The organism is Microbispora sp. NBRC 16548 (assembly GCF_030268985.1).
Lineage (GTDB): Bacteria > Actinomycetota > Actinomycetes > Streptosporangiales > Streptosporangiaceae > Microbispora > Microbispora catharanthi.
In genome coordinates this window covers 857422-969910 of the sequence record NZ_BSSF01000001.1, presented here as the reverse complement: position 1 = coordinate 969910, position 112489 = coordinate 857422, and the positions used below count along the sequence as shown (strand labels likewise).

The 112489-nt window shown below is 72.6% G+C and carries 108 protein-coding genes, 2 tRNA genes, 3 pseudogenes and 1 riboswitch (1 of these 114 cut by a window edge); of the genes and pseudogenes, 41 read left to right on the top strand and 72 right to left on the bottom strand.

Annotated elements, in window-relative coordinates; translation table 11 throughout:
- From QSK36_RS04360 to QSK36_RS04340, 5 genes are all read right to left on the bottom strand, one after another.
- Positions 1-655 carry the 5' portion of a phosphatase PAP2 family protein gene (locus QSK36_RS04360; RefSeq protein WP_285781422.1) on the bottom strand. It extends 110 nt beyond the left edge of the window, so 655 of the gene's 765 nt are visible here — the first part of the coding sequence; its start codon is at positions 653-655; its stop codon lies beyond the left edge, outside the window.
- Positions 639-1412, bottom strand: a complete 774-nt coding sequence (locus tag QSK36_RS04355) for a phosphatase PAP2 family protein (RefSeq protein WP_183536869.1) — start codon at positions 1410-1412, stop codon at positions 639-641. Before QSK36_RS04355 ends, QSK36_RS04360 begins: the two co-directional genes overlap by 17 nt.
- Positions 1409-2407 (bottom strand): YihY/virulence factor BrkB family protein, encoded by a 999-nt coding sequence (locus tag QSK36_RS04350; protein WP_183536867.1) that lies wholly within the window; start codon positions 2405-2407, stop codon positions 1409-1411. Before QSK36_RS04350 ends, QSK36_RS04355 begins: the two co-directional genes overlap by 4 nt.
- Positions 2408-2625: 218 nt before the next feature.
- On the bottom strand, positions 2626-3348 hold the full coding sequence (locus QSK36_RS04345; protein ID WP_183536865.1) for a hypothetical protein: 723 nt from the start codon (positions 3346-3348) through the stop codon (positions 2626-2628).
- 195 nt (positions 3349-3543) lie between these two features.
- Positions 3544-4092, bottom strand: coding sequence for a TetR/AcrR family transcriptional regulator (locus QSK36_RS04340; protein WP_285781421.1), 549 nt, complete (start codon positions 4090-4092; stop codon positions 3544-3546).
- Between the two features lie 86 nt (positions 4093-4178).
- Here QSK36_RS04340 and QSK36_RS04335 point away from each other — a divergent pair, with 86 nt between their 5' ends.
- Positions 4179-5099: a TIGR03564 family F420-dependent LLM class oxidoreductase gene (locus QSK36_RS04335; RefSeq protein WP_285781420.1), complete on the top strand. Its 921-nt coding sequence runs from the start codon at positions 4179-4181 to the stop codon at positions 5097-5099.
- Here QSK36_RS04335 and QSK36_RS04330 read toward each other — a convergent pair.
- The gene (locus QSK36_RS04330; protein ID WP_285781419.1) at positions 5093-5485 is read right to left on the bottom strand and encodes a VOC family protein; all 393 of its coding nucleotides are present in this window, start codon (positions 5483-5485) and stop codon (positions 5093-5095) included. The two genes, QSK36_RS04335 and QSK36_RS04330, sit on opposite strands and share 7 nt — an antisense overlap.
- Before the next feature lie 50 nt (positions 5486-5535).
- Between QSK36_RS04330 and QSK36_RS04325 the strand changes: the two genes are divergently transcribed.
- A complete protein-coding gene (locus QSK36_RS04325; RefSeq protein WP_221263661.1) occupies positions 5536-5994 on the top strand; it encodes a MarR family winged helix-turn-helix transcriptional regulator in 459 nt (152 codons plus the stop codon).
- Between the two features lie 66 nt (positions 5995-6060).
- Here the strand turns inward: QSK36_RS04325 and pgeF are convergent, their stop codons facing one another.
- Positions 6061-6750 carry a peptidoglycan editing factor PgeF gene (gene pgeF / locus QSK36_RS04320; RefSeq protein ID WP_285781454.1) on the bottom strand — a complete coding sequence of 230 codons (690 nt, stop codon included), beginning with the start codon at positions 6748-6750 and terminating at the stop codon, positions 6061-6063.
- Between the two features lie 58 nt (positions 6751-6808).
- Here pgeF and QSK36_RS04315 point away from each other — a divergent pair, with 58 nt between their 5' ends.
- Positions 6809-7852, top strand: coding sequence for a zinc-dependent alcohol dehydrogenase family protein (locus QSK36_RS04315; protein WP_285781418.1), 1044 nt, complete (start codon positions 6809-6811; stop codon positions 7850-7852).
- On the opposite strand, the gene glgA is transcribed toward QSK36_RS04315, so the two are convergent.
- A complete protein-coding gene (gene glgA / locus QSK36_RS04310) occupies positions 7836-9020 on the bottom strand; it encodes a glycogen synthase (RefSeq protein WP_285781417.1) in 1185 nt (394 codons plus the stop codon). The two genes, QSK36_RS04315 and glgA, sit on opposite strands and share 17 nt — an antisense overlap.
- A 4-nt stretch (positions 9021-9024) precedes the next feature.
- Here glgA and glgC point away from each other — a divergent pair, with 4 nt between their 5' ends.
- A complete protein-coding gene (gene glgC / locus QSK36_RS04305) occupies positions 9025-10332 on the top strand; it encodes a glucose-1-phosphate adenylyltransferase (RefSeq protein ID WP_285781416.1) in 1308 nt (435 codons plus the stop codon).
- 21 nt (positions 10333-10353) lie between these two features.
- Here the strand turns inward: glgC and QSK36_RS04300 are convergent, their stop codons facing one another.
- Positions 10354-10944, bottom strand: a complete 591-nt coding sequence (locus QSK36_RS04300) for an Rv1733c family protein (RefSeq protein WP_285781415.1) — start codon at positions 10942-10944, stop codon at positions 10354-10356.
- Positions 10945-10988: 44 nt separating this feature from the next.
- Complete coding sequence (locus tag QSK36_RS04295; RefSeq protein ID WP_285781414.1) at positions 10989-11753, bottom strand: enoyl-CoA hydratase/isomerase family protein; 765 nt, start codon at positions 11751-11753, stop codon at positions 10989-10991.
- A gap of 114 nt (positions 11754-11867) precedes the next feature.
- Between QSK36_RS04295 and QSK36_RS04290 the strand changes: the two genes are divergently transcribed.
- Positions 11868-13115 carry a DUF5685 family protein gene (locus QSK36_RS04290; RefSeq protein WP_285781413.1) on the top strand — a complete coding sequence of 416 codons (1248 nt, stop codon included), beginning with the start codon at positions 11868-11870 and terminating at the stop codon, positions 13113-13115.
- Positions 13116-13150: 35 nt separating this feature from the next.
- On the opposite strand, the gene QSK36_RS04285 is transcribed toward QSK36_RS04290, so the two are convergent.
- The gene (locus QSK36_RS04285) at positions 13151-14191 is read right to left on the bottom strand and encodes a P1 family peptidase (RefSeq protein ID WP_285781412.1); all 1041 of its coding nucleotides are present in this window, start codon (positions 14189-14191) and stop codon (positions 13151-13153) included.
- A gap of 93 nt (positions 14192-14284) precedes the next feature.
- Here QSK36_RS04285 and QSK36_RS04280 point away from each other — a divergent pair, with 93 nt between their 5' ends.
- Positions 14285-15871 carry a hypothetical protein gene (locus tag QSK36_RS04280; protein ID WP_285781410.1) on the top strand — a complete coding sequence of 529 codons (1587 nt, stop codon included), beginning with the start codon at positions 14285-14287 and terminating at the stop codon, positions 15869-15871.
- Positions 15872-15919: 48 nt separating this feature from the next.
- Here QSK36_RS04280 and QSK36_RS04275 read toward each other — a convergent pair whose 3' ends face one another.
- From QSK36_RS04275 to QSK36_RS04200, 16 genes are all read right to left on the bottom strand, one after another.
- Positions 15920-16975, bottom strand: coding sequence for a mechanosensitive ion channel family protein (locus tag QSK36_RS04275; RefSeq protein ID WP_285781409.1), 1056 nt, complete (start codon positions 16973-16975; stop codon positions 15920-15922).
- Between the two features lie 44 nt (positions 16976-17019).
- Positions 17020-18024, bottom strand: a complete 1005-nt coding sequence (locus QSK36_RS04270) for a ribonucleotide-diphosphate reductase subunit beta (protein WP_225898036.1) — start codon at positions 18022-18024, stop codon at positions 17020-17022.
- Entirely contained in the window at positions 18021-20345 is a 2325-nt protein-coding gene (locus QSK36_RS04265) for a ribonucleoside-diphosphate reductase subunit alpha (RefSeq protein WP_285781408.1), read from the bottom strand. Before QSK36_RS04265 ends, QSK36_RS04270 begins: the two co-directional genes overlap by 4 nt.
- A 135-nt stretch (positions 20346-20480) precedes the next feature.
- Positions 20481-20710: riboswitch (cobalamin riboswitch) on the bottom strand.
- A gap of 45 nt (positions 20711-20755) precedes the next feature.
- Positions 20756-21694: a Bug family tripartite tricarboxylate transporter substrate binding protein gene (locus QSK36_RS04260; RefSeq protein WP_285781407.1), complete on the bottom strand. Its 939-nt coding sequence runs from the start codon at positions 21692-21694 to the stop codon at positions 20756-20758.
- 102 nt (positions 21695-21796) lie between these two features.
- Complete coding sequence (locus tag QSK36_RS04255; protein WP_285781406.1) at positions 21797-22444, bottom strand: V-type ATP synthase subunit D; 648 nt, start codon at positions 22442-22444, stop codon at positions 21797-21799.
- On the bottom strand, positions 22441-23892 hold the full coding sequence (locus tag QSK36_RS04250) for a V-type ATP synthase subunit B (protein ID WP_285781405.1): 1452 nt from the start codon (positions 23890-23892) through the stop codon (positions 22441-22443). Before QSK36_RS04250 ends, QSK36_RS04255 begins: the two co-directional genes overlap by 4 nt.
- Positions 23889-25616, bottom strand: a complete 1728-nt coding sequence (locus tag QSK36_RS04245; RefSeq protein WP_285781404.1) for a V-type ATP synthase subunit A — start codon at positions 25614-25616, stop codon at positions 23889-23891. Before QSK36_RS04245 ends, QSK36_RS04250 begins: the two co-directional genes overlap by 4 nt.
- Positions 25604-26116 (bottom strand): V-type ATP synthase subunit E family protein, encoded by a 513-nt coding sequence (locus QSK36_RS04240; protein WP_285781403.1) that lies wholly within the window; start codon positions 26114-26116, stop codon positions 25604-25606. Before QSK36_RS04240 ends, QSK36_RS04245 begins: the two co-directional genes overlap by 13 nt.
- On the bottom strand, positions 26113-26325 hold the full coding sequence (locus QSK36_RS04235; protein WP_285781402.1) for a hypothetical protein: 213 nt from the start codon (positions 26323-26325) through the stop codon (positions 26113-26115). Before QSK36_RS04235 ends, QSK36_RS04240 begins: the two co-directional genes overlap by 4 nt.
- 7 nt (positions 26326-26332) lie before the next feature.
- Complete coding sequence (locus QSK36_RS04230) at positions 26333-26674, bottom strand: ATP synthase subunit C (RefSeq protein WP_183536825.1); 342 nt, start codon at positions 26672-26674, stop codon at positions 26333-26335.
- A complete protein-coding gene (locus QSK36_RS04225; protein WP_285781401.1) occupies positions 26638-27942 on the bottom strand; it encodes a V-type ATPase 116kDa subunit family protein in 1305 nt (434 codons plus the stop codon). Before QSK36_RS04225 ends, QSK36_RS04230 begins: the two co-directional genes overlap by 37 nt.
- A 78-nt stretch (positions 27943-28020) precedes the next feature.
- A complete protein-coding gene (locus QSK36_RS04220) occupies positions 28021-28962 on the bottom strand; it encodes a hypothetical protein (RefSeq protein ID WP_285781400.1) in 942 nt (313 codons plus the stop codon).
- Positions 28959-29393, bottom strand: coding sequence for a hypothetical protein (locus tag QSK36_RS04215; protein WP_285781399.1), 435 nt, complete (start codon positions 29391-29393; stop codon positions 28959-28961). Before QSK36_RS04215 ends, QSK36_RS04220 begins: the two co-directional genes overlap by 4 nt.
- Before the next feature lie 155 nt (positions 29394-29548).
- Positions 29549-31366, bottom strand: a complete 1818-nt coding sequence (glmS, locus tag QSK36_RS04210) for a glutamine--fructose-6-phosphate transaminase (isomerizing) (RefSeq protein WP_183536817.1) — start codon at positions 31364-31366, stop codon at positions 29549-29551.
- A gap of 8 nt (positions 31367-31374) precedes the next feature.
- Positions 31375-31650, bottom strand: a complete 276-nt coding sequence (locus QSK36_RS04205) for a hypothetical protein (protein ID WP_285781398.1) — start codon at positions 31648-31650, stop codon at positions 31375-31377.
- Between the two features lie 214 nt (positions 31651-31864).
- A complete protein-coding gene (locus tag QSK36_RS04200; protein ID WP_285781397.1) occupies positions 31865-32101 on the bottom strand; it encodes a hypothetical protein in 237 nt (78 codons plus the stop codon).
- A 4-nt stretch (positions 32102-32105) separates the two neighbouring features.
- On the opposite strand from QSK36_RS04200, the gene QSK36_RS04195 reads away from it, so the two are divergent.
- The 12 genes from QSK36_RS04195 to QSK36_RS04140 all read left to right on the top strand — a co-directional run bounded on the left by QSK36_RS04195 (position 32106) and on the right by QSK36_RS04140 (position 43334).
- On the top strand, positions 32106-32360 hold the full coding sequence (locus tag QSK36_RS04195) for a hypothetical protein (protein WP_285781396.1): 255 nt from the start codon (positions 32106-32108) through the stop codon (positions 32358-32360).
- Between the two features lie 361 nt (positions 32361-32721).
- Positions 32722-33648, top strand: coding sequence for a DUF6282 family protein (locus QSK36_RS04190; protein WP_169987426.1), 927 nt, complete (start codon positions 32722-32724; stop codon positions 33646-33648).
- Positions 33645-34580 carry a 3,5-dioxohexanoate:acetyl-CoA acetone transferase gene (gene kce, locus QSK36_RS04185; protein WP_183536814.1) on the top strand — a complete coding sequence of 312 codons (936 nt, stop codon included), beginning with the start codon at positions 33645-33647 and terminating at the stop codon, positions 34578-34580. Before QSK36_RS04190 ends, kce begins: the two co-directional genes overlap by 4 nt.
- 20 nt (positions 34581-34600) lie before the next feature.
- Positions 34601-35518 (top strand): cupin domain-containing protein, encoded by a 918-nt coding sequence (locus tag QSK36_RS04180; protein WP_285781395.1) that lies wholly within the window; start codon positions 34601-34603, stop codon positions 35516-35518.
- Complete coding sequence (locus QSK36_RS04175) at positions 35515-36303, top strand: HpcH/HpaI aldolase family protein (protein ID WP_285781394.1); 789 nt, start codon at positions 35515-35517, stop codon at positions 36301-36303. Before QSK36_RS04180 ends, QSK36_RS04175 begins: the two co-directional genes overlap by 4 nt.
- 129 nt (positions 36304-36432) lie before the next feature.
- Complete coding sequence (locus tag QSK36_RS04170) at positions 36433-37218, top strand: SDR family NAD(P)-dependent oxidoreductase (RefSeq protein WP_183536810.1); 786 nt, start codon at positions 36433-36435, stop codon at positions 37216-37218.
- A 96-nt stretch (positions 37219-37314) separates the two neighbouring features.
- Complete coding sequence (locus QSK36_RS04165) at positions 37315-38175, top strand: ABC transporter permease (protein ID WP_169987433.1); 861 nt, start codon at positions 37315-37317, stop codon at positions 38173-38175.
- Positions 38172-39032, top strand: coding sequence for an ABC transporter permease (locus QSK36_RS04160; RefSeq protein ID WP_285781393.1), 861 nt, complete (start codon positions 38172-38174; stop codon positions 39030-39032). Before QSK36_RS04165 ends, QSK36_RS04160 begins: the two co-directional genes overlap by 4 nt.
- A 7-nt stretch (positions 39033-39039) precedes the next feature.
- Positions 39040-40179: an ABC transporter ATP-binding protein gene (locus tag QSK36_RS04155; protein WP_169987435.1), complete on the top strand. Its 1140-nt coding sequence runs from the start codon at positions 39040-39042 to the stop codon at positions 40177-40179.
- Positions 40180-40446: 267 nt separating this feature from the next.
- Positions 40447-41523 carry an extracellular solute-binding protein gene (locus QSK36_RS04150; protein ID WP_183536808.1) on the top strand — a complete coding sequence of 359 codons (1077 nt, stop codon included), beginning with the start codon at positions 40447-40449 and terminating at the stop codon, positions 41521-41523.
- Positions 41524-41587: 64 nt separating this feature from the next.
- The gene (locus QSK36_RS04145; RefSeq protein WP_183536806.1) at positions 41588-42370 is read left to right on the top strand and encodes an IclR family transcriptional regulator; all 783 of its coding nucleotides are present in this window, start codon (positions 41588-41590) and stop codon (positions 42368-42370) included.
- Positions 42357-43334, top strand: coding sequence for a cyclase family protein (locus tag QSK36_RS04140; protein WP_182908851.1), 978 nt, complete (start codon positions 42357-42359; stop codon positions 43332-43334). The genes QSK36_RS04145 and QSK36_RS04140 overlap by 14 nt, the downstream gene beginning before the upstream one ends.
- Before the next feature lie 58 nt (positions 43335-43392).
- Here the strand turns inward: QSK36_RS04140 and QSK36_RS04135 are convergent, their stop codons facing one another.
- The gene (locus tag QSK36_RS04135) at positions 43393-43776 is read right to left on the bottom strand and encodes a zinc ribbon domain-containing protein (RefSeq protein WP_285781392.1); all 384 of its coding nucleotides are present in this window, start codon (positions 43774-43776) and stop codon (positions 43393-43395) included.
- Positions 43777-44027: 251 nt separating this feature from the next.
- On the opposite strand from QSK36_RS04135, the gene QSK36_RS04130 reads away from it, so the two are divergent.
- The 3 genes from QSK36_RS04130 to QSK36_RS04120 are packed head-to-tail and all read left to right on the top strand — an operon-like array spanning position 44028 to position 46689.
- Positions 44028-45257, top strand: coding sequence for an iron-containing alcohol dehydrogenase (locus QSK36_RS04130; protein ID WP_285781391.1), 1230 nt, complete (start codon positions 44028-44030; stop codon positions 45255-45257).
- Entirely contained in the window at positions 45254-46168 is a 915-nt protein-coding gene (locus QSK36_RS04125; protein WP_285781390.1) for an aldehyde dehydrogenase family protein, read from the top strand. The genes QSK36_RS04130 and QSK36_RS04125 overlap by 4 nt, the downstream gene beginning before the upstream one ends.
- Positions 46084-46689 carry an aldehyde dehydrogenase family protein gene (locus tag QSK36_RS04120; RefSeq protein WP_285781453.1) on the top strand — a complete coding sequence of 202 codons (606 nt, stop codon included), beginning with the start codon at positions 46084-46086 and terminating at the stop codon, positions 46687-46689. The genes QSK36_RS04125 and QSK36_RS04120 overlap by 85 nt, the downstream gene beginning before the upstream one ends.
- A 591-nt stretch (positions 46690-47280) precedes the next feature.
- On the opposite strand, the pseudogene QSK36_RS04115 reads toward QSK36_RS04120, so the two are convergent.
- Together QSK36_RS04115 and QSK36_RS04110 are read right to left on the bottom strand one after the other, a co-directional pair.
- Positions 47281-47541: pseudogene (locus QSK36_RS04115) on the bottom strand (transposase); the annotation flags it as partial.
- A 55-nt stretch (positions 47542-47596) separates the two neighbouring features.
- Positions 47597-48073, bottom strand: a pseudogene (locus QSK36_RS04110) (transposase); the annotation flags it as partial.
- A gap of 106 nt (positions 48074-48179) precedes the next feature.
- Between QSK36_RS04110 and QSK36_RS04105 the strand changes: the two are divergent.
- A complete protein-coding gene (locus QSK36_RS04105; protein ID WP_285781389.1) occupies positions 48180-48764 on the top strand; it encodes a TIGR03086 family metal-binding protein in 585 nt (194 codons plus the stop codon).
- A gap of 7 nt (positions 48765-48771) precedes the next feature.
- On the opposite strand, the gene QSK36_RS04100 is transcribed toward QSK36_RS04105, so the two are convergent.
- Entirely contained in the window at positions 48772-49335 is a 564-nt protein-coding gene (locus QSK36_RS04100; protein WP_183536794.1) for a DJ-1/PfpI family protein, read from the bottom strand.
- Positions 49336-49522: 187 nt separating this feature from the next.
- Between QSK36_RS04100 and QSK36_RS04095 the strand changes: the two genes are divergently transcribed.
- Positions 49523-49594 (top strand) — tRNA-Gly (locus QSK36_RS04095).
- A gap of 25 nt (positions 49595-49619) precedes the next feature.
- Positions 49620-49694 (top strand) — tRNA-Val (locus tag QSK36_RS04090).
- A gap of 487 nt (positions 49695-50181) precedes the next feature.
- On the opposite strand, the gene QSK36_RS04085 is transcribed toward QSK36_RS04090, so the two are convergent.
- Positions 50182-50907: a hypothetical protein gene (locus tag QSK36_RS04085; protein ID WP_183536792.1), complete on the bottom strand. Its 726-nt coding sequence runs from the start codon at positions 50905-50907 to the stop codon at positions 50182-50184.
- Between the two features lie 115 nt (positions 50908-51022).
- Positions 51023-53509 (bottom strand): molybdopterin oxidoreductase family protein, encoded by a 2487-nt coding sequence (locus tag QSK36_RS04080; protein ID WP_285781388.1) that lies wholly within the window; start codon positions 53507-53509, stop codon positions 51023-51025.
- 228 nt (positions 53510-53737) lie between these two features.
- Here QSK36_RS04080 and QSK36_RS04075 point away from each other — a divergent pair, with 228 nt between their 5' ends.
- The 3 genes from QSK36_RS04075 to QSK36_RS04065 all read left to right on the top strand — a co-directional run bounded on the left by QSK36_RS04075 (position 53738) and on the right by QSK36_RS04065 (position 60520).
- A complete protein-coding gene (locus tag QSK36_RS04075; protein ID WP_285781387.1) occupies positions 53738-56677 on the top strand; it encodes a helix-turn-helix transcriptional regulator in 2940 nt (979 codons plus the stop codon).
- Positions 56678-56758: 81 nt separating this feature from the next.
- A complete protein-coding gene (locus tag QSK36_RS04070; RefSeq protein WP_285781386.1) occupies positions 56759-57880 on the top strand; it encodes an alpha/beta fold hydrolase in 1122 nt (373 codons plus the stop codon).
- A 21-nt stretch (positions 57881-57901) separates the two neighbouring features.
- Complete coding sequence (locus tag QSK36_RS04065) at positions 57902-60520, top strand: GMC oxidoreductase (protein ID WP_285781385.1); 2619 nt, start codon at positions 57902-57904, stop codon at positions 60518-60520.
- Here the strand turns inward: QSK36_RS04065 and ligD are convergent.
- Complete coding sequence (gene ligD / locus QSK36_RS04060; RefSeq protein ID WP_285781384.1) at positions 60496-61683, bottom strand: non-homologous end-joining DNA ligase; 1188 nt, start codon at positions 61681-61683, stop codon at positions 60496-60498. The two genes, QSK36_RS04065 and ligD, sit on opposite strands and share 25 nt — an antisense overlap.
- A gap of 162 nt (positions 61684-61845) precedes the next feature.
- Between ligD and QSK36_RS04055 the strand changes: the two genes are divergently transcribed.
- Positions 61846-63204 carry a cytochrome P450 gene (locus QSK36_RS04055; RefSeq protein WP_285781383.1) on the top strand — a complete coding sequence of 453 codons (1359 nt, stop codon included), beginning with the start codon at positions 61846-61848 and terminating at the stop codon, positions 63202-63204.
- A gap of 1 nt (position 63205) precedes the next feature.
- On the opposite strand, the gene QSK36_RS04050 is transcribed toward QSK36_RS04055, so the two are convergent.
- The 11 genes and pseudogenes from QSK36_RS04050 to QSK36_RS04000 form a co-directional block, all read right to left on the bottom strand.
- Positions 63206-65512, bottom strand: coding sequence for a DUF4132 domain-containing protein (locus QSK36_RS04050; RefSeq protein WP_285781382.1), 2307 nt, complete (start codon positions 65510-65512; stop codon positions 63206-63208).
- A gap of 100 nt (positions 65513-65612) precedes the next feature.
- Positions 65613-65993, bottom strand: a complete 381-nt coding sequence (locus tag QSK36_RS04045) for a hypothetical protein (protein WP_225898035.1) — start codon at positions 65991-65993, stop codon at positions 65613-65615.
- Positions 65994-66092: 99 nt separating this feature from the next.
- Positions 66093-67043 (bottom strand): DUF2332 domain-containing protein, encoded by a 951-nt coding sequence (locus QSK36_RS04040; RefSeq protein WP_285781381.1) that lies wholly within the window; start codon positions 67041-67043, stop codon positions 66093-66095.
- Between the two features lie 66 nt (positions 67044-67109).
- Positions 67110-68072: a sugar phosphate isomerase/epimerase family protein gene (locus tag QSK36_RS04035; protein WP_285781380.1), complete on the bottom strand. Its 963-nt coding sequence runs from the start codon at positions 68070-68072 to the stop codon at positions 67110-67112.
- Positions 68069-69007 (bottom strand): UTRA domain-containing protein, encoded by a 939-nt coding sequence (locus QSK36_RS04030; RefSeq protein ID WP_285781379.1) that lies wholly within the window; start codon positions 69005-69007, stop codon positions 68069-68071. Before QSK36_RS04030 ends, QSK36_RS04035 begins: the two co-directional genes overlap by 4 nt.
- Positions 69004-69378: a helix-turn-helix domain-containing protein gene (locus QSK36_RS04025; protein WP_285781378.1), complete on the bottom strand. Its 375-nt coding sequence runs from the start codon at positions 69376-69378 to the stop codon at positions 69004-69006. The genes QSK36_RS04030 and QSK36_RS04025 overlap by 4 nt, the downstream gene beginning before the upstream one ends.
- Positions 69379-69782: pseudogene (tnpA, locus tag QSK36_RS04020) on the bottom strand (IS200/IS605 family transposase).
- A gap of 83 nt (positions 69783-69865) precedes the next feature.
- Positions 69866-70630 (bottom strand): 3-oxoacyl-ACP reductase FabG, encoded by a 765-nt coding sequence (fabG, locus tag QSK36_RS04015; protein WP_285781377.1) that lies wholly within the window; start codon positions 70628-70630, stop codon positions 69866-69868.
- A gap of 9 nt (positions 70631-70639) precedes the next feature.
- Positions 70640-71641 (bottom strand): phosphotransferase enzyme family protein, encoded by a 1002-nt coding sequence (locus QSK36_RS04010; protein ID WP_285781376.1) that lies wholly within the window; start codon positions 71639-71641, stop codon positions 70640-70642.
- Between the two features lie 8 nt (positions 71642-71649).
- Positions 71650-72312, bottom strand: coding sequence for a hypothetical protein (locus QSK36_RS04005; RefSeq protein ID WP_502883280.1), 663 nt, complete (start codon positions 72310-72312; stop codon positions 71650-71652).
- A gap of 81 nt (positions 72313-72393) precedes the next feature.
- A complete protein-coding gene (locus tag QSK36_RS04000) occupies positions 72394-72558 on the bottom strand; it encodes a hypothetical protein (RefSeq protein ID WP_285781374.1) in 165 nt (54 codons plus the stop codon).
- Between the two features lie 590 nt (positions 72559-73148).
- On the opposite strand from QSK36_RS04000, the gene fusA reads away from it, so the two are divergent.
- From fusA to QSK36_RS03975, 5 genes are all read left to right on the top strand, one after another.
- Positions 73149-75248 (top strand): elongation factor G, encoded by a 2100-nt coding sequence (gene fusA, locus QSK36_RS03995; RefSeq protein WP_285781373.1) that lies wholly within the window; start codon positions 73149-73151, stop codon positions 75246-75248.
- A 135-nt stretch (positions 75249-75383) separates the two neighbouring features.
- Positions 75384-75926, top strand: coding sequence for a PadR family transcriptional regulator (locus QSK36_RS03990; RefSeq protein ID WP_285781372.1), 543 nt, complete (start codon positions 75384-75386; stop codon positions 75924-75926).
- Positions 75923-76795 carry an ABC transporter ATP-binding protein gene (locus QSK36_RS03985; protein ID WP_285781371.1) on the top strand — a complete coding sequence of 291 codons (873 nt, stop codon included), beginning with the start codon at positions 75923-75925 and terminating at the stop codon, positions 76793-76795. Before QSK36_RS03990 ends, QSK36_RS03985 begins: the two co-directional genes overlap by 4 nt.
- Before the next feature lie 2 nt (positions 76796-76797).
- Positions 76798-78573 (top strand): FtsX-like permease family protein, encoded by a 1776-nt coding sequence (locus QSK36_RS03980; RefSeq protein WP_285781370.1) that lies wholly within the window; start codon positions 76798-76800, stop codon positions 78571-78573.
- A gap of 81 nt (positions 78574-78654) precedes the next feature.
- Positions 78655-79464, top strand: coding sequence for an alpha/beta hydrolase family protein (locus QSK36_RS03975; RefSeq protein WP_285781369.1), 810 nt, complete (start codon positions 78655-78657; stop codon positions 79462-79464).
- Between the two features lie 42 nt (positions 79465-79506).
- On the opposite strand, the gene QSK36_RS03970 is transcribed toward QSK36_RS03975, so the two are convergent.
- Entirely contained in the window at positions 79507-80730 is a 1224-nt protein-coding gene (locus tag QSK36_RS03970; protein ID WP_285781368.1) for a saccharopine dehydrogenase family protein, read from the bottom strand.
- A 113-nt stretch (positions 80731-80843) separates the two neighbouring features.
- On the opposite strand from QSK36_RS03970, the gene QSK36_RS03965 reads away from it, so the two are divergent.
- Together QSK36_RS03965 and QSK36_RS03960 are read left to right on the top strand one after the other, a co-directional pair.
- On the top strand, positions 80844-81572 hold the full coding sequence (locus QSK36_RS03965; protein ID WP_285781367.1) for a TetR/AcrR family transcriptional regulator: 729 nt from the start codon (positions 80844-80846) through the stop codon (positions 81570-81572).
- A 113-nt stretch (positions 81573-81685) separates the two neighbouring features.
- A complete protein-coding gene (locus tag QSK36_RS03960; protein ID WP_285781366.1) occupies positions 81686-82666 on the top strand; it encodes a threonine ammonia-lyase in 981 nt (326 codons plus the stop codon).
- A 54-nt stretch (positions 82667-82720) separates the two neighbouring features.
- On the opposite strand, the gene QSK36_RS03955 is transcribed toward QSK36_RS03960, so the two are convergent.
- From QSK36_RS03955 to QSK36_RS43425, 5 genes are all read right to left on the bottom strand, one after another.
- Positions 82721-83593, bottom strand: a complete 873-nt coding sequence (locus QSK36_RS03955; protein ID WP_183536753.1) for a TauD/TfdA dioxygenase family protein — start codon at positions 83591-83593, stop codon at positions 82721-82723.
- A 32-nt stretch (positions 83594-83625) separates the two neighbouring features.
- Positions 83626-84441, bottom strand: coding sequence for an ABC transporter ATP-binding protein (locus QSK36_RS03950; protein ID WP_285781365.1), 816 nt, complete (start codon positions 84439-84441; stop codon positions 83626-83628).
- Complete coding sequence (locus QSK36_RS03945) at positions 84425-85483, bottom strand: taurine ABC transporter substrate-binding protein (RefSeq protein WP_285781364.1); 1059 nt, start codon at positions 85481-85483, stop codon at positions 84425-84427. Before QSK36_RS03945 ends, QSK36_RS03950 begins: the two co-directional genes overlap by 17 nt.
- Positions 85484-85536: 53 nt before the next feature.
- Complete coding sequence (locus QSK36_RS03940; RefSeq protein ID WP_285781363.1) at positions 85537-86295, bottom strand: ABC transporter permease; 759 nt, start codon at positions 86293-86295, stop codon at positions 85537-85539.
- A 258-nt stretch (positions 86296-86553) separates the two neighbouring features.
- Complete coding sequence (locus QSK36_RS43425; RefSeq protein WP_352239660.1) at positions 86554-86631, bottom strand: putative leader peptide; 78 nt, start codon at positions 86629-86631, stop codon at positions 86554-86556.
- Between the two features lie 432 nt (positions 86632-87063).
- Between QSK36_RS43425 and QSK36_RS03935 the strand changes: the two genes are divergently transcribed.
- Positions 87064-87663 carry a TetR/AcrR family transcriptional regulator gene (locus QSK36_RS03935; RefSeq protein WP_285781362.1) on the top strand — a complete coding sequence of 200 codons (600 nt, stop codon included), beginning with the start codon at positions 87064-87066 and terminating at the stop codon, positions 87661-87663.
- Positions 87664-87681: 18 nt separating this feature from the next.
- Here the strand turns inward: QSK36_RS03935 and QSK36_RS03930 are convergent, their stop codons facing one another.
- Positions 87682-88785 carry a right-handed parallel beta-helix repeat-containing protein gene (locus tag QSK36_RS03930; RefSeq protein WP_285781361.1) on the bottom strand — a complete coding sequence of 368 codons (1104 nt, stop codon included), beginning with the start codon at positions 88783-88785 and terminating at the stop codon, positions 87682-87684.
- On the bottom strand, positions 88782-89120 hold the full coding sequence (locus QSK36_RS03925) for a hypothetical protein (protein WP_285781360.1): 339 nt from the start codon (positions 89118-89120) through the stop codon (positions 88782-88784). The genes QSK36_RS03930 and QSK36_RS03925 overlap by 4 nt, the downstream gene beginning before the upstream one ends.
- Positions 89121-89355: 235 nt before the next feature.
- Here QSK36_RS03925 and QSK36_RS03920 point away from each other — a divergent pair, with 235 nt between their 5' ends.
- Positions 89356-90084 carry a class I SAM-dependent methyltransferase gene (locus tag QSK36_RS03920; RefSeq protein ID WP_285781359.1) on the top strand — a complete coding sequence of 243 codons (729 nt, stop codon included), beginning with the start codon at positions 89356-89358 and terminating at the stop codon, positions 90082-90084.
- A gap of 6 nt (positions 90085-90090) precedes the next feature.
- Here the strand turns inward: QSK36_RS03920 and QSK36_RS03915 are convergent, their stop codons facing one another.
- The 11 genes from QSK36_RS03915 to QSK36_RS03865 form a co-directional block, all read right to left on the bottom strand.
- Positions 90091-90870, bottom strand: a complete 780-nt coding sequence (locus QSK36_RS03915) for an HpcH/HpaI aldolase/citrate lyase family protein (RefSeq protein WP_285781358.1) — start codon at positions 90868-90870, stop codon at positions 90091-90093.
- A 144-nt stretch (positions 90871-91014) separates the two neighbouring features.
- Positions 91015-92184 carry a CaiB/BaiF CoA transferase family protein gene (locus QSK36_RS03910; RefSeq protein WP_285781357.1) on the bottom strand — a complete coding sequence of 390 codons (1170 nt, stop codon included), beginning with the start codon at positions 92182-92184 and terminating at the stop codon, positions 91015-91017.
- Positions 92181-93062, bottom strand: coding sequence for a ribokinase (locus QSK36_RS03905; RefSeq protein WP_285781356.1), 882 nt, complete (start codon positions 93060-93062; stop codon positions 92181-92183). The genes QSK36_RS03910 and QSK36_RS03905 overlap by 4 nt, the downstream gene beginning before the upstream one ends.
- The gene (locus QSK36_RS03900; protein ID WP_285781355.1) at positions 93059-94411 is read right to left on the bottom strand and encodes an ADP-ribosylglycohydrolase family protein; all 1353 of its coding nucleotides are present in this window, start codon (positions 94409-94411) and stop codon (positions 93059-93061) included. The genes QSK36_RS03905 and QSK36_RS03900 overlap by 4 nt, the downstream gene beginning before the upstream one ends.
- Positions 94408-95619 carry an ADP-ribosylglycohydrolase family protein gene (locus QSK36_RS03895; protein ID WP_285781354.1) on the bottom strand — a complete coding sequence of 404 codons (1212 nt, stop codon included), beginning with the start codon at positions 95617-95619 and terminating at the stop codon, positions 94408-94410. The genes QSK36_RS03900 and QSK36_RS03895 overlap by 4 nt, the downstream gene beginning before the upstream one ends.
- 13 nt (positions 95620-95632) lie before the next feature.
- Positions 95633-96673: an ADP-ribosylglycohydrolase family protein gene (locus QSK36_RS03890; protein WP_285781353.1), complete on the bottom strand. Its 1041-nt coding sequence runs from the start codon at positions 96671-96673 to the stop codon at positions 95633-95635.
- A gap of 6 nt (positions 96674-96679) precedes the next feature.
- Positions 96680-97642, bottom strand: coding sequence for an ADP-ribosylglycohydrolase family protein (locus QSK36_RS03885; RefSeq protein ID WP_285781352.1), 963 nt, complete (start codon positions 97640-97642; stop codon positions 96680-96682).
- Positions 97639-98955, bottom strand: a complete 1317-nt coding sequence (locus QSK36_RS03880) for an ABC transporter substrate-binding protein (protein WP_183536727.1) — start codon at positions 98953-98955, stop codon at positions 97639-97641. Before QSK36_RS03880 ends, QSK36_RS03885 begins: the two co-directional genes overlap by 4 nt.
- A gap of 32 nt (positions 98956-98987) precedes the next feature.
- On the bottom strand, positions 98988-99806 hold the full coding sequence (locus tag QSK36_RS03875) for a carbohydrate ABC transporter permease (protein WP_285781351.1): 819 nt from the start codon (positions 99804-99806) through the stop codon (positions 98988-98990).
- A 1-nt stretch (position 99807) separates the two neighbouring features.
- Entirely contained in the window at positions 99808-100713 is a 906-nt protein-coding gene (locus QSK36_RS03870) for a carbohydrate ABC transporter permease (RefSeq protein WP_285781350.1), read from the bottom strand.
- Positions 100710-101753 carry a LacI family DNA-binding transcriptional regulator gene (locus tag QSK36_RS03865; protein ID WP_183536722.1) on the bottom strand — a complete coding sequence of 348 codons (1044 nt, stop codon included), beginning with the start codon at positions 101751-101753 and terminating at the stop codon, positions 100710-100712. The genes QSK36_RS03870 and QSK36_RS03865 overlap by 4 nt, the downstream gene beginning before the upstream one ends.
- 213 nt (positions 101754-101966) lie before the next feature.
- On the opposite strand from QSK36_RS03865, the gene QSK36_RS03860 reads away from it, so the two are divergent.
- Positions 101967-102842, top strand: coding sequence for a sirohydrochlorin chelatase (locus QSK36_RS03860; RefSeq protein WP_183536721.1), 876 nt, complete (start codon positions 101967-101969; stop codon positions 102840-102842).
- A 6-nt stretch (positions 102843-102848) separates the two neighbouring features.
- Here the strand turns inward: QSK36_RS03860 and QSK36_RS03855 are convergent, their stop codons facing one another.
- From QSK36_RS03855 to QSK36_RS03830, 6 genes are all read right to left on the bottom strand, one after another.
- Positions 102849-103451, bottom strand: a complete 603-nt coding sequence (locus tag QSK36_RS03855) for a TetR/AcrR family transcriptional regulator (RefSeq protein WP_285781349.1) — start codon at positions 103449-103451, stop codon at positions 102849-102851.
- Between the two features lies 1 nt (position 103452).
- Complete coding sequence (locus QSK36_RS03850; RefSeq protein ID WP_285781348.1) at positions 103453-103842, bottom strand: hypothetical protein; 390 nt, start codon at positions 103840-103842, stop codon at positions 103453-103455.
- Between the two features lie 546 nt (positions 103843-104388).
- Positions 104389-105147 carry a GNAT family N-acetyltransferase gene (locus tag QSK36_RS03845; protein ID WP_285781347.1) on the bottom strand — a complete coding sequence of 253 codons (759 nt, stop codon included), beginning with the start codon at positions 105145-105147 and terminating at the stop codon, positions 104389-104391.
- An 87-nt stretch (positions 105148-105234) separates the two neighbouring features.
- Complete coding sequence (locus tag QSK36_RS03840; RefSeq protein ID WP_139575305.1) at positions 105235-105597, bottom strand: DUF2203 domain-containing protein; 363 nt, start codon at positions 105595-105597, stop codon at positions 105235-105237.
- Positions 105598-105631: 34 nt separating this feature from the next.
- Positions 105632-106003: a VOC family protein gene (locus QSK36_RS03835; protein ID WP_183536714.1), complete on the bottom strand. Its 372-nt coding sequence runs from the start codon at positions 106001-106003 to the stop codon at positions 105632-105634.
- A 10-nt stretch (positions 106004-106013) separates the two neighbouring features.
- A complete protein-coding gene (locus QSK36_RS03830) occupies positions 106014-106901 on the bottom strand; it encodes a helix-turn-helix transcriptional regulator (RefSeq protein ID WP_183536712.1) in 888 nt (295 codons plus the stop codon).
- Between the two features lie 102 nt (positions 106902-107003).
- Between QSK36_RS03830 and QSK36_RS03825 the strand changes: the two genes are divergently transcribed.
- Complete coding sequence (locus QSK36_RS03825; protein WP_285781346.1) at positions 107004-108401, top strand: MFS transporter; 1398 nt, start codon at positions 107004-107006, stop codon at positions 108399-108401.
- A gap of 16 nt (positions 108402-108417) precedes the next feature.
- On the opposite strand, the gene gdhA is transcribed toward QSK36_RS03825, so the two are convergent.
- Positions 108418-109761, bottom strand: coding sequence for an NADP-specific glutamate dehydrogenase (gene gdhA, locus QSK36_RS03820; RefSeq protein WP_183536709.1), 1344 nt, complete (start codon positions 109759-109761; stop codon positions 108418-108420).
- 71 nt (positions 109762-109832) lie between these two features.
- A complete protein-coding gene (locus QSK36_RS03815; protein WP_285781345.1) occupies positions 109833-110765 on the bottom strand; it encodes a GNAT family N-acetyltransferase in 933 nt (310 codons plus the stop codon).
- A gap of 178 nt (positions 110766-110943) precedes the next feature.
- Between QSK36_RS03815 and QSK36_RS03810 the strand changes: the two genes are divergently transcribed.
- On the top strand, positions 110944-111465 hold the full coding sequence (locus tag QSK36_RS03810; protein ID WP_285781344.1) for a SigE family RNA polymerase sigma factor: 522 nt from the start codon (positions 110944-110946) through the stop codon (positions 111463-111465).
- Entirely contained in the window at positions 111462-112448 is a 987-nt protein-coding gene (locus QSK36_RS03805; RefSeq protein WP_285781343.1) for a hypothetical protein, read from the top strand. The genes QSK36_RS03810 and QSK36_RS03805 overlap by 4 nt, the downstream gene beginning before the upstream one ends.
- Positions 112449-112489: the final 41 nt, after the last annotated feature.

Genomic DNA, 112489 nt, shown 5'->3' with positions numbered 1-112489 from the left:
GCACGTAGCCCCAGCTCACGTCCGTCAGATGGTGCATGCCTCGATAGAGCCTGGACAGGCCGACCGCCAGGGCCGCTCCCGCGCCGAGCAGCCACCACAGCGCGTTCAGGATCGTGTGGCGGTGTGTGTGCAGGGTCAGCACGAGTGCGGTGCCGCAGTAGAACGCCACGGCGGCGCTGGTGTGCCCCGACGGATAGCTGGACGTGGGCGGCGCGGGATCGAGATGCGGCACGTGCGGGCGGGCCCGCTGCGCGAACACGGTCGCCAGCAGGAAGATCGCCGACTGGGCGCAGACGACGGCCACCAGGAAGACCGACTCCCGCCAGCGCCGGTAGACGACCCGGAAGAGGATCGCCATGATCGTCGTCACCACGATGATCACGGGCGTGTCGGACAACATCGAGCCGTAGTGGGTCACCTCGTTCCAGAACGGCGTGCGCTCCTGGGCGATCTCGCGGCTGACCGCCTCGTCCTGCGCGACGAGCGTCGAGTGCTCCAGGACCTTCGTGAGCAGCAGGCCGAGCCCGAGGGTCACCAGGGCCATGAGCGCGAGCGGGAGCAGGACCCGCCGCGCCGCCTCCGCGGCCACTCCTCGAGCGGGCGCCGAGGACGACCCGGCGCTCCGGGCCGTGCCACGATTACGAACGGCGTCCAATTCGTCCTCCTTCGGGGGCGATTTCCCTCTTCGTCTCGGGTCCGACGCCCTCGCGTAACGGCTGGGCGGGCCGGCGGCCCACGTCACGGCGGCGCCAGGTCTCGAAGGCGGCGGCCGTGGCGGTCACCACCGCCACGCCGAACACCAGCCCGCCCACCACGTCGCTGAACCAGTGCACGCCGAGCGCGATCCGGCTGAAGCCGACCGCCAGCGGGATCAGCACGGCGAGCGTCCAGGCGAGCACCCGCCCGCGCTCCCGCACGAGGGGCAGGACGAGCAGCAGCAGGATCCCGGCGCCGAGCACGGCGTTGACCGTGTGTCCCGAGGGGAACGACGCGCCGGGGGCGATGGCGACGGGGTCCGGCAGGCTGGGCCGGGCCCGCGCGACGATGACCTTCAGGGCGAGGCCGAGCAGGCCGCCGACCGTGATCGTGGTGGCCGCCCACAGGGCCAGGTGGTAGGCGCGGCGCCAGACCAGCCAGGCGACCGCGGCGCCGACCGCGATCCGCCAGGTCAGCGGCCCGAAGACGTCGCTGACCAGTTCCATCAGCCGGGCGAACCCGGGGTTGCCGATCGCGTAGGAGTGCAGGTCCCACGCCGCGCCCTCGTCGATCTCGGTGAGCGGGCCGAAGGAGGTCTTGACGAAGACCAGCAGCACCGTGAACGGCACCCCGATCAGCGCCAGCGCCGCCGTCGCCACCGTCAGCCGCAGGCCGAGTCCGTGCTCGGGGTCGAGCCGCCTGCGCCACCAGCTCATCGGCCGCTCCCGACCGGCTGCCGCTCCCGCGGCGAGGCCGGGGCGGGGCCGGGGTCGGGTTCGGCCGGCTCGCCGCGGCCCGCGCGGCAGGCCTCCAGCTGCGCCGAGAAGGAAAGGCCGAGGAAGAGCGCCATCGAGCTGAGGAACGACCACAGCAGCAGCGCCATGACCGCCGTGAGCGGGCCGTACGTCGCGCCGAAGGTGTGGCTGCTGGCGGTGTAGAGCGCGAGCAGCCAGGTGAACAGCGTCCACAGCAGCACGGCGACCGTGGCCCCGACCGCGAGCCAGGTGTGCCCCGGCTGCTTGCGCCGGGGCGAGGAGCGGAACAGCACCGAGATCGACAGGACGGCGAGCAGGAAACCGATCGGCCAGCGCAGCCAGCCCCACAGCCGCTGGACCGTGTCGCTCCAGCCGTAGACGTGCGCCGCGGCCTCCCCGACCGCGGCGCCGCCGACCAGAATGACGAAGCCGACGCTCATGAAGAGGCCCGCCGTGACGGCCATCAGCAGCGCCCTGCCGTACTTGGCCAGGAAGGGGCGGTCGCGCTCGATTCCGTAGATGCGGTTGGCCCCGCGTTCGAACTGGCCCATGGCGGTCGTCAGCGACACCAGCGCGGTCAGCAGACCGAGCCACAGGGCCAGCTTCTCCCCCGCGCCCGAGGCGTGGTGGCTCTGGTTGAGCGTCTCCTGGATGACCTGCGAGCCCGCGCCGGGGGTCAGCTGCCGCAGGGTGAGCTCGAGAAGCCGGCCGAAGCTTTCCTGGTGCAGCACCGAGCTCAGACCCACGATGGCGATCGCTCCCGGGATGATCGCGAGGCAGGTCTGGAAGGCGAAGGAGCGGGCGTTGCTCGTGCCGTCGCCATACCTGAACCGGACGTACGCGTCGCGGATGAGGTGCCAGCCGCCGTACCGTCGTATGGCGGCGTAGGCGTCGTCGGCCGACAGTTCGTCGCCGCTCATGCTCCTGGTCTCCGGCACCGGGGTCGCGGTTCCCATGTCAGTCCTCACATCGTCAGGGGGTGGGGACCCGCCGGGGCCGGGTCGCGGGCCGGCCTCCGGCGGTCCCCGCAGACCCACCGACTACCCCGATCACGATGCTTGGAACGCCAGGCGTATCAGATGATCCCTTGACCTGGGCGACGGCTCTCCCGCGACGCGCCGGAGGACCGGCCCGACCGGGCCGGTCCTCCGGGTCGCCGTGTTCGCGCCGCCGGTTACAGGACGGCGCAGCCGACGCGTACGGGAAGGCGGGGCGACCAGCGGCCGGACACGACGTCCTGGGCCTGCGCGTAGGCGTTGGCCGCCTTGCCGCCTCCGGAGCAGTCGAACACGCCGGTCTTCTTGCCGAAGCTGCCGCCGACGTAGCCGCTGTGCGCGCTCGCGCTCACCGTGCCGCTCCAGTAGAGCCTGCCGGTGTTGTACCGGATGTAGAGCCTGACCTGGCCGAAGTTGTAGTGGTCGCCGTTGATCTTGAGGCGCGGGATGTCGTCGACCGAGGTGCTGGTGGCGGTGCCGTCGCCGTTGTCCACGGGCGGGACGGTGTAGCGAGTGATCCACAGCTTGGCCGAGACCCTGCGGTCGGCCGCCTTGCCGTTGTCGGCCTTGGCCTGCGCGCGGGCGGCGGGGGTGACGCACACGTCGTCGCCGGTGAACGCCTCGCGCCAGACGTACCCGGTGACGCAGGTGTGCGGGCCGAACGGACCGGAGGTCCAGCGGGACGCCTTGGCGGCGTTGTCGGCGAGGGTCTGCGTGCGGGTGGCGGGCGTCACGCAGACGACGTCGCCAGTGCGGGCCTCGCGCCAGACGTAGCCCTCCAGGCAGGTGTTCGGGCCGAAGTCGCCGCCGGCGGAGGCCGGGCCGGCCATGAGCGTGACGGGGGCGGTGACGGCCAGACCGGCGATCGTGGCGGTGGCCAGACCGAGCAGGGTGCGCTTCATGTCAGTCTCCTGTGCTGCTGCGGGACGAGGGTGCTGATCGGCGGTCCCGGTCCGGCCGTCGCCGCCGGGTCCGTGCACCTCAGTGATAGGCCCGCTCGCCTGCACGCCTCTTGCCGCAGGCTTTCCGCAACCGCTGCAAGCCCCTCGCAAGCCCGCGCCGCCCCGCCACCGCCTCGCCGCCGGTCGCGCCGATCGTCAGGTGCGGACCCCGCGCGAGACCGTCCGCGTGCTGAGTCCGTCGAGGATGACGGTGGTCAGCGCGTCGTCGGGCCGGGCGCCGGGGCGGCAGACGGCGACGCTGAGCAGCCCGACGACCTCGCGCGGTGTGATGTCGTCGCGGACGGCGCCCTCCCGCTGGGCTCCCGCGGCCAGGTCTTCGAGCAGGGCGTCGAGGTCGCGTACGAGCGGGCCCAGCTCCGGATGGGCTTCGGCGCCGTCCGACAGCGACTTGGTCAGGGCCAGTGGCAGGTCGGCGCCGCACCGGACGCATGCCCGCAGCGCGTCCCACCGGCTCACCGGGCGGGCGGCGTGGTCCCGCGCGGCCTCGAGCAGGGTCCGCAGCGCGCCGGCCGCGATCTCCTCCAGCAACGCCCGCCGGTCAGGGAAGTGGCGGTAGAGCGTGCCCACGCCGAGCCCGGCCGCCTGCGCGATCTCCTCCATCGAGGCCTCCGGGCCCCGGGCCGTGAACAGGTCGACGGCCGCGTCCACGATGAGCGCGCGGTTGCGCCGGGCGTCGGCTCGCACAGGTCTCCCCCAACCGGAATCCGAGATTCAGCTTATTGTAGAGTGCGCAACCGGAACCGGAATTTCCGATTCATATTGGAGGCGCGATGAAACTCGGAGTGCTCGCCGGAGGGATCGGCCTGGGCCTGGACGAACTGATCGGGCAGGTGCGCGAGGCGGCCGAGGCCGGCCTCGACAGCGCCTACTTCAACCAGGTCCTGTCGTGGGACGCCGTCCAGCTCGCGGCTCTCGCCGCCCGCGAGGTGCCCGGGATCACCGTCGGCACAGCCGTGACCCAGACCTACCCGAGACATCCGCTGATGCTCGCCGGGCAGGCGCTCACCACCCAGGCGGCCAGCGGCAACCGCTTCACGCTCGGCATCGGGCCGAGCCACGGGCCGCTCATCGAGACGCACTTCGGCCTGTCGTACGACCGACCGGCCCGGCACGTCCGCGAATACCTGTCCGCGCTGTTGCCGCTGCTGCGGGGCGAGCAGGTCGACTACCGGGGGGAGACGCTGACGGCGGCGGGCCGGGTCGAGGTGCCCGGCGCCGAGCCGCCGCCGGTCCTGCTGGCCGCCCTCGGGCCGGTCATGCTGCGGATGGCCGGCGAACTCGCCGACGGCGTGGTGACCGCCTGGACCGGCCCGGAGACGATCGCCGATTATGTGGCACCGGCGGTCACCCGCGCCGCCGCGGTCGCCGGACGGCCGCGGCCGCAGGTGGTCGCCGGTGTGATCGTGAGCGTGACCGCGGACCCCGAGGGCGTACGGCGGCGGATCGCGGAGTCCCTCGGACCCGTCGGCGACCTGCCGAGCTACCGGGCGATCCTGGACCGCCAGGGCAGATCGGGGGTGGAGGAGACGGTCGTGGCCGGGGACGAGTCGGCGGTCGAGCGCGCCGTACGGGCCTATGCCGAGGCGGGCGCGACCGAACTCGTGGCGAGCCCCTTCGGAGACGCACGCGAGCGGGCGCGGACCCTCGGCCTCCTGGCCGCGCTGCGCGGGCGGCGCGGCGGCGCTCAGTAGGACTGGAGCTCCAGCAGGTTGCCGTCGGGGTCGCGCAGGTGCGCGGTGCGGCAGGTCGGCCCCCATTCGGGCCGGGCGCTCGGCGGCGCCACGATCCGGCCGCCGCCGGCGGCCCCCACGGCGGCGGCCCGGTCGACGTCGTCCACGGTGAGGACCAGCATCGTCCCGTCGCCTCCGCCGCCGAGGTCCACACCGGTGACCTTCGCGAGCATCTCGCGGTCGAGCAGGGCCAGCACCGCCTCCGCGTCGCGGTCCCAGTTGGCGTACGGCCCCGTCTCCGCGCCCTTGACGAGGTGCGCGCCCGCCACCGCGGTGAGCAGGGCGTCGTAGAAGCGGAAGCACTCGGCGAACCGGGAGGCGAGCACGCGAGGATAGAGAGCGTCCATGGAAATCCCTTGGTAGGCACCAACTATTGGTTGTGCCCTATCCTGCTCTCGTGAGCGACGTGCCGCAACTTCCCCCGTCCCTGCTCGGGATCACCGCGTTCCTGCTGTCGAAGGTGGGCATCGCCGGGCGACGCCGGATGGGCGACCGGCTGCGCGGGCACGGCATCGGCCTGTGGGACATGGCCGTGCTGGCCGCGCTGCGCGACTTCGGCCCGGCGTCCCAGCGCGAGCTCGGCGCGCGGCTGGGCATCGACCCCAGCGACCTCGTGGCGGTGATGGACACCCTTGTGCCGCTCGGCCTCGTCGAGCGCGAGCGCGACCCCGAGGACCGGCGGCGATACCGGGTCGCCGTCAGCCCCGCGGGGCGGTCCACACTGGAGGCGGCCCTGCGCGAGGCCGGCGAGGTGCGCGACGACCTGCTGGCCGCGCTGGACGAGGACGAGCGGGCGACCCTGCACGCGCTGCTCAGGAAGGCGTACGCCGGGCTGGAGCCGCGGGCACGGGCCTGAGAGGCCTCCGGCGGCCGTCGCGAAGCGGGTTCAAGCAGCGGAGCGGGATCAGGTGGCGGAGCGGTCTCAGGCGCCGGTGAGCCAGACGTAACCGGCGAAGCGCCCGGTGCGCTGCTCACGGCGGTAGGAGTAGAGGTCCGCCGTCTCGATCGTGCAGCGGTCGTCGTGACGGACGTCGGCCACACCGGCCCGGGCGAGCTGAGCCGCGATCCCGGCCCGGATGTCGAGCGCGGGCGTGCCGTGCCGGGTCCGCGACCAGGCCTCGGGCACGCGGGCGGCGACGCGCTCGCGCAGGTCTTCCGGCACCTCGTAGCACAGCCCGCAGGCCGACGGCCCGATCACGGCCACCATCCGCTCCGGCCGTGCGCCCCGCGCGGCCATCGCCTCGACCAGGGCGGGGACCACGCCCGCCTCCGTGCCCGGCCGTCCCGAGTGCGCGCCGCCGACCAGGCCGGCCACCGGATCGGCCACCAGCACGGGCGCGCAGTCGGCGACCAGGACCGCCAGGCCGAGCCCGGGACGGTCGGTGAACACCCCGTCCAGCGCGGGCGGTTCGTCGCCGAACGGTTCCTCCGCGTAGGCGACGTCTGTCCCGTGGACCTGACGCATGAAGACCACCCGGTCGAGCCCGAACTCCGCGGCCGTCTTCGCCCGGTTCTCGGCGACCGCCCCCGGGTCGTCCCCCACCGCCCCGCCGAGGTTGCGCGTGCCGTACGGCCCGGCGCTCACGCCGCCGTGCCGGTCGGTGAAGGCCATCCGTACCCGGTCGATCGCAATCACCCGATTAGCGTACGGCCTGGGAAAGGAGCGTGACATGCGCGCGGTTGTGTACGAGGAGTTCGGCGGGCGGGCCGAGGTGCGCGAGGTGGCGGACCCGGTGGCGCCGCCGGACGGCGTGGTGATCAGGGTCGAGGCGACCGGGGTGTGCCGCAGCGACTGGCACGGGTGGATGGGCCACGACGCGGACATCACGGTCCTGCCCCACGTCCCCGGGCACGAGCTGGCGGGTGTGGTGGACTCGGCCGGCCCGGGGGTGAGCCGCTGGCGGCCGGGCGACCGGGTGCTGGTGCCGTTCATCTGCGCCTGCGGAAGCTGCCGCGAGTGCACGACCGGCAACCAGCAGGTGTGCGAGCGGCAGACCCAGCCCGGCTTCACCCACTGGGGATCGTTCGCCGAGCTGGTGGCGATCGACCACGCCGACGTGAACCTCGTGCGGCTGCCGGACGGCATGGCGTTCGCCACCGCGGCGAGCCTGGGCTGCCGCTTCGCCACCGCGTTCCGCGCCGTCGTCGAGCAGGGGCGGGTCCGGGCGGGCCAGTGGCTCGCCGTCCACGGCTGCGGCGGGGTCGGGCTGTCGGCCGTGATGATCGGCGCCGCCGTGGGGGCGCGGGTCGTCGCGGTGGACGTGTCCCCCGCCGCGCTCGACCTGGCCCGGCGGTTCGGCGCGGCCGAGTGCGTCCAGATCGGCGAGGAAGACTCTCCCGAGGAGTCGGCCGCGCGGGTCAGGGCGGCGGCCGGAGGCGGCGGCGCCGACGTCTCCCTCGACGCGCTGGGCGGCGCCGCCACCTGCGCCGCGTCGATCGGCAGCCTGCGCAGGCGGGGCCGCCACGTGCAGGTGGGCCTTCTTCCCGGCCAGACCGCCCTGCCGATGGGCCGGGTGATCGCGCACGAGCTGGAGATCGCGGGCAGCCACGGCATGGCCGCCCACGCCTATCCCCCGATGCTGGAGCTGATCGCGGCGGGCGTGCTCCGCCCCGACCTGCTGGTCACCCGCACCATCGGCCTGGACGACGCGCCGGATGCGCTGACCCGGCCGGGCGCGCATCCGGGCGTCACCATGATCATCCCTGGCTCGTGAGCGACGCGTAGAGCTCGTGGGTCCGCTCGGCGATCCGCCGCCAGGAGAAGTGGTCGATCGCGCGCACGCGCCCGGCCTCGCCCATCGCGGCCGCGAGGCGCGGGTCGCCGAGCACCGTGTTCACCCGCTCGGCCAGCGCCGCGGCGAACGCCTCCGGGTCGTGCGGCTCGCCGTCCCCGCCCTGGTCGATCGGGACGAGCAGGCCCGTCTCGCCGTCGGCGACGACCTCGGGGATGCCTCCGGTCGCGGTCGCCACGACGGCGGTCTCGCACGCCATCGCCTCAAGGTTCACGATGCCCATCGGCTCGTACACCGAAGGGCACACGAACACGGTGGCGTGCGTGAGGATCTGGATCACCTCGGGCCTGGGCAGCATCTCGGAGATCCACACCACGCCCTTGCGGGAGGCCGACAGCTCGCGCACGAGCGCCGTGACCTCCTCGGCGATCTCCGGCGTGTCGGGCGCGCCCGCGCACAGCACGAGCTGCGCCGCCGGGTCGAACGACCGGGCCGCGTGGAGCAGGTGCACCAGGCCCTTCTGCCGGGTGATGCGCCCCACGAAGACGACGTACGGCACGGCCGGGTCGATGCCGTGCTTGACCAGGGCCTCGATGCCCCGGGACGGCGCGTACTCCTCGGTGTCGATGCCGTTGTGGATCACGCGTACGCGCTCGGCGGGGACCTCCGGGTAGGCCGTGAGGACGTCGCGCCGCATGCCCTCGGACACCGCGATGATCGCGTCGGCCGCGTGGAGCGCGGTCCGCTCCGCCCACGACGAGAGCGTGTAGCCGCCGCCGAGCTGCTCGGCCTTCCACGGGCGCAGCGGCTCCAGGCTGTGCGTGGTCATCACGTGCGGCACGCCGTACAGCATCTTGGCGACGTGGCCGGCGAAGTTCGCGTACCAGGTGTGGCTGTGCACGACGTCGGCGCCCTCGCAACCGGCCGCCATCTCGACGTCGACGCCGAGCACCTGCAGGGCGGCGTTCGCGCCGGACAGTCCCCCGGGGACCGGGTAGGCCCGCACGCCGGGCTCCTCGCGAGGGGCACCGAAGCAGCGAACCCGCACGTCGGCCAGCCCGCGAAGCTCCCGCGCAAGGTACTCGACATGGACTCCGGCGCCGCCGTACACCTCGGGCGGATACTCACGGCTCAGCAGATCGACACGCATACGAGTGAGCTTAGAGTCCCTGATCCGCACTGTTTGCCGGTGTCCCTGGTGTTTGTTAGCCATTTCGCGGGTTAAGGTCCTGCCTATGAAGGTCCTGGCGATCGTGCTTGCGGGTGGAGAGGGCAAGCGGCTGATGCCGCTGACCGCGGACCGGGCCAAGCCCGCCGTGCCCTTCGGCGGCATCTACCGGCTCATCGACTTCGTTCTGTCGAACCTGGCGAACGCGCACTACTGGCAGATCGTGGTGCTGACGCAGTACAAGAACCACAGCCTGGACCGGCACATCTCCCGGACGTGGCGGCTGTCGTCGATGCTCGGCAACTACGTGACCCCGGTGCCCGCGCAGCAGCGGCTCGGGCCGCGCTGGTTCGCCGGATCGGCCGACGCGCTGTTCCAGAACCTCAACCTGATCTACGACGAGTTGCCCGATCACGTGATCGTCTTCGGCGCGGACCACATCTACCGGATGGATCCCCGCCAGATGGTCGACCAGCACATCGACTCGGGCGCGGACGTGACCGTCGCCGCGATCCGCCAGCCCCTCGAACTGGCCGACCAGTTCGGGGTCATCGAGGCGGACCCCTCGGGCCGCCGGATCGTCGCGTTCCGCGAGAAGCCGAAGGACGCGGTGGGCCTGCCCGACGCGCCCGACCAGATCTTCGCCTCGATGGGCAACTACGTCTTCAAGACCCAGGCCCTCATCGAGGCCCTGCGCGAGGACGCCCTCGACCCCAGCAGCAAGCACGACCTCGGCGGCAACATCATCCCGATGTTCGTCAAGAGCGGCGGCGCCGAGGTGTACGACTTCGCGGACAACGTGGTGCCCGGCTCCACCGAGCGCGACCGCGGCTACTGGCGCGACGTGGGGACGCTCGACGCCTACTACGAGGCCAACATGGACCTCATCTCGGTGCAGCCGGTCTTCAACCTCTACAACGACCGGTGGCCGATCTACACCGGCAACGATCCGCTGCCGCCGGCCAAGTTCGTGCACAACGAGGGCGACCGGGTGGGGCATGCGCTGGAATCGCTCGTGTCGCCCGGCGTGATCGTGTCGGGCGGCACCGCGCTGCGCTCGATCCTGTCCCCCGGCGTGGTGCTGCACTCCCACTCGCACGTCGAGGACTCGGTGCTGATGGGCTCGGTCAAGATCGGCAGGGGCGCGATCGTCCGCAAGGCCATCATCGACAAGAACGTGGTCATCCCCGACGGCGCCAGGATCGGCTTCGACCTGGAGTACGACCGCCAGCGTTTCGCGGTGACCCGCAGCGGTGTGGTCGTGATCGGGAAGAACGAGATCGTCGACCGCTGAGCCGGCCCGCGTGTGAGCGGCTCAGCGGCCGTTGATCCGCCACATGGGCTCGACCACGGTCCACTGGGCCTCCCACACCCGGCGGGCCCTGCGCTGGTTGACCAGGCGGGTGCAGGTCACCAACAGCGCGAGGATCGCGGCGGCGGCCAGCGGGACGCCCGTGCCGACGGTCAGCGCGGCGACCGCCGTGGTCTCCCGGTCCTGCGGCCGGGGCGTGATCACGCCTTTGCCGTCGGTCCAGATGCGCACGGTCTCACCCGCATGCCTGCTGGGCGAGACCTCGATGACACCGGCCCTCACCGTGCCGTCGGGGGCCACCCAGGTGGCCTGGGCATGCCCGACCGCCGCTCCGGCCACCGACAACCGGGGCGTCGTCACGTCGCCCGTCAGGGTGGCGGCGACCTGATGCCGGGTGCGCATCTGCTGGGCCTCGGTCCGCAGGCCGTTGCCGTACTCGCGCATACCGAGCATCACGCCGAACACGATCGCCGCCACGACTCCGAGCACGGCGGCAAGCCGTACCACCGCTTCGACCCGGTCGCACCGGCGTCGAAGCGGATTCCTATCAAGCCCCAGCCATCGGGCGAACCTGGCGAATGGATTCTGCGACATCTCACACCTCACAGGGTCATTACCACTGCGAGTCCCGTTTATGCCTATTTTGCATCCCAAGAGAATCCAGGGGAACGCCCCTCCCGATATGCCCGGACACCTTCGGCCATTTCGCCGCTCTCCCTGGCCTCCCGCTGCCAGGCGCGCACCTCGGCCTCCCCGGCCCGGCCGTCGATGATCTGCTTGGCCGCCGCCAGCGTCAGCCGGGATCTGCCGGCCATCGTGGCCGCCAGGCCGTGGACGCGCCGGCGCAGGTCCTCCGGCGGGCACACCTCGTCGACGAGACCGGTGCGCAAGGCGTGATCTGCGCTGATGAGCTCGGCCGAGAAGAGCAGAAGCTTCGCGGTGGCGGGCCCGGCGATCTCCGCGAGCCGCCGCGTGGAGCTGAGCGGGTAGACGATCCCAAGCTTGGCCGGGGTGACGCCGAAGCGGGCCCCGGCCGCCGCGATGCGCAGATCGCAGGCGAGCGCGAGCTGGCATCCGCCGCCGACGCAGTATCCCTCGATCATCGCGATCACAGGTTTGGGAAAGGTCATCAGTGCGTGCTCCGCGACAACGGTAAGACCGGTGTCATCGTCCTTATCGCCAAGCTCATGAATTTCTGAAATATCAGCACCGGAGCAGAAAGTTCCGCCGGCTCCGGTAAGGAGGAGGACGCGTACCTTCGGCTCGGCGGCGAGGTCCGCCAGGATGCCCGGCAGCGCCCGCCACATGGCGGCGGTCACGGCGTTGCGCTTGGCGGGCCGGTTGAGGGTGAGGGTGGCGACGTGCTCGTCGAGGGTCAGCTCGAACCCGTCGGTAACTTCCATCCATCGATTGTCCAGCTCGCCCGCCCGGCTGCTCCGGCAGGGTCCCGCCCCGAAGTGGCATAATCGCCGCGCAACGGGATGATCCCGTACGCATGACCCCCAAGGAGTCTCTGGGTGTTCGGGATCCTCCGGCCGTGTGCCCGCCACTCCTGCCCGTCCGTCCACGAGGCCTGGCGCGCGCACCTGTGCGGGCTCTGCCTGACGTTGCGGGACCGGCACGGACATCTGGCCCGCATGGCGACCAACTACGACGGCCTCATCCTGTCCGTCCTGACCGAGGCCCAGTCACAGGCCCAGTCACAGGGTCAGTCACGGGCCCAGTCACGGGCCGGGGCCGGGCCGAACCGGCGGACCGCCGGGCCCTGCGCGCTGCGCGGCTTCCGGCCGGCGGAGGTGGTGCGGTCGGACGACCGGGGCGCCCGCCTGGCCGCCGTGGTCTCGCTGGCCCTCGCCTCGGGCAAGATCCGCGACCACGCGTCCGACGGCGACGGGATCGCGGCCCGGCGCGTGACCGGCGCCCCGGTGCGCGCCACGGCCGCCGTCTGGGCCTCGGCCGCCCGGCGCGGCGCGGAGTCGATCGGCTTCGACACGGCCGTCCTGACCGAGGTCTCCGCCCGCCAGGCGCTGCTGGAGGCGTCCCCCGGGTGCGGGCTGCTCGACGTCACCGAGCCCACCGAGACCGCCGTGGCCGCGGCCTTCGCGCACACCGCCACACTCGCGGGCCGGCCGGGCAACGCCGAGAGCCTGCGCGAGGCCGGCCGCTTCTTCGGCCGGATCGCGCACCTGATCGACGCGGTCGAGGACCTCGCCGAGGACCGGGCCCGCGGGGCGTACAACCCGCTGGACGCGACCGGCACCTCGCCCGCCGAGGCCCGGCGTGTGTGCGAGGAGGCGCTGCACGGGCTGCGCCTGGCCGTACGCGACCTCGACCTGGAGGAGCGGCACCTGGTCGAGGCGCTGCTGTGCGGCGAGACCCGCCGCGCCGTCGACCGGGCGTTCGGGCCGCGCGCCCACGGCGCCGCCTGCGCGGCGCACCGCACGCCGGCCGGGGACACCTCCCCTGCGCCCTTCGACGCCCCTCCCGGCGGGCCGCCTGAGGAGCCGCCGGGCGGGCGCCCGGGGATCGCGCTGACGGCGGTCGCCGGGGTGACGACCTTCCTGACCTGTGGTCTCTACCGCCCGCCGTGGAGCGAGTATCGGCAGGAGCGGTGCATGGACCGCTGCTTCTGCGACGCCTGCGACGGCTGCCCCGACTGCTCGGGATGCTGCGACTGCTGCTCGTCGTGCTCCGACTGCTCCGACTGCTGCTCGGGAGACGGCTGCTGCTGCGGGGACGGCTGCTGCTGCGACTGCGGCTCTTGACCGCCGGGCTCCCGACGCCGGGGGCCCGGCGGCGCTCACGCGAGCGCGGTCCGGCCGTCCGCGCCCAGGAGCCGTTCGTAGGGGACCGCATGGCTCGTGCGGCCACGAAATCCGGTGGTGGTCGTCGCGGTGAACAGGGAGTTGAGCAGCGCCTCCTCGACCGCGTCCATGACCGCGGCGAAGACGGGGTTCAGCGCCTCGTCGGGCAGGGGCGGGAGCCGCGGCGGCGCCGTGGTGAAGGCGATCGCGTAGTCGCCGCTGCCGTTGGAGTACGACGCGCCGACACGGCCCATCGCGAAGACCGCCCGGCGGGCGAGGCGGCCCAGCCGGCGTGCGTCGAGCGGCGCGTCGGTGGCCACCACGATCATGCAGGAGCCACCGGCCTGCTCGTGATGACGAGCCCCCGGGATGAGTTCGCCGACCGGCATCGGGACACCGCGGACGGTCAGCACGCCACCGAAGTTGGCCTGGACGAGCGCTCCGACCGTGATCGGAGCCCCGTCCACCACCTGCCGCCGGGAGGAGGTGCCGATGCCGGCCTTGAACCCCAGGGCCGTCGTCCCGGTGCCCGCCCCCACACATCCCTCCCCCGGCAGCCCGCCGGACGCTCCCTCCAGCGCGTCGAGAACGTGCCGTTCGGCGACGGGGCGGCGCCGGATGTCGGACAGGAAGCCGTCGTTGGTCTCGCCCACCAGGGGATTGAAGGAGATGCCGTCCGGGCGGCGGCCCATCAGATAGGTGAGCAGCGCGTCGGCGGCCCGGAACACCGACAACGTGGCGGTCAGGACGACGGGTGACTCCAGCACGCCGAGTTCGTCGACCTGGGTCGAGCCGACCAGCTTGCCGTACCCGTTGCCGGCGTAGACGGCCGCGGGAAGGTTCCGCCGCCCGGCGATCAGCTGCCGGGGGACGACGGCGGTGACCCCGGTGTGGAGATCGGCGCCGTCGTCGATCGTGGTGTGACCCACCAGGACCCCTTCGACATCGGTGATCGCGTTCAGCGGCCCGGTCGGCAACCCGCCGACGACGACGCCCAGCGAGCGCGCCCGTACGCGCCCGTTCAGATGGTTGTCCATGGCGTTCCTCTTATCGGTGTCACACTCTCCGCGGTGCGCGGGCCGGTCAGCCGGAGGGCCGGCCCCTTAGAAGATCGGCGATATCGTCGGCTCATGGGAAGATCGCGGCCCCCTTTCCGCCGGCTTACCCCCGCCGAACGACGGCTCTGGGACGCCTACCCCACTGGCGGCTGGGTCGACCTGCGCCATGGCCGGGAGACGGACGCCTCCTCCGGCGGCGCGCGGGGCTCAAAAGGCTTGTGGGGCCGCTCCCGGGTTGTCCGGGCGGAGGTGATCTCCGCCCTGGTGCTCGACCGGGGCATCGGCGGATCGGGCCGGGTGCCGGGCGTCCGGCTCGCCGGAGCGCGGATCGTCGGCGATCTCAACCTGTCCGACGCGACGATCGAGGCGAAGGTCCACCTGCTCGACTGCCACATCGCCGGAGCGGTCTCGCTCAACGACGCCAGGACCAGGGGCGTGCGGCTGCGGCGCTGCGACATCTTCCGCTTCCGGGCCAGCCGGGCCACGGTCGACGGGCTCCTCGACCTCGACGGATCGGTCGTCCGCGCGGGGATTCGCCTGGACAACGCCCACGTGACCGGGCAGCTCCGGCTCTCCGGCACGCGGGTGGGCACCCCCGGTGAGGCGCCGTACCGGGAACCGGGGGCGGACCCGTCGGAGGCGGGCTCCTGGAACGGCCCCGAGGGATCGGAGGAGCCGCGGACCTGGGAGTCGGTCGCGCTGTGGGCCGGCGGGCTCGTCGTGGACGGCAGCGCCTTCTTACGCGACATGCGGGCCACGGGCGGCCTGCGGCTGATCGGCGCCCGCTTCTCCAGCGGGCTCTACCTCCAGGGCGCCGTCGTCACCGCGGACGGCACCCCCGCCGTGCACGCCGACCACCTGCAGGCCGCCGCGGCCGAACTCGGCGCGGGTTTCACCGCCCACGGAACCGTACGGCTGCGCGGCGCGCGCATCGGCGGGGTCCTGTCGTTCCACGGGGCGGTGCTGCGGGCGCGGGGCCGGGTGCTGCACCTGAGCCACATGCAGGCGGACGAGCTCATCCTGCTGCCCGAGTCGATCGAGGGCGAGGTCAACCTCGGCTACTCCCGATTCGGTGTGCTGTTCGACCGTCCGGAGAGCTACCCGGGCGACGTGCGCCTCAACGGGCTGACGTACGAGTCGCTGCGCGGCCCCGCCACCCTGGCGGACCGGCTCTCCTGGCTGCGACGCGACCCCGGTGGCTACCGCCCCCAGCCGTACGAGCAGCTGGCCGCCTACTGCCGGCGCATCGGGCACGAGCCTGACGCGCGCCGGGTGCTGCTGGCCAGGCAGCGGGCGCGGCGGCGGACGCTGCGGGCGCCCGGGCGGCTGTGGGGCCGGCTGCTCGACGGGCTCGTCGGCTACGGCTACCGGCCCTGGCTCGCCGGCCTGTGGGCCGTGCTGCTCCTCGCGACGGGCACGGCGATCTTCACGCACTGGCCGCCGCACCAGATCGGGCTGGACGAGTCGCGCCACTTCAACGCCTTCGTCTACACGCTCGACCTGCTCGTGCCGGTGAGCGTGTTCGAGCAGCGGGGCGCCTGGGAGCCGGCCGGATGGACCCAGTGGCTGGCGAACGGCCTGATCGCCGCGGGCTGGATCCTCGCCACCGCGCTCATCGCCGGCGCGAGCAGGCTCCTGCGGCCGTCCAACGCCCCCTGACATCCGTCACCGGTCTGGCGGGCTGGTGGGGAAGGGCGGATGCGACGCTCAGCGTGCGGGGGTCTCGACGCGCAGGCGCGGGAGGCTCTCTGGGTACTTCTCGCGGATGAACTTCACCAGGTGCTCGCGGATGTCGCAGCGCAGGTCGAAGGCGCTCGCCGAGTCGGCCGCGCTCATCAGGGCGCGCAGTTCGACCAGCCCCTCCGGGGTGATGTCGGTGACCTGGAGCGTCCAGTCCTTCTGGTCCCACAGCGGGTTCTCCCGCAGCGCCCGGTAGAGCTCGGTGCGCACCTCCTCGACCGGGATCGACCAGTCCACCCGGAGGTACACGCTGCCGAGGATGCGGCTCTCGTGGCGCGTCCAGTTCTCGAACGGATTGGTGGTGAAGTAGGACACGGGCAGGATGAGCCGCCGCTCGTCCCACAGGCGCAGCGCCACGTAGGTGAGGGTCAGCTCCTCGATGCGGCCCCACTCGTCCTCCACCACGACCACGTCGTCGAGCCGCAGCGCGTCGCTGAAGGCGAGCTGCAGCCCGGCCAGCATGTTGCCGAGCGTGGACTGGGCCGCGATGCCGCCCACCACGCCGGCGATCCCCGCGGAGGCGAGCAGTCCCGCGCCGAGCGCCCGCACCTGCGGGAAGGTGAACAGCATCGCCCCCAGCGCGAGCACCACGACGACCGCCGCCGACACCCGGCGCACCAGTGTGATCTGGGTGCGGATGCGCCGGGCGCGGCGGTTGCGCTCGCCCTCGACCCGCGTCAGCCGGTCGAGGACGACGTCGGTCACCGCGTACGCCGCCTGGATCAACAACCAGGTCACGCAGGCGATCAGCAGCAGCGCGAGCACGCGCTGGAAGCCGTTGGAGTCCGACCCGGGCATGTCGGGGTCGTAGGCCGCCTTGACGGTGCCCATCACGGCCGAGGCGAAGCCCGGCCAGGTGCACCTGCGCACGAACGGCCCGGCGAGCGCCCACCGCTCCCCTATCAGGCGCGATTTCAGCACCCGCCGGACCAGTTCCACCGCGACGATCGCGGCGGCCACGGCGATCGCCAAGGTCGCCCAGTTCCACGCTGCCGCTGTGACGGCGCCCCCTGTCGTCGTCATGGGGTTCCCTTTGCCCTTTACGGGAGCGCCGAAAACCGGATGAGTCAGAAGGCCTCGTCGAAACTGACGTCGCCCTCGACGGCCACCTGGTAGGCCGAGACCCGGCGCTCGAAGAAGTTCGCCAGCTCCTGCACGTCCTGGAACTCCATGAACGGGAAGGGGTTGTCCGTGCCGTATCGCACGGGCAGGCCGAGCCGGGTGAGCCTGCGGTCGGCGACGTACTCCAGGTAGCGCCGCATGTTGCCGGCGCTCATGACGCCGTGCCCGTCGCCGCACAGATCACGGGCGAAGGCGAGCTCGGCGGCGACCGCCTCCTCCATCATCCGCGTCACCTGGGCCCCCAGCTCGTCGTCGAAGAGGTCCGGCTCCTCGCGGCGTACGGTGTCCACCACCTCGAAGGCGAACTCCATGTGCATCGACTCGTCGCGGAACACCCAGTTGGTGCCGGTCGCGAGACCGCCGAGCAGCCCGCGCGAGCGGAACCAGTAGACGTACGCGAAGGCGCCGTAGAAGAACAGCCCCTCGATGCAGGCGGCGAAGCAGACGAGGTTGAGCAGGAAGGCCCGCCGGTCCTCCCGGGTCTCCAGCCGGTTCAGCTCGCTGATGGAGTCGATCCAGCGGAAGCAGAACTCGGCCTTGTCGCGGATCGACGGGATGTGCTCGACGGCGGCGAACGCCTTCACCCGCTCGTCGTGGTCGGGCAGGTAGGTGTCCAGCAGGGTCAGGTAGAACTGGACGTGCACCGCCTCCTCGAACAGCTGCCTGCTGAGGTACAGCCGGGCCTCGGGCGCGTTGACGTGCTGGTAGAGGTTCAGCACCAGGTTGTTGGCCACGATCGAGTCGCCGGTGGCGAAGAACGCCACGAGCCGGTTGATCAGGTGCCGCTCCCCCTCGTCGAGGGTCGCGAGGTCGGCGAGGTCGGAGGCGAGATCGACCTCCTCGACCGTCCAGGTGTTCCTGATCGCCGCGCGGTACCTCTCGTAGAACCCGGGGTAGCGCATCGGGCGGAGGGTCAGGTCCATGCCCGGGTCGAGCAGCATCGTTCTCATTGGCACGCCTCGCAGATCTCGGGGTTCTCAAGGGAGCAGGCGACCGCCTCGGCGGGGGCGACGGCCGGCACGGTCGTCTGGGCGATCCGCGTCGCCGGGCGGGAGCGCAGGTAGTAGGTGGTCTTCAGGCCCGACCGCCAGGCGTAGGCGTACATCGAGGAGAGCTTGCCGATGGTGGGCGCGGCCATGAAGAGGTTGAGCGACTGCGACTGGTCGACGTACGGCTGCCGCGCGGCGGCCAGGTCGACGAGCGCCTTCTGCGGCAGCTCCCAGGCGGTGCGGTAGAGCGTCTTGAGCTCGTCCGGGACGGCGGCGATGTCCTGGATCGAGCCGTCGTTGAGCTTGATCGCGTCGCGCATCGGCTTGGTCCACAGGCCGAGAGCCTGAAGGTCTCGCACGAGATACCGGTTGACCTGGAGGAACTCCCCCGACAGCGTCTCACGCTTGAAGACGTTGGACACCTGCGGCTCGACGCACTCGTAGCAGCCCGCGATCGAGGCGATCGTGGCCGTCGGCGCGATCGCCACGAGCAGGGAGTTGCGCAGCCCGGTCTGCGCGATCCTGGCCCGCAGCGCGGCCCACTCCTCGGGATGCGCCGGGGCGCACGGGTAGTGGTCGAGGTGCAGGACGCCGTCCGCCGCCCGCGTCTCCTCGTAGGCGGGGTGGCGCCCGCGTTCGGCGGCCAGGTCGGCCGAGGTGCCGTACGCCGCGAGCGCGATCTCCTCGGCGATGCGGGTCGACAGCGCCAGCGCCTCCGGCGAGTCGAACGGCAGGCGCAGCGCGAAGAACACGTCGGCGAGGCCCATGACGCCGAGCCCCACGGGCCGCCACTTCCGGTTCGCCGCCTCCGCCTCGGGCGTCGGGTAGAAGCCGAGGTCGATCGTCCGGTCCAGGAACCGTACGGCGGTGCGGACGGTGGCGCGCAGCCCGCCGAAGTCGACGGCGTCGCCCTCGGGGGTCAGGTGCGCGGCGAGGTTGACCGAGCCGAGGTTGCACACGGCGGTCTCGCCGTCGCTGGTGACCTCCAGGATCTCGGTGCACAGGTTGGACAGGTGGATGACGTTGCCGGGCCGCGCGGTCTGGTTGGAGGCCCGGTTGGAGGCGTCCTTGAACGTCATCCAGCCGTTGCCGGTCTGGGCGAGGGTGCGCATCATCCGGGCGTACAGGGCGCGGGCCGGCACCTGCCGGACGTATCGCCCGGCGGCCTCCAGTTCGCGATAGCGGGCGTCGAACGCCTCGCCCCACAGGTCGGTCAGCTCGGGCGCCTCCTTGGGGTCGAACAGCGACCACGTGCCGTCCGCCTCGACCCGGCGCATGAACTCGTCGGGCACCCAGTTGGCCAGGTTGAGGTTGTGCGTGCGGCGCGACTCCTCGCCCGTGTTGTCGCGAAGCTCCAGGAACTCCTCGATGTCGGCGTGCCAGGTCTCCAGGTAGACGCAGGCCGCGCCCTTGCGCCTGCCGCCCTGGTTGACGGCCGCCACCGACGCGTCGAGCGTGCGCAGCCAAGGGACGATGCCGTTGGACAGGCCGTTGGTGCCCTGGATCAGCGAGCCGCGCGAGCGCACCCGCGTCCAGGCGATGCCGATGCCGCCGGAGTACTTCGACAGCCGCGCCACCTGGCCGTACCGCCCGTAGATGCTCTCCAGCTCGTCGCGGGGCGAGTCGAGCAGGAAGCACGACGACAGCTGCGGCCGGCGGGCGCCCGAGTTGAACAGCGTCGGGGAGCTGGGCAGGTAGGCCAGTGTGGACATCAGACCGTACAGCTCGGCCGCCTCGGCCACCGTGGCCGACAGGCCGCAGGCGACGCGCAGCAGGAAGTGCTGCGGGCGTTCGAGCACGCGCCGGGTGACCGGGTGGCGCAGCAGGTAGCGGTCGTAGACCGTGCGCAGCCCGAAGTACTCGAACCGGTCGTCGGCCGCCGGGTCGATCAGCGCGTCGAGCGCCTCGGCCTCGCCGGCCACGAACGCGGCGACGGCGTCGCCCAGCAGCCCGGCGGCGTGGGCGGCGGCGACCGACTCCGAGAAGGTGCGCACCCCCTCGGCCGCCGCCTCCTCCGCGATCAGCCCGCTCAGCAGCCGGGCCGCCCGGCGTGAGTTCTCCGGGTCGGCGATGACCCCGGCCGCCGCCTCCTCGATCGCCTGCCGGACGGCCGCCGCGTCCCGCGCGCCGTCCGCGCGGGCCTCGGCCTGCCACGCGGCGCCGGCGCCGGGGACGGAGCCGCGCGAGGCGTCGGGTCCACGGTCTCCCGCCGGAGCCCGCGGCCCGCCCCGCTCACGTGAAGCGGGGTCCGCGGACGCGGAGGCCGGGTCGGTGATGGTCATCAGATGCCCTCTCCTCGTCGTTCCGTGTCCCGGCCGGACTGAGGGGAGGCATGCCGCGGCGCACGCGCACGAGAGGGAACCGTGCCGTGACGTTGCGGCGAGCCCGCCCTCGGGGCCCGGCGCGGGGCGCGCGCCCATGCGCGCGCGTCACTGGCAGGTCTTCGGACTCGCGGGCGTCCGGACGGGCTCGCGCCCGCCGGTCCTACTGGCCGTCGCTTCCCGGGCGCGCTCGCGCCCAGTGCTTGGAACACAGCACGGTGCTGTGTGACGGCGGTCGTTCCCGCTCACCGCTGCGGGGCAGTCCCGGATTCGCACCGGGTTCCCTCTTGCCTCACCTGGGGTGAACCAGCAACGCGATGGATCCTACATCTTGTGGCCCTTCTCGCAAGCGCCCCTACAAGTTGTGTTTTTCAGCGGAGTCCGAGATCATTGAGGAGCAGGGCCGTACGGCGCGCCTCGCCGACGAGCCATTGGCCGAAGTCGTCGCCGTCGAGCCACATCGGCGTCCAGTCGTTGCGGTCGCACAGGCTCCGCCAGCCGGGAGTGCCGGCGACGGCCCGGCACAGGTCGAGCAGGGCGTCCCGCCCGGGCGTGCCGCGCGGGGCGATCAGCCCCGTCCAGTCGGCGTACACGACCCGCACGCCCGACTCCGACAGCGTCGGCGCGTCCACCCCGGGCAGCCGCTCGGCGGAGGAGACCGCGAGCGGCCGCAGCCGTCCTGCGCGCACGTGAGGGGCGACCTCGCGCCTGCTGCCGAACCCGAGCGCGAGCCGCCCGTCGAGGACCGCGGCGACGGCCTGCGCCCTGCTGCCGAACGCGACGTAGTCGAGCAGGCGTGGGTCGGCCCCCAGGCCCTGCGCGGTCATGCCGAGCAGCAGGTGCTCCGGGCCGCGGTCGGCGCCGCCCGCGACTCTGGGCCCTCCGGGGTCGCGCAGCAGCGCGGCGGCGAACTGCTCGAACGTGCGGTAACCCGAGCCGGGCGAGGCGACCAGCACCTCCCACTCCCCCGTCAGCCGCGCGAGCGGGACGGCCCTGGCGACCAGGAGGGGGTCGCGGGCCAGCGCGCAGGCGGCCAGCAGTGCGGGATCGGCGATCACCAGGTCGGTCCGCGGCCCGCCCGGCCGGACGAGAGCCGTCCCGCCGTCGCCGGCCTCCCGCCTGATCCGTACGGCCCGGGCCCAGCCACGCCCCTCGACGAGCGCCTTGAACCCGGCGGCGACGCCGTCCCCGCATCCTCCGGGCGGGCCCGGGACGGCCAGGGAGAGCTCCCTGCGATGTGGCGGCGCCTGGACGCCGCACGCGCCCGCGAGGGCCAGGGCCCCCAGCGCGAGGACCGTACGGCGTCGCATGTCGGCACCCTCCTACCCGAAGAGTCCCTTACACGCACAGACTATGAGTAACTACACCATGTCACCGCATAACGGACGTTACGGCTGCGGTGATCGATGAGGTCAGTCGGGGCGGCGGCTCGAACGGAAGGAGACGGCGCGGCGCACCCGGGCGCCGTCCGCGCGCTCCATGTCGTCCAGGGCCAGCTCCACGGCAGCCAGCGCCGCCTCCATACGTGGCAGGACGTGGTCGCGAAGAGCCCTGATCCGGCGGCCGGTCTCGGTCTCCGCCGCGCGGACGATGCGCTCGGCCTCCCCGGCCGCCGCGTGGGCCACGGCGGCGGCCAGCGCCGTACGGCAGGCGTCCACCGCCGGCCCGAGCGCGGCGGTGAGCGGGATCGCGGCCGATCCGTCCTGCGCGGGCCAGACGACGACGGCCCGGCCCGGATAGCTCGTCCCCGCCGCGTCGGCCCACTCGATCCGCACCTCGACCCGCGCCTCGGCCCCTTCCTGGGCCAGCGGGCCGCACCCGGCGAGCCGGAAGGCGCGGCGGCCGCCGAGCAGCGAGGCGCGCAGCGACCAGACGTCCGCGGCCCGGCAGGCCGCCTCCCACTCCGCCCCCGTGCGCTCCACCAGGAGCGTGAGGCGTTCCCGCTCCCGGCGCAGGATCAGCAGCTTGCGTTCGAGCACGGCCAGGCCACGCCGGAGGACCGCCAGCCGGTGCCGCAGCCACAGCCGTCCCGCCCTGCCCGGGGGCACGCGAAGCGTCACGTGCCCTCCCGGTAATTCGCGTCGAGCACGTCCCCGGGCAGCATCGACAGCTCTCGCCGGGGCAGCACGGAGACCACCCGCCAGGCCCGGTCGAAGGTCTCCTCCAGCGAGCGGAACTCGTCGCGCCGCTGTGCCAGAAGGTCCCGCTCGAACGCCCCGGCCAGGGCGAGGTAGCGGCGGTCGACGGGGCTCAGCGCGCTCTCCCCGGCCATCTCGGCCAGCTCCCTGGCCTGGCGCGCACGGGACAGCGCGGCCAGGATCTGCGCGGCCAGGTCCACGTGCTCGGGGCGGGTGCGGCCGGGCCCGGCTCCCGCCCGCATCATCCTCGACAGCGAGGACAGCGGGTCGATGTGCGGGTAGGAGGAGACATCCCGGGTCAGGAGGATCTGCCCCTCGGTGATGTACCCGGTCAGGTCGGGCACCGGGTGCGTGATGTCCCCCGCGGGCATGCTGAGCACCGGCAGCACGGTGAGCGAGCCGTCCCGGCCCCGTACGCGTCCGCACCGCTCGTAAAGGGAGGCCAGGTCGCTGTAGAGGTAGCCCGGGTAGGCCCGCCTGGCGGGGATCTCGCCCCGCGCGGCGGACACCTCCCGCAGCGCCTCACAGTAGGCGGTCATGTCGGCCAGCACCACCAGGACGTGCCGTCCCAGCGTGAAGGCGAGGTGCTCGGCGACGGTCAGCGCGAGCCGGGGGGTGAGCATGCGTTCGATCACGGGATCGTCGGCGAGGTTGAGCAGCAGCGTCAGCCCGCCCCCGGCCGAGCGTTCCTCCAGCGTGTCGCGTACGGCCGCCGCGTCGGCGTGGGTCAGCCCCATGGCGGCGAAGACCACGCTGAACGGCGTGCCGCCGCCGCTGCCGGAGGCACTCCCGGTGGCGCTTCCGGCCTGGGCGGCGATCTGCGCGGCGAGTTCCAGGTGGGGCAGCCCGCCGCCGGAGAACACGGCGATCTTCTGCCCGCGCACCAGCGTGGTGAGCAGGTCGATCGCGGAGATCCCCGTCAGGACGGGCTCCGCAGGCGGCTCGCGGAGGGTGGGATTGAGAGGGAAGCCGTTCACCGCCGCGTCGCTCGCGCCGGAGACGGGAGGGCCGCCGTCCAGTGGCCGGCCGCGCCCGTCGCAGACCCTCCCCAGCCAGCCCGCGCCGACCGGGACACGCATCGGGCGGCCGGCGAACCTCACCCGAGTGCCCTCGGCCCGGATCCCCGCGGTGCCCTCGAACACCTGGATGACGGCCAGGTCGCGGTCGGACTCCAGGACGAGTCCGTGCCGGACCTCTCCCGATTCCAGCTCGATCGACGCGTAGTCGTCCCAGCCCACGCCCCGGCCGCCGTGTCCGATACCACGCACCACGATCAAGGGGCCGCGCAGTTCCGCCACGTCCGTGTACTCCACCGGGGCCCAGAACGTCGCACCGGTTCCAGTCGCTCCGCTCGCCACGGCCTCGGTCATCGCGTTTCCTCCAGCTCACGCAGCACGGCGTGGCGCAGCGCCGCGATCTCCTCTTCCGGCGCCTCCTTCGCTCTCAGCAGCGGGGAGAAGTCGCGTTCCTCGATCCGGGCGACCGGCACCCCCTGCTCGACGAGGCTCCGGCAGCGGTCCACCACCGCGAGCAGCGCGTCCGCGAGCAGGGCGGTGCGCTCCGGCCGGCAGAAGGCGTCGGCGGGGCTGAGCGCGCTCTGCTGGAGCAAGCCCTGGCGGAGCAGGCGCCCGGCGAGCAGGATCACGCGCTCGTGCGCGGGCAGCGCCCCCGCGCCGACCAGCTCCGCCGTCGCGGCCAGGTGGTCGGCCTCTCCGAGGAGATCGGCGACCAGGGCGCGCCGCCGAGGGCCGCCGGAAGTGGCCGCCATGAGCGCGTCGGCGTCGCGGGCGAACGACCCCTCCCAGGACACCGCGGGATAGTGCCGCGCGTAGGCGAGATCGCGGTCGAGCGTCCACTGGGACCGTACGAACCGCTGGGTGAGGGCCGTGACCGGCTCGGTCAGGTCGCCTCCCGGAGGGGACACCGCGCCGATGATCGTCACCGACCCGGTGGCGCCGCCGAGCGTGGTGACGCGCCCGGCCCTCTCGTAAAAGGCTGCGAGCGCGGAGGCGAGGTCTGCCGGATATCCCTCCTCGGCCGGCAGGGCGCCGCCGCGGGACCCCAGCTCCCGCAGCGCCTCGGCCCAGCGGGAGGTCGAGTCCGCGACAAGCACCACGTCGTAGCCCATGTCGCGGAAGTGCTCGGCGACCGTGACCCCGGTGTAGACGCTCGCCTCGCGGGCCATGATCGGCATGTTCGACGTGTTCGCGATCACCACGGTGCGTTCCGACAGCCGCCCGCCGCCGCGCGGATCGGTCAGCCGGCCGAACTCCCCGACGACGTCGGCCATCTCGTTGCCGCGCTCCCCGCAGCCGACGTACACGACGATGTCGGCGTCGCACCACTTGGCGATCTGCTGCAGCAGCACCGTCTTGCCGGTGCCGAACCCGCCGGGAACGGCGACCGTGCCGCCCAGGGAGACCGGCAGCAACAGGTCGATCACCCGCTGGCCGGTCGTCAGGGGGACCGGCTCGTCGAGACGCGCGGCGTACGCGAGCGCCTGCCGGACGGGCTGCCGGCGCTCGGCGGTCACCTCCGCGCCCCCGGCGACCGCGAGCGGGACCCCGGCCGGGCACTCGCCCGCCGGCCGTATCGCGGAGACCTCGCCGCCCGGCGAGAGGATCAGGTAGGGCGGCGAGCCTTCGCGCTCGACGCTCCCGATCGGTGTGCCGGCCGCCGTCGCGCTCCCCTCACGCACGAGCGGACGGAACCGCCAGGAGCGGGTCTCCTCCACCGTCGGCGGCGCCTCGGGATCCAGCCACATGCCCCTGCCGGCGAACGGGCGCAGCAGGCCGTCGAATACGCCGCCGAGCAGGTGAGGTCCGAGCAGGGCGGACAGCGGCGCCCCCCGGCGCTCGGCGGGATCCCCGGGGGCCAGTCCTCCGGTGTACTCGTACGCCTGCACGGTCGCCCGGTCGCCCCGCAGGGCGATCACCTCGCCGGGCAGGCGGTGCGGCCCGAGACCGACGAGCTCGAACATCGCGGCTCCGGCCAGACCCTCGACCTCCACGAGCGGCCCGTTGACCCTCGTCACCGCGCCTCTCACCGCGCCTCTCACCGCGCCTTTCGGGGCGCCGTCCGTCACGGTGCCCACAGCCGCTCCATCTCCGGCTGGTGGGCGTCGACGGCCCTGCCGGCGAGCGCGCCGAGCGAGCAGTCCACCCGGCGGCCCCGGCCCTCGCCCACCAACCCGCCGCCGGGATGCTCGCGCACCACGAGGTCGTCGCCGCCGGAATCGCGGATCAGCCCGGCCAGCCGCCGCAGCAGCGCGGGATAGCAGGGGTCCTCCCGCAGGTCCCCGACCGCCGCCGCCGCACGCCGGCGCAGCTCCTCCACGACCTCCCGCCGGGCGGCCAGCTCGATGCCGCGCGCCTGCCGCCGGGCCCGGGCCCGCACCGCGGACGAGTACGCCCGGGCCTCGGCCGCACCGCGCGCCCGCGCCTCGGCGATCGTCTCGTGGGCCTTCCGCCGCGCCGCGGCGACGATCTCGGCGGCCTCCCGGTCCGCCGCGGCGGCGATCGCGTCCACGTCCCGCCGCGCCCGCTCCAGCAGGGCGTCCGCGACCGGCGCCAGCGTGTCGCGCATCGTCGTCATCGCGGCATCACCACCCTCGGCGGCCCGCCGGTAACGTCCGCGAGGAAGTCCGCCGCGCTGGGGGTGAGGATCACGACGGCCACGTCCGGCCCCAGCGCCCGCCACACCGTACGGACCGCCTCCGCGTCCTCGGCCGGGAGAACGAGAGCGCCCGCCGGTCCGTAGGCCGCCACCCGGACGGCCTCGCCGATGATCGCCACGGTGCCCACGGCCGCCTCACGCCCGTTCGATGAGGATGATGCCGACGACGAGCCCGTAGATCGCGATGCCCTCGGCGAGGCCGACGATGACGATGGCCCGGCCGAACAGCTCGGGTCGCTCGCTCATCGCGGCGAGAGCGGCGGCCCCGGTGTAGGCGACCGCGATGCCCGCGCCGATCGCGGAGCCGGCCACCGCGATGGCCGCGCCGAGGAGCGCGGCGCCCCCGGCCCCTGCCGGAGCGGCGCCCGCGGCTCCCCTCGCGGCGCCGGCGGTGAGAGCCGAGATGAGGACGACGAGCGCGCCGAGCCCGATGGCGGTGTTCACGGCGAGCAGGCCTCGTCTGACCCAGACGGACATGGCGTGGCCTCCCTGGAGGTCGGTGGCGGGTGCCAGGGACGGAACGGGCGCCCCTCGGCCTGGAAGAGCCGGGAGAACAACTCGTAGTACTCCAGGCGGAGCGCCTGGACGGCGACCACGAGCGCCTCGATCGTGAGCGCGGCCGTGTTGCCCGCGACGAAGACCAGTGCGGCGGCGACGGGCCGGCCGGGCCACAGCGTGACGGCGCCCCGCCAGACGAGGGACCCGATGGCCGCGTGCGTGAGGCCGAAGGCGGCGAGCCGGGCGAAGGAGACCAGGTTCGCGCCCAGCCGTACGACCACGTCGAACAGCCGCATCGCGGCCTGGGCGACGCCGCTCACGCCGCCGCCCGCCTCCGCCAGGAACCCGGCGAGCGCCAGCGCCAGCCCTGCCGCCGCGACGAGGCCGCCCGCCACGGTGAGCCCGTCCAGGCGGTAGTACCAGCCGGCGAACGCGAGCCCGAACCCGGTGAACACCGCCGCGCCGGCGATCCCGGCCGACGAGTAGAGGGCGACCGGCCAGCCTCCCTCGCGCCAGCGGTTGACGACGCCGAGCGCGTAGGCGCCGCCGAGCATCAGGGCCCCGGCGCCCAGCGCGGCGAGCAGCAGGTGCACGGGGTGGGCGAGCGGCTCCAGCCAGAGCACCGGAACCACCCCCGTGGGCCCGAAGAACTCGCCGTACAGCAGGCCGAAGAGCACGCTCGTCAGTCCCGCGCCGGCCGCGAACGGCCAGGCCCGGCGGAACCGTTCCAGCCGCTGCGAACGGGCGAGCCGCCGGGGACGGCGGAGGTACAGCGCCGCCGCGGCCGCGAGCAGCAGCGCTCCGTGCCCGGCGTCGCCGAACATCATGCCGAACATCAGCACGTAGGCACCGGCGGCGAGCGGGGTGGGATCGACGTCGCGGTACGGCACGGTCCCGTAGGCGAGGACCAGCGGCGACAGGGAACGGCGCAGCCCCTCGGTGTGCAGCAGCGACGGCGCCTCGACGCCTCTCGGGCGGGGCAGCGGGACGACCGCCCCGCCGGCGGGCGCCAGGCGGGCCGACAGCCCGGCGACGAGCGTGGCGGGCGTCCACCCGGCGAGCGCCGCCACGCCGCCGCGGACCACCGCCGCCCGCGACACGGTCTCCACCGACGCGTCCGGGGGCGTGGCCAGCTCGACCGCCCCCGCCTCCCCCACCAGGGTCAGCACGTCGGCGAGGGCGGGCGCGGGCGCGACGATCGCGACCCGCTCCATGAGGACCGGCCGCAGAGCCGCACGCCAGGTCATCACCGTCACCCGAAGGGTGGCCCGGCGTGGTGTTCACACGAGACCCCGCGCGGGCAGGCCCGCCCGGACGAGATCCGCTCACAGGAGTTCATCGCCACCTCTCCCCGCGGCACGTTCCCGTGCGGCGCCTTCCAGTGCGGCGAGCTCCAGTGCGGCGCACACCCGCCGGGCGTCCGCCGCGAGCACCGCCGCCGCGCCCAGGGCGGGGACCGGTGAGAAGCTCCACTCCGCGAGCAGGGCCCTGCCGTCGTCCTCCAGCCGCTTCCACCAGAGCCGCTCGGCCCGCCACAATTCCTCGGGGTCGTCGAGGTCCCGCAGCACCCACCGGGCGGCCGGGGGAAGGCGGCCGGCCATCTCGGCCATCGACGCCGCCGCGAGCGCCCGCTCGCCCAGCAGCGGACGGCATCGGTCGCGCTGCTCCGGGAGAAGGTCACGGCCCTCGGCGTGCCGTTCGCGTGCCACCAGCAGGGCCGTCCCGCCCAGGACCCATGCCCGGGCGGCGGACGGCAGCGCCTCGGCGAGGCGGGCCGCCCAGGCCAGGCGCATGCCCACCTGGATGTCGCGGAGGCCGGCGCCGCCGGTGTCGCCCCACGGCGAGGCGTTCAGCTCCGCGCGGATCTCCCCGAGGGAGCCGCAATCCCGCAGCCGGGGCCACGCCGTCGCCAGCGAGCCGAGGAGGAACTCCGGATCGGCCGGCCGTCCGGCGAGCCGGCACATGAGCTCGTCCACGTTGGTCATCTCGAACCACCGGGCCAGCAGGCGCACCACTTGACCGCCCTCGCGGGGCAGCCAGCCGGCGAGCACCCGCAGGTGCCACAGGAGGGTGGCGAGCACGGCATGCTCGGCCTCGGCGAGGCTCTGCCCGCGCCTGACGTCGTGCCCGTACGAGGTCGTGGCCAGCAGGGCGACCGCGTCGGCGACGCAGGCGCAGGCCGCGACCCGCCGGGCCCGCGTGAGGCCCAGCCCGCGGCGGGCCAGCGCCCTCGCCCGGGTGGACCCGGCGACCCAGGCGGCGGTCACGACGGACCACCCGCCAGGGACCTCACCTCGGCGACCACGCGCGCCACCGCATCGGGAAGCCGGGCGGCGGCCCGGCGCCGGACCTCCTCGGCGGCGTGCGCGGCGTCCCGGATCATGGCCTCGCACCGCTCGCCGGACTCGCGCCGCCCGGCCGCGAGGGCCGCGGCCCGCTCCGCCTCCGCCTCCCGCCGGGCGTCGGAGACGATCGCCGCCGCCTGGGTGCGGGCCCGCTCGAGCGTCTGCCGCGCGGCCTGCCGGGCCCGCGCGCGCTCGCCCTCGCACCGGTCCCGCACCTCGTCCAAGGCCGAGAAGACCGCCTTCAGCTCGGCGGCCTCATCGACCGCGTAGTCCGCGGGCACCCCCGCTGGCGCGGCGGCGCCCGGCGTCCCCGCCGGACGGAAGCGTTCGAGGAAGTCGCGCAACCGGGCCATCGCTCACCCCCACTCAGAGGTGATGCCCCGCAGACAGCCCCGCCTCGCAGGTCATCGCGCCCGAAATAAGCAACAACGCCCGTTTCGGCTCTTCATTCCGGCATGCCCGTACGGCCCGCACCGGGCGGGCGCGGGCCGTACGGGGGGAAGGGGTCCTACTCGACCGTCACGCTCTTGGCGAGATTGCGCGGGCGGTCGACGTCGCGGTCCAGGGCGACGGCGGCGTGGTAGGCGAACAGCTGCAGCGGGATCGTGAGCAGGATGGGGTCGAGCTCGACCTCGTTCTTGGGCACCACGATGCAGTCGTCGGCCGCCTCGGAGGTGCGGTGGCCGACCATGAGGATCCGCCCGTGCCGGGCCCGGATCTCGCCCAGCGTGGTGAGGTTCTTGTCCAGCAGCTCGTCGTCGGGGACGATCGCGACCGTCGGCAGCTCGGGGCTGATCAGCGCGAGCGGGCCGTGCTTGAGCTCGCTCGCCGGATACGCCTCGGCGTGGACGTAGGAGATCTCCTTGAGCTTCTGCGCGCCCTCGCGGGCCACCGGGTAGCCGCGCACCCGGCCGACGAACATCATGCCCGGCGAGTCGGCGTACTTCTTCGCCAGCTCCCTGATCCGGTCCTCCAGCGTGAGGATCTCCTTGATCTGCTCGGGGAGCCGCCGCAGGCCCTCGCAGATCCTGCGGCCGTCGGCCGGCGACAGGTCGCGTACGCGGCCGAGGTGCAGGGCGAGCAGCGCGAACGCCACGGCCGTGGAGATGAACGCCTTGGTGGAGGCCACCGAGACCTCGGGACCGGCGTGCAGGTAGATGCCGCCGTCGGTCTCCCGGGCGATGGCGCTGCCGACGGTGTTGACGATGCCGAGCACCCGGCCGCCCTTGCGCTTGAGCTCCTGCACGGCGGCGAGCGTGTCGTAGGTCTCCCCCGACTGGCTGATCGCGACGTACAGGGTGTCGGGCTCGACGACGGGGCTGCGGTAGCGGAACTCCGACGCGGGCTCGGCGTCGGCGGGGATGCGGGCCAGCTCCTCGATGAGCTGCGCGCCCATCTGGCCGGAGTAGTACGCGGACCCGCAGCCGATGATCTTCACCCGGCGGAACGAGCGGGTCTCGCGGGCGTCCATGTTGAGGCCGCCGAGGTGGGCGATGTGGAACCGGTCGTCGATCCGGCCGCGCAGCGTGCGGGCGACCGTGTCGGGCTGCTCGGAGATCTCCTTGAGCAGGTAGTGCTCGTAGCCGCCGTTGTCATAGTGGCCGGCGTCCCAGTCGACCGTGAACGGCTCCTTGGCCGTCTCCCTGGCGTCGCTGGTGAACGTGTTGAACCCGTCGGCCTTGATGACCGCGAGCTCACCGTCCTCCAGGTGGACGACCTGGCGCGTGTAGCGGATGAGCGCGGCGACGTCGGAGGCGGCGAACATCTCCTTCTCGCCGAGGCCGAGCACGATCGGGCTGCCGTTGCGGGCCACCACGATCTCGCCGGGGCGCTGCGCGTCGACGACGGCGATGCCGTACGTGCCGACCACGCTGTTCAGCGCCCGCAGGACGGCCTCCCGCAGCGAGTCGGTGTCCTTGACCATGCGCCCGATGAGATGCGAGAGCACCTCGCTGTCGGTCTCGCTCTCGAACTTCACGCCCTCGCCCTCCAGGCGGCGGCGCAGCTCGTCGGCGTTCTCGATGATGCCGTTGTGCACGACGGCGATCCGCTGCTCCTGGTCGAGGTGCGGGTGCGCGTTCACGTCGCTGGGCGCGCCGTGCGTGGCCCACCGGGTGTGGCCGATGCCGATCGTGCCCTTGAACTTGGCGGGAACCGCCGCCGCCAGGTCGGCGACCCGGCCCTTGACCTTGCGCGTCTTGAGGCTCTTGGCGTTAACGACGGCGAGGCCGGCCGAGTCGTAGCCCCGGTACTCCAGCCGCTGGAGACCTTCGAGCAGGATGGGCGCCGCATCCTTAGGCCCGACGTAAGCGACGATTCCGCACATAACCGCTCCTATCCGTAAACGATCCGCCGGAGCTGGCGCAGGGTCAGCTCCGGTGCCGCGACACGTCTTCCCGCGAGCTCGGCGGAGATTCTGGGAAAGATCTGGTCGTTCGTCAGCCCCCTCGACTTGAGTTCGCCGTGGCGGCGCCGCACGTACTCGTCCGCGGGCTCACCGAAGTACGTCAGGACGTCGGCCACCACGCGAGCCGCCTCCCCCGGCCCCAATGAAGTGGTCCGGGTGAGGTGGCCGATCAGATCCTCGAAGGGATGCCGTGCCGTGGACACAGAGCAGGACCCTAACGCAGCAAGGACGCCGACTAACAAGTTTCCTGCCCGTTTTCGGGCAGGATCAGTCCGAAGGCCCGCCCCGGCGGCGTCTCGACAGCCGTCTCAAGCGACATGACTCTGGGGTCGCCGGCGAGGGGCAGCGGATCCGCGGGCCACCCGATGGGGACGAAGCCGTGCACGCCCGGCCGGGGACGCCTTCAGCTCGTCGTGCTCAATGCGGTACGCGATCGGGGTGCGGCACCGCCTCGACGATGGAGACGTTGCGCACGTCAGGCTTCCCGAGCAGGCCCAAGAGGTCTTCCTTCGTCATCCAGTTGACGACGAAACCGTACACATGGCCGTCCGTGGCGGCGTCCCGCAGAACCTTCAGATCAAGACCGAGCCTGCGGTCGTCCAGTCCGCGTTCGGCACAACCGCCATGAGCCGACCAGAAGACCGGCTTCGCCACGGCCGTGCTGGTCCGGCTCGACCCCGTTCCGGCGTTGCTGGACAAGGACACGCTGTACGGCGGCTTTGTGTCGGCCACCCTCGCCGCGTACGGCAGGACCGAAGGGGAGCGGGAAGGACGCTGGTACGACGAGTACGTGAAACGTCTCGACGAGCCGCCCGCCGTACCGCATATCGAGATCGACAACCGGCTTGGTGCCAGGCCCCTGCGTGAGCAGGTCGACCGATGCCTGCAGAAGTGGCGAGAGGCGTCGTCCTGATTCACGGTCGCTTGGTGCGTGGCGTCGGCGGCCGGTCGGTATCAAGGTCTCTCGCGGGAGGCCTGTCATGCCCAGCCAATCCGTCGCAAGTTCGTGATGCAGTGCATCGTTTCGGATCGTGAAAAGTGAGCCCTCGTGCGGGTCGTAAGGCGCGCCAAGAGCCTGTTCGGCGTGCGGGCTGTCAGTCCATGCGCAGATAGCAGCGGCTGTGCGGCGCCCGGCAAGGCGGGCTGACCAGCGACGATATGCGGGCCGCCGGTGCGGTGGGCGCTGGTCGATCGGCGTCTCACACGACGTAGACATGGGCGGCATGTGTTCCGTAATATGAACGGCCAGTTCGTAGTCCGCACTTACGGAGATCATGTTGCTTGCAGCCGAGGACCCCAAGCCCGTCTCGCCGGCCGTACTGAAGGTCCTGAACGGTGCCGTGGACCTGCACTGCCACTCGGGACCCAGCCCCTTCCCGCGACGGCTGAACCACGTCGAGGCCTCCTACGACGGGGCGCGCATCGGGATGCGCGCGATCCTCGTCAAGTCGCACCACCACAACACGGTCATGGACCTGCTCGCCATGAGCACCTGGCTCGCGGACGCGCCCACGCCGGTGTACGGAGGGGTCGCGCTCAACAGCGAGGTCGGCGGTATGAACCGGTCGGCCGTGGCGATGAGCCTGCGGATGGGCGGGCGGTGCGTCTGGGCGCCGACGACGTGCGCCCGTCAGCACATCGATCACCACCACCACGGCGGCGAGTTCCCCGCCGCCGCCATCGACCTGCTCGAATCGGAGGTGTCGATCTTCGACGAGTCGGGGAAGGTGTCGGCGGACACCGCCGCGGTCGTCGACATCGTCGCCGAGACCGACACGCTGCTCACCGGCGGGCATCTGGACGTCGACTCGATGAAGGCCCTGTTCAAGGTCGCCCAGAGCAAGGGCGTGCGGCGCCTGCTCGTCCAGCACCCCGACTTCATCATCGGCGCGTCCGAGGACGACATCGAGGAGCTGATGCGCTACGGCGCCTACATCGAGCATGAGATCGCCATGTACCACCCCGAGGTGACCGCCATCGGCTGGCCCATCGAGCAGCTCGTGAACTGGATCGACCGGGTCGGCCCCGAGCGGACCGTCATCTCCTCCGACCTGGGGCAGAAGGGCAACCCGCTGCCCGTCGACGGCTACATCTACCTTGTGGGGGCGCTGCTCGACCATGGCGTGCCGGAGAAGGACGTCCGCCGTATGATCGCGGCCAATCCCGCGTTCCTGCTGGGGCTGGAGGAGGAACCGGCGTGATCGACGCCGACCGTGTGATCATCAGTACGGCGGTGACGGGATCGGTTCACGTGCCGTCGCAGAGCGACCACCTGCCGATCACGCCGGAGCAGATCGTCGAGGAGTCCCTCGCCGCGGCGGAGGCGGGAGCGGCGATCATCCACCTGCACGCGCGGCATGCCGAGGACGGCCGGCCGGCGTTCGAGCCGAGCGTCTTCGAGAAGATCATCCCGCCGATCGTCGAAGGCTGCGACGCGGTGATCAACATCTCGACCGGCGGGGCGTCGTCGATGACGATCGAGGAGCGGCTCGCGGCGGCGACCCGGTTCAGCCCCGAACTCGCCTCGCTCAACATGGGGTCGATGAACTTCGTCTTCTCCGGCATCGCGGACCGGATCACCCACTGGAAGTACGAGTGGGAGAAGCCCTACGTGGAGAACACCTACGGGCACCCGTTCATCAACTCCTTCGCGCAGATCGAGTACGCGCTGCGGGAGCTGGGCGAACGGGGCGGCACCAGGTTCGAGTACGAGTGCTACGACATCGGGCACCTCTACACGCTCGCCCACTTCGCCGAGCGGGGGCTCGCCAAGCCGCCGTTCCTCATCCAGGGGGTCTTCGGGATCCTCGGCGGCATCGGGGCCGACCACGCCAACCTCACGCACATGGTCGCCATCGCCGACAAGCTCTTCGGCGGCGACTACCACTTCTCCGCCTTCGCCGCCGGGCGCAACCAGATGCAGTTCTGCACGCACAGCGCCTGGCTGGGCGGTCACGTACGCGTCGGCCTGGAGGACAACCTCTACATCGGCAAGGGCGAGAAGGCGACGAGCAACACGCAGCAGGTGCGGAAGGTCCGGGACGTGCTCAACGACCTGGGCAAACAGATCGCGACGCCCGCCGACGCCCGCCGGATGCTGGCACTCAAGGGCGCGAAGAACATCACGCTGTAACGGCTACGAGAGGCAACCACATGACGATGTACGCCAAGGACGACCTCCGGTCCCAGTTGGCGAACGCCCCGGCCGTGCAGACGGCGGTCGATCCGTCCACCCCCATCCGGGCGGCCCAGTATCTGGAGTTCTCCGAGTTCGCGCCCGCCGAGACCGGCCCGGGCGGGAGCCGGACCTGGCTGGCCCGCGGGCAGAACGTCGTGCTGGCGTGGACCGACGCCGTCGCCGGCGATCGTTTCACGCGTGCGGGACAGCCCGACGAGTACGCCGTCCTGCTGTACTCCGACAGCGCCTCGATCCGGGTCATCGCCGGGGACGAGACGCGGGAGGTGGCCGAGGAGGCGTTCGTGGTGGTGCCGCCGGGGGACAGCGTCATCGAGGCGCTGACCGACGGGCCCATCATCCGGGTGTTCTCCTCCGTCGCCGAGGACCTGCGCGACGCGGCCCTCAACGCCGCCGCCTACGCCGAGCCGGACCCCCGCTGCGCCCCGCTGGTGCCGTGGCCGGACCCGGTGGACGGCTTCCGGCTACGCGTCTACCGGCTCGCGGAGACGCCGATCACCGAGGGGCGGTTCGGCCGGATCTTCCGTACCACCAATCTGATGGTGAACTTCCTCGCGGAAGAGCCCACCCCCAGGGACCCGCTCAAGCTCTCCCCACACTCCCACGACGACTTCGAACAGCTCTCGCTGGGGGTGAAGGGGGAGTTCGTCCACCACATGCAGTACCCCTGGGGGCCGGACTCGACCCAATGGCGGCCCGAGGATCACGGCCGCGTCAGCACGCCGTCGCTGACCGTCATCCCGCCGCCGGCGATCCACACCACGCAGGGCGTGGGCCCGTACCAGAAGCTGATCGACATCTTCTCGCCGCCGCGCAAGGACTTCTCCGCCCGTCCCGGGTGGATCCTCAACGCGGACGAGTACCCGGCGCCATGAGCACGGCGCGCACCAGCCGGTTCCGGGCCGCGCTGGCCCGGGCCGGCGGGCCCGCCCTCGGCACGTGGGTGAAGCTGCCGGTGATGGAGAGCGTCGAACTGCTCGCGCTGGCCGGGTTCGACTTCGTGGTCATCGACCTGGAGCACTCGGCGATGAACCTGGAGACGGCGTACCGGCTCATCGGCACCGCCAACTACCTGGGAATGGCGCCGATCGTCCGGATCCCCAACCTGGACGGCGGCATCGCCCAGCGCGTCCTCGACGCCGGGGCCGAAGGGATCATGCTGCCGCACGTGGACACGGTCGGCCAGGCGGAGTCGGGCGTGCGGGCGATCCGCTTCCCTCCGCTGGGCGCCAGGGGCGTCGGCTCGACGAGCCGCGCCGGGGCCTGGGGCGCGATGGACCGCGCCGAGTACCTGCGCTACGGCCAGGAGGAGGCGGTGTTCATCGCGCAGATCGAGAGCGCCGAGGCGGCCCGGTCGGCGGGCGCGATCGCCGCCGTGCCTGGGGTGGACGCGCTGCTCGTCGGGGCCGCCGACCTGTCCACCTCCGAGGAGACGACGGAGGACGACCCGCGGGTGGTCGAGCTGATCAGCCAGACGATCAAGGCGTGCACCGCCGCCGGCAAGCCGATCGGCAACGCCGGGGCGGCGACCGGGCGGTCGGTGCGGGCCGCGATCGACGCGGGGTACTCCTTCACGATGCTCGGCAACGACGCCGGCCTGCTCGGGTCGGCCGCCGCGGCCGCCGTGCGCGAGGGACGGGCGGCCGGTCAGGAGGGCTGAGCCGCGCGTCCGCTGGTCCGGCGCCGACGACCACCCCGCTCGACGGGCACTTCCCGCCACCCCGGGGTCAGCGCCGGATCGGGGGCTATGCACCATTTACCCCAATTGCGAAACTGAGAGGGAGAGATCTTGTCCGACAACCCAGGAGCGCGCCCCGCGCCCGGAACCGGGCTGCTCGCCGGGAAGGTCGTCCTCGTGGTCGGTGGGAGCACCGGCATCGGGGCCGACTCCGTGCGGGTCTTCGCCGAGGAGGGCGCCTCCGTCATGGTCGCCGCGCGGTCGCGGGACACCCTCGCCGCGCTCACCGAGGAGCTCACCGCCGCGGGTCACGACGTCGCCTACACCGTGGGGGACGTCAGCGTCGGGGCCGACGTCGCGCGGTTCGTCGACGACACCCTCGCCCGATACGGCCGGCTCGACGGCGCGTTCAACAACGCGGGCATCAACCAGCTCGGCCGGCTCGACGAGGTGTCCGAGGAGGACTTCGACCGGATCATGGCGGTGAACGTCAAGGGCGTGTGGCTGTGCCTGCGCGAGGAGATCCGCGCCATGCGCGACAAGGGCGGGTCGATCGTCAACACCAGCAGCGTGGGCGGGTTCCGCGGCAACACGGGCCTCGGCGCGTACCAGGCGACCAAGCACGCGGTGATCGGCTTCACCCGTACGGCGGCGCACGACAACGGGCCGTTCGGCATCCGGGTCAACGTGATCGCCCCCGGCCCCACCGAGACGCCGATGTTCGTCAAGTGGCGGCAGGACGACCCGGCGGCCGTGGAGCGCCGGGTCGCCGCGGTTCCGCTGCGGAAGGCCGGCACGACGATCGAGGTGGCGAATGCGGCGGCGTGGCTGCTCAGCGACCGCGCGAGCCAGATCAGCGGCGTCGTCCTGCCGGTGGACGGCGGGTACAGCGCCTAGCCGTTGAATGTTCACGATACGGACACAGTAATTGTGATATGAACAACGGCTTGCTTTACTGACCGCCTGAGCCGTACAAGCTGGAGGGGGACGAGGATGTCCTCGAACAAGATCCGATGGCCGAGTTGGCCCCTGCTGGTACCGGCGCTCGCCCTGCTGGCGGGGATCCTGCTGGTGCCGCTGGCCGACACTTTGATCCGCAGCGTCTCGACCCCCGGGTGGACGCTGAGCAACTACAGCAACCTCTTCACCGACGGCGTGACCCTGACCGTGCTCTGGCGCACGGCGGTGACCGCCGCCACGGTGACGGCCGCCGCCCTGCTGATCGGGTACCCGTACGCGTACCTGATGACCCGGGTGAGCCCACGCGCGCGCGGCATCCTCCTGGTGATCGTGCTGATCCCCTTCTGGACGTCGGTGATGGCGCGGAACTTCGCGTGGATCATCATCCTGCAGGACGGCGGGCCGGTGCAGAGCCTGTTCGAGTTCTTCGGGGCCGACGACGTCGTCTTCTACGGCACCACCGTCGGCGTGACGATCGCGATGACCCAGGTGATGCTGCCGTTCATGGTGCTGCCGCTGTTCAGCACCCTGGGCGCCATCGACCGCAGGCTGCTGCTCGCCGCGCGGGGGCTCGGCTCCTCCCCGACCGCGGCGTTCTGGAAGGTGTACTGGCCGCTGTCCCGGGGCGGGGTGATGGCCGGGGTGATCCTGGTGTTCACGCTCAGCCTCGGGTTCTACGTGACCCCGGCGCTGCTCGGGTCGCCGCAGGAGTCGCTCGTCGCCCAGTTGCTCGCGCAGCGCACCACCCTGCTGCTCGACTTCGCCGCCGCGGGGGCGCTCGGCATGCTCGTTCTCGTCGTCACGCTCGTGCTCGTGGCATGGGCGAACCGGATGGGTGGCACCATGTCCGCGATCGGTGTGGTCGCGGCCGGTCGAACGGAAGGCCGTCGATGACCAGCACCCCAGCGATGACCAGCAGCCCGGCGACGGCCAGTGGCCCGGCTGCCGGACGCCGACGGTACACGAAGGTCGATCCGATCCCGTGGTGGCTCAAGGCGTTCGGCGGGGTCGTCGTCATCTTCTTCATCCTGCCGACGCTGTTCGTCATCCCGATGAGCTTCAGCGACGCGGCGACGTTCGAGTTCCCGCCGCGGGGCTTCACCTGGCGGCTGTACGAGAACTTCTTCACCAGCCCGACCTGGCTGAACTCCCTGGGCAACTCGTTCCTGGTCGCGACGCTCACGGCGGTGCTGGCCACGACGGTGGGGACCGCCGCCGCGGTGGCGCTGTCGCGGATGCAGGGGAGGGTGGCCCGGTTCCTCCGGACGCTGCTGATGGTGCCGATCGTCGCCCCGGCGATCGTCGTCGCGGTCGCGGTGTACATCGCCTTCCTCGGCTGGCAGCTCACCGGCACGGTGCTCGGGTACGTGCTGGCGCACACGGCGATCGCCGTGCCGTACGTGGTGGTGTCCGTCACCGGCGCGCTCGGCGGCTTCGACCCGCAGCTGCTGCGGGCCGCCTCGTCGCTCGGCTCCTCGCCGTCGCGCGCGTTCGTCCGGGTGACGATGCCGCTGATCAGCCGGGGCATCCTGACCGGCGCGATCTTCGCGTTCATCGTCTCGTTCGACGAGGTCGTGCTCGCGCTGTTCCTGCGGTCGCCGGTGTTCCAGACCATGCCCGTGCAGATGTACAACAGCGTGACCGTCGAGATCGACCCGACGATCTCGGCGGCGTCGAGCCTGATGGTCGTGGCCGTGACCATCATCTTCCTACTGCCCCAGCTGCTCCGCGGCAGGGCTCGCCGCCGATAGGAGAACCATGACGACGACACCTTCGACGACGGTGAAGGCCACCGGATCGTCGCCCGGGACTCCGAGCGGCACCGAGATCCGCCTGGACCGCGTCACCAAGGACTTCGGGCTCGCGGCCCCGGCGGTGGACGACATCTCGCTGACGATCCGGCCCGGCGAGTTCATGACGTTCCTCGGGCCGAGCGGCTCGGGGAAGACGACCACCCTGAACCTCATCGCCGGGTTCGAGACGCTCACCGCCGGCACGATCGCGCTCAACGGGACCGACGTGAGCGACGTGCCGCCGCACCGGCGCAACCTGGGCATGCTGTTCCAGAACTACGCGTTGTTCCCGCACCTGACGGTGGCGCAGAACGTCGCGTATCCGCTGCGGGAGCGCAAGGTCCCCAAGCGGGAGATCGCCCGGAAGGTCGCCGAGGTGCTGGAGCTCGTGCAGCTCACCGGGCGCGACGACAACCACCCCTCGCAGCTGTCGGGCGGGCAGCAGCAGCGGGTCGCGCTGGCGCGGGCGATCGTGTTCGAGCCCAGGGCGCTGCTGCTGGACGAGCCGCTCGGCGCACTCGACCGCAACCTGCGCTCGGCGCTGCAGGCGGAGATCCGGCGCATCCACCGCGAGGTCGGGTCCACGTTCGTCTTCGTGACGCACGACCAGGAGGAGGCGATGAACCTCTCCGACCGCATCGCGCTTTTCAACAACGGGCGCATCGAGCAGATCGGCACGCCCCAGCAGCTGTACGCCGAGCCGGAGACCCTCTTCACGGCGCGGTTCCTGGGCGACTCGAACGTCTTCGAGCTCGGGCAGGCGGCTCTCGACAGGAGCATCGTCTGGGACGGCGAGAGCTGGGGCGTCGATCCCGCCACCGTCGCCGCGCATCCCGGCGTGCGCGCGGGCAGCGCGATCGTGGTGCGGCCCGAGGACGTCGAGGTCGCGGCCCGCCGGGACGAGGTGCCGCCCGGGGCCAACGCCGTGCGGGCGGTCGTCCGGGACGTGGAGTACATGGGCTCGTACCGGACGCTGCTGCTGGCGATGGGCCGGCGGGGGCTGCCGGGCCGTACCCGGGTCAGCCCGCTGCGCGGCGACTACGCCATCGGCGACGAGATCGTGGCCTGGTGGAGGCCGGGGGCGCAGCGGATCGTCGCGGCCTGACCGCCGGGGTTTTCCGTCATTCCACTCGCCTGAAGCGCCGGGAAACGCGGCCGCCATCGGTTTCGCGGCGCGTTTCTTTCGCATGCCCTCTGACGTCCGGTAAGACCGCATCGTGAACTCAGATTTCATTTATCGCACAAATATAAACGATCTAGGTGCGGACTCTGTACTTGTCGGACGCGACTCGGATACCGTGTGCGCATCTCGGGGTCCATTGACCGCATTGCGAACGATTTTGGCGGCAGACTCCTTCTGAGAGGTAAGATCATGAAATCTCGATCAAGAACCGTCCTCGCGGGCGCCGGTCTCACCGCGGCCATGCTGCTGCTCGCCGCCTGCGGCGGCGGCGGTGGCGACGCGGGCTCGGACGCGGCCGGCGGGCAGGTGCGGCTCACCTACGTCTCCTACGGCGGATCGGGCCAGGACGCGCAGATCAAGGCGTTCCAGGAGCCCTACACCGCGGCGCACCCCAACGTCACCTTCGTCAACTCCTCGCCGGCCGACGTCGCCCAGGTGAAGGCGCAGGTCACCTCCGGCGTCGTCCAGTGGGACGTCGTCTCGGTGGCGCCCGCCGCGGCGACGCAGCACTGCGGGAAGCTGTTCGAGAAGCTGAACCTCGGCGACCTGAACACCAAGGACTTCGTCCCCAACGCGATCGGCGAGTGCTACGTCGGCAACTTCGGGAACGCCAGCCCGTTCGCCTACAACGCCGACAAGTTCCCGGACCCGGCGACGGCGCCGAAGACGCTCGCGGACTTCTTCGACACGGCGAAGTTCCCCGGCAAGCGCGGCGTCATCACCAACCTGCAGAACGGCATCCTGGAGTACCCGCTCCTCGCCGAGGGCGTCGCGCCCGACAAGCTCTACCCGCTCGACGTCGACCGCGCCCTGAACAAGTGGGCCACCATCCGCAAGGACACCCTCTTCGCGCCGAACGTGGGCGCGCTGCAGCAGGCGGCCGCCTCCGGCCAGGTCGACATGTTCCTGCTGTCCGACTCGCGGCTGATCGCGCTGCTGAACGAGAAGAAGAACATTAAGATCGTGTGGGACACGACCGTGGTGTCGGTCAACGCACTCGCCGTGCCGCTCGGCTCGAAGAACAAGGAGACCGCGCAGGACTTCCTGCGGTCGCTGGTGCAGCCCGGGCCGGTCGCGAAGATCACCGAGATCTTGGGGACCGTGCCGGTCAACCTCGAGGCCAAGCCGAACCTGACCGACAACGGCAAGGCCGTGGAGGTCTACGGGCCGGCGAACACCGGCAAGACCGTGGTCCAGGACATCGAGTGGTACTCCCAGCACTGGGACGAGGTCACGACCAAGCTCAACAACTGGCTGGTGAGCTGAGAGTTGTCTCACACGCTCGCCTCGCGCCCACTGTCAAGTTTTCCATGTGAACTAGAGTTCAGCCATGGCGAACATTGACGTGAGCGGCGAGGCCTCCGGCTCCGACATCCAGGCGGTCCAGCGGGTCGGGCAGATCTGCGCGCTCTTCGGCCCGCATACGACGGAGCTCACGGCGGCGGAGGTCGCCGAGCGGCTGGGGCTGAACCGGACGACGGCGTACCGGTACTGCGCCTCGCTTGTGACGGCGGGCTTTCTGGAGCGTGGGCACCGCAGGGGCACCTTCGTCCTGGGCGGCCTGATGGTGCAGCTGGGGATCTACGCCCTGGGGCGGCGGCGCGTCGTGGAGATCGCGCCGCCGTACCTGGCGGAGCTCACCGCCACCGTGCGCATGACGTCGGTGCTCGGCGTCTGGGGCGCGCGGGGGCCGGTTGTGGCGCTCGTGAACGAGGACCTCAGCCGCACCCTCGTCGTGACGGTCCACTCCGGCACCCAACTCGACCACAACTCCTCGCAACTGCGCGTCTTCCTCGCCTGCAAGGACCAGCAGGCGTTCGAACGCGCCACCGAGGGCATGTCGGCCGCCAGGCGGTCGGAGCTGGAGGCGGGGGTCTACATGGCCCGGCGCAACGGCTACAGCATCACGAGCCACCCCGACGGCCTGTTCGCCGCGGCGGCGCCCGTGTACGACGAGTACGGCATCTGCGCCACCGTGGCGGTGCTCGGAGCCGACCAGATGGCCGACCTCTCGCCCGGATCGCAGGCCCTCACCAAGCTCCTTAGCACCGCCGCCATGCTCAGCGACGAACTGGGCGGCGGCCAAGAGAGGAAACGTATTGCCGAACTATGACGAGCTCGCCGAGGCCGAGGTCGCCGGGTCGAGCTGGGACGTCTTCGGACGCGACGACCAGCTCGGCACCGTCAACCTCCTGACCCCCGAGCGCGTGGCCGCGGCGGCCCGCCTGGTCCGCACCGGGCGCCGGTTCAACCTCGACTACCCGGTCAACGCCTTCGAGCCGTACCCGACCGGGACCAGGCGGCGGACCGAGCACCACGTCTTCGCCAACAACGAGTTCCACCGCGACGACTGGCTCGACTCCTTCTACCTGCAGTCCACCTCGCAGCTCGACGCGCTGCGGCACATCGGGCATCCCAGGCACGGCTTCTACGGCGGGCTTCCGGCGGAGGAGAACAACGAGGGCTCGACGGCGCTCGGCATCCACAACTGGGCGCAGTCGGGGATCGCGGGGCGCGGCGTCCTGCTCGACGTGCCCCGCTTCTTCGAGCGGGAGGGCCGGCCGTACGACTGCGAGCAGACGATCGCGCTCGACGACGTGACCCTCGACGCGATCGCCGCGGCGCAGGGCGTCACCTGGCAGGGCGGCGACCTGCTGCTGCTGCGCACCGGGTGGGCCGAGAACTACGTCGCCAAGTCGACCGAGGAACGCGTCGAGTTCAACCGGCGCAACAAGTCGCCGGGGCTGGCCCAGCGGGAGTCGATCCTGCGCTGGCTCTGGGACCGCCAGATCGCGCTCGTCGCGGGCGACAACCCGGCCGTCGAGGCCGACCCCGTGCTCGAGTCCGACTTCCGGTCCGAGCACGACCGGCCCCCGGAGCGGGGCGTGGACCACAGCGGAATGCTGCACCGCCCGCTCATCGCGCTGCTCGGCATGGCGATGGGCGAGCTGTGGAAGCTCGACGACCTCGCCGCCGACTGCGCCGCCGACGGGGTCTACGAGTTCTTCCTCACGTGCAAGCCGCTGAACCTCGTCGGCGGGGTGGGCTCGCCGCCGAACGCGCTCGCGATCAAGTAATCGCAGCGGCAGGAGAAACATGGTGACTCCTCCACTCCCTGAAGGGAGCGGCTTCTCGCTAGGCCGCTTGCGCAGCTTCACGAAGGGCAAGCCCTGCCCTCAAGATGTTGATCGCCGCGTTCACGTCGGCGTGCGCGGCATGCCCGCACGCGGTACAGGCGAACTCGGCCTGGGTGACGCGGTTCTCCTTGGCGACGTGGCCGCAGCGGGCGCACGTGCGGGAGGTGTCGGCGGGGTTCACCGCGATCAGCTCTCGACCGGCGCTTAGTTTCAGGTCGGCGGACTGGTCGCCGTACCGGACGGTCACGCCCGCCTTGGCGTAGGCGGTACGGCGGTGCTCCAGGGCGGCGTTGTACAGCTGCCTGTGGTCTTCCAGGAACGCCGCCAGCGCCGCCGCCTGCCGGACGGTGGGGCGCAGCAGGAACCTGAACGACCTGCGCACACCCACCTCCCATCACGTCCGGTAACGACAACACCACGATATCGGCTGGCGCCGACAAAACCCGGAAGGACATCTGTGATGCGCGGACCTGACAGCCCGTTGAAGACCCGAAGTCAGTCAGGGCTTGGGTCAGACCTCACCGGGAGGTGCTCATCACCATCATCTCTGTCAGGGCATGCTCGGGCCTTGGCGGCCCTCCCGCTCCCGATTCCCCCGTCGCCTGAAGGCGACGGCCCCCTCGGGAGGCTTTGATGGACATCCCGGCCGGGACGCTCCGGCTGCCGGCGCGCGTGCACTTCGGCTACGGGTCACGCGCGCAACTGGGCGAGGTGCTGGGTCTCGGCGGTCGCCGGGTGCTCGCCGTCGTCGACCCGTTCCTGATCGAGACCCCGATCTTCGGCGAGACGGTCGCGGGGCTCACCGCCGCCGGGTTCGACGTCGCCGTCTACAGCGACATCAGGCCGGAGCTCCCGACCGAGTCGCTGGACGACGCGGCGGCGTTCGCGCGCGAGCACGAGCCCGACGTCATCCTCGCCGCCGGCGGCGGAAGCGCCCTCGACGCCGCGAAACTGGTCGGGCTGCTCGTCACGCACGGCGGGCCGCTCAGCCGGTACTACGGGGAGAACCTGGTCCCGGGGCCCGTGCTGCCCCTCGTCGCCGTCCCCACGACCGCCGGCACCGGGTCGGAGGTGACCCCGGTCGCCGTGGTGTCCGACCCCGAGCGCGAGACGAAGGTCGGGATCTCCAGCCCGTACCTGATCCCCGTCGCCGCGATCGTCGACCCGGAGTTCACCCTCGGCGCGCCCCGGAGCGTGACCGCGTTCGCGGGCATCGACGCTCTCGTGCACGCGGTCGAGTCGTTCACGGCGGCCCGGCTCGAACAGTCGTGGGACGGCGGGCTTCCCGTCTTCACCGGCAGGAACGCGTTCACCGACGCCATGGCGCTGCGCGCGGTGGAGCGGCTCGGCCCGTCGCTGCCGGTGGCGGTCGGCGAACCCGGCGACCGCCGGGCGCGGGAGGAGGTCGCCTTCGGCAGCCTGCTCGCCGGCGTCTGCTTCGGCGCGACCGGCACGCACCTTTCGCACGCCCTGCAGTACCCGATCGGCGCGTTCACCAAGACGCCGCACGGGCTCGGCACCGGGCTGCTGCTGCCGTACGTGCTCCAGGCCTGCCTGTCCGAACCCGAGGTCGTCGAGCGGATCGCCGCGGTCGGCGCCGCCCTGGGGTCCACTGCGGCCACCGACGACGGCAGGGCCGGGGACGCCATCTCCTCGATCGTCGCGCTCAACCGCGTGATCGGGGTGCCGGCGTCGCTCCAGGAGATCGGGATCACCCGGGAGCAGCTGCCGCAGCTCGCCGAGCTCGCGTCGCGCTCCACGCGGCTGATCGCCATCGCGCCGATACCGGCGCCATCGGCCACGCTGCTGGACATCCTCGAACACGCCTACACGGGCGACCTCACCGAACGGAGCGACCCATGACCTACCTCGCCGACCTCTTCATCGACGGCGAGTGGCGCCCGGGCGGCGGCGGCGAGCGCTTCGACGTCGTCGACCCCGCCGACCTGACCGTGATCGCCCGCTACGCCGCCGCCACCGAGGACGACTGCATGGCCGCCGTCGACGCGGCCGCGAACGCGCAGGAGGGCTGGGCGGCCGCCGCCCCCCGGGAGCGGAGCGAACTGCTCCGCGCCGCCTACGAGATCCTCACCGCCGAGGTCGAGCGGTTCGCGGAGATCATCGTGCGGGAGAACGGGAAGTCCTGGTCCGACGCGATCGGGGAGGCGAACTACGCCAAGGAGTTCTTCCGCTGGTTCGCCGAGGAGGCCGTGCGGATTCCGGGCGACTATCGCCTTTCGCCGGCCGGTGACAAGCGCATCATCGTCGACCGGCAGCCGATCGGAGTCGCCCTGCTGATCACACCCTGGAACTTCCCCGCGGCAATGGCGACGCGCAAACTCGCCCCCGCGCTGGCGGCCGGATGCACGACGGTCCTCAAGCCGGCCCGGGAGACCCCGCTGACGGCGGCGTACATGGTCGAGGTGCTGCGGCGTGTCGGCGTCCCCGCCGGTGTGGTGAACCTGGTGACGCCGGTGCCGACCGGACCCCTCGTCGCTAAGATGATCAACCGGCCGGAGGTGCGGAAGCTCTCGTTCACCGGCTCGACCGAGGTCGGGCGCGACCTGCTGCACGCCTGCGCCGACACCGTGGTCAGCGCCTCGATGGAACTCGGCGGGAACGCGCCGCTCATCGTGCTCCCCGGGGCCGAGACATGGACGTCACCGTCGAAGGCGCGCTGCTGGCCAAGATGCGCAACGGCGGCGCGGCGTGCACCGCCGCCAACCGTATCTACGTGCACAGTTCGCGGCACGACGAGTTCGTCGAGCGGATGACCGCGGAACTGGCCGCGCTGTCCGTCGGGCCCGGCCTCGACCGCTCACGGCAGGTCGGGGCGCTCGTCTCCGTCGCCGAGCGGGACAAGGTCGCCGAACTCGTGGACGGCGCCGTCGAGGAGGGGGCGAGGCTCGTCCACGGCGGGAAGTCCGCCGAGCACGGCGCCTTCTACGACGCCACGCTGCTGACCGGCGTACGGCACGGCTCGCGGATCAGCTCGACGGAGATCTTCGGCCCGGTCGTGGCCGTCGTGCGGTACGACGACGTCGACGAGGCGGTACGCATGGCGAACGACACCGTCTACGGCCTGATGGCCTACGTGTTCGGCGAGGAACGCGAGGCGATGGCCGTCGCCCGCCGGCTGGAGGCGGGCATGGTCGCGATCAACCGCGGAGTCGTGAGCGATCCGGCCGCGCCCTTCGGCGGCGTGAAGCAGAGCGGACTCGGACGGGAGGGCGGCTTCGACGGCATCCTCGAATTCCTCGAGGAGAAGTACATCGCCCTGGACGCCCACCCGTAGGCCGCGCGCCGTCAGACCGTTTCGCGCCCGGGTTGGGCTCGGGTCGGGCTCAGGCCGGGGAGAGACCGGCCGCGCACCGGTGAGCCGCTCGCCGTACCGCAGCACTCAGGATTGGCTCAAGCCGCAGGGCGAGTGGACCGGGGTCGTCGTCGGGCGCGATGGCCCGGGCAAGTTCTCGTGCGAGTGCTCGGTCGGATGCCCCGTCCGCGTACACGAGATGCCCCTCGTCAGGCAGGTAGATCGCGTCTACACCTTCCGGACCAGTCTCATCTCGGTAGCCGAAGAGGTCGGCGCGGTAGGAGACCCGAAGCCGGCCTGCGCGCAGGATCGTGAGTCCTTGTAGCTGATCGAGCACGTGGTCGTCGTTAAACACCCGCCGGAGAGCGCTCAGACGGTCAGCGATTCTGCTGGGGAGCTCGGTGTCAACGTGAGTATCGACGTCAACCAGCATGGCCTTGATAAGTTCCTCGACCCGACGCACTCCCGCTGCAGCGAGTGCTGGCCAGGTGCCATGAACGCGAGGGATCACGTTGTTAGGGAATGTCCAGCCAACGGCTCTGTCCCGTAATCGGTGGTGGCGCTCAGTGATCTTCAGTGCAGGAGAATGCGATGGCGCAGGAGGTCGAACCCAGCGCGCCCGTGCATCTGCCGCATGATTCTCTTGGTTCGGGTGTTGACGCCTTCGGTTCGGCCGTTGTGGTGCGGCAAGGTGATGGCGGCGTTCACAGCCTCGCGGTCGAGTTCGAGGCCGTTGGCGAAGCCGTGCAGGTGGGGCAGGTTGGCGGCCCGGGCGTCGGTGAGCCAGGCGGCGAGCTTTGCGTTGTTGCCCGCGGCCGGGGACAGGAGTTCGGCGGGCCACGCCCGGAGAGGTGGTGTTTGAGAAGGCCACTCGTAACCCGGTGGACTTTTAAGAGGCAATCACCTCAATATTCGCTTTAGCATCGTTTGTCTCGTTCTCGGAGTTGGTCTTCTTCCGGCACTCGGCCAGGATCTCCCGCCCCATGTACCGGCGCTGCTCGGTCCACTCGTCGTTCTGCTCGGCCAAGACCGCGCCGACCAGCCGGAGGATCGCCTCCCGGTTAGGGAAGATGCCGACCACGTCGGTGCGGCGGCGGATCTCCTTGTTCAGCCGCTCTTGGGGGTTGTTGGACCACACCTGCCGCCACACCGCCTTGGGGAACGCGGTGAACGCCAAGGTGTCGTCTCTGGCCTGGTCCAGGTGCTCGGCGGCGGCCGGATACTTGGCCTCCAGCGCCTCCACGACATGGCGGTGCTGGGCATAGACCGAGGCGGCGTCCGGCTGCTCGAAGACGGTTCGCAGCATCGTCGCCACCCACGGCTGGGCCGACTTCGGGACGCGGCAGAGCAAGTTTCTCGCGTAATGAAGCTGTGAGGAAATAACACGGTGATTTGATCTTTTGGGTTGAATGCCATGTTATGGCGATCTTGCCCGGCGTACTCGATCAGCTGGCGTTGAAGTTCGATCGACGATGACGTTGTCCGACCACCCCGCGGAGCGACACCGGCAGGTCGGCCGGCTGTTCACCGAGAGGGTCCGGGCGACCCGGTCCTGGGACGCGCCGTCCCCCGTCGCCGGCTGGACCGCCCGCGACATCGTGCGGCATCTGACCGAGTGGCTCCCCGGGTTCCTCTCGGCCGGCGCGGGCGTCGACCTGCCCGAACTGTCCGAGGGGCCCTCGGTGGACGAGGACCCCGTCGGAGCGTGGCGGGTCCACTGCGAGGCCGTGCAGGCGCTGCTGGACGACCCTGCGACGGCCTGCCGGACCCTGGCCAATCCACATACCGGCGCCCTGCCCCTTGACCAGGCGATCGACCGGTTCTACACCGCCGACGTGTTCATGCACACCTGGGATCTCGCCCGGGCCACCGGCCAGGACGACCGGCTGGACCCGGACTTCTGCGCGCGGCTGCTGGCCGGGCTGGAGCAGGCGGAGGAGGCCATCCGGTCATCCGGCCACTACGGTCCCACGGTCGCAGTGCCGGACGACGCGGGCCCGCAGATCAGGATGCTGGGGTTCATCGGCCGGGATCCCTTCTGGACACCCGCGGGCTGAGCGGGGATCAGGCCGCCGGGGCGGCGGCGCGCAGCATCTTCATGAACTCGCGCATCCACGCCGGGTGGTCCGGCCAGGCCCGCCCGGTCACGAGGTTCTGGTCGACGTGCGCCTCGCTGTCGACCCACGTGCCGCCGCCGTTCTCGACGTCCGACGCACAGGCGGGGTACGCGCTGCTCTCCCGGCCCTTCAGCACCCCCGCCGCCGCGAGCACCAGCGGCCCGTGGCAGAGCGCGGCGATCGGCTTGCCGGCGTCGGCAAAGTGGCGGACGATCTCCTGGACGTCCCGGTCGCCGCGGATGTACTCGGGGGCGCGCCCGCCAGGGATCACCAGCGCGGCGTACTCGTCCGGGTTCACGTCGGCGAAGGCCACGTCGGCCGCCCAGGTGTGGCCCGGCTTCTCCGTGTAGGTGTCGAAGCCCTCGACGAAGTCGTGCACCACGAACTGCAGCTTCTTGGCGGACGGCGCCGCGATGTGCGTCTCGTAGCCCTCCTCGAGAAGCCGCTGGTACGGGTACATCACCTCCAGGTCCTCGGCGGCGTCGCCGGTGATGATCAGCACCTTCGCCATGACGTAACCCCCTCCTGCCTACGGTTGCGGCCTCATCCTGCGCGCGGCCCGCCCCGCAGGTCAACGTCTCGCCACGCTTCGGCCACGCGGCGCGTCCGCGTACGGGGATCGGAGGCAGTTGGCACCGGCACCCCCGGGGATCCGCTAGAGTTGTTCACGCGTCGCCGGGGAAACCCGAGCGATGGCTGCGGAAGTGGCTCAGTGGTAGAGCATCACCTTGCCAAGGTGAGGGTCGCGGGTTCGAATCCCGTCTTCCGCTCGGAGCCCGGACGACATCCGGGCACGGACGATTAGCTCAGCGGGAGAGCGCTTCCCTGACACGGAAGAGGTCACTGGTTCAATCCCAGTATCGTCCACCACGACTCGAAGGCCGGATCCCAGCGGATCCGGCCTTCGGCGTTCCGGCCGCCAGTGGCCGTACGAAACGGAAAGCGCCGCCGCCGAACGCCCGTGCCGACTGACCGGCCGGGCGGGCCACGACGACGCGCTCGACCGGCCCATCATGGCCAGGGAGGTGACGCTCTCCGGCGTGGCCTAGCGCGGGTAGGCGCTCGCTCCTGCGGTCGTTCGCGCCGGCGCCGGCTGCTGGGACATGCGGCCAGCGCCGGCGAACGCGCGGCGCGCTCGCCTTTCGGGGCGAAGCTTTCCCGCCGCCACCGGTACGCCCCCGCCATGAGCACCGGTACCACGATGAGCGCGGCCGATCTCTGCCGGTTCCGGCGCCGAGATAATCTTCTATCAATTGCCCTGTATGAGCACAATCCATTTTCCCGAAATCCTATGACGATCACCTGGATTTCCGCTTAATGACGGGCTTTGTCGCCATTTTCCCTAACGCGGGGCATGTCACGAGACGACGAGAACCTGCGGCGCGGCCTGCCGCATCCGGGTGCGCAGCCAGAGCAATTGGACGGCCGTCTCGGAGGCGCAGTGGCGGGTGAGGCCGAGCAGTTCGTCGTCCCTGAGACCGCGGGCGGCCTGCGCGGCGACGCTCCAGGACAGGTCGCACTCGGTGGCGAGGAGGTACAGCCCGTGCAGGTCCCGCAGCAGCGCGAGGCCGCCACCGTCCCCGCCTCGCCCGGGCGTCGCGCGCGGGCGCCGGCCCGGCCCCGCGTCCGCGCCCTCGGCGCCCGCCCGCTCCCGTTCCCCTGCCCCGCGAACCACGCGCTGGAGGTCCGGCGTCTCCAGGCCCCCCGGATCCAAATGACTCGGATCCAAATGACCCGGATCGAAATGACCCGCGTCGAAACCCGCGGCGTCGAACCCGTCGAAACCCGCCGCCTCCAGGCGCGGCACCTCCAGGCCGGGCGGCCGCAGCCCCGCCGTCCTCGGCCCGGCCTCGACCGCACGCGGCTCCCCGGAAAGCGGAGCGCGGGAGCCCCCGGCGCGGTACCGCCGCAGGAAGGGCTCCAGCCGCTCGGCGTGGTCGCCGCACTGCGCGGCCAGGCGCTCGCAGACGCCGCCCAGATCCGGCTCCCGGGGATGGCCGCGCCGCAGCGCGCGGAATCCGGACGACAGCGCGTGCTGCGTGCGGGACAGCGTCTCCAGGTAGCGCGCCAGATGCTCGCTCACGGATCGTCCCATCCGCGGGCGGCGTCCCCCCAAGCGGTGCGTGTGCCTGCAAGGATCATGTCTCGTCGCTTCCTTCCGGTAGGCCGACCCACCTCGTCTCCGGCGATCGCGGACGTCAGACCTCCTCGTATCGTTCCGGCGCCTCCCCTCCTCCGGCTGCGGCCGTCACCTCGGGCCGCGCGGTCACACCGCAGCCGAGGCGCGTGGCGGCGGCCGAGTAGAGTCCCTCCCCCACGGCGGCCTCCCCGCGCCGCCCGGCCTTCACCAGCCGGACAGCCGCGGGCGTGCGCAGCGGCCGGCGGGACACCGGGTCCCACCCGGTGAGCGTCAGCTCCGCCACCGCCCGCGTCACGGCCTCGCCCTGCCCGTCGAGCGGCAGGACCACGGCCCCCGGGCGTACGCCCGACAGGCACGCGACGGCCTCCAGCACGCCGAGAGGCGACTCGACCCGGACGAGGTCGCCGTCCTCGACGCCGAGCGCCGCGGCGTCGCCGGGGTGGACCTCCAGGCGCGGCTCGGCCGGGAACGGCTCCGGCACGGCGTCGCCGAGACGGGCCGGCCGGGCCGGAAAGCGGCGCGGCCCCGGGCGGGTGACGAGGACCAAGGGGTGCTCGTCGTCGGCGACCTCGGGAGACGGCTCGAAGTCGGCGGCGTGGAGGAAGGCCCGTCCCCCGGGGTTCTCCGCGCGGTACCGCTCCTCGCCGTACTCGGCCCCCGTGGCGAGGTCGGCCCCGAACGTCTGGCAGTCCTCCGGCCCGGTGGCGAAGCGGCCCCCGGCGTACAGACGCTCGATGCCGTGGGAGCTGGACGGCGTGCAGGGCCACTGGACGCCGCCGGTCCGCAGCCGGTCGTAGGTGATCCCGGTGTGGTCGCAGGGACGGCCTCTGGAGCACGCCTTCCACGCCTCGAACGCCGACTCCGCGTCTGTCCAGCGCACGAGCGGCCGGCCGTCCCGGTCGCGCAGGTCCATCCGCCGCGCGTAGTCGAGCAGGATGTCGAGGTCCGCCCTGGCCTCCCCCGGCGGCTCGACCGCCTTCTCGCACAGGTGCACCGTGCGGTCGGCGCCGGTGACGGTGCCGGTCTTCTCGCCCCAGACCGCCGCCGGGAGCACCACGTCGGCCAGCCGCGCGGTCTCGGTCAGGTACGGATCCTGGACGACGACGAACAGGTCCTCCCTCGCGAGGATCCGGTCGAGGCCGGGCATCGTGGCCGCCGGATCGGACGCCGTGATCCACAGCAGCCCGACCGAGCCCTCCTCGGCGTACCTGAGGATCTGGGTCGCGTGCGTGGCCGGCCCCCACTGCGGGATGACGGCGGGGTCGACGTTCCACAGGTCCGCCAGCTCGCGCACGTGCCCCGCGTCGGCCCAGTTGCGCAGCCCGGGCAGGTCCGCGGCCGATCCCGCCTCCAGCGCGTCGCACCCGGGCCCGCCGAGCTGGAACAGCCCGGCCCCCGGACGGCCGAGCATGCCGCGCAGCAGGTGGACGTTGTTGACCTGGCAGGCGGCGGCGGTCGCCTGGTTGGAGCCCAGGAAGGCCGGGCCCACGGCCGACACCAGCCGTTCGGCCGCGCCCAGGATCTCGGCGGCCTGCTCGATCTGCCCGACCGGCACCGCGCAGATCTCCGCCGCCCGTTTGGCGGGGTAGGCCTCGACGATGCGCCACAGCCGTTCGAACCCCACGGTGTGCGCGGCGACGTAGGCCGCGTCGTGCCAGCCACCGGCGATCAGCTCGTGCAGAAGGCCGTTGAGGAGGGCCACGTTGGTGCCGGGACGCACGGCGAGGTGGACGTCGGCCTCCCTGGCCGCCGCCGTCCCCTCCGGGCCCACCGCGATCATGGCGGGCGGACTGGATCCGAGCCGCCGGTCGAGCATGCGCTCCCACAGCACGGGATGGGTGGCGGCGCAGTCGTGTCCCCACAGCGCGAGCGCGTCACAGTGGTCCACGTCGGTGCACGAGCCCGGCTGGCCGTCGGTGCCGAAGCTCGCCGCGAGCGCGGCCGCGGCCGCCGCCGCGCCCCAGCGGGTGTCGCCGTCCATGTGCGGGGTGCCGATCCCCGCCTTGCCGATGACGGCGAGGGTGTAGTGCTCCTCGAGGAACAGCCGCGTGCCGGTGTGGAAGGCGAGGCGGCCCCAGCCGCCGGGGCGGGCGAGCAGTTCCCGCGACCTCGCGGCGACGCGGTCCATCGCGACGTCCCACGTCGCCTCGACCAGCCTCCCGTTCTCGCGCACCAGTGGGCGGGTCAGCCGGCCCGCGCGCGGCTGCCAGGCGTGCCACTCCCGGGGGTCGAGCCTGCCGTGGTTGACGCGGTCACCGGCCCGGCCGCGCACGCCCACGACCCGTCCGCCGCGAACGGCCAGGTCGAGGGCGTCGCCGTTGGAACCCGCCGCGGAGACGGCGGGAACCCAGCGCTCGACGTCCGGCTCGGCGACGCCGTCCTCCGGGAACACGTCCACACGCACCGGCCAGGGGCTGCCGAGGCGGATGACCGGGGGGAGCGCGTCGCGCATGTGGCTCGGCAGGGCCGCGGCCAGCCGTTCCACCGCGTCGGGAGGTCCGTACGGCGTGCGCCGCCCCCTGGGATCGGCGATCCGGTCCAGCACCTGGCACCTCCGCGGTGACGATGTGTGAACGACGCGTCCCGTACCCGGTGCCATGCGCCCCTGATCCCGGAATCGCCCGAACTGACCGGTTCCTTTTCGAATACTTTCCATAGGGTGTCAATGCCGGACCGGCCCCCTGTCCGGGTCTCGTGATCTGTAAAGTGCATTTACTGGGTGTTGTCGGCGCGGCCGGCGGGGGCGGCCCGCGCGTTCGCGTGTGGGGTGCGAATGGACGGACGCACGGCCGGTTCGGTCGTCACGGGCACGTCCGTGCCACTCGTCGGACGGCGGGACGCGCTGACCGCGCTGCGGGGCGCGATGGCCGCGAGCCGCCGCGACGGGTTCCAGTTCCTCGCACTGGCCGGCGAGCCGGGCGCGGGCAAGACGCGGCTGCTCGGCGAGCTCGCGGCGATGGCCGGCGGGGACGGCTTCACCCCGCTGTGGGGACGCGCCGCCGAGTACGAGCAGATGCTCCCCTACAGCGCACTGGTGGACGCGCTCGACGACCATCTCGACGCGCGCCGGGAGGAGGTCGCCCGGACCGTGGGGTCCGGGCAGGCCGCCCTGCTGTCGGGCGTCTTCCCCGGCCTCGCCGCCGACGGAGCCCCGGCCGGCGACGAGCCCGCGCTGGCCGACGACCGCAGCGGCCTGGCCCGATATCGGCTCTACCGGGCCGTACGGCATCTGGTGGGCGCGCTGGCCGGGCCCACCGGCCTGCTGCTGGTCCTCGACGACGTCCATTGGGCCGACGACGGCACGCTCGAGTTCCTCGACCACGTCGTGCGGCACCCGCCCGCCGGCCCGGTGCTGATGGCCGTGGCCTACCGTCCGGCCCAGGCCGCCCCGCGCGTGGCCAGGCTGGCCGCGGCGGCCGGCCCGCGCGGGCACGAGGTCGTGGTCGGTCCCCTCAGCGCGGCCGAGGTCCGGCAGTTCCTCGGCCCCGACGTCAGCAGGGGACGCGGCATGGCGCTGTACGAGGCCAGCGGCGGAAACCCGTTCTACCTGGAGGCGCTGGCCCGGATGGACGGCACCGACGTGACCGAGCTGCCGCCGACCGTGCTCGCCGCGCTCCAGGTCGAGCTGGGCGACCTGTCCCCCGGCGCGCTGCTGGTGGCCCAGGCCGCCGCGGTCGCCGCCGACGAGTTCGAGCCGGCCGTCGCCGCCGTGGCCGCCGAGGTGCTGCCTGCCGCCACGCTGGCCGCGCTGGACGAACTGGTCGAACGCGACATCGTCCGCAGCGTGGGCGCGCGGTTCCGCTTCCGCCACCCCCTCGTGCGGCGCGCCGTCTACGAGTCGGCGGCGGCGGGCTGGCGCCTGGGCGCGCACGCCAGGATCGCGGCCCACCTGGCGGAGCTGGGCGCCCCGGCGACCGTACAGGCCCACCACGTGGAGCATTCCGGGTCGTTCGGCGACCAGCCGGCGGTTGAGGTGCTGGTGGCCGCGGCCCGCGCGGTGACCGCGCACGCGCCTGCCACCTCGGCGCACTGGCTGCAGGCGGCGCTGCGGCTCATGCCGGACGACGCCGCGGCCCGGGAGGACCGGCTCGCCCTGATGCTGGAGCTGAGCTGGGCCCAGGGGATCAGCGGCAGGCTGGCCGAGGGCCGCGACACCGCCCGCGCGCTGCTGCGCATGCTGCCCGAGGACGACTACCCCCGCAGGGGTCGCGCGGCCCGTGTCTGCGCGCTGATGGAGCGCCAGCTCGACCGCCCGCAGGAGGCCAGGGCGCTGCTGCTCGACGAGCTGAGCCGCATGCCCAACCCGCGGGCGGCCGCCGCGGTCCCGATGCGGATGCGCCTGGTCGCCGAGAGCATGATGCGGGTGGACTTCCGGGCCGCCCAGGCCGTGCTCGACCTGATGCCCGACACCGCCGACGACTGGGAGCCCGGGCTCGCGGTCGCGGTGGCGGCGCTGCGCCCGATGCCCGCCCTGGCCGCCCGCCGTACGGACGACGCGCTGCGCTACGCCGAGATCGCCGGCAAGCTGCTCGCCGACGCCCCGGACGAGCACCTGTCCGAGTGGCTGGACGCCATCGCCTGGCTGTGCTGGGCCGAGTCCTACCTGGGCCGGTACGGCGAGGCGCTGCGCCACTTCGACCGGGCGGCGGCCGTCGCACGGTCGACCGGGCAGACCTACATCCTGACCAACCTGCTGGCGGGCCGGGCCAAGACGCTGGTGGCGACGGGCCGCCTGGCGGAGGCCAGGGCCACCGCGGAGGAGTCCGTCGAGGGCGCCCGGTTGCTCGACTCCGGCCAGCAGCTCGTCTTCGCGCTCACCCAGCTCTGCCTGGCCGAGTCGTGGAGCGGCGACGACGAGGCGGCCCTGCGCGCCGGCGAGGAGGCCGTGCGGTGCGGCGTCGGGGCGGGCGAGACCTGGGAGGCCACGGCCCGCTACGCGCGGGGACAGGCCCTGGTCAACGCGGGCCGGTTCGCGGACGGCGTCGAGGCGGTGCTGGACGCGTGCAACCGGTTCGAGTCGCCGCGGGTGGACCCGGGGACGCTGCTCCAGGCGTGCGAGACGCTCGCCTACGCGGACGCCTCCCAGGAGACGAGCACGGAGGCCGGCACAGAGGCCGGCACTGAGGCCGGCACGGAGGCGTCCGCGCGGGCGGCGCAGTGGGCGGCGCTCGCCGTGCGGCTGGAGGAACCACGCCTGCCGGCCTACTGCGGCTTCGCCGCGCTCGCCCGCGCGCACGCGCTGTCCCGTCAGGACCCGTCCGCGGCGGCCGCGGCCGCGGAGGAGGCGGCCCGGCTGCTGGCCGCGGGCGAGCGGCGGCTCGACGCCGGCCGGGCCCTGCTCACCGCCGGGCTCGCGCACCTCGGGACGCCTGGCGGCCGGAGCCGCGCCAGGGAGAACCTGCGTGCCGCGGCCGAGGTCTTCGACTCCTGCGGCGCCCGCGCGCTCAAGGCGCGCACCGAGCGCGAGCTGCGCCGCCTCGGCGTACGGGTGGGCGGCGGCGCGACCACGGCCGCGGGCGGGGAGGCGGCCAGATTCGGGCTGTCCCCCCGGGAGCTGGAGGTGGCGCTGCTGGTCGCCGAGGGACTGACCAACCAGCAGGTCGCCGAGCGGCTCTTCCTCAGCGTCCGTACGGTGGAGACGCACCTGTCGCGGATCTTCACCAAGCTGGAGGTCACCTCCCGGGTCGGCGTGGCGACCGCCCTCACGCGGTGAGTGCCGACAAGTACGGGTTTTCCACGATGTCGCCGCTATGGCTGGTCCTGGGATCGTAGCCCCGGGCAGAAAGGCGATCGAATGGAACACCGCATACCCCGGTTCACGCTCGACGGCGTGCGGGACGCCGAGGTCACGGTTCATCCGTTCGCCACCGAGGACGAGCTGGGGTTACAGCTCACCCGGTTCCGCAGCCACGACACGCCGGCGCAGGGGGCGCCGGACGACGTCGTGCTGCTCGTGCACGGACTGACCTCGTCGAGCGACATGTTCATCATGCCGGAACACACGAACCTGGTCAGGTTCCTGCACGACAGCGGGTTCGGCGACGTGTGGGCGCTGGACTTCCGGATGAGCAACAGGTTTCCGTACACCATGGAGACCCGCAGGCACACGCTGGACGACATCGCCCAGTACGACCACCCGGCAGCACTGCGCGAGATCCGCCGCCACGTGGGGGCGCGGCGGATCCACGTGGTGGCCCACTGCCTGGGGTCGGTGACCTTCCACATGAGCCTGTTCTCCGGGGCCGTGAGCGGGATCGCCAGCGTGGTGGCCAACAGCGTCGCGCTGACGCCCCGGGTGCACCCCTGGGCCCGCCTCAAGCTCGCCCTCGGTCCCGCGCTGCTGGAGTACGGCACGGGCCTGTCCTACCTGGACCCGCGGTTCAGGGACGCGCCCCCGCTGACGCGGCGGTGGCTGCTGGCCCGCGCCCTCTCCTACTTCCATCCCGAGTGCCGGGAGGCGGCCTGCCACATGCAGAGCTTCATGTGGGGCAGCGGCAGGCCCGCGATGTACCGCCACGGGAACCTGACGCCGAGCACGCACCTCCATGAGCGGCTCGCCGACCTCAACGGCGCCAGCGACCTGCACTACTACCGGCACGTGCGGAAGATGGTGGCCGCCGGTCGCGCGGTGAAGTACGACACCGGCGACCCGAGGTTCGCCGCGCTGCCGGACGACTACCTGGTCAACGCGGCCGACGTCGACACGCCGATCCTGTTCGTGACGGGCGACCACAACGACGTCTTCACCGACTCCAACATCGTCTGCCACCACGTCCTGTCGAAGGCGGCGCCGGGGCGGCACGAGCTGCGGATCCTGCCCGGCTACGGGCACATCGACCCCCTGATCGGAAAGAACGCGCACCGGGACGTCTTCCCGCACATCCTCGACTTCCTGAAGCGACACAGCGGTCGCTGACCGCGTCACTGAGAGACATCTATGGAACACGTCGACGCGGTCGTGGTCGGTTCGGGTTTCGGCGGCGCGGTCGCCGCCTGCCGCCTCGCCGAGGCCGGGCTGTCTGTGGTGGTGCTTGAGCGGGGCAGGGCGTACGCGCCGGGCGAATTCCCGCGCGGCCCGGCCCAGCTCGGCCGCGCCTTCTGGGACCCCGCCGAGGGCCTGTACGGGATGTTCGACATCTGGAGCTTCTCCGACTGCGACTCGGTGGTCGCCAGCGGCCTCGGCGGCGGCTCGCTCATCTACGCCAACGTGATGCTGCGCAAGGACGAGGACTGGTTCGTCCACGAACAGGCGCTGCCCGGCGGCGGCTACGAGTCGTGGCCGGTGACCAGGGCCGACCTCGAACCGCACTACGACGCGGTCGAGCGCATGATCGGCGTCTCGCCCTACCCGCTGAGCCATCCCGGCTTCGACGACACGCTGAAGACGCTCGCCATGCGGGACGCGGCGGCCGAGCTGGGGCTCGACTGGCGGCTTCCGCCGCTGGCCGTCAGCTTCGCGCCGTCGCCGGGGGCGCAGCCCTGCCAGGGCGTGCCGCTCACCGGCCCGGCGTACGGCAACCTGCACGGGGTGCCGCGCCGTACGTGCCGGTTGTGCGGCGAGTGCGACCTCGGCTGCAACGACGGCGCGAAGAACAGCCTCGACCACACCTACCTGTCGGCCGCCCGGCACCACGGCGCCGACCTGCGGACGCTGCACGAGGTGCGGCACATCAGGCCGCGCGTGGGCGGCGGCTACGACGTGCAGTACGTCGAGCACATGCCGCGCGGGGACGAGGCGCACGAGGACGGCGACGGGCCGCCACGGTGGACCGGGCCGCACACGATCAGCTGCGACCGGCTCGTCCTGGCCGCCGGCACGTACGGCACGTCATACCTGCTGCTGAAGAACCGGGCGGCCTTCCCCGGCCTGAGCGGGACGATCGGCAGCCGTTTCTGCGGCAACGGGGACATGCTGGCGTTCCTGCTGCGGGCCACCGACCGGAGCAGGACCCGGCCCATCCGGGCGAGCCGCGGGCCGGTCATCACCAGCGCGATCCGGCTCGACGACGGCGCGGACGGGCGCGGCGCCTACATCGAGGACGGCGGCTACCCCGAGTTCGTCGACTACCTGGTCGAGGGCGCGGACATGGGGCCGGGCAGGGTCGCCCGGTTCCTGCTGCGGCGGCTGCGCAACATCCTCACCCACGACACCAACCTGTCGGCGGAGTTCGCCGACCTGATCGGCCGGGGCGAGCTGTCGGGCACCTCGCTGCCGCTGCTCGGCATGGGCCGCGACGTCCCCGACGGGAGGCTGCGCCTGCGCGACGGCCGCCTCGACGTGGACTGGACGACCGAGACCAGCGAGGACTACTACGAGCGGCTGCGTGCGATCATGCGCAGGATCGGCGACGTGCTCGGCGCGGAGTACGCCGACAGCCCGCCGTGGTGGCGCAGGCGGGTCATGACCGTGCATCCGCTGGGCGGCGCGCCGATGGGCCGCCATCCGGGCGAGGGGGTCTGCGACGCGTACGGAGAGGTCTTCGGCTTCCCCGGGCTGTACGTCGCGGACGGCGCGGCGCTGCCGGGGCCGGTCGGCGCCAACCCGTCGCTGACGATCGCCGCGCTCGCCGACCGCATGAGCACCCGGATCCTGGAGTCCCGCGCGTCCCTCGCCGCGCCTTCGACGGGAGTCGAGGCCGTGGGGGTCGAGGCCGTGGGGGTCGAGACCGCGGCGTTGTCCGCCGTGCCGCCGATCGAGGTGGGGGCGGAGGCCGTGCCGGTGGGGACGGCGGCGGCGCGGCCAGCGGCGGCGCGGCCGGCGGCGCAGGCCGGCGCAGTGCCTGACTGTGCGGTGCCGGCCGGTGCGGTGCCGGTCGGCGCAGTGGAGGTCGGCGCTGTGGAGGTTCAGGAGACGATGGGAACACCGGAAACGCAGGCCGTCCCGGAGCCGACGGCCGTCTCCGGCGGCCGTCCCTTCGCCGCCGGACGCGCGGACGAGCCGAGCGTGTTCGAGGGCCGGACCTCGCTGTGGTTCGTGGAGGAGATGCGGGGGCTCCTGAAGCCCGGCCCGCCCGGCGGGACGGCCCGCGGGAGTGGAGCCGGAGGATGCCCGTTCGCCTTCCGTCTCACGATCACGATCGACGACATCGACCGCTTCCTCACCGAGCCCGAGCACGAGGCCAGGGCGGAGGGCTGGATCGAGGCCGACCTGTGCGGGGGCAGGCGGCCGATCGCCCGGGGCTCGTTCAACCTGTTCGTTCCCGGGGAGACGGCCGGGCAGCGGCGCATGTGCTACCGCCTGCGCTTCTGGGACGCCGACGGGCGCCCCCGCACGCTGGCCGGGCACAAGGAGATCCTGCCGGGCAGGCCGACCCGCCTGTGGCTGGACACCTCCACCCTGCACGCCCGCCTGCTTGAGGGGCACGTCGAGGAGGACGGGGACGAGGACGCCGCCGTGGTCGCCGCGGGGACGCTGCGCATCATGCCGTCCGACCTCGTGCGGATGCTCACGACCTTCCGTACGGCCGGGCCGGACGGCACGGCGGCCGTGACCCGCTTCTGCCGGTTCTTCCTCGGCGAGCTGTGGGAGGTCTACGGCCCTGCCCAGGGGTCGTAGTCGACCTCCAGCGGTTCCTGGCCGGGGCGGTCGGGTTCGGGGACGTGGCGGAGGTTGACCCTGATCCTCGTCCAGGTCGAGCTGCGCCCGCGCATCGAGTCGACCAGGACGTCGGCCGGCTGCAGGAGGCGGGCCACCCCGGGATGGCGGGCCTTCCATCGTTCGAGCCCGGCCATCGCCTCGTCCCGCGTGGCGGCCCTGGCGATCTCGACGAGCGGCATGACGGACTGACGCCGCCCCCCTCCGGGCGGGGCGGCGGGCCTGTCCGGCCGCGGCCCCTGGGCCTCGGCCAGCTCCAGCAGGGCGTCCAGGGACCCCGCCCGCTCGTCCATCCCGGCCCACGGGTCGCCCGCCCCGGCGTACCGGTCGGGCATCGACGCGAGCGTGAAGTCCTCCGGCCGGCACCCGGGCACCTCGTCCCAGGCCAGCGGGGCCGAGACGAGGCCGGTCGGCCGTACGGAGTAGGCGGAGGCGACGGTGTGGTCGCGGGCGTTCTGGTTGTAGTCCACGAAGACGCCCTGCCGTTCCTCCTTCCACCACCGGCTGGTGGCGACGTCCGGCTCCCGGCGCTCGATTTCCCTGGCCACGGCCTCGGCGGCCCGCCGTACCTCGCGGAAGGTCCAGCGCGGCTCGATGCGGGCGTAGACGTGGAATCCGCGCGAGCCCGACGTCTTGGGCCAGGCGGTCAGGCCGTGCTCCTCCAGCACGTCCCTGGCGACGAGGGCGACCCGGACGATCTGCTCCCAGCCCACGCCGGGCACGGGGTCGAGGTCGATCCGCAGCTCGTCGGGATGGTCGAGGTCATGGGCCCGTACGGGATGGGGGTTGAGGTCGACGCAGCCCAGGTTCACCGTCCACAGCAGGTGGGCGAGGTCGCGGATCACCACCTCGTCCGCCGTGCGGCCGGAGGGGTAGCTCAGCTCGACGACCTCCACCCACTCGGGTCGCTTGGCGGGCGCGCGCTTCTGGAAGAACGCCTCGCGGTCGACGCCGTGCACGAAGCGCTTGAGTATCACCGGCCGGTCGGCCACGCCGCGCACCGCCCCCTCCGCGACCACCCGGTAGTAGGAGATCAGGTCGAGCTTCGTGTGCCCGGTCCGCGGGAAGACCACGCGGTCCGGATTCGTGATCTTCACGATCCTGCCGTCGAGCTCCAGCGTCATGCCGCCACACTACGTCGCCGCTCCGCCCCCATCCGGCAGCACGCGTGGGGCCGGGGGCGCTGACATTCGCGGGCGGACGCTCTAAGATCGCCGCCCATACCCCACATATGGCAGGAAAGGCGGGCGCAGGCCTTGGTCTCCGAAAGATGGTCGGCGTCGGCCGTGGAAGGGCTCATCTCGTTGCCGCTGGAGTCCCTGCTCACCAGGGAATACGAAACCGATCCCGCCCCCGTCCACGAGCGCCTGCGCGCCAGGTATGGCCCGGTGGCCCCGGTCGACGTCCTCGGCGTGCCGGTCTGGTTCGTGCTCGGCTACGACGAGGTGCTGCACATCATGCAGAACGCGCGCGACGTGTGGAGCAAGCGCGTGGACCACTGGCGGGCGTACGCGGAGGGGCGCGTTCCCGCCGACTGGCCGCTGCTCGCCCTCCTGCGGGCCGACAACTCGGGTTTCCACGACGGGGAGAGGCATCGGGGTCTGCGCGGCGCCTGGATCGCGGGCCTGCGGCCGTTCCAGGATCCCGGGAGCGAGCAGGCGCAGCGGCTGGAACGCGCCATGGTGAGGTACTGCGACGACCTCGTGGGCGTGATGGCGGAGGCCGGGCCCACCGGGCGGGCCGATCTCGCCGCCCAGTATGGGCGGCCGTTCCCGCTGCTCGTCGCCAACCACCTGCTCGGCGTCACCATCGAGCGGGGCGAGGACATGGTGGAGGACCAGTGGCGCCTGCTGGACGGCCCCGACTCCGCCGGGGCGTACCAGCGGTTGTGTGCCGCCCTCCTCGAACTGGCGACGGTCAAACGGCAGCGGCGCGGCGACGACCTGCCGTCGTACATGATCGAGGCGAAGCCGGATCTCACCGACGAGGAGCTCGCCCGCGAGTTGATGATGCTGTCCGGCTTCCTGGACTTCACCGGCAGCCTGATCTGCAACGTCATCCTCGAGGTGATCACCAATCCCCGGCTCAGGGAGAGCGTGTCGGTCGGCGCGATCGAGGAGGTGGTCAACCGGGTCGCCCTGGCCAACCCGGCGCTGGCCAACCTGACCTTCCGCTACGCCAGGACGGATGTGAAGCTCGGCCGCTTCACGATCGCGGCCGGCGACCCGGTGATGCTGTCCATCGCGGGCGCGCACGCCGACCCCCGGTTCGCCGGAGCGCTCACCCGCGACAGCGTCCGCAGCACCCGCGCCCACCTCGCGTGGGGGGCGGGCCCGCACAGGTGCCCGAGCCAGCGGCTGGCCACGCAGATGTCCACGATCGCGGTGCGCCGCCTGCTCGACCGGTTCTCGGCGCTGAAGCCGGCGATTCCGGCCGACCAGCTTCCCTGGCGTCCCTCCCCCTTCGTCCGCGCGCTGCGCTCCCTGCCCGTGAACTACGAGCTCAGCGCGAGCTTCGCCGGCACGCCCCGGCCCGCGCCGGAGACCGGCGGCGAGCCGTCACCGCCGGTCGCGCAGGACGGCGGCGACGGGCGCCCGAGGTCCGGTCTCCTGGCGTTCCTGCGCAGGCTGCGCCGCGTGCAGTGAGTCACGGACGGATCTGCCGGACGATCGTGGGGTCGGTGATCTCGGTGTCGGCGGCGAGCAGGAAGGCCTTGGACACGATGACCGACAGCATGCCGCCGTCCTCCTCGAAGGGCAGGAAGACCCGGTCACCCGACCCCCGCGGAACGACGCACAGGTAGGCGTCGTTGGGCTCCATCAGGATGTTGCCCGACCCCAGGTGGATCTTGTACGTGCGTAGCTCACCCCGCACCACCAGAAAACGATCGGTCAGCGCGCACCGATCGGCGATCGCCAGCCGCGGCAGCAACCGGGCGAGCGCGTCACGCCGCACCCGGGCGTTCTCGGACAGGTCCCCGAAGCCGTAGGACTGCCAGTAGTCCCGCAGCCGGTCGACTCCCCGGTCGAGCCACTCCGGATCGGCGCCGATCGACGCGACCGCGACGAACAGGTCCACGTCCCGCATCGCCTCGCTGAACACCAGCGGCGGCACCTCGGCGAGCCGCGCCTCACGCCAGCCGTCCCCGGCCATCCGGTGGAAGCGGACCTCGCCGGTGGTGGCGTATCCGTCCTCGTGCCAGAGGTAGTCGTGGAGGAACGTCGCCCGCCAGCCCCCTCCGCCCAGCACCCGCCTGGCCTCTCCGTCGCCGCCGCCGTCCCACGGCCCCAGATAGGGGGCCTGCCACCCACGCTGCTTGAGCAGGGCGTACAGCTTGTGGTAGCCGACCACGTGCCCGGCGAACCGGTTGGAGTAGGTCGCCGTCGTCTCTTCGGCGGGCGTCGGCAGGTACACCTCGCGGAAGGCCTGCTTGAACGGCTGGCGCAGTTCCTTGTCCTGCACGACCTCGCGCCAGGCCCGCACCTCGTCCGGCGTGGCGCGGGCCGGATGCCACAGCCGCACGGGGACGTCCGGCACGGTCAGCCCGAGCTCGCTGCGCCACACCCCGGGCGACACCTCGAACTCCCAGATCAGCCGGTCCGCGACCGGATGTCCCTCGAGCTGCCGGTAGGGCGGCGCGACCTGGTGGGCGAACCCGGCCTCCAGCGCCCTGACCAGTGTCTTCTGCTGCCGGCGGACCTGCTTGGCCAGCTCGCGCAGCCGCTTGACCTCCTCGGGGTGCTCCCGTTTGACCGCAGCAGGAACCGTCTTGAGCTTCCTGTCCCCGTGCCACCACGACAACTCGACCTCGCCCTCGACCGAGATGACCGCGGTGTGCTCGCCCAGCGTCTGCCGTACGCGCCCGTCCGGCAGCCGGAAGGCGACCTCGACACGGTCGGCCAGCGCGGGTTCGATGCGCTTGAGCACGCGGTCGAGCTGCTTGGGCACGCCCGCGTGCCGGGTCGCGTCCCTGGCGGCGCGCAGGGCCGAGACGGCCTCGGGGGTCGGGTGGTCCTCGGCCGCGCGGGCGATCTCGAACAGCACCCCCTGTGAGGGCAGGGTCCTGGCCTTGGTGGGCGCCACCGCGACACCGCGCACCAGCCGCTCCAGCGGCTCGGGAAGCCAGGGCTCGTCCCGGAGGAGCGCGATCCGTACGGCGCGGCCGATCGTCTGCTTCTCCCCCACGCCGAACGCCTTCTCCGCGCGGTAGGGCACCTCCCCGGCGTGGATGGCGTCGACGCGGGCCGCGGCCGCCTCCACGATGGTGCAGGTGAAGGCGGCGTAGCCAGGAAGGACGCTCAGCCGCTCCCGGGCGTCGGGCAGCGGCGGCGGGGCGTTGCGGGAGCTTTCCCGCGCGAACTCGGCGAACAGCGCCCGCTGCATGGGGTCCCAGCCGAGCAGCAGCTCAACCTCGGCCACGCCCAGCGGCCCGCGCCCGGCGGTGAGCCGCTCGGCCGCCTGGGCGTCCAGCCCGGCGAGCCCGGCGGCCGCCAGCAGCGAGAAGGGCTCATCGAGCCGATCCTCCTGGAGCAGGCGCTCCACCAGAGCGCGGGCAGGATCTGCCAGCCGGTCGAGCGGCGCGCCCGCGGGGCACCGGACCAGCGCGCCCACTGCGACCCGGATGTCCGCCCGTCGGCCGGCCAGGGCGTCGAACAGGTCGGCGCACGCCTCCGGTGTGAACAGCGGCTGACGCTCACTCGCCTCCCTTTCGATCTCCCACCGCGCCAGAACGGCATCGGCAGGCTCCAAGTCGACGCGGTATGCCGTGGGAAGCAGCGCTCCCAGCTCGTACGCGCTGAGCTGCGAGGCGTCGAGCCCCTGTGCGGCACGCGTGGTGACGCCCGCCATCAGGTCCTGCAGGAGCCGCTCCAGCTGGACAAGCCTCGCGGCCCCCGTCATCAGGTCGTGCAGGAACCGCGCCCGCGGGGACAGGGGCGTGCCATGGAGGTTCATGACAGGACCTGCCTGGTGATCGCGGGGCCGGTGATCTCGGTATCCAGCCTCTCGAACTCGTCCTTGTCGGCCTGGCTCAGGTAGCGCCACGCGTCCAACGTCAGCCTCCGACCAGGGGGACGAGCTTGACGAACGACACCACAGGATCGGCGGTCAGGTCGATCTCCGTGTCGAGGTCCTCGATCTGGCAGTCACCGACCAGCAGCAGGAAGCCGTTGCGGGCGAAGGCGGCCTCGGCGGCGTCGGCCTGCTTCTCCCAGTCGAGCGTGCGAGTGGTGCGCATGCGGTGGCCGTTCAGCTCCGCCTCGGCGTCCGTCGGCGTGACCAGACCGCGAAAGTACGGCGCGGGAGAGGCGTTGTGACGGGCCACCTCCTCGCGGACACGCAGACGCACCAGCTCACGGGCCGTGGTCCGGTCGGGCAGGTCCGGAAGGGAGAACTCGGCCAGAGCGCGGCCTGTCGCGGTCTCATCGCGAAACATCACTGACGCCATCGAACGACTCGTTTCCGTGAAGATCAGAAGATGGCGCAATTCATAGCAGTGACAGGCGACAAACAAGCCGCTCCGCGGCGGGCGGGGTCACGCGAACCAGACCATCGCCTGCCCGTGCGACAGGGTCCAGGCGAGCGGCGTCCCGTCCAGCGCGAGCACGTTGTACAGCGCCGCGCCGGGCGGCTCCGGCAGACCAGGGTGCGGCAAACCAGGGCGCGGCAGCACATCGGGGGCCTCGTTCGCGATCCAGTGCCCCGGCAGCCCGCGGACCACCTCGGCGAACGCCACCCGCCGCGGCGCCGGCACCTGATACAGCACCGAGGTGTGGAACACGACCAGCGTGGCGCCTGCCGGGGCCTTCGCGGCCAGTTCCGACAGGTCGTCCGCCAGGTCGCCGCGCACGAGCAGCGGCGGCTCGGCCGCGGCGACGGCCGCCGCAGCCCGCAGCCGGGCCCGCCGCCGCTCGTGCTCCGGCCAGATGAGGGCGTCGAGCCACTCGACGTCGGCGGGATCGGTCACGTCGAGCGGGTTCAGATCCAGACCGGCCCGCCACACCACGTCGGGTACGCGGGCCGGTAGCGCCACCCCGGTCGCGGCGCAGTCCAGGACCGGTTCGCCGGAGCCGACCAGGTGGTCGCCGTAGCGGTAGCCGTACCGGTCGGGAAAGAGGCACAGCCCGGCCGAGGCCCCGACCTCCAGCAGCGCGAGCGGCTGCGGCAGCGCGGCGAGCACCGGCAGCAGCACCGCGCACCGCCCGGCCTCGTTCGTCTGCGTGGCCCGGGTGCGCATCTCCGCTTCGACCGCCGGCCAGTTGCCCACGGTGTAGTCAAGGAACGCGGCGGGGTCCTCGACCGGGCCGCCGAGGAACCGTACGACGGCGAACAGCAGGTTCGGCTGCCGCTTCGCCGGCGGGAGCGCACCGAGCAGCGCGAGCGTCTCGCGGTCGCGGGAGACCGCGAGCGCCAGGCGTTCGTACGCCGGGGACACGCCGTGGGCCTCTCGTGCGGCGAACTCGGCGTAATTCGCGGCGGTCGTCATACCGCCATCGTCGTCGAGTCCTGCCTCTGGCGCGCGCCCGGCGGGGCGTGATCAGGCGGGGCGAGATCAGGCGAGGCCGGCGGCGCGGAGGGCCTCGCCGAAGGTGGCACGGTTGGCCCTCTGGTCGGCGACGGCCCGCGCCAGGGCCTCGGTGTCCGAGGCGCGGAAGGCCGGGACGTCCTGCTCGATCACGATCCAGCCCTCGTAACCCGACCGCCGCAGCTCGGCCAGCACGGCGGGCAGGTCCAGGTCGCCCTGCCCGAGCGGCGGGAAGCCGCCCGCCGCGACCAGGTCCCACAGGTCGCCGCCGCCCGCGCGGATCCGGGCGAGGACGTCTCGGGAGGCGTCCTTGACGTGCACCTGGCGGATGCGCGAGGACCAGTCGCGGATGGCCGCCACCGGGTTGCCCCCGGCCAGCCACAGGTGCCCGGTGTCCAGGCACAGAGAGACGTCCGTCGAGCCGAGCAGCCGCTCGATCTCCTCGGGCGTCTCCACGTCGGTGCCCAGATGGTGGTGGAAGACGGGTTCCAGGCCGCGGTCGCGGCAGCGGGCCGCCGCCTCGCCGATCCGCCCGGCGTACGCGGGCCAGTCGTCGTCGGGCAGGGAGAGCCTCGGGTCGGCCGGCATGCCGGGACGGGCGAACCGCTCGGGCCGGTCCGGGCAGGCGAGCGTCGGTCGCGGCGCGAACCGTGGATCGGCCGCCCCGGCCCCGGCGTCGCCGGCGGCGGTGAACACGTCGAGGGCGGCGTCGAGGGCGGCCAGGTCCTCGCGGAAGCCGTCCGGGTCGTCGTAGCGCAGGTCCACCCAGCCGCCGGCCAGCCCGAGACCGTGCGCCGCGAGCCGCTCGGGAAGGATCGGTGCCGTGCCCAGGTATCCGATCGGCCCGGAGTCGGTGCCGTCGTACCCGGCCTCGCGCATCGTCGCGAGCAACTCCTGCGACCCGAGCGGCGCGCCGTCGGCGCGGTAGACGCCGAAGCTGACGGGCGCGCTCGCCACCCGCACCGCCCAGGAATCCGTGCGTGCCGTCACCCCGTCACCTCCGGGAAGCGCACGAGCCGGCCCTGCTCGCGGGCGGAGTGCGTGGCGCCGGTGGCGCCGCTGACGTGGACGAGGACGCGGGTGCGGTCGCCCCTGAAGACGTCCTGGGAGAACTCGAAGGCCCGGCCCTGCTCGTCGGAGGTCGTGCGGGTGATGGCCAGGACCGGCACGCCGGGCTCCACACCGAGCACCGCCGCCTCCTCCTCTCCCGCCGCCACCGCCTCGATGCGTTCGAGCGCGTCGGCGGGCCGCACGCCGTACCGCTCGGCGAGCAGCCCGCGGTGAAGCCCTGTTCGCGCAGCAGCACCGGCACGCCGACCACGCTCGACAGGTCGCGCTCCACCTTGCCGCCGCTGACGAACGTCCCGCCGCCAGGCGGTCAGCAGCCCGCGCCAGCCCTTGGCGAGGATGGCCCGGTTCAGCCCCGCTTTCTGACGAACGCGGGACCCGGGCCGCTCCATGGTGCCCTTGGCACTGGCCGTCATGTTCTTGACCTTCAGGTCCTCGACCACGACCAGCCCGTGGTCACGGGTCAGCCGATTCGCCGTCCAGGCGAGGAAGTCGGCGCGCCGGTTGCGGATGCGGGCGTTCAGTCTCGCCAGCTTCGCCCGTGCGACCGCGCGCCGCATGGACTCTTTCCGCTGCCGGGCGAGCTGCTGCTGAAGCCGCTTCAGCCGAATCGTCTCCCCGGGCGTGAAGAACTCGCGGTCACACATCCATCCGCCCGAGGTGACCACAGCGACCTTGACGCCTCGGTCCACACCGACAGGCGGCTTGCCGTTCGGCGCGAGCTCCACCAGCCCGTCTTCCACGCAGAACGCGATGTACCAGCGTCTGCCGTCCTTCAGCACTGTGGCGTTGCGGAGCCGACCGCCGAGCGGACGCGTCCACCGGATACGGACCCAGCCAAGTTTGGGTAATCTCACCCGGCCCCACCGGTGTGACACGCGCTCGACAGCCAGGTGTCCAGGGTCGGGGAACGGAACGACGGCGGGCTCTTGCGTTTGGAACGCCAGCGGACCTTGAACGTGCCGCGCGTCTTGCATGCCTTCTCCAGGTCGCGCAGCGTCTGCTGAAGCGTGTGCGACGGGGCTTCGGCCAGCCATGGGAAGTCTTTCTTCGCTTCGGCCAGTTGCCTGGCCTGCTCCACATAGCCGGTGAACGCCCCACGCTGCCTGTAGGCCCGGCGCTGCTCCAACGCGGTGTTCCACACCGCACGGCAGGCGTCGCCGATGAGTTCGGCGAGGGTCTCCTGCTCTGGGGTGAACGCCAGCAGGTAGCGGCGGCCGGTCAGCATTCAACGGCCCTTCTGCTGCTCGACGTACCGCTTCACCATGGCCGGGGGTGCGCCGCCAACCGTGGCCACGAAGTAGGAGTTCGTCCACAACGTCGGGAGCTGGGACTTCAGGTGGGGAAATTCCTCACGCAGCACGCGGGACGAGCGACCCTTGATGGCCTTGACCAGCCGGTGAACACCGTATTGCGGATCGACCTCGACCAGCAGATGAACGTGGTCGGGCATGACCTCCATTCGCACCAGCCATGCCCCTTTCTCGTCCACCACCTCGCGGATGAGTTCCTTCAAGCGTTCTTCGATCCGGCCGCCCAGTATGCGCCGCCGGTACTTCGGGCACCACACGACACGACACGGAATGCGCACCGGAAAATGACGTTGCTGTTCGACCGCAGGGTTGCAGCCACGACACACAGTATGCAGCTTAGAGCTATCTAATATCTGAGCATCGCGGGGAATGGGCTTATCGGTCCCTGCGGCTAAGAACGAATTACAATCCGCTCATCGCATCCTGCGATTCGGGCAGGACCTGGCCGCCGTCCACGACCAGCGAGTGCCCGGTGATGAACGCCGCCTCGTCGGTGGCGAGGAACAGGCAGGCGTTGCCGATGTCCTCGACCGAGCCGAGACGCCGCATCGGGATCGCGGCCTCCATCCCGCGCAGGTAGTCGTCCCCCAGGTCGGCCAGTCCCTCCGTCAGGATGTTGCCCGGCAGGACGGCGTTGACCGTGATGCCCTTCGGCGCCAGCTCGATCGCGGCGGTGCGCATGAACCCGAGCTGCCCCGCCTTACTGGCGCCGTAGTGCGACCAGCCCGGCAGGCCGGTGAAGGGACCGGTGATGGAGGAGGTGAGGATGACCCGCCCGTGGCCGGACGCCTCGAGCGCAGGCAGGCACGCGCGGACGCAGAGCATGGTGCCCTTGAGGTTGACGCCGACGACCTCGTCGATGTCGGCCTCGGTCATCTCGGCGAGCTTCTTGTCGGGGAAGATCCCGGCGTTGGCGCACAGCACGCCGACGTCGCCGTGCCGCTCGGCCGCCGTCTCGGCGATGCGCTCGCAGTCCGCGGCCCTGGACACGTCCGCGACCACGTACGACGCGCCGATCTCGGCGGCGGCGGCCTTCAGCGCCTCCTCGTCGCGGCCCGCGATGAGGACGTTCGCGCCGGCGCGGGCGAAGACCCGCGCGATGCCCTTGCCGATGCCCTTGCTGCCGCCGGTCACGACGACCGACCGCCCGGCCACTGGGGTGAACACATGGACTCCTTAGAGTGATCCGCTGAGATAGCGCTCGGCCAGCTCGCAGCTGCCCTGGGTGTAGCCGGCGCCGAGTTCCCTGGCGACGTCGGCGGCCGAATGGGAGCCGATCCACGCGACGAGGAGGAGGCGGCGGAACATGATGAACGTCCAGATCTCGGCCTCGTCCTCCTTCGGGAGGCCGAGCACGGACCGGTAGCCGCGCACCCACGACTCCGCCATGTGCGGCACCTCGGGCCGGTGCTCGATGAAGCTGACGGCGGCGCCGAGGTCGTAGAGGTACCAGCCGAGGCCGCAGTCGTCGAAGTCGATGACGCTCGTCCCCGTCTGGCCGTCCACGAGGAGGTTGGCCAGGCGCAGGTCGGCGTGGATGAGCCCGTACCGGTCGGGGCCCTTGCCGAACCGCTCCAGCCTGCGGCGCAGCTCGGCCTCAAGCCGGGCGAGCACGGCGTGCGCCTCCCTGTCCACGCCGACGCCGTCCTGCCACCTGCCCCACCGGGCCCGCGGGCCGAAGGCGGCGTCAAGGTCCCAGTGGAAGCGGGTGAAGGACGCCGGCCTCGCCCAGGCGCGGGCGTGGCGGTGCATGCGGGCGGTCAGCGCGCCCAGCCGTTCGAACTCCTCCACCAGCCTGTCCTCGGCCGGCTCCGCGCCGGGAAGGAACTCGAACATCACACAGTGACGGGGCTCGGAGCCCGGATCCCGCATGGTGACGACGCGCGACCCGTCACGGGCGGGCAGCACGCGCGGCGTGACGATCCCGGCCTCGTCGCGGAGCGCGTCGAGCCAGGCGAGCTCGCTGGCGATGGCCTCCAGCGAGTGGTAGCCGAGCCGGTGGACCCGCAGGATCGCCCGGCGCCCGCCGTCGCCGACCGTGAAGGTCGCGTTCTCCGAGACGCTGAGCAGCGTCACGGAGGCGTCGGGGGAAACGTCGTAGTGCCGAAGGGCGCGGCGGGCGACCCCCTCGATGCGGGCGAGGACGTCGCCGCCGCCGGACAGGTCGTGGACCTGCATGCGTTCTCCTAAATGATCCTATGGAAGTGTCCGTCAGATCTTCCCCCGCGCCCCCGGATTCCTAGTGGTCGCGGCCCTCCACGGACTCGAGGACCCGGATCGATGGCGTCCCTGGCCGTACGAACCGAGGAGGAGCGGCCGCTGATGTAGAGCCGCCCGGCGGGCCCGATCATCTGCACGTCCACGAGCGTGATGTCCGGCGCCGCCGCCTCGGCCTCGTTGGCCGCCACGGTCGCGAACAGCGCCGGGGTCATCTCGCAGACCAGCAGCGTCTCCCCCGGCAGGACCATCGAGGCCTGCCGGTTGCGGTTGATGAGCACCGCGTGCTGGTCCGTGATGTCCTCGATGACGTCGGTGTAGAGGATCCGGGGCCGCAACTGGTCGCCCGCCGGGGCGCCGATGCCGTCGAGGATCGGCTGCCCGGCCCGCCGTACGTCGCCCAGTGAGGAGCCGTGCACCTCGAGCACGCCGAACTGGCGCTCGACGAACAGGATGCCCGGCTCGACGGACGGCACGGCGCGCAGGGCGAGGTCGATGACCCGCTCGATCGCGAGGCCGGGGGCGACCTCCACGATCAGCACGTGCTGCCCCTCGTACGGCGGGTAGCCCCGGGCCCGGGTGGGCGCGGCCATAGCCGCGGTGAACTGCCGCCGCAGATTCTCCACCAGCAGGTAGACCCGCAGCTCGGCCGTACGCCGCTCCGCGGGAGCCGCCTTGGCGGCGGGACGCGCGCGGGAACGGCAGGGGCGGCGCTACTCACCGGTCGAGAGGTCGAACGCGCGGGCGAGGTCGGCGTGCGGGCGCGCCAGGGGCTCCCGCCCTGCTCGCCCGGCCGCGTCAGGCGAGCAGGGCGACGGCGCGGTGCCCATGCGGCGAGCGGCGAGCGAGGCGTCGGCCGAGCCGGGCGCACTCACCATCCGTCGCGGGCGTCCCCGGTCACCGCTACGCCGTCGCTTACGGGCGGGCGACCGGCGGTTACGCATAGGAGTAGAGCCGCGTGCGCGGAGCCCCGCCCCGGCCGGAGCGAAAAACCGTTTTCCGGCTCGGGGCGGTTTCCGTACACTCGCCACTGATCACGCGCGCCGCCACGGCGCCGCGCGCCTTGACCACGAGAGGGGAGTTGACCGTGCGCCAGCGCATCGCGGTCGTCGTCCTCCGGTCACGGTACGAGGTGATCCTGGTGTCTACGTCGCTTCCCGGTGCCAGCCGCGCGGCCGGCACCGGACGTTCCTGACGAACTCCGCACCCCTGGCCGTGTGGCCGCTCTGTGCCGCTCTGTGCTGCGCTGTGCCGCTCTGTGCTGCACTGCCGCACTGTGCTGCTCTGTGCCACACATAGGCCCGCGCGCCGGTTCCACGTGGCCCGCTCCGCAGGTCGTCCGCCGTCTCCCCGGCGGTCCTGCCATCGCGTCGCCCTGGGGGTCGCCGCCCGGCCCGAATCCGGCCGGTGCTTCTCGTCAGGCCAATCGCGCCCGCCACCGCAGGAACACTTCCCGAAGGGCATGGCCATGCGCGCCGACCTGAACCGCACTCACCTCGTCCCGCTGACCGGCATCCGCAACCTGGGCATCCTCGCCCACGTCGACGCGGGCAAGACCACCGTCACCGAACGGATCCTCTACCTCGCCGGCGCCGTCCACCGGCGCGGCGAGGTGCACGAGGGGACCACCGTCACCGATTTCGACCCCCTGGAGCGCGACCGCGGGATCACCATCTTCGCCGCGGCCGTGAGCTGCCTGTGGGACGGCCACCGGATCAACCTGATCGACACCCCGGGGCACGTGGACTTCTCCGACGAGGTGGAGCGGTCGCTGCGGGTGCTCGACGGCGCGGTCGCGGTGTTCGACGCCGTCGCCGGCGTGGAGCCGCAGAGCGAGTCGGTGTGGCGGCAGGCCGACCGGTACGGCGTGCCGCGCATCGCGTTCGTCAACAAGATGGACCGTGCCGGGGCCGACCTCGACACGGCGGTCGAGTCGATCCGCGAGCGGCTGCGGGTCACCCCGCTGGTCGTCCAGTCGCCCATCGGGCGGGAGGACGGGTTCACCGGCGTGGTGGACCTGCTGCGGATGCGGTCGCTGGTGTGGGACGCCGGCCGTGACACGGTCACGGAGGGCCCGGTGCCGGAAGCCCTCGGGGACGAGGCCCGCCGACGCCGCCGCCTGCTGGAGGAGACGGTGGCCGAGCTCCATCCGGCGGCGCTTGAGGAGTTCTGCGCCCGGCCGGAGATCTCGACGCCGACCCTGACCGCCGCCCTGCGCGACCTGACCCTGCGTGGCGAGGCGGTGGTGGTGCTGTGCGGGTCGGCGTACCGCAACCGGGGTGTCGAGCCGCTGCTTGACGCCGTCGTCGCCTACCTGCCCGCACCGTCCGACGTGCCGCCCGTACGCGCCGCGTGGGACGGGCCCGAGCAGGAGCGGCCCGAGCAGGAGCGGCCCGAGCAGGAGCGGCCCGCCGACCCGGCGGCGCCGTTCGCCGCGCTGGTCTTCAAGGTGCAGGCCGCTCCCACCGGACGGCTGACCTACCTGCGGGTGTACTCGGGGACGATCAGGAGAGGAGACGTCGTGCTGGACGCGGGCGCCCGGCGCACCGAGCGGATCGGGCGCATCCTCCGGGTGCAGGCCGACCGGCACACCGAGACGGACCGGGCCACGGCCGGGGACATCGTCGCGGTGGCCGGGGTCAAGGCGGCCCGCGCCGGAGCGACCCTCTGCGCTCCCGAAGCGCCGTTGATCCTCGAGCCGCCGGTCACGGCCTCGCCGGTGGTCTTCGTGGCCGTCGAGCCGCGCGGGAGCGGCGACGCCGACCGTATCGCGACCGCGCTGGCCCGGATGGCCGACGAGGACCCCTCGCTGTCGGTCCGCACCGACCCCGAGACGGGCCAGATGGTGCTGTCGGGGATGGGCGAGTTGCACCTGGAGGTCGCGGTGGAGAAGCTGCGCCGCACCCACGGGCTCGACGTCGCCGTCGGACGGCCCCGCGTCGCCTACCGGGAGACGGTCGTCCGCGGGGTGTCCGGCCTGCTGTACCGGCACGTCAAGCAGGACGGCGGCGCCGGGCAGTTCGCCCACGTCGTGCTCGACGTGGAGCCGCTTGAGCACGACGCCGGCTTCGTGTTCCGGTCCACGGTCACCGGCGGCCGGGTGCCACGCGAATACGTCGGGGCGGTGGAGGCCGGCTGCCGGGACGCCCTCGCCGAGGGCCCGCTTGGAGGTCATCCCGTGACCGGCCTGCGGGTCACGCTGACCGACGGTGCGACCCACCCGAAGGACTCCTCGGAGATGGCGTTCCGCACGGCCGGGCGGCTCGCGCTGCGGGAGGCGCTGCGTGCCGGTGTGATGGCCCTGCTGGAACCGCTGGCCGAGGTCACGGTCACCGTGCCCGACGACGCCGTCGGCGGGGTGCTGGGCGACCTCGCGGCCAGACGCGGCCGGGTCACCGGTTCGGCGGCGCGGGCGGGCACGGTCGTGGTCACCGCGGCCGTGCCGCTGGCCGAGCTGTTCGGGTACGCGACCCGGCTCCGCGGCCGGACCCAGGGCAGGGGCGCCTTCACCAGCCGCCCCGCGGGCTATGCCCAGGTGACCGGTACGGCCACGGGCCTGACACGGTAGGCGCCTCGTCGCGGTCCCGCCCGCGCCTCAGCGCGGGCGGGACCGTTCCCGTCCCCCGCCGACGAGGTCCGGGACCGGGTTGACGCCCTTTTGGCTAACCGCTATCTATTGAGGGGTCGCAGAGGAGGGTGGCCCGTGCAGGACGTGGTGCTGGCGCTGCTGTCCAAGGAGCCGTCGCACGGGTACGACCTGCGCCAGCGGTTGGTGACCGCGCTCGGACCGCTGGGCGAGACGCTGAACGCGGGGCAGATCTATGTGACGCTCACCCGGCTCGAGAAGGCGGGCCTGGTCGTCCAGGAGCGTGAGGACGCGCCGGTGCGCGGCCCGCGGCGCAAGGTGTACGCGCTGACCGCGGCCGGGCAGGAGCGGGTGGCCGCATGGATGGCCGAGAGCGCCGGGCCCAGAGCGGACGTGGCGGAGTTCCATCTGAAGCTGGTGGCCGCCGCGGAGTCGGGTCTGGCCGACCCCCTCGCGCTCGTGGACGCGCGGCGGCGGGAGCTGATGCGCAGCCTCGCCGAGGCCCAGCGCGCCGCCCTTGCTCACGACACGGACTCGGAGGCCGGACTGCTTCTGGAGGGCATCGCGCTCCGGCTGCAGGCCGATCTGCGCTGGTTGGAGGCGTGCGAGCGGGCCTGGTCCGCCCGCGCCCCACGCGGGGAAAGCGAAGGAAACGGATGAAGAGAGTCGTGCCGCGGGTCATGGGCCGGTCGTTGCACAGTGACCCGGACGAAAGCCCGGGCTGGGGACCGGCCGGCCACCGGCCCGCCGAGGCGGCCGGGCCGGCGCTGCGGGCGGTCGGCCTGACGCGCTTGTACGGGGAGGACGAGAGCCTGGTGTGGGCCGTCGACGGGGTCGACCTCGAAGTTCCCGCCGGGCAGACGCTCGCCGTGACCGGGCCCAGCGGCTGCGGCAAGTCCACGCTGCTCCAGCTCCTCGGCGGGCTCGACCGGCCCAGCGAGGGCGAGGTATGGCTCGGCGGCCGGCGCATCGACCACCTCGGCGAACGGGCGCTGGCCAGACTGCGGCGCCGCGCCGTGGGGTTCGTCTTCCAGGCCTACCAACTGATGCACGAACTGAGCGCGGCGCAGAACGTCGAGCTGCCCGCGCTGCTCGCCGGCGCCTCACCGCGGGCCGCCCGCCACCGTGCCGCGGAACTTCTCCACCAGGTCGGGCTCGCCGGCCGCGCCCGGCATCTGCCCTCCGAGCTCTCCGGCGGGCAGCGGCAGCGGGTCGCCATCGCCCGCGCCTTGGCCAACGATCCGGTGGTCGTCCTCGCCGACGAGCCCACCGGCAACCTCGACAGCGCCGCGACCCACGACATCCTCCGGCTCTTCGACGAGCTACGCGCCGCCGGCCAGACCCTGGTCATGGTCACCCATGACGAGCGCGTCGCCGCCACGGCGGACCGCGTCGTCTCCATGCGCGACGGGACGTTGGCGGACGACACCCGCCTGGACGGCAACGGCCGCGGCACGAGGCACGGCCACGGCGGCGGCACAGGGTTCGGCGGCACAGGGCTCGGCGCGCTGCTGCGCTGGGAGGACTGACCGTGGGACACCTGCTGCTGACCTGGCGTCTGATCCGGCACGACGTGCGCCGCCGCCCCGCCGAGGCCCTCGTGTTCCTGATCGCCGTCACCCTCGCCATCGCCTCCCTGACGCTCGGACTGACGGCCCGCAACGCCCTGGCCACGGCGTACCTGAAGACCCGCGCGGCCACCGCCGGTCCCGACATCACCGCCATCACGACGGACACGAACCCGTCCGGCCTGGCCGGACGTCTCGCGGACACGCCCGGCGTGGCCGCGCAGGCCGACCCGATCTTCGCGTTCGACACCACCATCCGGGCACACGGCCGGGCCGCGCACTCCTCGGTCGAGGGACGTGACAGCGCACCGTCCGCCGTGGACCGGCCGCTGGTGACCTCCGGGACCTGGGTGCGTCCCGGCGGCGCCGTGGTCGAGCGCGGCTTCGCGCAGGCACTCGGCGTGCGCGTCGGCGACCGCGTCACCATCGTCAAGCGCAGCTATCCGATCGTCGGGATCGCGATCAGCGCGGCCACCCCGGTGTACCCGTGGAGCGACTGGGCCCAGGGGCCCGGGCCGTCCGACTACGGCGGCAGGATCTGGCTCACCACGGCCGACGCCCACGCAGCGGCGGGGCACACCCCCGGTGTCCACCTGATCCACCTGAAGCTGACCGACCCTGCGGATCCCCACCGGTGGAGCGCCACCGTGTTCACCGACGACCGCAGGGGCGACTCCTGGGTGAACACCCACAACTGGCAGACCGTCCTCGAAACGGACGCCGTCATGATCAGGAACATGCAACCCGCCCTGGTCGTCGGCGGCTGGCTGCTCGCCGCGGCCGCGCTCGTCACCCTCGCCGCGCTCGCCACCGCGCGCGCCGCCCGCGACAACCGGCGTGCCGCACTGCTCAAGGCCGTCGGCGCCGGCCCGGGCACCGTCACCGCCGTACTGCTGGCGCCGCACCTGCTGCTGACCTTCCTGTCCACCGCGCTCGGACTGACCGCGGGGACGCTGGCCGCGCCCCACCTGATCGATCCCAGCGCCGGGCTGCTCGACACCGCCGGCCCTCCGGACTCCGTCACCGTCTTCGCCGCGGTCTTCCTCGCCGTCGTGGTCGCCGTGACCGGTGCGCTCGGTCCCGCCGTACGCGCCGCCCGGGGCAGCACCGTCCAGACCCTGGCCGACCCGGCGCACACGCTCACGCGCCGCCCGCGCCTGAACGCCGTGACGGCCTACCTGCCCACCGCGCTGCTGCTCGGCGTCCGGCTGCTCGCCCGCCGGCCCGGCCGCGCCGTCCTGGCCTCCGCCGGCACGGCCGCCACCACCGTCATGGTCACCGCGCTGCTCACCTTCCACGCCGAACTCGACGCGACCCCCGCCGTCAGGCGGTTCGGCCCCCTCGAAGTGCGGACCGACCAGACCGGCCAGGTGCTGCTCGCCGTCACCTTCGCGCTGGTGGCGCTGTCCACGCTCAACACCGTGCTGCTCAGCTGGGGCACCGCCGTGCAGGCCCGGCGCGCCCTGACCATCACCCGTACCCTCGGCGCCACTCCCGGCCAGATCGTCGCCGCGCACTGCGTCACGCAGCTCCTGCCCGCGGTGCCCGGAGTGGCGGCGGGCATTCCGGTCGGGCTCGGCCTGTACTGGTTCTTCGCCACACCGATCACGCCCCCGGGACCGTGGTTGCTCACCGCCGCGCTCGCCATCCTGCTGGCCGTCGCGGCGCTGACCGCGCTCCCGGCGTGGGTCCACACCCGCGAGCCCGCGGGGCGCGTCCTCAACGCGGAAGCCGCGTGACGCCCCTCCGGTGACGCGAGCACTGCGGACGAATCCGGTAGCCTTTGATCGTACCGATCGGTTCGATCTCTGTGAGGACGGATGACCCCCGAGATTCCCACGGCCAACGCCGCCGTGACGTTCGACAGCGACGGCGAGACCCTGCTGGGCGTCCTTCACCTGCCGGCCGGGCCGGGACCGCATCCGATCGTCGTGCTGCTGCACGGCTTCCCCGGGCACGAGCGCAACTTCGACCTGGCCCAGCATCTGCGCCGCGCGGGGTACGCCGCCCTCGTCTTCCACTACCGCGGCTCCTGGGGCGTCGGCGGCTCCTGGTCGTGGGCCGGCGCGCTGGAGGACGCCGCCCGCGTCACGGCGGCCGTACGTGAGCCGGGTTTCGCCGCCGCGCACCGCCTCGACCCGGACCGGCTGGCGCTGACGGGGCACAGCTTCGGCGGCTTCGCCGCGCTGACGACCGCGGCGGCCGACCCGGGCGTCAGCGCGGTCGCGTCGGTGTCGGCGTTCGACTTCGGCTCTGTCGCGGTCGCCTGCCGGGAGGACGCGGCGCTGCGAGCGGCGTACGTCGAGGGGTTCGGCGACGACCTGCTTCCCCTGAGGGGGACCAGCGGCGCGGCGCTCGTGGACGAGATGATCGAGGCGGGCGAGGCGTGGAGCCTGTCGGCGCTCGCCCCGAAGCTCGCCGACCGGCCGGTCCTGCTCGTCGGCACGGCCGGGCGCGACACCGTCACCCCCGCCGCCGAACACCACGATCCCGTGGTGGCCGCCTACACCGCACATCCGGTGCCGCTCCTGGAGCACCGCGTGCTCGTCACCGACCACGCCCTTTCCGATCAGCGCCTCGAACTCGCCGAGACCGTCCGCGGCTTCCTCGACCGGCGCCTCGGCCGCTGAACGTCAGCACAAGACGATCGCCGCGCCCGTCCGTGCCGCCGCCTACTGCTCCCGCAGGCCCCACGGGGTGCCGTACGCGGTGAGCAGGTCGAGGAACGGCCGGGGCGGCAGGGCTTCCGGGCCCAGGACGCCGGTGCCGGACCAGACGCCGGCGGCCATCAGTTCGAGGGCCACGACCGGGTTGACCGCGGTCTGCCACACCACCGCCTGGGAGCCGTACTCGCACATGGACCACTGGTTGTCGACCACGTGGTAGAGGTAGACCTCACGCGGACTGCCGTCCTTGGTGCCCTTGACCCAGGTGCCGGCGCACGTCTTGCCGTGCATGCGATCCCCGAGGGTCGCCGGGTCGGGCAGGCACGCCGCGACCACGTCGCGCGGGGAGACCTTGACGGCGGTGCCGCCCCCGGCGACGACCCCGACGGGCTCGGTGCGGTCCAGCCCCAGCAGATGCAGGGTCCGCAGCGTGTCGATGAACTCCGCGCCCAGCCCGTACTTGAAGGTCACCCGCTCGGCGTCGATCCAGCGGGGCACGAGCAGGACCTCCTCGTGCTCGACGTTGACGCACTCGACCGGGCCGATGCCCTCGGGGAAGTCGAACACCTCCGGCTCGCTGAAGGGCGGGGTGGTGAACCAGCCCCGGCCGGCCTCGTAGACGACCGGCGGGTTGAGGCACTCCTCGATGGTGGTCCAGATGCTGAAAGAGGGCGCGAAGTCGTATCCCTCGACGGTGAGGTCGGCGCCGTCGCGGATGCCGATCTCCTCGATGTGGTCGAACAGTTCGTCGGCGGCGTATCGGGCGAAGACGTCCGACAGCCCCGGCTCCACCCCGATGCCGACCAGCGCGAGCCTGCCCGCCTTCTCCCACTCGGCGGCCATCTCGAACTGGGCGTCCCCCAGCTTGACCCCGCACGCCTCGTGCGGGCGCTCCGGATGCGGCCGCGACAGCGACATCGCCATGTCCAGGTAGTGCGCACCGGCCGACAGCGCCGCCCGGAACAGCGGCATCACGAACCGCGGGTCGGTGGCGTTGAGCAGGACGTCGCAACGGTGCTCGGCCAGCAGCGCCACCACCGCGGCCTCGTCGCTCGCGTCCACCCGCCGGGCGCTGAAGCGGGAGCCCGCCTCCCCCAGCGCGCCGACGGCCGCCTCGGCGCGGGACAGGTCGTAATCGGCGACGACCATGTGCTCGAAGAAGGATCGGCGGGCCGCGATCCGGGTGATCGCGCTGCCCACCCCACCTGCGCCGACGAGCAGAATACGCATGACAAAACTCCCTTTTCGGGACAAAGACACCTTTGGTGCACACGATCCAACGTCACCACCGCACGAAACGTCAATGGCGTTGGCATAAGCTGGCCGCCGGAGAGGAGAGCACAATGCCCAAGCCGGTGGTTTCCGAGTCGGCGCGCCGGCGGCGGCGCCCGACGAAGAACGGAGTCGTTCTCTCTGAGGACCTGATCGTGCGGACCGCGCTGCGCATGCTGCGTGAGCACGGTTCCGCCGGACTGTCCGTACGGCGGCTCGGCATCGCACTCGGAGCCGACCCCAGCACGCTCTACCGCTACTTCGCCGGCATCGACGATCTGACCCTGGCGATCGGCGACATGCTCATCGGCCGGGCCATGGACGGCTGGCACGGCACCGGCGACTGGCGCGCCGACCTTCGCGAGCTGGGCCTGCGCATCCACGCCGCCTACCTCGAACACCCCCAGGCGGCGGTGCTGACGGCCAGCCGCATCAGCGGCAAGTCCCACGAGATCGCGGCCGACGAGGCGATACTCGGGCTGCTGCGCGGCGCCGGTTTCCCCGACCGTGCGGCGGTCCGCGTCTATCACGCCTTCATCGACATGACGCTGGCCTTCGCCGCGCTGGACGCGGCGTCCCTCGCGCTGCCGGAGCAGGCGCGCAGGGCGGACGAGGAGATGTGGCAGGCGACCTACGCCCGCCTGTCCCCCGCCACCCACCCCAACATCGCGGCGGTCGCGCCTCTACTGGTGGCCGACATGAACGACAGCGCCTACCCCGCCGCCCTGGACATGCTGCTCGCCAGCACTGCACGGGACTCCGGCCACAGAAGGCGTGCCGATGAGGGGCATCGGAGGTAAGGCGGGTGCGCGCCGCGAGACCCAGCCACGCCCGGTTCGGTGATGAGCGACGCCGAGGGTCGCGGGGCGTCCGCCCGAAACGGAGCAGCGGCGGCGGCGTACGCTGCTGTGTCGTGCAGGAGACGCGCCTCGACACTGCTCGGATCCGGGCGGCTCGCCGGATGATCGACCCGATTTTTCTCGACACTCCGCTGTATCGGTGCGAGGCGCTGGAGCCCGACCTCGGGTGCACGGTGAGCATCAAGCTCGAAACGGCGAACCCGGTCCGCAGCTTCAAGGCCCGCGGCACCGAGGTGGTCGCGAGCATGCTCGCCGGCAACGGCTCGCGAGCCGTGGTGTGCGCCAGCGCGGGCAACCTCGGCCAAGCCCTCGCCTGGTCCGGTCGCGGCCGCGGACTCGACGTCACCGTCGTGGCGTCCCGCTTCGCGCCTGCGGCCAAGCTTGATCGCATCCGGGCGCTGCACGCCAGGTTGGAGCTGGTGGACGGCGACTTCGACATGGCCCGCGAGCGGGCGGCGGCCGTCGCGCGGCACGACGGCATCCGGCTGGTCGAAGACAGCCTGGACATCGAGACCTGCGAGGGCGCGGCGACCATCGGCCTGGAGCTGGTGGACAGCGTGCCGTCGTTCGACGCCGTCCTGATCGCCCTCGGCGGCGGGGCGCTGGCCACCGGCGTGGGTCATGTGGTGAAGGCCTGCGCGCCCGACGTCGAGGTGATCTGCGTCCAGCCGGTGGGCGCACCGGCGATGACGCACTCCTGGCGCCAACGGCGCGTCGTCACCACCGACTCGACCGACACCATCGCTGACGGCGTCGCCGGCCGACGCCCCATCCCGGCCGTCCTGGACGACCTCCTCCTGGTCGCCGACGACGCCGTCCTGGTCCAGGAGGCATCGATCACGGCCGGTATGCGGCTGCTCCTCCACCACGCCGGCCTCGTCGTCGAACCGTCGGCCGCGCTCGGCATCGCGGCGATCCTCGAAGACCGCGACCGCTTCGCCGGACGGCACGTGGTCACCATCGTGTGCGGCAGCAACGTCGACATGGACGCCTACCACCACTGGGTCGGCGCGGCTCCCATTCACAGGTCGTGACCATTGCGCTCGCAGATCGTCCCTTGTCAGGCGACGGAATGGGTCGCCGCCCGGTCACCCGTTCGTACGGCCGGGGCCGAAGGGGTGGTCGCCGCGGAGGGTGATGCGGTGCATCACGCGGTGCGCGTCGCCGTAGTCGCGGTTGGCGTAGTGGGCGGTGCTCCGGTTGTCCCACATGGCGACGTCGCCGGTCCTCCAGCGGTGGCGCACGATGTGCTCGGGCTTGGTGAGGTGGGCGTAGAGCAGGTCCAGGACGGCCCGGCTCTCGGCCTCGGACACGCCCACGATGTGGGAGGTGAACCCGGGGTTGACGAAGATCCCCTTGCGGCCGGTCTCGGGATGGACGCGGACCACGGGGTGCTCCACCGGCTCCAGCCGGGTGACGATCTCGCCGTCCCAGACGTTGCCCCTGCCGCCGCGGCGCTGGGCCAGGTAGTAACCGAACTCGCGGTTGCCGTCGTGGACCGCGGTGAGCTGGTCGGCCAGCTCCTTCACGGGGGCGGACAGGGAGTCGTAGGCCAGCTGGCTGTCGGCCCAGCTCGTGTCGCCGCCGGTGGGCGGGAGGATCACCGCCCGCAGGATGGAGCCGAGCGGCGGGCGGGGCATGAACGTGACGTCGGTGTGCCAGACGTCGGCGAAGCCGTTGTCGGCGCTGTCGAGGGCATAGATCTCGGGATGCGCCTCGTCGACGCCCCCGACGACAGGGTGGGAGGCGGTCAGCTCGCCGAGACGGCGGCCGAGCGTCACCTGCCCGTCGTCGTCCAGGCTCTGCTCGCGGAAGAACAGCACCTTCCGGTCGACCAGGGCGGCACGCACCGCGGCCAGTTCCTCGTCGGTGGCGGTCGCCAGGTCAAGTCCCTCGACCTCGGCGCCGAAGTGGGGCCCGAGGGGCCGCAGGTCCAGCTTCACGGCGGTCGGTGTGGTCATCTCACTCTCCTCACGGTTGGTGCTGCGGTGCTTCACGCGGCGGCGGCGCGTACGGCGTGGCCGACCTCGGCGCGGAGCGCGGCGTACGCGGGAAGTGCGCGCAGTTCGTCCGGCTCCACTCCGGTGCGCGGGAGGTCGACGTCCAGGTCGAGCGCGATCCGGCCCGGCCGCCGGGTGAGCACGACGACGCGGCTGCCGAGGAACACGGCCTCCTCGACGCTGTGGGTGACGAACACCGAGGTGCGGCCGGTCTGCGCGCTCACCCGGCGCAGGTCCTCCTGCAGGCGCTCGCGGGTGAGCGCGTCCAGGGCGGCGAACGGCTCGTCGAGCAGCAGCAGCGGGTCGTCGCCGGCGAGCGCCCTGGCGATCGCCACGCGCTGCTGCTGTCCTCCCGAGATCTGCCAGATCCTGCGGTCCGCCACCTCGTGGAGGCCCACCCGTTCCAGCAGTTCGGGCACCCGGCGGGCACGTTCCGCACGGGGCACGCCGGCGTAGCGCAGGGCCAGCTCGACGTTGCCGCCAACGGTCTTCCACGGGAACAGGCGCGGCTGCTGGAAGACGATCCCGGCGCCCCTGCCCGGGACGGGCTCGGCGCCGCCGGTCCGTACGGTGCCGGAGGTGGGCCTCTCGAAGCCCGCGACGAGGCGCAGCAGCGTGCTCTTGCCACATCCGGACGCCCCGACGAGCACGAGGAAGGCACCGGGAGGGACGGTCAGGGAGATCGGCCCGAGGGCGGCGACCGGGCCACCCGCGCCGCCGTAGACGTGTCCGACCTCGTGCAGGTGGACGGCGGCGACGTCCTCGTCCGCCGTGGCCGGGGCGGCGGCCGGGTCAGGACGTGAGGACACCGGGGAGCCCCTTGGTGTAGATCGCCCGCTCCACCGTGGCGAGGTCGGGCACCGTGTCGATCTTCTGCTGGTCCTTGAGGAACTGGGCCGCGCTCACCAGGTTCTGCGCCAGGCCGCCGGCCTTGTCCGGCGTGCCGAGCCACTCGGGCGAGGCCAGGTCGGCCGGCTTGAGGAAGACGCCCTGGCTGAGCTGCGCCTTGGCCTCGTCCTTGCCGATATTGAGCTCCGCGCCCACCGCCTGGGCCGCGGCGTCGGGATCGTCCGCGATCAGGTCGAGCGCCCTGGCCTCGGCCTTGCGCCAGGCGTCGACCGCGTCGGGGTGCGCCTGGACGAACGCGGTGGACACCACGCCCAGGTCGAGGGTGGGCTTGCCCGCGGTCGCCAGTTCGCGGCTGCTGATGAGCGTCTTGCCGGTCTTCTTGATCTCGTCAAGCGTGGGCAGCCAGACGTACGCGGCGTCGATGTCGCCGCGGGTCCAGGACGCCAGGATGTCCTGCGGCTCCAGGTCGACGAGGTTCACCGCGGACTCCGGCACTCCCGCCTGGTCCAGGGCGGCGAGCAGGCTGTAGTGGGACGTCGAGGCGAACGGCGTCGCCACCTTCTTACCGCGCAGATCCGCCACGGAGGAGATGCCGGTGCCGTCGCGGGCGACCAGGGCCTCGTTGTCGCCGGCCACGTCGAGCACGAACGCCACCTGGTAGGGGATGTTGAGCGGCGCGGACAGCCCGCGCGCGACCGGGCTCGAGCCGATGGCCGCGATGTCCACGCTCTTGGCCACGAAGGCGGTGTTGATGCTGGCGCCGGAGTCGAACTTGGTCCACTTGATCGTGTAGCCGGGCAGCGCCTGCTCCAGCCACCCCTTGTTCTTCACGATCAGGTCCCCGCTGGGGAACGCCTGGTAGGCGACGCGGATGGTGCGGTCCGCCGTCCCGCCGTCTCCGCCTCCGCCGGAGGCGGTGCCGTTGCCGCACGCGGCCAGGACGGCGGCCGTCGCGGCGGCCAGGGCGACGGAAAGCAGGCGTGTGAGGCGTGGTCGTGACATGGCGGAGAGTTCCTTTTGCAGTGGGAGGGGGATTGACGAGGCTTGGCAGGGGCTCAGACGCGGCTGCGCCAGGGGATGAGCCGGGTCTCCGCGGCGCGCAGCAGGCCGTCGATCAGCAGTCCTGACAGGCCGATGGCGAGCAGCCCGAGCACCACGACGTCGGTCTGCAGATAGCGCTGGGCGTCCCGCACCATCCCCCCGATGCCGGGCACGCCGTTGACGGTCTCCGCCGCGACGACCGAGGAGTACGCGACCCCGACGGCCAGCCGGACACCGGTGAAGATCTCCGGCAGCGCGGCGGGCAGCACGACATCCTTGATCGCGTCCCACCGTGAGGCGCCCAGTGCCCGGGCCGCCTCCACCAGCCCGGTCGGCGCGCCATGGACGGCGGCGGCGGTGGCCACGGCGACCGGCGGGAGCGCGGCGATGGCGAGCAGCCACAGCTTGGGCGTCTCGTCGATGCCGAACCAGATGATGAGCAGGCTGAAGTACGCCAGCGGAGGCAGGGCCCGTACGAACGTCACGACCGGCTCGGCCACGAGGCGGATCCACGGCATGGCGCCCAGGACGACGCCGAGGACGAGCCCCGCCGCCACGCCGAGCGCCGAGCCGATGAGGATGCGGCGCAGGCTGATTCCCAGGTGCTCGACGAGCAGGTGGCCGCCGTAGCCGCGGACGCCGTCGTGTGTGGTGGACAGCAGGACGAGCTGGTCCCACACGGCCCGGGGCGCGGGCACGAACGACGGGTTGCCCGCCGCTGCCGCCGCCAGCTGCCACAGCGCGAGCAGGGCGAGCAGCGACAGCACCCGCACGCCGATCCGACGGGCCCTGCGCCCCCGCCGGGCCGGCGCCGAAGCGGCAGGCGTTCCTCCGGCGGGCGGCGGACCGGCGGACGCGGGCACCTCGTCCGGCGTCAGGAGGCGGGGGGCGGCGGAGACGGATCTGGAGGGGGATGACGTCACAGTGGTCGCTCCGGGAGGAGGGCGCGGGGCCGCGCCGCTCGATCGCGGGCACGGCACGGCAACGGAAGGAGGACGGCCGGCGAAGGTGACCGGCCGGGAGGCCGAGGTTCAGGAGCGACAGGCCGAGCCGTTCAGACGGCACAGGTCGACGTGCCGACGTCTGACCAACCACGATGCCGTAAACATAGGTATTTCCTACCAAATTTGTGGGGTGATGGCAATCGGACATCGGACGGAGAGCCATGCCGTCGGCGCCCCCCAACCCAACCGGATGTCTTACTGACATTTAACGTCTATATTGTCATAGCACGCCCACGCCGGCGGTCGCGGTCAGCGCGGCCGCGATCAGGTACACCCCCCAGCCGAGCGCCTCCTGGACCCGCCGCGCCAGGTCGTATCCCCTGGCAGGACCTTCCGCGTGGAGGCACTCGTCGCGCGCGGCTACACGGTCTACGCCGCCGCGCGCGCAAAGCGCTGGCGGCGACCGACCCGAACCGTTCGGTGACCCGGGCGTTCGGGCTGCGGGGCGTCCGCGCGGGCGGCGGCGCGCCGTGATCGGCGCGGAGCGGAACGCGGCAGCACGATGGCGAGCTGACGGAACGCGTATATCGTGTCAGCATGACAGATGCCGCCGAGGCCAAGCGCGACCACATCGTGGCCGCCGCGCTCGACGTGTTCGGCAGGTACGGCTACCGCCGCACCTCCATGGACCTGATCGCGCGTGCGGCACGCATGTCACGTCCGGCCGTCTATTTGCACTTCAAAGGTAAGGAAGACGTCTTCAGGGCGGTCGCGCGCCGGTTCGCCGACGACATCGTCGCCGCGGCCGAGGCCGCACGGCGCTCCGGCCGGCCCGTCGCCGACCGCCTCTACGACGTCCTGGTCATCAGGGTCGAGTTTTTCGCCGGCACGGTCGAGGCGGAGTATCGGGCGGAGCTGTTCGCCGAGGCCGCAGTGGTCGTCGAGGACGTGATGGCCTCGTTCGAGTCGGACTATCTGTCGGTCGTCGAGGCCACACTCGGCGACGCGGCCGAGGAACTCGACCTGCTCGACGCGGCCCTGTCCGCTGCGGACGCCGCCGCCGTCCTGGTGGACGCGCTGTCGGGGATAGTGCGGGAGAAGGCGGAGCCGGCCGTCCTGCGTAAGCGCCTGCGCCAGCTCGTGGAGCTCGCGGTCAGGGGCCTGACCAGCAGGCCGGCCGCCGTTCTCCACGCCTGACGGCCGGCGCAGCCCGGGCTAGGCGGGCGGGCAGTCCAGGGTCGTGCCCGTTCTGGGGGTGACCGAGCCGTAGTAGCGCACCCTCGAACACGGGACCACGTTGCCGGTCACCGCGACGTCGGTGATCGGGCCGGTGGCGTCGGCCCGTACGGCCAGCCAGTCCCGGACACCGCAGCTCGTCACCTGGTTGCCGGTGATCTCCACGGCGCGCAAGGGTCCGCCGGCGACCGATTTGACGTAGATGCCACCCTCGCAGCCGTCGACCATGTTGCCCGCGATGCGCACGCCGGTGGCGTTCACCGTGGCGATGCCGTCCCAGCGGGTGTTGCGGACGGTGTTGTTCTCGATGCGTACGCCGGAGTGCGGGCGGTCCGGGTCGGTGGTGTGCGACCCGGTGAACTGGCCCCATCCGGCCTGGGAGCCGGAGGCGTCGCAGACGTTGCCGGTCAGCAGGATGTCGCGGCACGGGGTCAGGTCGTCGGCGCCGCCCCAGGTGTTGCCCCCAGCGGGAAGGTCCAGCTGGACGGCCTCGCCGTGCCACAGCCCCTGGCCTGGATCGGCGATCCAGCCCTTGAGCGCGCAGTCGCGAACGGTGCCGCGGCGCACCGCGTTCAGCTCGATGCCGTGCCACCACTTGACGTTCCACATGGTCACGCCCTGGATGAGCACGTCGCTGGAGTGAATGATCGTGATGCCGTTCATGGCCGGCGCCTGATCCAGGCTGTCGCGCTGGACGAAGTCCCACACGGGATCCCAGCTGCCGCCGGTGATGGCGATGTTGCCCGCCCCGGCGTAGCCGCCGGTCGCGGCGCCGACGGCGTTGAGGACCATGGTGTGTTTGACGCCCTCGGCGGGGAATCGGGCCACGATCCTGGCGTCGGTCGCGTCGAGGTGCGTGTTCCCGTACACGATCAGCGGCTTGGTCAGCAGGTATGTGGCCTTGGGGACCTTGGCGACGTACCGTCCGGCGGCGTCCCTGGTGCCCCTGCCGTCCCTGGCCTGGTCGAGCAGCGCCTGGATGGCCGAGCCGCTCACGTAGTCGGGCAGGGCGGCGGACGACGTCCGGGCACGCGAGGCCAGCAGGCCCGCCGCTCCGGCGAGGAAGGCCCGTCGTCCGATCATCGCCGAGTCCTTTCCAGCAGCACCGCCGCGGCGGCCAGGATGAGGGCGAAGCACGCGGGGCCGATCGCCTGGGCCGGCTCGCGCCGGACGACCCCGATCACGGCGTCGACCGCCTGGACGGCCGCGTTCAGCGTGAGAACCAGGGCCAGCGGGCGCCAGGCGCGCAGGGCCGTGCACAGCAGCAGGGCGCCGAGGAGCACGACGCCGCGTGCGGACATGTAGGCCGCGAACGCGCGGGCCGCCGCGGCGTCCCCGCCCGCCACCAGGGCGCCGGGGGTCAGAATGCCGCCCACGGCGAAGTAGCCGGAGGCCGCGGCCGTCGCGACCGCCGCCACGGACGCGAACCCACGGACAGATGCGCTGGGTGCCGAATAATTCGGTTGCCTAATCATTTGGTCTTGCCTTCCTGCTCACGAAGCTCGGCCAGGCCGCGGCGGAGCGGTTGACAATCTAAGCAGATATTGTCATGGAGTCCAATCCGGGTCACGGGGCACGCGGTCAGACGGCCCGGGCTCCGCACGCCCGTCCCACGGCCGTGACGCCGGCGTAAGGCCGGGTTATGGTCGTCCAATGCCTGACCCGATCTTCGCCCACCCTCGCCTGGCCGCCGTCTACGACGCCTTCGGCGGTGACCGCGACGACCTGGACGCCTATCTCGGCATCGCCGACGAGCTGGGCGCGGACCGCGTGCTCGACGTCGGCTGCGGAACGGGGTGCCTGTCGGTTCTGCTGGCGGACAGCGGACGCACGGTCATGGGCGTCGATCCCGCCGAGGCGTCGCTGCGGATCGCCGGATCGAAGGATCGGACCGGAAGGATCACCTGGGTCCACGGCGATGCCACCGGGGTCCCGACGTTCGGCGCCGACCTCGCCGTGATGACGGGGAACGTGGCGCAGGTCTTCCTCACCGACGGCGACTGGACTCGGACTCTCCGGGGCATCCATGGCGCGCTTCGCCCGCGGGGCCATCTCGTGTTCGAGACCAGGCGCCCCGAACGCCGGGCCTGGGAGGAGTGGGCTTCCGACACCGATCCGGTCGTCCTCGACCTTCCGGAGGCCGGGCTCGTGGAGCGGCGTCTCGAGGTCACCGATGTGAGCCCGCCGTTGGTGTCCTTCCGCTACACCTACAGGTTCCTGGCGGACGGCGCGGTCGTCACGTCGGACTCGACCCTCCGGTTCCGCGACCGGGACGAGGTGGAGACGAGCCTGGTCGCGAACGGCTATCGCGTGCTGGAGGTGTGGGACGCCCCGGATCGCCCGGGTCTCGAGTTCGTGTTCGTCGCGCAGCGTACGACGTGAAGCATCTCAGTGGTCGCCGGCGTCGGTGAGAAGGCTGCGGGCCTGGCGGACGACGGCCTCGTCGACGAAGCGGCCGTCGGGGAGGGCGACCGCGCCTTGGTCGGCGGCGGAGACGATCTCCAGGGCGGCCACGATCTCCTCCCTGGTCGGGCGGTAGGCCGCCGCGATCACCGGAAGCTGGATGGGGTGGATGGCCGCCCGGCCGCGAAAGCCCATGGCGCGGCCCGCGGCGCAGGAGGCGGCCAGGCCGTCGAGGTCGCGGACGTTCGTGTACACGGACTGGGCCGGGGCCGGCAGCCCCGCCGCCCGGGCCGCGACCACGATGCGGGAACGCGCCCAGGTCAGGCCCGCCTCGTCGGTCACGCCGAGGTCGGCGCGCAGGTCGGCCTCGCCCAGGCCGATCCCGGCGACGGCCGGTGAGGCGGTGGCGATCTCGAAGGCGCGCTCCAGCCCGAGGGCCGACTCGATGATCGGGCGCAGCGGCACGCCCGGCACCGCGTCGGCGATCCACCGGACCTCGTCGGCCGACTCCACCTTGGGGAGGCGCAGGCCGCCGCTGCCGTGCAGCAGCGTTCCGAGCGCGTGCAGGTCGGCCTGGCCGTACGGCGTGCGCACGTCGTTGACGCGGACCTCCACACGCGGCTGCGGCGTGGCCAGCAGGGCGACGACCCCGGCCCGGGCGACGCCCTTGTTCTCCGCGGCGACCGCGTCCTCCAGGTCCACGATCACCATGTCCGCCTCGCCGCCGAGGGCCTTGGCGATCCGGTCCGGGCGGTCAGCGGGCACGTACAACCACGTCAGGGGGGCGGCAGCAGGCCCAGAAGAAGGCATGGAAGAAGGCCCGGAAGAAGGCACGGCGTCAACTCCTCGCGAATCCTCCGTGCCCCTTTCCGGAAGATCGCCACTCATGCCCGATCACCTTGTGACATGTCACACGACTCCCTTGGCCCGCAGCGCCTCGATCTCCGCGCCGGTCAGGCCGAGGCCGTGCAGGATCTCGTCGGTGTCGGCGCCGTGCGGACGGCCGGTCCACCGGATGCGTCCCGGGGTCTCCGACAGCCGGAACATCACGTTCTGCATCCGCAGCGGGCCCAGCTCGGGGTCCTCCACGGTGGTCACGGCGTCGAGCGCGCCCAGCTGCGGGTCGGCCAGCACGTCGCGCACGTCGTAGATCGGCGCCACCGCGGCCTCCGCCTCCTCGAACGCCCGCAGCACCTCCTCCCGGGTCCGCTCGCCGACCCACGCAGCCACGGCCGTGTCGAGCTCGTCCGCGTGCGCCACCCGGCCCGCGCCGGTGGCGAACCACGGCTCGTCCACCAGGTCGGGCCGCCCGACCAGGCGCATCACCCGTTCCGCGATGCTCTGCGCCGAGGTGGACACCGCGACCCAGGAGCCGTCGCGGCACCTGTAGGTGTTGCGCGGCGCGTTGTTGACCGAGCGGTTGCCGGTACGCGGGGGCACGACGCCGAGCCGGTCGTAGATGGTCGGCTGGGCGCCGAGCACGGTCAGGATCGGCTCGATGATCGACAGGTCGACGATTTGCCCGCGTCCCGACCGCAGGGCCGTCATCACGGCGAACGCGGTGGCCAGTGCGCAGATGCCGTCCGCGAGCCCGAACGGCGGCAGCGTGGGCGGCCCGCCGGGCTCCCCCGTCATCGCGGCGAACCCGCTCATCGCCTCGGCGAGGGTGCCGAAGCCGGGCCGCCTCGCGTACGGGCCGAACTGGCCGAACCCGGTCACCCGGGCCAGCACCAGGTCGGGGTTGACCTCGCTGAGCCGGTCCCAGGACAGATTCCAGCGCTCCAGCGTGCCGGGGCGGAAGTTCTCGATGAGCACGTCGGCGTCCTCGACGAGCCGGACCATCAGGTCCTGGCCCTCCCCGGTGGACAGGTCGAGCGTCATCGTCCGCTTGTTGCGGCCGAGCATCTTCCACCAGAGCCCTTCGGGCCCGTGCCCGCGTGAGGGGTCCGGCCTGCGCGGGTGCTCCACCTTGACGACGTCCGCGCCGTAGTCGCCGAGCAGCATCGCCGCGGTCGGCCCGGCGAACAGCGTGGCCGCGTCGACGACGCGGACCCCCTCCAGCGGCCCGCCTGTGCTCACAGTCCCTCCAGAAGACGGTCGATCTCGTGGCGGTGCGGCATAGAGGTGCTGGCGCCCTCCCGCTGCACCGACAGCGCCGCCGCGGCCGAGGCGAAGCGCAGCGCCCGCGCCGGGTCGGCCCCCTCGGTCCTGGCCACGGCCAGCGCCCCGGCGAAGGTGTCCCCCGCCGCCGTGGTGTCCACCGCCCGCACCGGTACGGCGGCCTCGTGCAGCCGGGTGCCGTCGCGCGAGCCGTAGAGGGCGCCCCGGGCCCCCAGGGTGACGACGGCCTCGGGGACAAGGTCGAGCAGCGCCTCCAGCGCGTCCCGGGGATCGTCGCGGCCGGTGAGGGCCGCCGCCTCGTGCTCGTTGGGCACGATGAGGTCGACGGCCTCCAGCAGTTCGGCGGGCAGCGGCACCGCCGGGGCCGGGGTCAGGATCACCTCGGTGCCGGGAACCCGTGCCGCGGCGACCACGGCGTCCATCGGCAGCTCCAGTTGCAGCAGCAGCGCGTCGGCCCGGCCGATGATCTCCGCGTCCCGCCCGGCGGGCCCGGTGACCGCGCCGTTCGCGCCGGGCACCACGATGATCGAGTTGTCGCCGCCGTCCTGCACGACGATGTGGGCGACGCCCGAAGGGCCGGGCACGACCCGCAGCGCGGCCACCTCCACGCCCGCCTCGGCGAGCGCGGCGCGCAGCACCGGCCCGAACGCGTCGTCCCCAACCGCCCCGAGGAAGGCCACGTCGGCCCCCGCGCGGGCCGCGGCGATCGCCTGGTTGGCCCCCTTGCCGCCGGGAATCGTGCGGAACTCACGGCCCGTGAGGGTCTCCCCCGGCTTGGGAGCCTGGGCGACGTACGCCACCAGGTCCATGTTGGCGCTGCCGAACACCGAGATCACCGTCGGCCCCCCTCACCGAGCGCGAGCGTGCGGGCGGCGAGCGACTCGATGGAGACGCCGTCGAAGCCGGGCAGGCTGCTGGCCAGCCGGTCCCGGGTCGTCCACCGCTCGGGGACGCCGCCCGCCAGCGCCCCGGCGATCGACCCGGCCGTGGCGGCGGCCGAGTCGGTGTCCCAGCCTCCGGCCACGGCGGCGCCGACGGTCGCGGCGAAGTCCCCGGCGCCGTGGACGAGGGCCGCCGCCAGCAGCGCCGCGTTGTTGACCGTGTGCACCCAGTGGAGGTGCCCGTGCCGCGCGTACAGCCGGTCGGCGACCCGCTCGAAGTCCGGCTCCGCCGCGGCGGCCGCGACGGCCTGCCGTACGGCTTCGGCCAGGCGCGAGCCGGGCGGCACGACCGACAGCCCGGCCTCGACCACCTCGCCCACGTCCCCGGCCACGAGCGCCTGCGCGCACATGGCGGCGGCGAACATCGCGCCGTAGATTCCGTTGGCCGTGTGGCTGAGCCGGGCGTCCCGCCACGCCCAGGACGCGGCCGTCGCCGGGTCGCCCGGATTGGCCCAGCCGTACACGTCGGCCCTGATCAGCGCGCCGATCCACTCGCGGAACGGGTTGCGATGGACGGCGGTCGCGGGGGGTTCGAGACCCATGAGCAGGTTGCGGTACGCCGCCCGCTCGGCGGTGAAGACCCGCCCGGCGGGCAGCGCGTCGAGCCAGGTCCGGGCGACGTCCTCGGTCGTGAAGTCCCGGCCGTGCCGTTCGAGCACGGCGAGCGCGAGCAGCGCGTAGTTGAGGTCGTCGTCCTCGGGCACGCCGTCGATGTTCTCGGCGAGGCTGGTGGCCGCGCTGCGGCGGTTCCACGGCCACCGCTCCGCGATCTCCGGCGGCAGCCCCTTCGCGGTGAACCAGCCGCGGATCGGCCAGTTGCCGGTCGCCTCGGCGATGGCCCTGATCCCCTCGCGAGGGATCTTCTCCACCGGCTTGCCGAGCAGGCATCCGGCGGCCCTCCCCCACCACGCGGCCAGGACCCGCCCGGGCACGGGCCGGACGGGCGGGCGGACGCCGGGCCAGTCCGGGCAGCTCGCCACGATCTCCCCGAGCTCCGAGGGCTCGGGCAGCGGCGAGGGGATCGCCGCGAGTTCGTCGAGCAGCTCCCCGGCCAGGGCGCGCAGCTCTTCGGGGGCGGGCTCCGGGGAGGCGCCCGCCCGGGGCGGCGCGTCGTGTCCCCCGGCGGCGTGCCAGCGGTCGCCGACGGCCGCCACCTCCGGGAGCGCCCCGCGTCCGTCCTCGGCCGCCTGCCGCAGCTCGTGGCCGACGAGGTCCTCCGGCTGCACCCACGTCAGCCGGATCATCGCGCGTCCCCCTCCCCTCGCGGCGCGAGCAGGGCGTCGAAGGCGGCCTCGTGCGCGCGGCGGCGCTCCCGGTCGGCCTGGTGGACCCGCCGTGCCACTGCCGCGAGCGTCAGCCCCGGCCCGACCAGGTCCGTACGGCTGGCCGTCGCCACCTGCTCCAACCAGTCGGCGGGGACGGCGGCCCGCCCGCCGAGCGCCCCGGCGACGGCGCCGCCCATCGAGGCGATCGAGTCGGCGTCGCGCCCGTAGTTGACGCCGCCGAGCACGGTCTCGCGGTAGTCGCCCTTGGCCATGACCAGGAACGCGAGCGCGAGCGGCAGCTCCTCGATGCTGTGCACCCGGCTCGGCCGCCGCGCCCCGAGACCCTGGTCGCGGTAGGTGTCGGCCACCGTGTCGTACGGCCGGATCGCCGCCCGCAGGGCCTCGAACGAGCCGTCCCAGTGGCCGAGGCCCCGGGCGGCCGAACAGACCGCGTCGATGGCGGCCCGGGTGCCGTCGCGGGCGAGCCGCAGGCAGGTGGCGACGACCGAGTCGGGCGTCGCCCCCGGCCGCATCGCCTCGGCGACCGCCGCCGCGAGCACCCCCGCCGCCTCGCGGCCGTAGCTCGACTGGTGCGCCCCGGCCAGGTCGATCGCCTCCGCGTACGCGCCGTCGGGGTCGCCGGCGTTGACGACGCCGACCGGGGCCATGTACATCGCGGCGCCACAGTTGACGATGTTGCCCACGCCCGCCTCGCGGGGGTCGGCGTGGCCGTAGTGCAGCCGCAGCACGAGCCACTTCTCGGCGAGGAACACCCGGTGGAGCGGCAGCGCCTCGGCCTCCAGCTCGGGGATCCACCGCTTCTCCCCCATCATCTCGGCTACCAGGTGCTCGGCGGCGGCGTAGGCGTCGAGGTGGCCGCCGACCCGCTCGTACACCCGGATGAGGGCGTGCGTCATCAACGTGTCGTCGGTGACGTGGCCGTCCCCCTTGTGGTAGGGCGCGATCGGGCGGGCGTTGCGCCAGTCCTCGTTGAAGGGAGGGACGACGCCGCGGACACGACCCCCGTAGCGCTCCTGGATCTGCTCGGGCGTCCATCCCTCGGTGGCTCCGCCGAGCGCGTCGCCCACCGCGGCGCCCGCCACGCATCCGACCGCCTTGTCGGCCAGCACATCGACCGGCGGGTCCTCCTGCGGCGTCATCCAGTCCTCCCCCTTATCCGTACGCATGATGTGACGGGCGTCATGCGAGTCGCCCGGCGATGTCCAGCAGGTCGGTTCCCGCGAGCTCCGGCAGGCAGCAACCGGCGAGGGTGCGGACCCGCTCGCGCCAGGCGGCGGGCAGCGCGTCGTACCCCGCGGCGCAGCCGAGCAGCGCGCCCGTGAGCGCCGGCGCGGAGTCGGCCACCGGCGCGAGGCAGGCCGCGGCCGAGACGCCCGCGCCGAACGCCTCCGCGCCGATCTCCTCCACACCGGGCGTCCGTCCGGCGGAGGAGACGGCGGCGTCCGCGAGGGCCAGCGCGATCGGCACCGTCTGCGCGGCGGCCACGCCGTAGCTGTAGACGTGGTCGAGCACGGCGGCGTCCAGCGCCGGGACGGCGGCGAAGGGCGAGCCCGCCGCCCGCGCCGCCGTGAGCGCCTCGCGCGCCGCGTGCCCGATGGCCGTGTCGTGCGGCAGCGCGCCGAGCGCCGCCTCCACCGCGTCGGCCATCGCGGCGCCCTCCGTCAGCGCCGCCACCGCACGGGCCATCGCGACCGCGCCGAGCACGCCGTCCTCCGCGTTGGTGACGCACGCGTCCTCCAGCGGGTCCAGCCCGGCCACGCCGAAGGCGACGGCCCGCACGGCCGCGGCGTCGTCGAAGTGGTGGGGGTTGTCATGCCCGCTGGCGGGCGGGCGCTTGCCCGCCGCCAGGTTGTCGAGCGCCGCCCACACCGAGATGCGCGCCCGGACGTCGTCGCGGCCCGCGAGGCGGCCGAACGCCTCCGCCCGGTCCTCCCGGATGGTCAGGGCCGTCCAGGCCAGCCACTCGGCGTCGTCAGACGGGCCGGCCGCCAGCGGCGCCACCGGCTGGTTCAGCGCGAACGGCACCGGCAGCGTGGTGACCTGGTGCTCCTCGGCGAACGCGTCGAGTTCCCGGTGCAGCCGCCTGCTCCAGCCGGCCAGCAGCGAGGACCGGTGCCGGGCGGCCGGCCACCCGGCCGCGTCGCCGGCCGCGAGACCGGCGAAGGCGCCCCGCACACGATCGAGCCTGTCCCGCCCGTCCCGCCTGTCCCCCGATGGCATGTGGTCCTACAGTCCTTTCACGATCTCGTCGGCGACGTCGCGGACGTCCCGTCCGGCGACCACGGGCAGGCACCGGCCCGCCACCGGGCCGATGCGCTTGGCCCAGCGCGCGGGCACCGCCGCCTCGCCCCGGCCCGCCCCCGCGAGAGCCCCGGCGACGGCGGCGGTGGTGTCGGCGTCCCTGCCGAGGTTGGCCGCCGTGACGACCGACGCCTCGACCTCCCCGCCGCCCGCCACGTAGGCGGCGAACGCGAGGGCGACCGCCTCGGGCGCCAGGTCCGTCCACGGGTAGTGCGCCACCACGACCGTGTCGTGAAGGGCACGTCCCAGGAGGGGGCGGGGCGCGCGGGCGGCGACGTCGAGCGCGGCGCGGAGGTTGCGGGCCGTCCAGGAGTCCTCCGGGACCGCCCGCAGCGCCGCCCCGGCCACCTCGCCGGGCGGGGCGCCGGTCATCGCGACCGCGACCGCCGCTGCCACCGCCCGGCCGCCGAGTATCCCCTCGCCGGTGTGGCTCACCCGCCCGTCGGTCTCCGCCAGCCGTGCCGCCTCGTCCGGGTCGCCCGCCGCGAAGATCCCGTACGGCGCGGCCCGCATGGCCAGGCCGTCGGACCAGCCGTGGGCGTGCCACCGGCCGGTCAGCGGCGGCTCCAGGCCGCGGCGCAGGGCCTCGACGGTGCCGAGTTCGGAGAACCCGGCGCCGCGCATCGGCCCGTCGAGCCGCGCCACGATCTCCTCGCGCCAGGCCCGCGCCACGTCCTCGGAGGTGAGCGCGTGGCCGTGGCGCAGCAGCACGGTGGCGGCGAAGATCGTGTACTCGGTGTCGTCGGTGCCGCCGCGCTCGATCTCGGTGAGCACGCCCCACCGGGCGGCGATCTCCTCCGGAGCGAGGTTCTCCGCGGGGGCGCCCAGGGCGTCGCCGGCGGCCAGGCCGAGCAGGCAGCCCCGGGCGCGGTCGCGTACGGAGATCAACGGCTGTACCGCTCCAGCACCTTGTTCCCCTCCTCGACGAGCCGCTTGGCCAGCTCGTCCAGGCTGATCTTGTCGGCGAAGTACTCCTGCATCGCCGGCGTGGCCACCTTGCTCTTCCACTCGTCGAACCCGTTCACCTTGAGGAACGGCGCGACGACGAGGTCCTTCGCTGAGGCGGTGGCGACGTCCCACCCGTTCTCCTTCGTGGTGAGCGCGGGGTCCTTCGCAGCGGTCGTGCTGGTGGGCAGCAGCCAGTCACCCTTGGCCAGTTTCGCCTGGTTCGGGCCGTTCAGGAAGTAGGCGATGAACTTCAGCGCCTCGTCGGGGTGCTTGCTGTCGGCCGCGACCGACAGCGTCTGGGAGACCGCGCCCTGCTGGGAGGTCTGTCCCTTCAGCGGGGGCAGCGTGACCCACTCGAATCCGCCCGGCGCCTGCTCGGCCACCTGCTGGCGCAGGTAGACCCCGGCCGGGACGATCGCGTACTTGCCGGCGAAGAAGCCCGGCAGCGGGTCGGCGGTGCCCATGCCGAGCGCGGACGGGTCGGCCGACTTGTCGGTGTAGAGCTGGTCGTGGATGCGCTGGAGCACCTCGCGCTCCTGCGGCCCGACCTTCACCGTGGTCTTGCCGTTCTGCGTGTCGAAGAAGGTGCCGCCGAAGTTGAGCGCCAGGTTCAGCACCTTGTTGACCGGCGACTTCATCGGCCAGGCCACGCCGTACGCGCCCTTCTTGGTGAGCTTCTCGGCCACGTCGGCGAACTCGTCCCACGTCCACGGGGACTCCGGGGTGGGCACGCGCACGCCGGCGCCGTCGAGCAGCTTCTTGTTGGCGATGAGCACCTGCGACTCCTGCAGGAACGGCACGCCGTACACGCCCTGGCCGCTCTTGCCGTCCGAGAAGGTGACCGTGTCCCACGCGGCCTGCGGGATGTCGCTCTTCAACTCGGCGGGGACCTTGCCGGTGAGGTCGAGCAGGAAGCCCCGCGAGGCGAAGCTCGACAGCGCCGGGGAGTCGTCGTGGATGACGTCCGGCGGGTCGCCTGCCTCGAACGACGTCACGAGCTGGTCGTTGACGTTGTCCCAGCTCCCCTGGACGTACTCGACCTGGATCTTCGGGTTGGCCGTGTTCCAATCGGCGACGATCTGCTTGTTGGCCTCGATCGACTCCTTCTGCCAGGCAAGGCTGAGGAAGCGCAGCTTCACCGGCTCCCCGTTCTGCCCGGACGCGGCGTCGCCGCCGCCGTCACCTCCGCCGCTCCCGCATCCGGCGGCGAGCGCGACCGCCGCCACAGCCAGCGCGGCACTCAATCTCTTCATCGAGACCCTCCTATCAGGTGTCGCCATGCGGGTCAGCCCTTGACGGCCCCGGCCATCAGGCCGGACCGCAGGCGCCGCTGGATGATGGCGAAGAAGACGAGGCTCGGCACGGTCGCGAGCAGCGACGCCGCCGCCAGCGGGCCGAGCCGGGCGACCCCCTCCGGGCCGACGAAGCGCACCAGCGTCAGCGGAAGGGTCTCCACCTCGGGATCCTTGAGGATCACGAGGGCGAACATGAACTCGTTCCAGGACGAGATGAAGCTGAACAGCAGTGTCGCGACCACGCCGGGCGCGAGCAGCGGCGCGACGACGGCGGCCAGTGCGCGCAGCCGCCCCGCGCCGTCCACGGCCGCCGCCTCCTCCAGCTCGCGCGGCACCGCCCGCACGTATCCGCGCAGCATCCACAGCGCGAACGGCATGACGAACGTGACGTGCACGATCGTGAGCCCGGCGAGGGTGTTCACCAGTTCCAGCCGCCGCAGCACCATGAACAGTGGGATGATGATCAAGACGACCGGGAAGACCTGGCTGACCAGCACCCAGCCGATCGCGACCTTCCCGGCCACGCCGCGGAACCGGGCCAGCGCGTACGCCGCCGGCAGCGCGAGCGCCACCGTGATCAGGGCGGTGGCGACCGCGACGACGAGGCTGCGCAGCCCGGCGCCGACCAGGTCCTGCTCCGCGAAGGCGTCGGCGAAGTTGGCCAGCGTGGGCCGGCGCGGGATCCACGTGGGGTCGAGGGCGGCCATCTCCTGCGGCGTCTTCAGCGCCGTGGACAGCAGCCACAGCAGCGGGAACGCCAGGAACACGACGTATCCCAGCAGGGCGAGATACTTCAGCGCGCGGGTCATGTCAGTCTCCCTCCCGCGCCTGCCGCCACAGGTACAGGCCCAGCACGGCCAGCACGACGATCGTGATCGCCACGCCGAGCGTCGCGGCGTACCCGAAGAAGCCGTACCGGAACGCCTCCTCGTAGGCGAACAGCATGGGCAGCCTCGTCCGCCCGCCCGGCCCGCCCTGGGTGAGCACGTAGACCAGGCTGAACTGGTTGATGTTCCACACGAAGTCGAGCGAGGTGATGGCCACAATGACGGGCCGCAGCTGCGGGAGCGTGACGTTCCAGAACCGCCGCCAGGGGCCCGCGCCGTCCACGCTGACCGCCTCGTACAGCTCCCTCGGCACGTTCTGCAGGCCGGCGAGCAGCACGACCGTGGTCTGCGGCATGCCGGTCCAGACTCCGACGACGATGACCGCGGGCAGCGCGAGGGAGAAGTCGTGCAGCCAGTCGACGCCCGAGCCGAACAGGCCGTTGAGCAGGCCCGCGTCCGGGTGGTAGACCAGCCGCCACATCAGGCCGACCACCACGGGCGGCATGGCCCACGGCACGACCGCCAGCACCCGGGCGACGCCGCGCAGGCGCAGGTCCTGGTTCAGCAGCAGCGCGAGCCCCAGCGAGGCGAGGAACTGCAGCACGGTCACCGACAGGCCCCAGATCATGCCGATCCGGAACGACTCCCAGAAGTCGCCGTCCGACAGCAGGTCGGCGAAGTTCTCCAGGCCCACGAACGAGGTCTCGGTGTTGCGGCCGGACCTCGCGTCGGTGAAGGCCAGCAGGATGCCGTAGACCAGCGGGCCCACGCTGAAGACCAGCACCGGCACGAGCGCGGGGAGCAGCAGCGCGAAGCCGCTCCCGGACCGCGGCCCGCGCCGCGACCCGCCTCCGGCGCGGCCGTACGGCCGCTCGGCGAGCGCGGTCACCGGGCACCTCCCGGCGATGTCCCGGGAAGAGTGGTCGAGCCGCGGATCGTGAGGCTCGGCCGCACGACCGCCACCCGCGGCTCGCGCGGGCCGTTCTGCAGCCGGTCGAGCAGCAGCCCGGCCGCCGCCCGGCCGCGCTCGGCCGACCCGAGCGAGACGCTGGTCAGCGTCGGCCAGGTCACCGAGGCGAGGTCGGTGTCGTCCATGCCGACCACCGCCACGTCGCCGGGGACGTCCCTGCCCTGCTCGCGCAGCACGTCGAGCGCGCCGAGCGCGATGAGGTCGTTGGCGCACATCAGCGCGTCCACGCCGGGCACGCGCGCCAGCAGCGCCCGCGCGGCGCGCGCGCCGCTGTCGCGGTAGAAGTCGCCCACCTCGACGAGGTCCTCGTCGTACGGCAGGCCCAGCGCCTCCAGCGCCTCCCGGTACGCGGCGGCGCGGGCGGCGCCGGGAACGGTGTCGAGCGGGCCGTTGAGGAAGCCGATGCGCCGCCTGCCGATGGCGTGCAGGTGTTCCAGCGCGAGCCGTACGCCGGTCCTGGAGTCGGTCCGGACGTTGTCCACCAGCGCGCCCTCCGGCATGTCCTCGGGCAGCGAGCCGATGACGACGACGGGGGCGCGCGCGGCGACGATGGCCTCGACGTGCTCCTCGGTGACGCCGCGCAACGGGCTGATGATGAGGCCGTCCACGTAGCGCTCGCGCAGACCGCGCAGCACGCCGAGCTCGTCCTCGGCGTCGCCGTCGGTGGAGTGGATCAGGAGCCGGTAGCCGGCCTCCTTCAGCAGCGGCTGGATCTCGCGCACCATCGCCACGTAGACCGGGTTGCCGATGTCGGCCATCGCGAAGGCGATCTGGTCGGTGCGGCGGTTGCGGAGCGAGCGGGCCACCGAATTGGGGACGTAGCCGAGTTCGTCGGCCGCGCGCATGACGCGCCGCACGGTGTCCTCGCGCGTCGGCAGCCCGTTGAGCACCCGTGACACCGAGGCGATCGACACACCGGCGCGTTGCGCGATCGTGGTGATCGTGGGACCCTCGGTCAACGGCACCTCACTTGGAAGAGAGTGTCCTGTAATCGTTTACTGGCCGGTAACGCACAGCGGTCTGTAAACGTTTACGGCCGGATGAGTCCATATCAAACCGGGTCCTTTGAGGAGCGTCAAGTAACGAACACGTAAACCGCCTAGATCACCAAGCCGCAACAAGCCGCGCGTTGGTTCTGCTCTTCGACCAGATTCGCCCTAGAATCCGCCGGTGTGAACGAAGGTCACGAGGACCCGCCGAAGCTCCCCACCAGAGAGCGCTCTCCTCGGCCCGGAACCGGTCGCCACCGACGGCCGCTCCCCGCCGACCTGCCGCCCGACGCGCCCGCCCTGGTCCTGGCGGTGCCGGGCAAGGCCGGGGACCCGGTGGGCCCGAGCGGTGACGTGGCCATGGAGGTCGCCTCCATCGTCAGGCTCGACAACCCGCAGATCGACCTTCGCATCGTCTCGCTGGCCGACGGCGGCGCCGACCTCACCAAGGAGTTCGCGTCCATAGCCGCCCAGCGGCCCGCGGACGGACCGGCCGCGGTGGTCGTCCCGCTCGTCACCGGGCCTCATCCGCGCGTGCTGCGCGCCGTACGGGACGCCGTGACGCAGAGCGAGGCCGCGGTGCGGATCACCGAGCCGCTCGGCCCGCATCCGCTGCTGGCCGAGGCCCTGCACGTGCGCCTGGCCGAGGCGGGCCTGGCCCGCGCCGACCGGATGCGCCTGTTCAACGTCTCGTCGCCGGTCGACGGGATCATCGTCGCGACCGCCGGGGGCGACGAGGCCGCCCGCGGCGCCGACGCGACGGCCGTCCTGCTGGCCGCCCGCCTGACGCTCCCCGTCGTCCCCGCCGCGCTGGACGGCCAGCCGAGCGTGCGCGACGCCGCCGAGCGCCTGCGCAACATCGGGGCCAACCGGCTGGCCATGGTGCCGTACGTCATCGGCCCCGAGGCCGACCTCGCGCGGATCACGACGGCCGCCGAGTCGATCGGCGCCGGGTGCGCCGATCCCCTCGGCGCGCACGAGTCCGTGGCCCGCATGGTGTGCGTGCGGTACGGCGCCGCCTTCGGCGGTTTCGACGGCTTCGACGACCTGTCCGACTGACGCCGGTCACCCAGCGCCGGCGGACGGCTCGGCGCGGGTCGCGCGGTCGAACAGTTCGACGAGTTCGTCCGCGCAGACGTCGGGATCGAGACCGTCGACGACCCGCTCGGCCATCGTGTCGATGGACGCGCGCAGAGCGGCTCCCATCACCGTGCAGTCGAAGGTCCGGAAGGCCCCCGTACGCTGCCCGTCCGCGAACAGGGCCACCAGCCTGCCGATCGCGGCGTCCCGTTCCGGGCCTCCGACGGGGGCCTGGTTGAAGGCGATCTGCTGCACCGCGCGCACGTGCCCGGGATGGCGGGCGACGAAGGCGATGTTCGACCTGATGAACGCCTCCAGTTGAGCGCGGGCTCCGTGCACGGCCCGCAGCGCCGGGCGCATGAAGGCCGCGGCGTCGGCGACGACCTGCTGGACGACGGCCTCGAACAGCCGGTCCTTGCTGGAGAAGTGGTAGGTGATCAGTCTCTTGCTGCTGAGCCCGGCATGCTCGCAGATGGCCTCGAACGTGGTCTCCGCGTAGCCGCGCTCGGCGAGCACGGCGATCGCGGCCGAGGCGATCTGAGCTCTGCGCGCCTCGGTGGCCACCTGACGGGTCCCAGGGCTTCTCATGTCACCTCAGCTTGCCACCCTTCGGGTACGCCTCACGCACCGCACGCCGGTTGACGATCAGCGCGACGGCGGCGACCAGGACGCCGACCACTCCCTGCTCCGCCTTCATCCACACCGGATAACCGCTGTCGGGCGCGAGCAGGATGAGCACGATGCCGATGGGCGCGGCGATGCTGACGAAGCGGATGCGTACGTACGCGGCTCTCTTGCCACGCGCCGCCTGCCCGGTCAGGGCGACGAGCCAGACGGACGCCGCGGCCACGGCCGCCCCGCGCAACCACACCACCCAGGTGCCGCCGACGACGGCGGCCACACCCAGCGCCGCGATCGAGATGACGAGGACCGCGACGAAGAGCACCCGCACGGGAGTCCACACCGAGTTGTTATCCATGCGGATAAATTTATCCTTCTGGATAACAACCTGCAAGCCCGAGCATGCTCCAGTCCCCGCGAACACGCGCGTGCCCGACCGAGGGGCCATGAGATCGACCTCGGCGTCCTCCCAGCTGGAAGACAGGAGACCGGGCCGCGCCCGCGCGGCAGCAGCTGCTCGCCGAGCTCAAGCCCGATCTCCCCCGGCCGCAGGTCATGCGGCTTCCGCCCGGCCAGGGAGGCCCGCGGCCGGATCGCCTTGGCCGCGGTCGGCATGGCCTGGAACTCGGCAAGCCGGGGATTGCGGGCCGGCGCCGCCACAGGGTCACCCGGCGCGGGAAGTCGGCGAAGCACCACCCGGCACACCGGCAGCGCCACCACGGCGACGCTGCCCGAACTGTCGGCGCGCGATGTCGGGACGGTGGTCTTCGAGTCGCACAGGACGCAGGACGCCCACGACCGGGCGATCTTGACGGTGCTTCGCCGACGCGGTCAGGTCACCGCGGGAATGGAGGCCGCGACCATGCCCGACCTCACTGCGCTTCGGCGCCGATGCCCGGCGGCCTCACGAGTCGGCGAACTCCGGGTCACTACCAATCAGTGGTCGGCGCCGCACGAGAAGACTGATCTGGGCGCCGGTCTCCCGGAATCCGAGGGCGCGGGCCACGCGTCGCGACGGCTCCGGGCGCGCTCTCCACTGCGGCAGCAGCCCGTCGGCGAGCGCGTCGGCCACCGCAGCCGAGGCCACCACGCGGGCCAGGCCACGACCGCGGCACCGGGCCGCCGTCAGGACGGACATCTGCGCCGCCGTGTCCAGCCACGGGCGATACCCGGCGGCGGCGACCACGTCCGGGCCGTCGCGGAGCACCCAGACCGCGGAGGTGATCTCCTCCACGCCGCTCTCCTCGGCGTCCCGCCCGCCCACCGCGGCCACCAGGCCGCCGACGTCCGGATGGCCCGCCGGCAGACGTTCCGCCCGGGCGCCGGTGTGGGCGGGGGCGAAGTCACCGGCGTCGAGGTACGCGAGCGTCGCCGGGCCCAGCACGTCGTGGACGGAAAGCAGGGCGGAAAGCCGGGCGGGCAGCAGGGAAAGATCCATGCGGCCGGCGAGCAGGGCGTCGCGCAACGGCTCGGCCAGATCGGTGCCGGGCACGGTCACCAGGGCGGCGCCGTCCAGCGTCACGACGCCCGTCCATCCCGGCGGGCACATCCACGACTCGGGCGAGACCACCACGGCCACGTCCCCGGGGCCGGGAAACGTGACAGGGACGCGGGCCAGCGCCGCCCACAGCCGGCGGGCCCGATCCAGCGAGTTCCACGACACCCGCTCATGATTCCCGCCGTGGCCGCTGCGGCGAAACCGCGATCGGCGCGGCCGAGATCGGGGCAGAGCGTGGCGGCAGCCGCGAAGTCAGGGCAGGGCGCGGCGGCCGGGGAAGCCGAGGTCGCTGCGGTGATACCAGCCGAGGGCGGTCTCCCCCTCCAGCCAGCACAGCCGTACGGACACCTCGCCGAGCACGGCGGGGAAGTCGACGAGCAGCGGGGCGACGCCCTTGATCTCGATGTCCTCGGCGTCGAACCAGCTGAGGATCTCGTCCATCCGCGCCTCCAGGCCCTTGGCCTCCGGCAGGCCGCCGAGGGGTGAGGCGCCCGCGTGCCGCAGGTCGTGGGTGAGCTCGGCCAGGTCGGCGCGTACGGCGACGAACGCGCGGGCGTGCTCCAGCACCGCCGGCATCAGCGATCTGGCCTCGTCGACCGTGAAGATCCTCGCCACCCTCCGGACGCTACCGCATCGGCCCGCGCGAGGCTCACAGGCGGCGGCGCAGCAGGCAGAACTCGTTGCCCTCCGGGTCGGCGAGCACGTGCCAGTCCTCCTCACCGGTCTGGCCCACGTCGGCCGGTACGGCGCCGAGCTTGAGCAGGCGCTCCAGCTCGGCCTCCTGGTCGCGGTCGGTGGGGTTGACGTCGATGTGCAGGCGCAGCTTGCCTCGCTTGGGCTCGGGCACCGGCTCGAAGATGAGCGTCGGCTGGAGGCCGCCGAAGCCGGTGCCCGGCGGGCCGATCTCCACCCAGCCGTCCTTGCGTTCCAGGACCTCGAAACCCAGCACCTCACACCAGAAGGCGGCGAGCCGCTCGGGGTCGTGGCAGTCGACGACGAGTTCGCTGATTCTGCAGGCCATGACCGCGCCTTTACCCAGGCACCGTCTCCGCATGCAGCGGGCAGCGGGCGGACTCCGGATGCGCCCTCAGCCATTCGAGCCGCTGCCGGCTCTCGTCGTCCATCGGCGTGTAGACGACGATGCGGGTCTCCGGTGGCGTGGGCAGCGCCATGCTGGTGGACGTCAGGCGGATCAGCCCCACGGACGAGTGCTTGAGCAGCTTCATCCGCGTGCCCGGCCTGGCCACGTCGTGCGTCGCCCACATCCGGGCGAACTCCGGGCTGACCGCCGACAGCCGGGTCACGAAGCCCGTCCACGCCGGCTCGCCCACGTGCCTGCCGAAGGCCGCCCGCAGCGTGGCGACCATCTGGGGAAGCTCCTCGTCCTTGTTGACGAACGGGCAGCAGCAGTCCGGCAGCGTGAACACCCGCCACAGCACGTTGCGATCGCGCGGAGGCTGCCCGATCAGGCCCCCGAAGAGGGCGCCGTATGAGGTGTTCCAGGCGAGCAGGTCGTAACGCCCGTTGTAGACGGAGGCGGGCAGCGGATCGAGGTGGCGCAGGATCACGTGGACCTCGGCGTCCAGCGCGTCCCGGCCGTCGCCGAGATCGGCGATCTCGGGCAGGTCCGCCAGCCGGTAGAGGTGCTCCCGCTCGGCCGCGTCGAGCCGCAGCGTACGGGCGATGGCGTCGAGCACCTGCACCGACGCGTTGATCGGGCGGCCCTGCTCCAGCCAGGTGTACCAGGTCACGCCCACGCCCGCGAGCTGGGCGACCTCCTCCCGTCGCAGGCCCGGCGTACGGCGGCGCAGGCCGGGCGGCAACCCGACCTCCTCGGGCCGGATTCGCTCGCGTCTGCTGCGCAGGAAGGCGGCGAGCTCGTCACGCCTGGTGTGCCTGGTGCCGGTCCCCGTCGTCACCTCCCCATCTTGCCGAGTGGGCGGACGCGTTGCCAGGTGGTGTCGGTACCAGTATCCGCAGGCTCTCGGCACCGGTATCGCGGCGGCGGCATCGTTGCCGCCATGACCACTGTCACCACCCGCGCGCTGGCCGCGCGGCGGACCTCGTCGGCTGTGCTGCTCACCGTCATCCTGGCGGGGCAGTTCATGGCCATCCTCGACGCCACCATCGTCAACGTCGCCGCGCCCACGATGCGCACCGACCTCGGGGCCACCGGCTCGGGGCTGCAACTCGTCATCTCCGGCTACACCGTGGCGTACGCGATGCTGCTGATCACCGGGGCACGCCTCGGGGGGCTGCTCGGCTACCGGCGGCTGTTCCTCACCGGGCTCGCGGTGTTCACGGCCGCGTCGCTGATGTGCGGGCTCGCCCCGTCGACCGGCGTGCTGATCGCCTTCCGGCTGGTGCAGGGCGCGGGAGCCGCCCTGATGGTGCCCCAGGTGCTCAGCCTGATCCAGATCACCTTCGACGGCGCCACGCGGGGGCGGGCGCTCGGCGTCTACGCCACGGTCATCTCGGTCGGCGCGGTCGTCGGCCAGGTGCTCGGCGGGCTGCTGGTGACCGCCGACCTGTTCGGCACGGCCTGGCGGCCGGTCTTCCTGGTGAACGTGCCGATCGGGCTCGCGCTGCTGGCCGCTGGCGCCCGGACGCTGCCCGCCGCACACGTGCGGCGTGAGCATGGCCTCGACGTGCCCGGTCTGGTCACCCTGTCGCTCGCGGTCTGCCTGCTGGTCGTGCCGCTCGTGCTCGGCCACGAGGAGGACTGGCCGCTGTGGGGGTGGGTCGCGATGGGCCTGTCGGTTCTCGCGTTCTGCGCGTTCCTGCTCGTGGAGCGGCGTGCGGCGCATCCGCTCGTCCCCGGCCGCCTGCTGCGCGCCCCCGGGGTGGCCGTCGCCGCGTCCGGCATCTTCCTCGTCATGGCGGCGTACGGCGGCTGGCTGTTCGCCATGGCCCTCCACCTGCAGGGCGGCCTCGGCGACAGCGCCCTGCGGGCGGGCTGCCTGTTCATCCCCGCGGCCGCCGCCTTCGGACTGACCAGCCTCAACTGGAAGCGGCTGCCGGCCCGCCTGCACCGGCCGATGATCGTCGTGTCCGCCGTCGTCACCGCCGCGGGCGAGCTGGCCCTGGCGACGGCGCTGGCCGGCGGCGGCCACGGCGAGCCGCTGCTGGAGATCAGCTTCGTGGCCATCGGGGCCGGCATGGCGGGCACGTTCAGCCCGCTCATGGCGGTGGCGCTGGCCCGGGTCGCGCCCGCCGACGCGGCCGACGCCAGCGGCCTGCTGGCCATGATGCTCCAGCTCGGCCAGGTCGTCGGCGTGGCCGTCTTCGGCACGCTGTTCCTCAGCCTCGCCCCGTCGGCGCACGCCGCCACGGTGACGTCGCTGTGGCTGGCCGCGGTCTCGCTGGCCGCGGGCGGGTGCGCGCTGCCTCTCCTGCGCACCCGCCGGAACTCCGGATGAGCACTCGGATGAGCGCTCAGATGAGGCCGAGGGCGAGCATCGCGTCCGCCACCCTCCTGAAGCCGTCGATGTTCGCGCCGGCCACGTAGTCGCCCGGCATGCCGTACGCGTCGGCGGTCTCCAGGCAGCGGGCGTGGATGTCGCTCATGATCTCCTGGAGCCGCCGTTCGGAGAACTCGAACGTCCACGAGTCGCGGCTGGCGTTCTGCTGCATCTCCAGGGCGCTGGTGGCCACGCCGCCCGCGTTGGCGGCCTTGCCGGGGCCGAAGGCCACCCCCGCCTCGCGAAGCACCCGGATGCCCTCGGGCGTGGTGGGCATGTTGGCGCCCTCGCCGACCGCGACGCACCCGCCCCGCACGAGGGCCTCGGCGTCCTTGCCGGTGATCTCGTTCTGCGTGGCCGACGGCAGCGCGACCTCGCAGGGCACCTCCCACACGCTGCGCCCGGCGACGTACGTCGCCTCGGCGCCACGGCGCTCGGCGTAGTCGCTGAGGCGGCGCCGCTCGACCTCCTTGACCTGCTTGAGGAGGTCGAGGTCGATGCCCTTCTCGTCCACCACGTAGCCGGAGGAGTCGGAGCAGGCCACGACGACGCCGCCCAGCTCGCGCACCTTCTCTATGGCGTAGACGGCGACGTTGCCCGAGCCCGAGACGACCACGCGCTTGCCGTCGAACGACGTGCCCCGCGCCTTGAGCATCTCCTCGACGAAGAACGCGCAGCCGTAGCCGGTGGCCTCGGTGCGGACCTGGGCGCCGCCGTAGGTCAGCCCCTTGCCGGTGATGACGCCGGACTCGTACCGGTTGGTGATGCGCTTGTACTGGCCGAACAGGTAGCCGATCTCCCGTCCCCCGACGCCGATGTCCCCCGCCGGCACGTCGGTGTACTCGCCCAGGTGCCGGTAGAGCTCGGTCATGAAGCTCTGGCAGAAGCGCATGATCTCCCGGTCGGAGCGGCCCTTCGGATCGAAGTCCGCGCCGCCCTTGCCCGCGCCGATCGGCAGGCCGGTCAGGCTGTTCTTGAAGATCTGCTCGACCGCCAGGAACTTGATGATGCCGAGGTAGACGGAGGGGTGGAAGCGCAGCCCGCCCTTGTACGGCCCGAGCGCGCTGTTGAACTCGACCCGGAAGCCGCGGTTGATGTGCACCTCGCCCCGGTCGTCGTCCCAGGGCACCCGGAAGATGATCTGCCGTTCCGGCTCGAAGATCCGCTCGATGATCTTCTGCTCCGCGTATTCGGGGTGCTTGCCGAGCACCGGGCCGATGCTTTCCAGCACCTCCCGTACGGCCTGGTGAAACTCGATCTCACCTGGATTGCGGCGCAGGACGTTGTCGTAGACCGACTCGAGCCTCTCGTGCAGCATCAACCACTCCCTTGATGTCTGAATCCTCCGTATTTCACAGTAGAGGTATCCGGGTTGTGAGCAACCACATCTCAGCGCGTGGGACCTACGAGGGCCCGCCAGACGTCGATGACGAGCACCGCGCGCATGCCGACCGACCGGTAGAGGCCGAGAGCGGGAGTGGTGTTGTTGCTGTCCACGTGCAGGATCGTGCCCACCCGCCCGCGCCGCTCGTCGGCCTCGAAGGCCCGCGTGAGCAGCAGCCGGCCGAGACCGCGCCCGCGGAAGGCGGGCCGCACCGCCAGCGTGCGGACGTAGCCGCAGTTCTCGTCGGGCACGAAGTGGTTGGTGCCGAGCAGCATGGCCGCGGGCTCGCCGTGGACGCGGGCCAGCAGCAGCTGCGTCCAGTCGTTCGCGCTGGACGCCTCCATTTCGTCGGCCCACTCCTCGAACCTCTTCGGCACGAACCCGAAGTGCTCGGCGAACGCCTCCTGCTGGACGGCGTGCGCCACGCGCAGCAGCTCCTCGCCGTCGAGTGCGCCGGTCTCGACCGTGACCCCGGGCAGGAAGAGGGGCCGTACGCCGGCGTGGTCGGTCCGCATGCGGTGGAAGCTGGTCGCGGGTGCGAAGCCGCGCTCCTTGGCCGCCTCGCGCATGACCGTGTCCTGCTCGTAGACGCTGACGTCGACGACCGCGTGGTCGTGCCCGGCCTCGCGGGCGAGGTCGCCGGCCCGGCCGAGCACCAGGTCCCATACCAGGGCGGCCGCGCCGGGCTCCCGCGCCTGCACGTCGACGTCCACGTTGTCGCTCGTTCCCTTGCGCCTGGCGTAGCCCCAGCCGAGGAGCCGCCCGCCCGAGCGGATCACCCAGCTGTCGTGCTCCAGGTCCAGCTCGCCGAGGGTGTCGGCGATGTCGTCGAGCGTCCAGTCGGGCTTGCCGGTCACTTCGACGTCGTGCTCGGCGACCAGTTCGTGGATGGCCACCGCGTCGGCGGGCGTCGGCCGCCGGATGTCGTAGTCGTTCACGCCACTGTTTGTACGCATCGCGACTTGTGGGCCGCTTGCCGCCGAATTGGCGGCGCGGAACCGCCGCTTCAAGAAGCCGTCCAGTAGGCGCGTCTCGGTCCGCCGTGCAACCTTCTCGGCATCGCGCGCATCAGAGAGGCGAGCACGCCCGCGGGCATGGAAAGGGGGGCGGACGCACGTGAGCGGAAGTCCGGGGCGCGACGCCGAGTTCACCGAGTACGTGACGGCGAAGGCGCTGTGGCTGCGCAAAGTCGCCTACCTGTTGTGCGGCGACTGGCACGCCGCCGACGACCTCGTGCAGGCCACCGTGACGAAGCTCTACACCAACTGGCATCGCGCCGGTCGGGCGGACAACGTCGACGGCTACGCCCGTACGACGCTCGTCAACACGTTCCTGGCCGAGCGGCGGGCGCCGTGGGCGCGTCTGATCGTGCTGCGCGGCGCCCAAGACGACGTCGCGGACCACGAGGGCGACGTCGACGCGGCGCTCGACCTGCGGGCGGCTCTGGCCTGCCTGCCCCCGCGCCAGCGGGCCACCGTCGTCCTGCGGTATTTCTGCGACCTCAGCGTCGAGGAGGCGGCCCGGACGCTGGGCTGCTCGACCGGCAACGTGAAGAGCCAGACGGCACGGGGCATCGACACGCTGCGCCGCCTCCTCCGGACCCGTCCCGTCGCTTCGCCGAAGGAGCGTCGAGCATGACCGGCGACATCGCGGACCTGGCCGCCGAGCTCAAGGCGCTGGCGCAGGCGCCCGCGCCCCCGATGGCCCTGGACCTCTCCCGTGCACGCGAGACAGGACGCAGGCGGCTGCTCCGTCGCCGAACCCGGACGATCGGCGCCGTCGGCCTCGTCGGCGTCGCCGTCCTGGCGGCGGTCCTGGCGGCCATGCCGCTCGTCAGGCCGGCGCCGGAGCCGGCTGCGGCGGTGACGTTGTCCACCGGGCCCTCCCCGCTGATCGCGCACGCCTCGTTCGGCTGGTTGCCGGAGCAGATCGCCGGAGTCGGCTACCAGGCGGGGCCGCACGGGGACCAGATACTGGCGCGGGGAAGGGGCGACTACGGCGCGCGGATCATCCTCGGCCTCTACCCGGGCGACCGTGAGCCGGAGCCGGGAAGGTTCGCCGACGGCGCCGAGGGAGTCGCCGTGTCCGCCCGGGTCCACGGCCGCCCCGCCTACTGGCTCACCCACGACGCCTCCGACCCCCTCAACGGAGGCGACGCCTACCTGCGCTGGCAGACCGCCGGCGGCCGGTGGGCCGAGCTGCACGCCTACTACCTGAACGTCGCCGATCCGCAGGAGGTCCTGCTGCGGGTCGCGGCTGGCGTGACCGTCGGGGACCGCGCCGTGCCGCTGCCGCTGCGCATCGGCGGCCTGCCCGCCGGTGTCCGCGTACAGGAGGTGCAGCTGTGGCGGCCGCCGTTGCGGGGCACCGGCGCGTGGGAACTGCAGGTGTTCCTCTCGGCGAACGGTCTCCCCGTCACCGTCGGCGTCAGCCCGGCAGGAGGCTCCCCGAAGCCTCGGAAGAGCACCTGCACGAGCGCCGCCGGCCTCGACGTGTGCGTGCAGGTCGACGGCCCGGTGCCCGCGTCGCTGCGCGCGATCGGCGGTCCGCGGGGGCTGCTCGACCGGATCACCGTGCTCGGCGCCGACGAACACGGCTGGACGACCGACGTGATCGGGTGACGCGGGGCCGCGCGAGCGTGTCGGGGCTCCCGCGCTCCGGC

Coding starts and splice junctions, on each gene's coding strand:
- QSK36_RS04355 (WP_183536869.1), bottom strand. CDS start 1,412: ATGAGCTGGTGGCGCAGGCGGCTCGACCCCGAGCACGGACTCGGCCTG.
- QSK36_RS04350 (WP_183536867.1), bottom strand. CDS start 2,407: ATGGGAACCGCGACCCCGGTGCCGGAGACCAGGAGCATGAGCGGCGAC.
- QSK36_RS04345 (WP_183536865.1), bottom strand. CDS start 3,348: ATGAAGCGCACCCTGCTCGGTCTGGCCACCGCCACGATCGCCGGTCTG.
- QSK36_RS04335 (WP_285781420.1), top strand. CDS start 4,179: ATGAAACTCGGAGTGCTCGCCGGAGGGATCGGCCTGGGCCTGGACGAA.
- QSK36_RS04330 (WP_285781419.1), bottom strand. CDS start 5,485: ATGGACGCTCTCTATCCTCGCGTGCTCGCCTCCCGGTTCGCCGAGTGC.
- pgeF (WP_285781454.1), bottom strand. CDS start 6,750: ATGGCCTTCACCGACCGGCACGGCGGCGTGAGCGCCGGGCCGTACGGC.
- QSK36_RS04315 (WP_285781418.1), top strand. CDS start 6,809: ATGCGCGCGGTTGTGTACGAGGAGTTCGGCGGGCGGGCCGAGGTGCGC.
- glgA (WP_285781417.1), bottom strand. CDS start 9,020: ATGCGTGTCGATCTGCTGAGCCGTGAGTATCCGCCCGAGGTGTACGGC.
- QSK36_RS04300 (WP_285781415.1), bottom strand. CDS start 10,944: ATGTCGCAGAATCCATTCGCCAGGTTCGCCCGATGGCTGGGGCTTGAT.
- QSK36_RS04295 (WP_285781414.1), bottom strand. CDS start 11,753: ATGGAAGTTACCGACGGGTTCGAGCTGACCCTCGACGAGCACGTCGCC.
- QSK36_RS04285 (WP_285781412.1), bottom strand. CDS start 14,191: ATGGACAACCATCTGAACGGGCGCGTACGGGCGCGCTCGCTGGGCGTC.
- QSK36_RS04280 (WP_285781410.1), top strand. CDS start 14,285: ATGGGAAGATCGCGGCCCCCTTTCCGCCGGCTTACCCCCGCCGAACGA.
- QSK36_RS04275 (WP_285781409.1), bottom strand. CDS start 16,975: ATGACGACGACAGGGGGCGCCGTCACAGCGGCAGCGTGGAACTGGGCG.
- QSK36_RS04270 (WP_225898036.1), bottom strand. CDS start 18,024: ATGAGAACGATGCTGCTCGACCCGGGCATGGACCTGACCCTCCGCCCG.
- QSK36_RS04265 (WP_285781408.1), bottom strand. CDS start 20,345: ATGACCATCACCGACCCGGCCTCCGCGTCCGCGGACCCCGCTTCACGT.
- QSK36_RS04260 (WP_285781407.1), bottom strand. CDS start 21,694: ATGCGACGCCGTACGGTCCTCGCGCTGGGGGCCCTGGCCCTCGCGGGC.
- QSK36_RS04250 (WP_285781405.1), bottom strand. CDS start 23,892: ATGACCGAGGCCGTGGCGAGCGGAGCGACTGGAACCGGTGCGACGTTC.
- QSK36_RS04240 (WP_285781403.1), bottom strand. CDS start 26,116: ATGACGACGATGCGCGACACGCTGGCGCCGGTCGCGGACGCCCTGCTG.
- QSK36_RS04230 (WP_183536825.1), bottom strand. CDS start 26,674: ATGTCCGTCTGGGTCAGACGAGGCCTGCTCGCCGTGAACACCGCCATC.
- QSK36_RS04225 (WP_285781401.1), bottom strand. CDS start 27,942: ATGACCTGGCGTGCGGCTCTGCGGCCGGTCCTCATGGAGCGGGTCGCG.
- QSK36_RS04215 (WP_285781399.1), bottom strand. CDS start 29,393: ATGGCCCGGTTGCGCGACTTCCTCGAACGCTTCCGTCCGGCGGGGACG.
- glmS (WP_183536817.1), bottom strand. CDS start 31,366: ATGTGCGGAATCGTCGCTTACGTCGGGCCTAAGGATGCGGCGCCCATC.
- QSK36_RS04190 (WP_169987426.1), top strand. CDS start 32,722: ATGTTGCTTGCAGCCGAGGACCCCAAGCCCGTCTCGCCGGCCGTACTG.
- QSK36_RS04180 (WP_285781395.1), top strand. CDS start 34,601: ATGACGATGTACGCCAAGGACGACCTCCGGTCCCAGTTGGCGAACGCC.
- QSK36_RS04175 (WP_285781394.1), top strand. CDS start 35,515: ATGAGCACGGCGCGCACCAGCCGGTTCCGGGCCGCGCTGGCCCGGGCC.
- QSK36_RS04165 (WP_169987433.1), top strand. CDS start 37,315: ATGTCCTCGAACAAGATCCGATGGCCGAGTTGGCCCCTGCTGGTACCG.
- QSK36_RS04160 (WP_285781393.1), top strand. CDS start 38,172: ATGACCAGCACCCCAGCGATGACCAGCAGCCCGGCGACGGCCAGTGGC.
- QSK36_RS04155 (WP_169987435.1), top strand. CDS start 39,040: ATGACGACGACACCTTCGACGACGGTGAAGGCCACCGGATCGTCGCCC.
- QSK36_RS04150 (WP_183536808.1), top strand. CDS start 40,447: ATGAAATCTCGATCAAGAACCGTCCTCGCGGGCGCCGGTCTCACCGCG.
- QSK36_RS04145 (WP_183536806.1), top strand. CDS start 41,588: ATGGCGAACATTGACGTGAGCGGCGAGGCCTCCGGCTCCGACATCCAG.
- QSK36_RS04130 (WP_285781391.1), top strand. CDS start 44,028: ATGGACATCCCGGCCGGGACGCTCCGGCTGCCGGCGCGCGTGCACTTC.
- QSK36_RS04125 (WP_285781390.1), top strand. CDS start 45,254: ATGACCTACCTCGCCGACCTCTTCATCGACGGCGAGTGGCGCCCGGGC.
- QSK36_RS04120 (WP_285781453.1), top strand. CDS start 46,084: ATGCGCAACGGCGGCGCGGCGTGCACCGCCGCCAACCGTATCTACGTG.
- QSK36_RS04105 (WP_285781389.1), top strand. CDS start 48,180: ATGACGTTGTCCGACCACCCCGCGGAGCGACACCGGCAGGTCGGCCGG.
- QSK36_RS04100 (WP_183536794.1), bottom strand. CDS start 49,335: ATGGCGAAGGTGCTGATCATCACCGGCGACGCCGCCGAGGACCTGGAG.
- QSK36_RS04075 (WP_285781387.1), top strand. CDS start 53,738: ATGGACGGACGCACGGCCGGTTCGGTCGTCACGGGCACGTCCGTGCCA.
- QSK36_RS04070 (WP_285781386.1), top strand. CDS start 56,759: ATGGAACACCGCATACCCCGGTTCACGCTCGACGGCGTGCGGGACGCC.
- QSK36_RS04065 (WP_285781385.1), top strand. CDS start 57,902: ATGGAACACGTCGACGCGGTCGTGGTCGGTTCGGGTTTCGGCGGCGCG.
- ligD (WP_285781384.1), bottom strand. CDS start 61,683: ATGACGCTGGAGCTCGACGGCAGGATCGTGAAGATCACGAATCCGGAC.
- QSK36_RS04050 (WP_285781382.1), bottom strand. CDS start 65,512: ATGAACCTCCATGGCACGCCCCTGTCCCCGCGGGCGCGGTTCCTGCAC.
- QSK36_RS04045 (WP_225898035.1), bottom strand. CDS start 65,993: ATGTTTCGCGATGAGACCGCGACAGGCCGCGCTCTGGCCGAGTTCTCC.
- QSK36_RS04040 (WP_285781381.1), bottom strand. CDS start 67,043: ATGACGACCGCCGCGAATTACGCCGAGTTCGCCGCACGAGAGGCCCAC.
- QSK36_RS04025 (WP_285781378.1), bottom strand. CDS start 69,378: ATGCTGACCGGCCGCCGCTACCTGCTGGCGTTCACCCCAGAGCAGGAG.
- QSK36_RS04010 (WP_285781376.1), bottom strand. CDS start 71,641: ATGCAGGTCCACGACCTGTCCGGCGGCGGCGACGTCCTCGCCCGCATC.
- QSK36_RS04000 (WP_285781374.1), bottom strand. CDS start 72,558: ATGGTGAGTGCGCCCGGCTCGGCCGACGCCTCGCTCGCCGCTCGCCGC.
- fusA (WP_285781373.1), top strand. CDS start 73,149: ATGCGCGCCGACCTGAACCGCACTCACCTCGTCCCGCTGACCGGCATC.
- QSK36_RS03985 (WP_285781371.1), top strand. CDS start 75,923: ATGAAGAGAGTCGTGCCGCGGGTCATGGGCCGGTCGTTGCACAGTGAC.
- QSK36_RS03975 (WP_285781369.1), top strand. CDS start 78,655: ATGACCCCCGAGATTCCCACGGCCAACGCCGCCGTGACGTTCGACAGC.
- QSK36_RS03970 (WP_285781368.1), bottom strand. CDS start 80,730: ATGCGTATTCTGCTCGTCGGCGCAGGTGGGGTGGGCAGCGCGATCACC.
- QSK36_RS03965 (WP_285781367.1), top strand. CDS start 80,844: ATGCCCAAGCCGGTGGTTTCCGAGTCGGCGCGCCGGCGGCGGCGCCCG.
- QSK36_RS03955 (WP_183536753.1), bottom strand. CDS start 83,593: ATGACCACACCGACCGCCGTGAAGCTGGACCTGCGGCCCCTCGGGCCC.
- QSK36_RS03945 (WP_285781364.1), bottom strand. CDS start 85,483: ATGTCACGACCACGCCTCACACGCCTGCTTTCCGTCGCCCTGGCCGCC.
- QSK36_RS43425 (WP_352239660.1), bottom strand. CDS start 86,631: ATGTTTACGGCATCGTGGTTGGTCAGACGTCGGCACGTCGACCTGTGC.
- QSK36_RS03935 (WP_285781362.1), top strand. CDS start 87,064: ATGACAGATGCCGCCGAGGCCAAGCGCGACCACATCGTGGCCGCCGCG.
- QSK36_RS03930 (WP_285781361.1), bottom strand. CDS start 88,785: ATGATCGGACGACGGGCCTTCCTCGCCGGAGCGGCGGGCCTGCTGGCC.
- QSK36_RS03920 (WP_285781359.1), top strand. CDS start 89,356: ATGCCTGACCCGATCTTCGCCCACCCTCGCCTGGCCGCCGTCTACGAC.
- QSK36_RS03900 (WP_285781355.1), bottom strand. CDS start 94,411: ATGATCCGGCTGACGTGGGTGCAGCCGGAGGACCTCGTCGGCCACGAG.
- QSK36_RS03895 (WP_285781354.1), bottom strand. CDS start 95,619: ATGCGTACGGATAAGGGGGAGGACTGGATGACGCCGCAGGAGGACCCG.
- QSK36_RS03890 (WP_285781353.1), bottom strand. CDS start 96,673: ATGCCATCGGGGGACAGGCGGGACGGGCGGGACAGGCTCGATCGTGTG.
- QSK36_RS03880 (WP_183536727.1), bottom strand. CDS start 98,955: ATGAAGAGATTGAGTGCCGCGCTGGCTGTGGCGGCGGTCGCGCTCGCC.
- QSK36_RS03875 (WP_285781351.1), bottom strand. CDS start 99,806: ATGACCCGCGCGCTGAAGTATCTCGCCCTGCTGGGATACGTCGTGTTC.
- QSK36_RS03855 (WP_285781349.1), bottom strand. CDS start 103,451: ATGAGAAGCCCTGGGACCCGTCAGGTGGCCACCGAGGCGCGCAGAGCT.
- QSK36_RS03850 (WP_285781348.1), bottom strand. CDS start 103,842: ATGGATAACAACTCGGTGTGGACTCCCGTGCGGGTGCTCTTCGTCGCG.
- QSK36_RS03835 (WP_183536714.1), bottom strand. CDS start 106,003: ATGGCCTGCAGAATCAGCGAACTCGTCGTCGACTGCCACGACCCCGAG.
- QSK36_RS03825 (WP_285781346.1), top strand. CDS start 107,004: ATGACCACTGTCACCACCCGCGCGCTGGCCGCGCGGCGGACCTCGTCG.
- gdhA (WP_183536709.1), bottom strand. CDS start 109,761: ATGCTGCACGAGAGGCTCGAGTCGGTCTACGACAACGTCCTGCGCCGC.
- QSK36_RS03805 (WP_285781343.1), top strand. CDS start 111,462: ATGACCGGCGACATCGCGGACCTGGCCGCCGAGCTCAAGGCGCTGGCG.